Annotated in this window: 100 protein-coding genes and 1 pseudogene (1 of these 101 running past the window's edge); 51 read left to right on the top strand and 50 right to left on the bottom strand. The window is 70.3% G+C overall.

Going from position 1 to position 114118, the window contains the following annotated elements:
* Positions 1–28: 28 nt before the first annotated feature.
* Together OG246_RS17645 and OG246_RS17640 are read left to right on the top strand one after the other, a co-directional pair.
* Positions 29–1762, top strand: coding sequence for an ABC transporter ATP-binding protein (locus OG246_RS17645; RefSeq protein ID WP_266464318.1), 1734 nt, complete (start codon positions 29–31; stop codon positions 1760–1762).
* Positions 1762–3690, top strand: coding sequence for an ABC transporter ATP-binding protein (locus OG246_RS17640; RefSeq protein ID WP_266462863.1), 1929 nt, complete (start codon positions 1762–1764; stop codon positions 3688–3690). Before OG246_RS17645 ends, OG246_RS17640 begins: the two co-directional genes overlap by 1 nt.
* A 252-nt stretch (positions 3691–3942) precedes the next feature.
* Here OG246_RS17640 and OG246_RS17635 read toward each other — a convergent pair whose 3' ends face one another.
* The 5 genes from OG246_RS17635 to OG246_RS17615 all read right to left on the bottom strand — a co-directional run bounded on the left by OG246_RS17635 (position 3943) and on the right by OG246_RS17615 (position 11172).
* Positions 3943–5259, bottom strand: coding sequence for an RNA polymerase sigma factor (locus OG246_RS17635; protein ID WP_266462861.1), 1317 nt, complete (start codon positions 5257–5259; stop codon positions 3943–3945).
* 236 nt (positions 5260–5495) lie between these two features.
* The gene (gene dnaG / locus OG246_RS17630; RefSeq protein WP_266462858.1) at positions 5496–7403 is read right to left on the bottom strand and encodes a DNA primase; all 1908 of its coding nucleotides are present in this window, start codon (positions 7401–7403) and stop codon (positions 5496–5498) included.
* A 46-nt stretch (positions 7404–7449) separates the two neighbouring features.
* Complete coding sequence (locus OG246_RS17625) at positions 7450–8715, bottom strand: NAD(P)/FAD-dependent oxidoreductase (protein WP_266462855.1); 1266 nt, start codon at positions 8713–8715, stop codon at positions 7450–7452.
* Positions 8716–8808: 93 nt separating this feature from the next.
* Positions 8809–10185 (bottom strand): deoxyguanosinetriphosphate triphosphohydrolase, encoded by a 1377-nt coding sequence (locus OG246_RS17620; RefSeq protein WP_266462852.1) that lies wholly within the window; start codon positions 10183–10185, stop codon positions 8809–8811.
* A 60-nt stretch (positions 10186–10245) separates the two neighbouring features.
* Positions 10246–11172, bottom strand: coding sequence for a sirohydrochlorin chelatase (locus OG246_RS17615; RefSeq protein ID WP_266462849.1), 927 nt, complete (start codon positions 11170–11172; stop codon positions 10246–10248).
* 211 nt (positions 11173–11383) lie between these two features.
* On the opposite strand from OG246_RS17615, the gene OG246_RS17610 reads away from it, so the two are divergent.
* From OG246_RS17610 to OG246_RS17600, 3 genes are all read left to right on the top strand, one after another.
* On the top strand, positions 11384–12091 hold the full coding sequence (locus tag OG246_RS17610) for a vancomycin high temperature exclusion protein (RefSeq protein ID WP_266462846.1): 708 nt from the start codon (positions 11384–11386) through the stop codon (positions 12089–12091).
* Positions 12091–13581, top strand: coding sequence for a membrane-associated oxidoreductase (locus OG246_RS17605; protein WP_266464316.1), 1491 nt, complete (start codon positions 12091–12093; stop codon positions 13579–13581). Before OG246_RS17610 ends, OG246_RS17605 begins: the two co-directional genes overlap by 1 nt.
* A gap of 107 nt (positions 13582–13688) precedes the next feature.
* The gene (locus OG246_RS17600) at positions 13689–15785 is read left to right on the top strand and encodes a molybdopterin oxidoreductase family protein (RefSeq protein WP_266462844.1); all 2097 of its coding nucleotides are present in this window, start codon (positions 13689–13691) and stop codon (positions 15783–15785) included.
* Between the two features lie 48 nt (positions 15786–15833).
* Here OG246_RS17600 and OG246_RS17595 read toward each other — a convergent pair whose 3' ends face one another.
* Positions 15834–16772, bottom strand: coding sequence for an intradiol ring-cleavage dioxygenase (locus OG246_RS17595; RefSeq protein ID WP_266462841.1), 939 nt, complete (start codon positions 16770–16772; stop codon positions 15834–15836).
* 98 nt (positions 16773–16870) lie between these two features.
* Complete coding sequence (locus OG246_RS17590) at positions 16871–17284, bottom strand: gamma-glutamylcyclotransferase family protein (protein ID WP_266462838.1); 414 nt, start codon at positions 17282–17284, stop codon at positions 16871–16873.
* Between the two features lie 211 nt (positions 17285–17495).
* Here OG246_RS17590 and OG246_RS17585 point away from each other — a divergent pair, with 211 nt between their 5' ends.
* Positions 17496–19139 carry a M4 family metallopeptidase gene (locus OG246_RS17585; protein WP_266462836.1) on the top strand — a complete coding sequence of 548 codons (1644 nt, stop codon included), beginning with the start codon at positions 17496–17498 and terminating at the stop codon, positions 19137–19139.
* Between the two features lie 124 nt (positions 19140–19263).
* Here the strand turns inward: OG246_RS17585 and OG246_RS17580 are convergent, their stop codons facing one another.
* The 4 genes from OG246_RS17580 to OG246_RS17565 all read right to left on the bottom strand — a co-directional run bounded on the left by OG246_RS17580 (position 19264) and on the right by OG246_RS17565 (position 23794).
* Positions 19264–20085 carry a transferase gene (locus tag OG246_RS17580; protein WP_266462834.1) on the bottom strand — a complete coding sequence of 274 codons (822 nt, stop codon included), beginning with the start codon at positions 20083–20085 and terminating at the stop codon, positions 19264–19266.
* A complete protein-coding gene (locus tag OG246_RS17575) occupies positions 20082–21347 on the bottom strand; it encodes a glycosyltransferase family 4 protein (RefSeq protein WP_266462832.1) in 1266 nt (421 codons plus the stop codon). The genes OG246_RS17580 and OG246_RS17575 overlap by 4 nt, the downstream gene beginning before the upstream one ends.
* A gap of 239 nt (positions 21348–21586) precedes the next feature.
* A complete protein-coding gene (locus OG246_RS17570) occupies positions 21587–22720 on the bottom strand; it encodes an epoxide hydrolase family protein (protein WP_266462829.1) in 1134 nt (377 codons plus the stop codon).
* A 411-nt stretch (positions 22721–23131) separates the two neighbouring features.
* A complete protein-coding gene (locus tag OG246_RS17565; RefSeq protein ID WP_266462826.1) occupies positions 23132–23794 on the bottom strand; it encodes a TetR/AcrR family transcriptional regulator in 663 nt (220 codons plus the stop codon).
* 385 nt (positions 23795–24179) lie between these two features.
* On the opposite strand from OG246_RS17565, the gene OG246_RS17560 reads away from it, so the two are divergent.
* From OG246_RS17560 to OG246_RS17550, 3 genes are all read left to right on the top strand, one after another.
* Complete coding sequence (locus OG246_RS17560) at positions 24180–24890, top strand: hypothetical protein (RefSeq protein WP_266462822.1); 711 nt, start codon at positions 24180–24182, stop codon at positions 24888–24890.
* Positions 24891–24980: 90 nt separating this feature from the next.
* Positions 24981–26246, top strand: coding sequence for an MFS transporter (locus tag OG246_RS17555; RefSeq protein WP_266462818.1), 1266 nt, complete (start codon positions 24981–24983; stop codon positions 26244–26246).
* Entirely contained in the window at positions 26243–26884 is a 642-nt protein-coding gene (locus OG246_RS17550) for a DinB family protein (RefSeq protein ID WP_266462814.1), read from the top strand. The genes OG246_RS17555 and OG246_RS17550 overlap by 4 nt, the downstream gene beginning before the upstream one ends.
* A gap of 31 nt (positions 26885–26915) precedes the next feature.
* On the opposite strand, the gene OG246_RS17545 is transcribed toward OG246_RS17550, so the two are convergent.
* Both OG246_RS17545 and OG246_RS17540 read right to left on the bottom strand, forming a co-directional pair.
* Entirely contained in the window at positions 26916–27983 is a 1068-nt protein-coding gene (locus tag OG246_RS17545; RefSeq protein WP_266464313.1) for a pentapeptide repeat-containing protein, read from the bottom strand.
* Between the two features lie 167 nt (positions 27984–28150).
* A complete protein-coding gene (locus OG246_RS17540; protein ID WP_266462811.1) occupies positions 28151–29167 on the bottom strand; it encodes an alpha/beta fold hydrolase in 1017 nt (338 codons plus the stop codon).
* A gap of 138 nt (positions 29168–29305) precedes the next feature.
* Here OG246_RS17540 and OG246_RS17535 point away from each other — a divergent pair, with 138 nt between their 5' ends.
* Complete coding sequence (locus OG246_RS17535) at positions 29306–31357, top strand: prolyl oligopeptidase family serine peptidase (protein WP_266462809.1); 2052 nt, start codon at positions 29306–29308, stop codon at positions 31355–31357.
* Positions 31358–31373: 16 nt separating this feature from the next.
* On the opposite strand, the gene OG246_RS17530 is transcribed toward OG246_RS17535, so the two are convergent.
* Positions 31374–32045, bottom strand: a complete 672-nt coding sequence (locus tag OG246_RS17530; RefSeq protein ID WP_266462807.1) for an NADPH-dependent FMN reductase — start codon at positions 32043–32045, stop codon at positions 31374–31376.
* Between the two features lie 34 nt (positions 32046–32079).
* Positions 32080–32385: a hypothetical protein gene (locus OG246_RS17525; protein ID WP_266462805.1), complete on the bottom strand. Its 306-nt coding sequence runs from the start codon at positions 32383–32385 to the stop codon at positions 32080–32082.
* A gap of 274 nt (positions 32386–32659) precedes the next feature.
* Here OG246_RS17525 and OG246_RS17520 point away from each other — a divergent pair, with 274 nt between their 5' ends.
* From OG246_RS17520 to OG246_RS17510, 3 genes are all read left to right on the top strand, one after another.
* Positions 32660–33178, top strand: coding sequence for a hypothetical protein (locus OG246_RS17520; protein WP_266462803.1), 519 nt, complete (start codon positions 32660–32662; stop codon positions 33176–33178).
* A gap of 186 nt (positions 33179–33364) precedes the next feature.
* Entirely contained in the window at positions 33365–34012 is a 648-nt protein-coding gene (locus OG246_RS17515; protein WP_266462801.1) for a class F sortase, read from the top strand.
* Positions 34013–34225: 213 nt separating this feature from the next.
* A complete protein-coding gene (locus tag OG246_RS17510) occupies positions 34226–35206 on the top strand; it encodes a S1C family serine protease (RefSeq protein WP_266462799.1) in 981 nt (326 codons plus the stop codon).
* A gap of 13 nt (positions 35207–35219) precedes the next feature.
* On the opposite strand, the pseudogene OG246_RS17505 reads toward OG246_RS17510, so the two are convergent.
* A pseudogene (locus OG246_RS17505) lies at positions 35220–36000 on the bottom strand (sulfite exporter TauE/SafE family protein).
* Between the two features lie 229 nt (positions 36001–36229).
* Between OG246_RS17505 and OG246_RS17500 the strand changes: the two are divergent.
* The 3 genes from OG246_RS17500 to nirD are packed head-to-tail and all read left to right on the top strand — an operon-like array spanning position 36230 to position 40448.
* Positions 36230–37477 (top strand): NAD(P)/FAD-dependent oxidoreductase, encoded by a 1248-nt coding sequence (locus OG246_RS17500; protein WP_266462795.1) that lies wholly within the window; start codon positions 36230–36232, stop codon positions 37475–37477.
* Positions 37477–40101: a nitrite reductase large subunit NirB gene (gene nirB / locus OG246_RS17495; protein ID WP_266462791.1), complete on the top strand. Its 2625-nt coding sequence runs from the start codon at positions 37477–37479 to the stop codon at positions 40099–40101. The genes OG246_RS17500 and nirB overlap by 1 nt, the downstream gene beginning before the upstream one ends.
* Entirely contained in the window at positions 40098–40448 is a 351-nt protein-coding gene (nirD, locus tag OG246_RS17490; RefSeq protein WP_266462787.1) for a nitrite reductase small subunit NirD, read from the top strand. Before nirB ends, nirD begins: the two co-directional genes overlap by 4 nt.
* 19 nt (positions 40449–40467) lie before the next feature.
* On the opposite strand, the gene OG246_RS17485 is transcribed toward nirD, so the two are convergent.
* The gene (locus OG246_RS17485) at positions 40468–41400 is read right to left on the bottom strand and encodes an oxidoreductase (RefSeq protein ID WP_266462785.1); all 933 of its coding nucleotides are present in this window, start codon (positions 41398–41400) and stop codon (positions 40468–40470) included.
* A gap of 212 nt (positions 41401–41612) precedes the next feature.
* Between OG246_RS17485 and OG246_RS17480 the strand changes: the two genes are divergently transcribed.
* The 5 genes from OG246_RS17480 (at position 41613) to OG246_RS17460 (ending at position 45698) form a co-directional block, all read left to right on the top strand.
* On the top strand, positions 41613–42773 hold the full coding sequence (locus tag OG246_RS17480; protein ID WP_266462784.1) for an alkaline phosphatase PhoX: 1161 nt from the start codon (positions 41613–41615) through the stop codon (positions 42771–42773).
* Positions 42774–42897: 124 nt separating this feature from the next.
* Positions 42898–43863: an SMP-30/gluconolactonase/LRE family protein gene (locus OG246_RS17475; protein ID WP_266462781.1), complete on the top strand. Its 966-nt coding sequence runs from the start codon at positions 42898–42900 to the stop codon at positions 43861–43863.
* Between the two features lie 168 nt (positions 43864–44031).
* Entirely contained in the window at positions 44032–44466 is a 435-nt protein-coding gene (locus OG246_RS17470) for a hypothetical protein (protein WP_266462778.1), read from the top strand.
* Positions 44463–45068: a hypothetical protein gene (locus OG246_RS17465; RefSeq protein WP_266462775.1), complete on the top strand. Its 606-nt coding sequence runs from the start codon at positions 44463–44465 to the stop codon at positions 45066–45068. The genes OG246_RS17470 and OG246_RS17465 overlap by 4 nt, the downstream gene beginning before the upstream one ends.
* Before the next feature lie 54 nt (positions 45069–45122).
* The gene (locus OG246_RS17460) at positions 45123–45698 is read left to right on the top strand and encodes a 1,4-alpha-glucan branching protein (protein WP_266462772.1); all 576 of its coding nucleotides are present in this window, start codon (positions 45123–45125) and stop codon (positions 45696–45698) included.
* 37 nt (positions 45699–45735) lie between these two features.
* Here the strand turns inward: OG246_RS17460 and OG246_RS17455 are convergent, their stop codons facing one another.
* From OG246_RS17455 to OG246_RS17445, 3 genes are all read right to left on the bottom strand, one after another.
* Positions 45736–46083, bottom strand: a complete 348-nt coding sequence (locus OG246_RS17455; RefSeq protein WP_266462770.1) for a hypothetical protein — start codon at positions 46081–46083, stop codon at positions 45736–45738.
* Positions 46080–46817, bottom strand: a complete 738-nt coding sequence (locus OG246_RS17450; RefSeq protein WP_266462768.1) for a SigE family RNA polymerase sigma factor — start codon at positions 46815–46817, stop codon at positions 46080–46082. Before OG246_RS17450 ends, OG246_RS17455 begins: the two co-directional genes overlap by 4 nt.
* 155 nt (positions 46818–46972) lie before the next feature.
* Positions 46973–47386: a hypothetical protein gene (locus OG246_RS17445; protein WP_266462765.1), complete on the bottom strand. Its 414-nt coding sequence runs from the start codon at positions 47384–47386 to the stop codon at positions 46973–46975.
* A gap of 301 nt (positions 47387–47687) precedes the next feature.
* On the opposite strand from OG246_RS17445, the gene OG246_RS17440 reads away from it, so the two are divergent.
* Positions 47688–48089: a helix-turn-helix transcriptional regulator gene (locus OG246_RS17440; RefSeq protein ID WP_266462763.1), complete on the top strand. Its 402-nt coding sequence runs from the start codon at positions 47688–47690 to the stop codon at positions 48087–48089.
* 169 nt (positions 48090–48258) lie between these two features.
* On the opposite strand, the gene ppdK is transcribed toward OG246_RS17440, so the two are convergent.
* Both ppdK and OG246_RS17430 read right to left on the bottom strand, forming a co-directional pair.
* Positions 48259–51000, bottom strand: a complete 2742-nt coding sequence (gene ppdK, locus OG246_RS17435) for a pyruvate, phosphate dikinase (RefSeq protein WP_266462761.1) — start codon at positions 50998–51000, stop codon at positions 48259–48261.
* A gap of 457 nt (positions 51001–51457) precedes the next feature.
* Complete coding sequence (locus tag OG246_RS17430) at positions 51458–52699, bottom strand: ROK family protein (protein WP_266462760.1); 1242 nt, start codon at positions 52697–52699, stop codon at positions 51458–51460.
* Between the two features lie 284 nt (positions 52700–52983).
* Between OG246_RS17430 and OG246_RS17425 the strand changes: the two genes are divergently transcribed.
* Positions 52984–54474 (top strand): hypothetical protein, encoded by a 1491-nt coding sequence (locus OG246_RS17425; protein WP_266464309.1) that lies wholly within the window; start codon positions 52984–52986, stop codon positions 54472–54474.
* Positions 54471–56408 carry a glycogen debranching N-terminal domain-containing protein gene (locus tag OG246_RS17420; RefSeq protein WP_266462757.1) on the top strand — a complete coding sequence of 646 codons (1938 nt, stop codon included), beginning with the start codon at positions 54471–54473 and terminating at the stop codon, positions 56406–56408. The genes OG246_RS17425 and OG246_RS17420 overlap by 4 nt, the downstream gene beginning before the upstream one ends.
* A 24-nt stretch (positions 56409–56432) precedes the next feature.
* Here OG246_RS17420 and OG246_RS17415 read toward each other — a convergent pair whose 3' ends face one another.
* The 3 genes from OG246_RS17415 to dusB form a co-directional block, all read right to left on the bottom strand.
* Entirely contained in the window at positions 56433–56897 is a 465-nt protein-coding gene (locus tag OG246_RS17415; protein ID WP_266462754.1) for a VOC family protein, read from the bottom strand.
* A 74-nt stretch (positions 56898–56971) separates the two neighbouring features.
* Positions 56972–57499: a hypothetical protein gene (locus OG246_RS17410; protein ID WP_266462749.1), complete on the bottom strand. Its 528-nt coding sequence runs from the start codon at positions 57497–57499 to the stop codon at positions 56972–56974.
* Positions 57500–57553: 54 nt separating this feature from the next.
* Entirely contained in the window at positions 57554–58705 is a 1152-nt protein-coding gene (gene dusB / locus OG246_RS17405) for a tRNA dihydrouridine synthase DusB (RefSeq protein WP_266462746.1), read from the bottom strand.
* A gap of 81 nt (positions 58706–58786) precedes the next feature.
* Between dusB and OG246_RS17400 the strand changes: the two genes are divergently transcribed.
* A complete protein-coding gene (locus OG246_RS17400; protein ID WP_266462744.1) occupies positions 58787–60238 on the top strand; it encodes an MFS transporter in 1452 nt (483 codons plus the stop codon).
* A gap of 6 nt (positions 60239–60244) precedes the next feature.
* On the opposite strand, the gene OG246_RS17395 is transcribed toward OG246_RS17400, so the two are convergent.
* Positions 60245–61150: a helix-turn-helix transcriptional regulator gene (locus OG246_RS17395; RefSeq protein WP_266462742.1), complete on the bottom strand. Its 906-nt coding sequence runs from the start codon at positions 61148–61150 to the stop codon at positions 60245–60247.
* Positions 61151–61252: 102 nt separating this feature from the next.
* Between OG246_RS17395 and OG246_RS17390 the strand changes: the two genes are divergently transcribed.
* Positions 61253–62683, top strand: a complete 1431-nt coding sequence (locus OG246_RS17390) for an MFS transporter (RefSeq protein WP_266462740.1) — start codon at positions 61253–61255, stop codon at positions 62681–62683.
* Here OG246_RS17390 and OG246_RS17385 read toward each other — a convergent pair.
* Positions 62676–63542 (bottom strand): LLM class flavin-dependent oxidoreductase, encoded by an 867-nt coding sequence (locus OG246_RS17385; RefSeq protein ID WP_266462736.1) that lies wholly within the window; start codon positions 63540–63542, stop codon positions 62676–62678. The genes OG246_RS17390 and OG246_RS17385 overlap by 8 nt on opposite strands.
* Positions 63543–63685: 143 nt before the next feature.
* Between OG246_RS17385 and OG246_RS17380 the strand changes: the two genes are divergently transcribed.
* Together OG246_RS17380 and OG246_RS17375 are read left to right on the top strand one after the other, a co-directional pair.
* Positions 63686–64219, top strand: a complete 534-nt coding sequence (locus OG246_RS17380; RefSeq protein WP_266462733.1) for a MarR family winged helix-turn-helix transcriptional regulator — start codon at positions 63686–63688, stop codon at positions 64217–64219.
* Between the two features lie 80 nt (positions 64220–64299).
* A complete protein-coding gene (locus OG246_RS17375) occupies positions 64300–64506 on the top strand; it encodes a hypothetical protein (protein WP_266462731.1) in 207 nt (68 codons plus the stop codon).
* A gap of 49 nt (positions 64507–64555) precedes the next feature.
* Here OG246_RS17375 and OG246_RS17370 read toward each other — a convergent pair whose 3' ends face one another.
* Positions 64556–65152, bottom strand: a complete 597-nt coding sequence (locus OG246_RS17370; protein WP_266462728.1) for a TetR family transcriptional regulator — start codon at positions 65150–65152, stop codon at positions 64556–64558.
* Positions 65153–65178: 26 nt separating this feature from the next.
* A complete protein-coding gene (locus tag OG246_RS17365) occupies positions 65179–66183 on the bottom strand; it encodes an aldo/keto reductase (protein WP_266462725.1) in 1005 nt (334 codons plus the stop codon).
* A 272-nt stretch (positions 66184–66455) separates the two neighbouring features.
* On the opposite strand from OG246_RS17365, the gene OG246_RS17360 reads away from it, so the two are divergent.
* Positions 66456–67508, top strand: coding sequence for a chitinase (locus OG246_RS17360; RefSeq protein WP_266462723.1), 1053 nt, complete (start codon positions 66456–66458; stop codon positions 67506–67508).
* A 107-nt stretch (positions 67509–67615) separates the two neighbouring features.
* Here OG246_RS17360 and OG246_RS17355 read toward each other — a convergent pair whose 3' ends face one another.
* Positions 67616–68539: a DUF4394 domain-containing protein gene (locus tag OG246_RS17355; RefSeq protein ID WP_266462722.1), complete on the bottom strand. Its 924-nt coding sequence runs from the start codon at positions 68537–68539 to the stop codon at positions 67616–67618.
* 245 nt (positions 68540–68784) lie between these two features.
* On the opposite strand from OG246_RS17355, the gene OG246_RS17350 reads away from it, so the two are divergent.
* Entirely contained in the window at positions 68785–69894 is a 1110-nt protein-coding gene (locus OG246_RS17350; protein ID WP_266462718.1) for an endonuclease/exonuclease/phosphatase family protein, read from the top strand.
* Between the two features lie 67 nt (positions 69895–69961).
* Here OG246_RS17350 and OG246_RS17345 read toward each other — a convergent pair whose 3' ends face one another.
* A complete protein-coding gene (locus tag OG246_RS17345) occupies positions 69962–71344 on the bottom strand; it encodes a glycine--tRNA ligase (protein WP_266462716.1) in 1383 nt (460 codons plus the stop codon).
* Between the two features lie 132 nt (positions 71345–71476).
* Between OG246_RS17345 and OG246_RS17340 the strand changes: the two genes are divergently transcribed.
* The 5 genes from OG246_RS17340 to OG246_RS17320 all read left to right on the top strand — a co-directional run bounded on the left by OG246_RS17340 (position 71477) and on the right by OG246_RS17320 (position 77519).
* Positions 71477–72439, top strand: coding sequence for a metal ABC transporter solute-binding protein, Zn/Mn family (locus OG246_RS17340; RefSeq protein ID WP_266462714.1), 963 nt, complete (start codon positions 71477–71479; stop codon positions 72437–72439).
* Positions 72440–72484: 45 nt separating this feature from the next.
* Positions 72485–73255 (top strand): metal ABC transporter ATP-binding protein, encoded by a 771-nt coding sequence (locus OG246_RS17335; RefSeq protein ID WP_266462712.1) that lies wholly within the window; start codon positions 72485–72487, stop codon positions 73253–73255.
* A gap of 16 nt (positions 73256–73271) precedes the next feature.
* The gene (locus OG246_RS17330) at positions 73272–74174 is read left to right on the top strand and encodes a metal ABC transporter permease (protein ID WP_266462707.1); all 903 of its coding nucleotides are present in this window, start codon (positions 73272–73274) and stop codon (positions 74172–74174) included.
* Positions 74175–74233: 59 nt separating this feature from the next.
* On the top strand, positions 74234–74647 hold the full coding sequence (locus tag OG246_RS17325) for a Fur family transcriptional regulator (RefSeq protein WP_266462699.1): 414 nt from the start codon (positions 74234–74236) through the stop codon (positions 74645–74647).
* 514 nt (positions 74648–75161) lie between these two features.
* The gene (locus tag OG246_RS17320) at positions 75162–77519 is read left to right on the top strand and encodes a M4 family metallopeptidase (RefSeq protein WP_266464306.1); all 2358 of its coding nucleotides are present in this window, start codon (positions 75162–75164) and stop codon (positions 77517–77519) included.
* 95 nt (positions 77520–77614) lie between these two features.
* Here OG246_RS17320 and OG246_RS17315 read toward each other — a convergent pair whose 3' ends face one another.
* Entirely contained in the window at positions 77615–78475 is an 861-nt protein-coding gene (locus OG246_RS17315) for an isoprenyl transferase (protein ID WP_266462695.1), read from the bottom strand.
* 33 nt (positions 78476–78508) lie between these two features.
* Complete coding sequence (gene recO, locus OG246_RS17310) at positions 78509–79255, bottom strand: DNA repair protein RecO (protein ID WP_266462691.1); 747 nt, start codon at positions 79253–79255, stop codon at positions 78509–78511.
* A gap of 213 nt (positions 79256–79468) precedes the next feature.
* Between recO and OG246_RS17305 the strand changes: the two genes are divergently transcribed.
* Positions 79469–80479 (top strand): hypothetical protein, encoded by a 1011-nt coding sequence (locus tag OG246_RS17305; protein WP_266462687.1) that lies wholly within the window; start codon positions 79469–79471, stop codon positions 80477–80479.
* A 63-nt stretch (positions 80480–80542) separates the two neighbouring features.
* On the opposite strand, the gene OG246_RS17300 is transcribed toward OG246_RS17305, so the two are convergent.
* Together OG246_RS17300 and OG246_RS17295 are read right to left on the bottom strand one after the other, a co-directional pair.
* On the bottom strand, positions 80543–80758 hold the full coding sequence (locus tag OG246_RS17300) for a hypothetical protein (RefSeq protein ID WP_266462685.1): 216 nt from the start codon (positions 80756–80758) through the stop codon (positions 80543–80545).
* Positions 80755–80961: a hypothetical protein gene (locus tag OG246_RS17295; RefSeq protein ID WP_266462683.1), complete on the bottom strand. Its 207-nt coding sequence runs from the start codon at positions 80959–80961 to the stop codon at positions 80755–80757. The genes OG246_RS17300 and OG246_RS17295 overlap by 4 nt, the downstream gene beginning before the upstream one ends.
* A 115-nt stretch (positions 80962–81076) precedes the next feature.
* Here OG246_RS17295 and OG246_RS17290 point away from each other — a divergent pair, with 115 nt between their 5' ends.
* Positions 81077–81910: a helix-turn-helix transcriptional regulator gene (locus OG246_RS17290; RefSeq protein WP_266462679.1), complete on the top strand. Its 834-nt coding sequence runs from the start codon at positions 81077–81079 to the stop codon at positions 81908–81910.
* On the top strand, positions 81892–82089 hold the full coding sequence (locus OG246_RS17285) for a DUF397 domain-containing protein (protein WP_266462675.1): 198 nt from the start codon (positions 81892–81894) through the stop codon (positions 82087–82089). Before OG246_RS17290 ends, OG246_RS17285 begins: the two co-directional genes overlap by 19 nt.
* A gap of 15 nt (positions 82090–82104) precedes the next feature.
* Here the strand turns inward: OG246_RS17285 and OG246_RS17280 are convergent, their stop codons facing one another.
* On the bottom strand, positions 82105–82557 hold the full coding sequence (locus tag OG246_RS17280) for a nuclear transport factor 2 family protein (protein ID WP_266462672.1): 453 nt from the start codon (positions 82555–82557) through the stop codon (positions 82105–82107).
* 223 nt (positions 82558–82780) lie between these two features.
* Between OG246_RS17280 and OG246_RS17275 the strand changes: the two genes are divergently transcribed.
* The gene (locus OG246_RS17275; RefSeq protein ID WP_266462669.1) at positions 82781–83326 is read left to right on the top strand and encodes a TetR/AcrR family transcriptional regulator; all 546 of its coding nucleotides are present in this window, start codon (positions 82781–82783) and stop codon (positions 83324–83326) included.
* A 4-nt stretch (positions 83327–83330) separates the two neighbouring features.
* Here the strand turns inward: OG246_RS17275 and OG246_RS17270 are convergent, their stop codons facing one another.
* Positions 83331–84128 carry a helix-turn-helix domain-containing protein gene (locus OG246_RS17270; protein WP_266462665.1) on the bottom strand — a complete coding sequence of 266 codons (798 nt, stop codon included), beginning with the start codon at positions 84126–84128 and terminating at the stop codon, positions 83331–83333.
* Between the two features lie 56 nt (positions 84129–84184).
* Here OG246_RS17270 and OG246_RS17265 point away from each other — a divergent pair, with 56 nt between their 5' ends.
* A complete protein-coding gene (locus OG246_RS17265) occupies positions 84185–84757 on the top strand; it encodes a class I SAM-dependent methyltransferase (RefSeq protein WP_266462662.1) in 573 nt (190 codons plus the stop codon).
* An 82-nt stretch (positions 84758–84839) separates the two neighbouring features.
* On the opposite strand, the gene katG is transcribed toward OG246_RS17265, so the two are convergent.
* Positions 84840–87056, bottom strand: coding sequence for a catalase/peroxidase HPI (gene katG, locus OG246_RS17260; RefSeq protein WP_266462659.1), 2217 nt, complete (start codon positions 87054–87056; stop codon positions 84840–84842).
* Positions 87057–87446: 390 nt separating this feature from the next.
* On the opposite strand from katG, the gene OG246_RS17255 reads away from it, so the two are divergent.
* Positions 87447–87857, top strand: a complete 411-nt coding sequence (locus OG246_RS17255; protein WP_266462656.1) for a Fur family transcriptional regulator — start codon at positions 87447–87449, stop codon at positions 87855–87857.
* A gap of 94 nt (positions 87858–87951) precedes the next feature.
* Here the strand turns inward: OG246_RS17255 and OG246_RS17250 are convergent, their stop codons facing one another.
* Both OG246_RS17250 and OG246_RS17245 read right to left on the bottom strand, forming a co-directional pair.
* A complete protein-coding gene (locus tag OG246_RS17250) occupies positions 87952–88407 on the bottom strand; it encodes a protein-tyrosine phosphatase family protein (protein ID WP_266464302.1) in 456 nt (151 codons plus the stop codon).
* A gap of 61 nt (positions 88408–88468) precedes the next feature.
* A complete protein-coding gene (locus tag OG246_RS17245) occupies positions 88469–89200 on the bottom strand; it encodes a FadR/GntR family transcriptional regulator (protein ID WP_266462651.1) in 732 nt (243 codons plus the stop codon).
* 244 nt (positions 89201–89444) lie between these two features.
* Between OG246_RS17245 and OG246_RS17240 the strand changes: the two genes are divergently transcribed.
* From OG246_RS17240 to OG246_RS17220, 5 genes are read left to right on the top strand one after another with little or no spacing between them, the layout of a single operon-like run.
* Positions 89445–91073: an ABC transporter substrate-binding protein gene (locus OG246_RS17240; RefSeq protein ID WP_266462649.1), complete on the top strand. Its 1629-nt coding sequence runs from the start codon at positions 89445–89447 to the stop codon at positions 91071–91073.
* Between the two features lie 18 nt (positions 91074–91091).
* Positions 91092–92051, top strand: a complete 960-nt coding sequence (locus tag OG246_RS17235) for an ABC transporter permease (protein ID WP_266462646.1) — start codon at positions 91092–91094, stop codon at positions 92049–92051.
* Positions 92051–94042: a dipeptide/oligopeptide/nickel ABC transporter permease/ATP-binding protein gene (locus OG246_RS17230; protein ID WP_266462643.1), complete on the top strand. Its 1992-nt coding sequence runs from the start codon at positions 92051–92053 to the stop codon at positions 94040–94042. Before OG246_RS17235 ends, OG246_RS17230 begins: the two co-directional genes overlap by 1 nt.
* A gap of 20 nt (positions 94043–94062) precedes the next feature.
* Positions 94063–95124 carry an ABC transporter ATP-binding protein gene (locus tag OG246_RS17225; RefSeq protein ID WP_266464300.1) on the top strand — a complete coding sequence of 354 codons (1062 nt, stop codon included), beginning with the start codon at positions 94063–94065 and terminating at the stop codon, positions 95122–95124.
* On the top strand, positions 95124–96059 hold the full coding sequence (locus tag OG246_RS17220) for a dihydrodipicolinate synthase family protein (protein ID WP_266462639.1): 936 nt from the start codon (positions 95124–95126) through the stop codon (positions 96057–96059). The genes OG246_RS17225 and OG246_RS17220 overlap by 1 nt, the downstream gene beginning before the upstream one ends.
* A 276-nt stretch (positions 96060–96335) precedes the next feature.
* On the opposite strand, the gene OG246_RS17215 is transcribed toward OG246_RS17220, so the two are convergent.
* The 6 genes from OG246_RS17215 to leuA form a co-directional block, all read right to left on the bottom strand.
* Positions 96336–97550 carry an exo-alpha-sialidase gene (locus OG246_RS17215; RefSeq protein WP_266462636.1) on the bottom strand — a complete coding sequence of 405 codons (1215 nt, stop codon included), beginning with the start codon at positions 97548–97550 and terminating at the stop codon, positions 96336–96338.
* 144 nt (positions 97551–97694) lie between these two features.
* Complete coding sequence (locus tag OG246_RS17210; RefSeq protein ID WP_266462631.1) at positions 97695–98357, bottom strand: response regulator transcription factor; 663 nt, start codon at positions 98355–98357, stop codon at positions 97695–97697.
* Complete coding sequence (locus tag OG246_RS17205; protein ID WP_266462628.1) at positions 98354–99688, bottom strand: sensor histidine kinase; 1335 nt, start codon at positions 99686–99688, stop codon at positions 98354–98356. Before OG246_RS17205 ends, OG246_RS17210 begins: the two co-directional genes overlap by 4 nt.
* An 86-nt stretch (positions 99689–99774) precedes the next feature.
* The gene (locus OG246_RS17200) at positions 99775–101904 is read right to left on the bottom strand and encodes an MMPL family transporter (protein WP_266462625.1); all 2130 of its coding nucleotides are present in this window, start codon (positions 101902–101904) and stop codon (positions 99775–99777) included.
* A 148-nt stretch (positions 101905–102052) separates the two neighbouring features.
* On the bottom strand, positions 102053–102748 hold the full coding sequence (locus OG246_RS17195; RefSeq protein WP_266462621.1) for a TerB family tellurite resistance protein: 696 nt from the start codon (positions 102746–102748) through the stop codon (positions 102053–102055).
* 186 nt (positions 102749–102934) lie between these two features.
* Positions 102935–104665, bottom strand: a complete 1731-nt coding sequence (gene leuA, locus OG246_RS17190; RefSeq protein WP_266462618.1) for a 2-isopropylmalate synthase — start codon at positions 104663–104665, stop codon at positions 102935–102937.
* Positions 104666–104985: 320 nt separating this feature from the next.
* On the opposite strand from leuA, the gene OG246_RS17185 reads away from it, so the two are divergent.
* Positions 104986–106059: a M4 family metallopeptidase gene (locus tag OG246_RS17185; RefSeq protein ID WP_266462614.1), complete on the top strand. Its 1074-nt coding sequence runs from the start codon at positions 104986–104988 to the stop codon at positions 106057–106059.
* A 32-nt stretch (positions 106060–106091) separates the two neighbouring features.
* Positions 106092–106358, top strand: a complete 267-nt coding sequence (locus OG246_RS17180) for a protealysin inhibitor emfourin (protein WP_266462610.1) — start codon at positions 106092–106094, stop codon at positions 106356–106358.
* Between the two features lie 136 nt (positions 106359–106494).
* Here the strand turns inward: OG246_RS17180 and OG246_RS17175 are convergent, their stop codons facing one another.
* From OG246_RS17175 to OG246_RS17165, 3 genes are read right to left on the bottom strand one after another with little or no spacing between them, the layout of a single operon-like run.
* On the bottom strand, positions 106495–108912 hold the full coding sequence (locus OG246_RS17175) for an FtsX-like permease family protein (RefSeq protein ID WP_266462607.1): 2418 nt from the start codon (positions 108910–108912) through the stop codon (positions 106495–106497).
* On the bottom strand, positions 108909–109625 hold the full coding sequence (locus OG246_RS17170) for an ABC transporter ATP-binding protein (protein ID WP_266462604.1): 717 nt from the start codon (positions 109623–109625) through the stop codon (positions 108909–108911). Before OG246_RS17170 ends, OG246_RS17175 begins: the two co-directional genes overlap by 4 nt.
* A complete protein-coding gene (locus tag OG246_RS17165; protein WP_266462600.1) occupies positions 109622–110161 on the bottom strand; it encodes a PadR family transcriptional regulator in 540 nt (179 codons plus the stop codon). The genes OG246_RS17170 and OG246_RS17165 overlap by 4 nt, the downstream gene beginning before the upstream one ends.
* Before the next feature lie 60 nt (positions 110162–110221).
* Between OG246_RS17165 and OG246_RS17160 the strand changes: the two genes are divergently transcribed.
* Together OG246_RS17160 and OG246_RS17155 are read left to right on the top strand one after the other, a co-directional pair.
* The gene (locus OG246_RS17160; protein ID WP_266462597.1) at positions 110222–111547 is read left to right on the top strand and encodes a GH1 family beta-glucosidase; all 1326 of its coding nucleotides are present in this window, start codon (positions 110222–110224) and stop codon (positions 111545–111547) included.
* Positions 111544–112815 carry an MFS transporter gene (locus tag OG246_RS17155; RefSeq protein ID WP_266462593.1) on the top strand — a complete coding sequence of 424 codons (1272 nt, stop codon included), beginning with the start codon at positions 111544–111546 and terminating at the stop codon, positions 112813–112815. Before OG246_RS17160 ends, OG246_RS17155 begins: the two co-directional genes overlap by 4 nt.
* 21 nt (positions 112816–112836) lie before the next feature.
* Here OG246_RS17155 and OG246_RS17150 read toward each other — a convergent pair whose 3' ends face one another.
* Positions 112837–113691 carry an NAD(P)-dependent oxidoreductase gene (locus OG246_RS17150; RefSeq protein WP_266464298.1) on the bottom strand — a complete coding sequence of 285 codons (855 nt, stop codon included), beginning with the start codon at positions 113689–113691 and terminating at the stop codon, positions 112837–112839.
* A gap of 119 nt (positions 113692–113810) precedes the next feature.
* On the opposite strand from OG246_RS17150, the gene OG246_RS17145 reads away from it, so the two are divergent.
* Positions 113811–114118: the 5' portion of a helix-turn-helix transcriptional regulator gene (locus OG246_RS17145; RefSeq protein WP_266462590.1), read on the top strand. 535 nt of this gene lie beyond the right edge of the window; 308 of the gene's 843 nt are visible here — the first part of the coding sequence; it begins with the start codon at positions 113811–113813; its stop codon lies beyond the right edge, outside the window.

Genomic DNA, 114118 nt, shown 5'->3' with positions numbered 1-114118 from the left:
GCCCGTCGTCGACTCCGAGAGACCCCGCGTGCTCATACGACTACTTCGTACGTACCTCCGTCCGTACAAGAAACCCATCGCCCTGCTGGTGCTGCTGCAGCTCCTGCAGACCTGCGCCACGCTCTACCTGCCCACGCTCAACGCGCACATCATTGACAACGGTGTCGTGAAGGGCGACACGGGCTACATCCTGTCCTTCGGCGCAGTCATGATCGCGATCTCGCTGGCGCAGGTCGTCTGCAACATCGGCGCCGTCTACTACGGCGCCCGTACGGCTTCGGCCGTCGGCCGGGACATCCGGGGCGCCGTCTTCGACCGCGTCCAGTCCTTCTCCGCGCGCGAGGTCGGCCACTTCGGGGCGCCCTCGCTGATCACCCGCACCACCAATGACGTCCAGCAGGTGCAGATGCTCGCCCTGATGACGTTCACCCTGCTGGTGTCGGCGCCGATCATGTGTGTGGGCGGCATCGTGCTGGCCCTCGGCCTTGACGTGCCGCTGTCCGGGGTGCTGGTCGCCGTGGTGCCGGTACTCGGCCTCGGTGTGACCCTGATCATCCGGCGGCTGCGGCCGCTGTTCCGCTCCATGCAGGTCCGCCTGGACACCGTGAACCGGGTGCTGCGCGAGCAGATCACCGGCAACCGCGTGATCCGCGCCTTCGTACGGGACGACTACGAGAAGGAGCGCTTCCGGAAGGCGAACGCCGATCTGACCGAGGTGTCGCTGGGTACCGGGCGGTACCTGGCACTGATGTTCCCGATGGTCATGACCGTCGTGAACCTCTCCTCGATCGCCGTCGTGTGGTTCGGCGCGCACCGGATCGACAGCGGGGGCATGCAGATCGGTGATCTGACCGCGTTCCTCGCCTACCTCATGCAGATCGTGATGTCCGTGATGATGGCCACCTTCATGTTCATGATGGTGCCGCGCGCGGAGGTCTGTGCCGAGCGCATCCAGGAGGTCCTGGACACCGACAGCAGTGTCGTGCCGCCGACCGCACCCGTAGTGGAGCTGCGGCGCCACGGCCACCTGGAGATCCGTGGCGGCGGGTTCCGTTACCCGGGTGCCGAGGAGCCGGTGCTGACGGCCGTCGACCTGGTGGCGCGGCCGGGTGAGACGACCGCCGTGATCGGGTCCACGGGCAGTGGCAAGTCGACGCTTCTCGGGCTCGTCCCCCGGCTGTTCGACGCCACGGACGGCGAGGTGCTCGTCGACGGCGTGGACGTGGCGACCATCGAGCCGAGACTGCTGGCCAAGACGGTCGGACTCGTCCCGCAGAAGCCGTACCTCTTCGCGGGCACGGTGGCGACGAACCTGCGGTACGGCAACCCGGACGCCACCGACGAGGAGCTGTGGCACGCGCTGGAGGTGGCGCAGGCCAAGGGGTTCGTGGAGGGCCTGGAGAACGGGCTCGACTCCCCCATCGCACAGGGCGGCACGAATGTGTCCGGTGGTCAGCGGCAGCGTCTCGCGATCGCCCGCACCCTCGTGCAGCGCCCGGAGATCTATCTCTTCGACGACTCGTTCTCGGCGCTCGACTACAAGACCGACGCCATGCTGCGCGCGGCGCTCGCCGCGGAGACCGCCGAGGCGACCGTGGTGATCGTCGCCCAGCGGGTGTCGACCATCCGGGACGCCGACCGGATCGTGGTCCTCGACGAGGGCCGGGTCGTCGGCACCGGGCGGCACCACGAACTGATGGCGGGCAACGAGACATACCGGGAGATCGTCCTCTCCCAGCTGACGGAAGCGGAGGCTGCCTGATGGCCGGGCCTATGGGGCGGATGATGGCCGGGGGCGGCCCCGATCAGCGCTCGATGGATTTCAAGGGGTCGGGCAAACGGCTCCTCTCACAGTTCAAGCCCGAGCGCGGCACGATGTACGCGATGCTCTCCCTCGGTGTGGTCAGCGTGGCGCTGTCCGTGCTGGGCCCGAAGATCCTGGGCAGGGCGACCGACCTGGTCTTCGCCGGGATCATCGGACGGGAGATGCCCGCCGGCCAGACGAAGGCCGAGGCCCTCGATGCGATGCGGGCACGCGGCGACGGCGGCACGGCCGACATGCTCTCGGGTACGGACTTCACTCCGGGCAAGGGCATCGACTTCGGCGCCGTCGGGAACGTACTGCTGCTCGCGCTCTGTGCGTTCGTGGTGGCCGGCGTGCTGATGGCGGTGTCCACCCGGCTCTCGAACCGGGCGATCAACATGACCGTCTACCGGATGCGGGAGGACCTGCAGGCCAAGCTGTCCCGCCTGCCGCTGTCCTACTTCGACAAGCGGCAGCGCGGTGAGGTCCTCAGCCGCGCCACGAACGACATCGACAACATCCAGCAGACCCTCCAGCAGTCGATGGGCCAGCTGGTCAACTCCCTCCTCACCATCGTGGGCGTGCTCGCGATGATGTTCTGGGTCTCGCCGCTCCTCGCCCTGGTCGCGCTGATCACCGTGCCGCTGTCCTTCTTCATCGCCACGCGGGTCGGCAAGCGTTCGCAGCCGCACTTCGTCCAGCAGTGGCGGACCACCGGCAAGCTCAACGCGCACGTCGAGGAGATGTACACCGGGCACAACCTGGTGAAGGTGTTCGGGCGGCAGGAGGAGTCGGCGGCGCAGTTCGCCGAGCAGAACGAGCAGCTGTACGAGGCCGGGTTCAAGGCGCAGTTCAACAGCGGGATCATGCAGCCGCTGATGATGTTCGTTTCGAACCTGAACTATGTGCTGGTGGCCGTGGTGGGCGGGCTGCGGGTCGCGTCCGGGTCGTTGTCGATCGGTGACGTGCAGGCCTTCATCCAGTACTCCCGGCAGTTCTCCATGCCGCTGACCCAGGTCGCCTCCATGGCGAACCTCGTGCAGTCGGGCGTGGCCTCCGCCGAGCGGATCTTCGAACTCCTCGACGCGGACGAGCAGGAGGCCGATCCGGTTCCGGCGCTCCGTCCCGACGAGCTGCGGGGGCGGGTGGCGCTCGAGAACGTGTCCTTCCGGTACGACCCCGACAAGCCGCTCATCGAGGATCTGTCGCTGAAGGTGGAGCCCGGGCACACGGTCGCGATCGTCGGCCCGACGGGCGCCGGCAAGACCACGCTGGTCAACCTCCTCATGCGGTTCTACGAGGTCACCGGGGGGCGGATCACTCTCGACGGGGTCGACATCGCCGCCATGTCCCGGGACGAACTCCGGGACGGCATCGGGATGGTGCTCCAGGACACCTGGCTGTTCGGGGGGACGATCGCGGAGAACATCGCGTACGGGGCCTCGCGGGACGTCACCCGGGGGGAGATCGAGGAAGCCTCGCGGGCCGCCCACGCCGACCGGTTCATCCGGACGCTGCCCGACGGGTACGACACCGTGATCGACGACGAGGGGACGGGGGTGAGTGCGGGTGAGAAGCAGCTCATCACCATCGCTCGGGCGTTCCTGTCGGATCCGGTGATCCTGGTGCTCGACGAGGCGACGTCGTCCGTCGACACCCGGACGGAGGTCCTGATCCAGAAGGCGATGGCGAAGCTTGCGCACGGGCGTACGTCGTTCGTGATCGCGCATCGCCTGTCGACGATCCGGGATGCGGACGCGATCCTCGTGATGGAGAACGGGTCGATCGTCGAGCAGGGCGCGCACGCGGAGCTGCTTGCCGCGGACGGGGCGTACGCGCGCCTGTACAAGGCCCAGTTCGCGCAGGCGGTGGCTGAGGTGGACTAGGTTTTTCGCCCCCTCCGCCCCTACCCGTCCCGTACCTGGGGGCTGCCGCCCCCAGACCCCCGCTGTCGGCCTGAACGGCCTCGTCCTCAAACGCCGGACGGGCTGAAAGATCTCCCCCTGGCCGGGACGAAAGATTTCTGCTCCGGCCGGGGAAAATTCAGCCCCTCCGGCGTTTGAGGAGCGGGGGTTTGGGGGCGGAGCCCCCAAGGGACGGGAATGGGCAGGGGCGGAGGGGGCGAAACAAACCCCACCTCAGTCCAAGTAACCCCGCAGCTGGTCCGCGAACGCGTGGTCCCTGAGCTTGTTCAGGGTCTTGGACTCGATCTGACGGATCCGCTCGCGGGTGACGCCGAAGATGCGGCCGATCTCCTCCAGGGTGCGGGGACGCCCGTCGGCCAGCCCGTACCGGAGCTGGACGACCTTCCGCTCCCGCTCCCCGAGCGTGGACAGCACCGCCTCCAGATGCTCACGCAGCAGCAGGAACGCGGCGGACTCCACAGGAGACGTCGCGTCACCGTCCTCGATGAGGTCGCCGAGCGCGACGTCGTCCTCCTCGCCCACGGGAGCGTGCAGGGACACCGGTTCCTGGGCAAGCCGCAGCACTTCACTGACCCGCTCGCTCGGCAGATCGAGGTGCGCGGCGACCTCTTCGGGAGTCGGCTCGTAACCGCGCTCCTGAAGCATGCGCCGCTGCACACGCACGACCCGGTTGATCAACTCCACGACGTGGACGGGGACTCGGATGGTCCGGGCCTGGTCGGCGAGGGCCCGGGACATGGCCTGGCGGATCCACCAGGTGGCGTACGTCGAGAACTTGTAGCCGCGGGCGTAGTCGAACTTCTCAACTGCCCTGATCAGGCCGAGGTTTCCCTCCTGGACCAGGTCGAGCATGGTCAGTCCCCGGCCCACGTACCGCTTGGCGACGGAGACGACGAGCCGCAGGTTCGCCTCGATGAGGCGGCGCTTGGCCATGCGGCCCATGACGACCAGTTTGTCCAGGTCGAGGGCGAGCTGGCTGTCCAGATCGACGGCGAGGCGGAGCTTCTCCTCGGCGAAGAGACCGGCCTCGACACGGCGGGCGAGTTCGACTTCCTCGGCCGCGGTGAGCAGGGGGATCCGGCCGATCTCGCGCAGGTACTGGCGGAACAGGTCGGAGGAGGGTCCGCCGGTGTCGGCGGCGCGGCTCCGGGGCGGTTCGACGGGCTCGGGAGCCTCGGACTCGGCTTCCACCTCGGCGCTCTCGACGGCGCTCGCGGGCGGCTCGTCCAGCTCGGGTGGGCTCTCCGGCTCCGCTTCGGGGTGGTGCGCGGCACGGCTCTGCGGGGGTACCGCCGCGACGACGTCGGTCTCGGCGTCAGCGTCCGTATCCGTGGTGTTGTCGGTCTGTGCGAGGGTCTGGGTCTGCACGGGGGCGACCTCCAGGAATGTCGCTGCTGAGGGGGGCGGCAGCGTTACGTCGGGGATGGGGTCGACGGCCTCGCCGCTGTCCATCCCGTAGTCGTTTAGCGGAACCGCGGGGATCGGGGACCCGTCGCGTGCGGGTCGGCCGCGCTCCGAGGACTCAGGCACCGCAACCCAGTGTGGAGTACGACACATCGCCGCCACGAGGGGCGTGCGGTGACTTTTTGCGTCCGGTCCGTGACCGCGCGGTTACTTTCATGCACGAGTGCGCGTTTTAGGCGGCGCGAAACAGGTTGAAAGGCGCACGTGGGAAGCGAGTGCGCCGGGACGGGAAATCGCGAGGGCCCGGTGAACGCCCGGCAGACGATGTGAAAGCCCGGCGGGCCGGGCGGCCGCCCCCGCCCTCAGAGCGCCTCCGCGCCCCTCTCCCGCAGTGCCTGCTCGTACTGCTGGAGGACCCACAGCTCGTTCTGTACGGCGGCCAGCTGGGCCGGGTCGCCGTGCGCGCTGAGGCGGGACAGGCTGCCCTGGACGTCGCGGATGCGGCGGTCGACGGCACGGCGGCGGACCATGACGAGCTGGTCGCCCGCGTAGGTCTCGTCGACCGTCTTGCGCATGATCGCCTCGACGGCCAGCTCGGTGACCATGGCGCGGGCCGCGTCGTCGGGGGCGGCCTCGCGGACCCTGACCAGGTACTCCTGGGGGTCCTGGACGCCGAACTCCGAGCCGCCCGCCTCCATGATCACCTGGCGTACGGCGGCGTACGGCGGGGCGGTGAACTCGTCGATCCCGTAGGCGTCGAAGGCCGGGGAGACCAGCTCAGGGCGCTGGAGGGCGAGTTTGAGGAGCTCGCGCTCGGTGGCGAAGACCGGGTTGCGCAGGGTCAGGGCGGGGCCGCCGCCGTTGGGTGCCTGGGTGGTGGTGCCGTACGCCTGCTGGGTGCGCTGCTGCGACGGCGCGGGGCCCTTGCCGCCGCGGTCGCGGGACCAACGGGCCAGCTGGGCCACCCGCTTGACCACGAACTGGGTGTCGAGGATGCCGAGCATGCCCGCGAGCTGTACGGCGACCTCGTGCTGGGCGCCGCTGTTCTTGATGCGGGCGACGATGGGTGCCGCCTCGTCGAGGGCGGCCGCGCGCCCGGCCGGGGTCTCCAGGTCGTACCGCAGGATGATCTGGCGCAGTGCGAACTCGAAGAGCGGGGTGCGGGGTTGGGCCAGGTCGGCGACTGCCGCGTCGCCCTTCGCGAGGCGCAGCTCGCAGGGGTCCATGCCGTCCGGGGCGATCGCGATGTACGTCTCGGCGGCGAACTTCTGGTCGTCCTCGAAGGCGCGCAGGGCGGCCTTCTGACCGGCCGCGTCGCCGTCGAAGGTGAAGATCACGCGCGCGGAGCCGTTGTCCATCAGCAACCGGCGGAGGATCTTGATGTGGTCGGTGCCGAACGCCGTGCCGCAGGTCGCGATCGCCGTGGTGACGCCGGCCAGATGGCAGGCCATGACGTCGGTGTACCCCTCGACGACGACCGCCCGGCTGGCCTTGGCGATGTCCTTCTTGGCGAGGTCGATGCCGTACAGGACCTGGGATTTGCGGTAGATCGCCGTGTCGGGCGTGTTCAGGTACTTCGGGCCGTTGTCCGACTCGTAGAGCTTCCTCGCGCCGAAGCCGACGACCTCGCCGCCGATGTCGCGGATCGGCCACATCAGGCGGCCGCGGAAGCGGTCGATGGGGCCGCGGCGGCCTTCCTGGGAGAGGCCGGAGAGGAGGAGTTCCTTGTCGGTGAAGCCCTTGCCGCGGAGGTAGCGGGTGAGGTGGTCCCAGCCCTGGGGGCTGTAGCCGACGCCGAAGTGGGCGGCGGCCGACTGGTCGAAGCCGCGCTCCGCGAGGAATTTGCGGCCGGTGTCGGCCTCGGAGCTGGTGTCGAGCTGTTCGATGTAGAACTGCGCGGCGGCCTTGTGGGCCTCGACCAGGCGGATGCGCTCGCCGCGCTGGTTGGCGGGGTTGTACCCGCCCTCCTCGTAGCGCAGCGTGATGCCCGCCTGGGCGGCGAGTCGCTCGACCGACTCGGAGAAGGTGAGGTGGTCGACCTTCATCACGAATGTGATGGTGTCGCCGCCTTCCTGGCAGCCGAAGCAGTGGAACAGCCCCTTGCTCGGGCTGACCTGGAAGGACGGGGACTTCTCGTCGTGGAAGGGGCAGAGACCTTTCAGGTTTCCGCCGCCCGCGTTGCGCAGCTGGAGGTACTCGGACACCACGGCGTCGATCGGGACCGCGTCCCGAACCGCCTTCACGTCCTCGTCGTTGATCCTTCCGGCCACGCGTGAATTCTACGGGGACGGTGTGACAGTCGAGCGCCGCCGTCGGTCACGGGACCAGACTGTCCAGCGGAACGTGCGGGTCGGCGAGCGCCTCGGTGTCCACCTGGGCCCGGGATCGGATCAGCTGCTGGATGGGCTCCGTGACGTCCCACACATTCACGTTCATCCCGGCCAGCACCCTCCCGTCCTTCAGCCAGAAGGCGATGAACTGCCGCTTGCCCGCGTCTCCCCGGATCACCACTTGGTCGTACGTCCCCGGGGGCGCCCAGCCCGAGTACTCGAGCCCGATGTCGTACTGGTCGGAGAAGAAATAGGGCACACGGTCGTACGTCAGCTCGCGGCCCAGCATCGCGCGGGCCGCCGCGGGGCCGCCGTTGAGGGCGTTGGCCCAGTGCTCGACGCGCAGCCGGGTGTCGAAGAGCGTGTGGTGGAAGGAGGCGACGTCGCCGGCCGCGTGGATGTCGGGGTCGGAGGTGCGCAGCCGTTCGTCGACGGCGATGCCTCCGCCGTGTGCGCGGTCGGCCATCTCCAGGCCCGCGGCCTCGGCGAGAGCGGTGCGCGGGGCGGCGCCGATCGCGGCGAGCACGTCGTGCGCGGGGTGTTCCTCGCCGTCGTCGGTGCGGGCGGCGAGCACCATGCCGTCCTGGCCGACGATCTCGGTGAGGCGGGCGCCGAAGTGGAAGCGGACGCCGTGCTCGCGGTGCAGCTCGGCGAAGAGCTGGCCGAGCTCGGGGCCGAGGACCGCGTGCAGCGGGGTCCCCTCCGGCTCGACGACGGTGACCTCGGCACCGTATTCGCGTGCCGCCGCCGCGACCTCGAGGCCGATCCAGCCGGCGCCCGCGATCACGATGTGCCCGTTGTCGCGGCCCAGCGCGGCGAGGACGCCCTTGAGGCGTTCGGCGTGGGCGAGCCGGCGCAGGTGGTGGACTCCGGCGAGGTCCGTGCCCGGGACGTCCAGGCGGCGGGGCTCGGCGCCGGTCGCGATGAGGAGCTTGTCGTAGTGCACGAGGGTGCCGTCGTCGCCGTAGCGGACGGTCTTCGCGCTCCGGTCGATGGCGTCGACGGTCTGGCCGAGGTGCAGCTCGATGTCGTTGGCCGCGTACCAGGCGGGTTCGTGCACGAAGACGCTGTCGCGTTCCTCCTTGCCGAGGAGGTAGCCCTTGGAGAGCGGCGGGCGTTCGTAGGGGTGGTCGCGCTCGTCACAGATCAGTATCACCCGCCCGGTGAAGCCCTCCGCTCGGAGCGTCTCGGCCGCCTTCGCTCCGGCCAGCCCTCCTCCGACGATGACGAATGTCTGATCCGCGTCGACCACTTGATGCCTCCTCGTAAGGATGTCGCCATATGCGAGCGTCCCGCACGCAGCGTGATGCGGGAAGAGGGAGAGACCCGATCAGGCCACGCAGGGTCACACTCCCCGGGACCCATGGGACCGCGTGGTGAGTCTGAGATGCAGGGAACGCGCCGAGGCGTCGGTGAGTGAGGCGATGTGGTCGACGATCACGCGCTTGCGTGCCCTGTCGTCCGGGGCCTCGTCGAACAGGGCGCGGAACTGGGGGTCGAGGCCGTCCGGGGCGCGGACGGTGAGCGCCTGGGCCAGCTCGGCGACGACGATCCGCTGATCGGCGCGGAGCGCTTCCTGCTCGGCGCGCTGCATCACGTACCGGTCGGCGACCGCCTTGAGGACGGCGCACTCCAGGCGCGCGGCGCGCGGGACGACCAGCTCCGCCGCGTACCGGGTGAGGCGACCGGTGCCGTACGCCGCGCGCGTGGCGCCCTCCGCCGCGAGACAGAAACGCCCGATGAGCTGGCTGGTCGCGTCCTTCAACCGGGCCTGCGCGACGGCCGATCCGTCGTATCCGTGCGGCCACCAGTCCTGGTCGAGGAGCCGGTCGAGGGCTTCGGCGAGCTCCTCGGGGTCGGTGTCGGCGGGCACGTACCGCCCGATGGCCACCGCGAAGACCGCCTGCCGTTCCGGCTCGGCGTGCAGGCAGTTGGGGTCGATGTGGCCCGCGTGCAGACCGTCCTCGACGTCGTGCACCGAGTACGCCACGTCGTCCGACCAGTCCATGACCTGGGCCTCGAAGCACGTACGGGTGCCGGGGGCGCCCTTGCGGATCCAGTCGAAGACGGGCCGGTCGTCCTCGTAGACCCCGAACTTCCGGGACTTGGGGTCGGTGGGGTGGCCGCCGCGCGGCCAGGGGTACTTGGTGGCGGCGTCGAGGGCGGCGCGGGTGAGGTTGAGGCCGACGCTGACGAGTTCGCCGGTGGCTTCGGAGTGTACGAAGCGCTTCGGCTCGATGCGGGTGAGCAGGCGCAGCGACTGCGCGTTGCCCTCGAAGCCGCCGCAGTCCTCGGCGAATTCGTTGAGCGCCTGTTCGCCGTTGTGCCCGAAGGGCGGGTGGCCCATGTCGTGCGAGAGGCAGGCCGCCTCGACGAGGTCGGGGTCGCAGCCGAGGGCGGCGCCCAGTTCGCGGCCGACCTGGGCGCACTCCAGGGAGTGGGTCAGGCGGGTGCGGGGGCTGGCGTCCCAGATCTGGCTGCTGGTGCCGGGGGTGACGACCTGGGTCTTGCCCGCGAGGCGGCGCAGGGAGGCGGAGTGCAGTACGCGTGCGCGGTCGCGCTGGAAGGCGGTGCGGCCGGGACGCTTGTCGGGCTCGACGGCCCAGCGCTCGGTGGAGGTGACGTCGTACCCGATCCCGTGCCCGTCCTGTCCGTCGGGCGTGGCGTGCTCTGCGTATGCGTTCGGATCGGTGCTTTCGGTCTTCGGTGCGGTGCCTTCCATGCCCCGACAGTAAACGCAGGCAGTGACAAACGGGGCACAGCTGTCCGCTCAGGACACGCTTCAGGCGGTGGCCAGGGCGCGTTCGGGGGCGGGCTCGGGGGTCGCGACGGCCTGGTCGTAGCGGTGCAGGACGAGGCGGGCCATCGCCGGGTGGTCGCCCAGGGGCTCGGCGGCGATCCAGGGGGCGGCCGCGGCGCACTCGGTGGCGAAGCGGCCGGGGGCGGTGAAGTACGAGGCGACGGCGATGCGGTGGCGGCCGCGGGCGGCCATGGCGCGGACGGCGGCGGCGACGGTGGGCGCGGCGGCGGACGCGTACGCGGGGACGACGGGAACTCCCAGGCGCTCGGCGAGCAGGTGCGCGGTGCGGCGGGTGTCGACGGCGGCGTCGGGGTCGCGGGATCCGGCGGCGGCGAGCACGATGCCGCTCGCGCGCCGGGTCGAGTCGCTCATGCGTGTCCGCCAGCCGGCCTCGACGAGCCGCGCGTACAGCGTCTCCACGAGCAGCGGGTGCGGGCCGAGCGGGGCGGCGACGCGGGTGCGGAGCGGGGCGGCGGCGGCCGCGGCTTCGGGGATGTCCCGCTTGACGTGGTAGCCGCGGCTGAGCAGCAGCGGCACGAGGACGGCTTCACCGGTCCGGGTGCTCTGGGTGCTCTGGAGTGACGCGAGCGTGTCGGGCAGCAGGGGCTCGTTCAGCTCGATGTGCCCGAGGTGCACGGCCAGGTGCGGGCGCAGCTCGCGGATCCGCTCGATGAGGCTGCGTACGGTGCTCAGGGTGCGCGGGTCGCGGCTGCCGTGCGCCACGAGGACGAGCGCGGGCGGCGCGGGCCGGCGTGCGCCGTCGATCGAGACGCGGCTGAGCTGGCTGCCGAGCTGGCTGGTGATCGCGTTCATGAGTTGCGCCGTACTGTCGAGGTGGGCGCCGCCGAGCGGCGGGCGGCCACCGGGGCTGAGCGAGGACTCGTCGCGTACTGGGTTCGACGCCGTCATGGAGAGATCCTGACGGTAGGAGGTTGCCACGCCGTTGCGCGGGTATGACGGGTGTTTTCCGGGGGTTCACGCCGGGGTGCGCGGGAGTGTGAGCCTTCGTGACCTGCGGTGACAGGTTTCTGAGTGAAGCTGGTCACGCCACGGAGGCGAACCGGATCAGCGTTCGACGCGTCCTCCATGGTCGAGGCCACCTGGGGAGGGGACCGTTCCGATGCGCCGTCCGAAGCTGCCGAAGCTGCGCAGACCGCGCCTGCCGCGCCTGCCGCAGACCCGTGCCGGGCAACGGCGGGGCGTACAGGCCCTGATGCTGCTCTGCGTGCTCGCGCTGCTTCCGTCGACATGGATGTACGCGGTGACGGGCGACCGGCTGCGTACGACCGCCGACGCTCCGCGCACCGAGGTCGCGGTGGTCTTCGGCGCGGGTCTGTGGAACGGCGAGCCGTCCCCGTACCTCGCCAACCGCCTGGACACGGCGGCAAAGCTGTACCGGGCGGGGCAGGTCAAGGTCGTCCTCGTCACCGGCGACAACAGCCGCGTGGACTACGACGAACCGGACGCGATGCGCACGTACCTGACCGAGCACGGTGTGCCCGACGGGCAGATCGTCAGTGACTACGCGGGCTTCGACACCTGGGATTCCTGCGTCCGCGCGAAGAAGATCTTCGGGGTCGACCGGGCCGTACTGATCAGCCAGGGGTTCCACATCCGCCGCGCCGTCGCGCTGTGCCAGGCGGCGGGCGTGGAGTCCTACGGGGTGGGGGTCGACGCCAAGCACGACGCGACCTGGTACTACGGGGGCGCGCGGGAGGTCTTCGCGGCGGGGAAGGCCGCGCTGGACGCGGTGTTCAAGCCCGATCCGCGGTTCCTGGGGCCGAAGGAGTCCGGGGTCGGTCAGGCCCTGGCGGCGGCGGGCGAATGATGGCGGTCACCGACCTCACGCCCGCGGAACGCCGCGTCTGGGAGGCCTTCCCGCTCGGCGAGGGAATCGACTTCCGCGAGAGCGCCGACGAGGGCTCAGCGGCCGGCTCGTCGTGGGGTCCCGAGCGGACCGTGCGCGCCGAGGTGCTTCGGGCACTCCTGATCGACGGACCGGCTCACGACGGTGAGATCGCCGGACTGAAGCTGACGGGCGCGCGCATCACCGGGCAGCTGGATCTCACGTACGGGACGGTCCAGCACGCCGTGCGGCTGCGGTCCTGTCACTTCGAGCAGATCCCGACGCTCTACGGGGCGGAGCTCCGCGTCCTGGTGCTGAGCGACTCGGTGCTGCCCGGGCTCACCGCGGGGAATCTGCGGGTCGACGGGGCGCTGCGGCTCAGCTGCTCCCGTATCACCGGGCCGGTACGGCTCCAGGGGGCGAAGATCTCCGGCGCCGTGTTCATCAACGGGGCGCATCTGGGCAGCCCGGCGGCACCGGACACCGCTGACTCCGACACCCCCGAGGAAGCGGCGCTCCAGCTGAACCACGCGGACATCGGCACCGACCTGTGGGCCGTCGGCCTGGTCGCCCACGGCCAGGTCCGGCTGAACGGGGCCACGGTCGGCGGGCAGGTGAACCTCGACGACGCGGAACTGCACGCGCCCGGCGGCACCGCGCTGCACGCCGAGACCCTGTCGGTCGGCACCGACCTGCGTGCGATGCGGCTGATCGCCCATGGCCGGGTCAACCTGAGCGGCTCCCGGATCCCGCACCAGCTCAACCTCGCCTACTCCCGGCTGTCCCACCCCGAAGGCCAGGCCCTGCGCGCCAGCAGCTGCGTGATCGGCGAGCTGTGGCTGCGCGACGCCGCCCCGGTCGTGGGCGCCGTGAACCTGCGCCGCTCCCAGCTGGACCTTCTGCACGTTCCTCCTCAGGTGTGGCCCTCTCATGTCAGGATCGACGGCCTCAGCTACCGCAGTCTCGCCCCGCATCTCCCCGCCAAGGAGCGACTGCCGCTTCTTGAAAGGGAGGAGGGCGGCTATCTTCCGTACGCCTACGAGCAGTTGGCCGCCGCGTACCGCACCGCGGGTGACGACGCCGCGGCACGCACCGTCCAGCTGGCCAAACTCCGCCGGCACCGCAATACCCTGCCGCGCTACGCCAGGTTCTGGGGCCATCTGCAGGACGCGACCGTCGGCTACGGCTTCCGCCCGATGCGGGCGGCAGGCTGGCTGATGCTCCTGCTGTTCACCGGCGCCCTCGCCTTCACGCTGAACCATCCGCAGGCGCTGAAGCCCGACGAGGCCCCCGATTTCATCCCCGTCTTCTACACCCTCGATCTGCTGCTGCCCATCATCAGCTTCGGGCAGGAGGAGGCCTTCTCGCCGCGCGGCTGGTACCAGTGGCTCGCCTATCTGCTGATCGCCACCGGCTGGATCCTGGCGACCACGATCGCGGCGGGCGTCACGCGCTCGCTGAACCGTCAGTGACGCGCCACCGCCCTCACGGCGCCCTCCGCCCGGCCGGGAGGTCCCCGTCCCTGCCGCGTAACGCCCGCCTCCTCCTCCCGTAACACTCCCGACGCACGCTGACCGGTATGCAGGCCACCGCGACGCCCACCCACTGCCCCTACTGCGCCCTGCAGTGCGGGATGAACCTGACGCCCACGCCCGACGGAGGCGTCGAGGTGACGGAGCGCGCGGACTTCCCGGTGAACCGGGGCGCGCTGTGCGGCAAGGGACGTACGGCGCCCGCGCTGCTGTCGTCCCGGGTGCGGCTGACCTCGCCGTTGATCCGGCGGGCGGGCACTCTCGAACCCGCGACCTGGGACGAGGCGCTCGACCGGATCGCCGAGGGGCTGTCCCGCACGCGGACGGAACATGGCCCGGACGCGTGCGGGGTCTTCGGCGGCGGCGGACTCACGAACGAGAAGGCGTACGCGCTCGGAAAGTTCGCGCGTGTCGTCCTGCGCACCTCGCAGATCGACTACAACGGCCGCTTCTGCATGTCGTCCGCGGCGGCCGCCGGAATCAAGGCGTTCGGCCTAGACCGGGGACTCCCCTTCCCGCTGGAGGACATCCCGAAGACCGGCTGTGTGATCCTCGTCGGCTCCAACCTCGCCGAGACGATGCCGCCCGCGCTGCGCTACCTCACCGAGCTGAAGGAGAACGGCGGCACGCTGATCGTCATCGACCCGCGCCGCACCCGTACGGCCGAGCAGGCGGACCTGCACCTGGCGCCGCGCCCGGGCAGCGACCTGGCGCTCGCGCTGGGGATGCTCCACCTGATCGTCGCGGAGGGGCGTACGGACGAGGCGTACATCCAGGAACGCACGAGCGGCTGGGAGGAGGCCCGGGCGGCGGCGATGGCGCACTGGCCCGAGTACGTGGAACGGATCACAGGGGTATCCGTTCCCGAACTCCGGGAAGCCGTACGGCTGTTCTGCGAGCCGGAGAACGCCATGGTGCTCACCGCACGCGGGCCCGAGCAGCAGTCCAAGGGCACCGACACCGTGGGCGCCTGGATCAACCTCTGTCTGGCGACCGGGCGTTCGGGGCGCCCGCTGGCCGGCTACGGCTGCCTCACCGGGCAGGGCAACGGGCAGGGCGGGCGCGAACACGGCCAGAAGGCCGACCAGTTGCCCGGCTACCGCAAGCTGACCGACCCGGCAGCACGCCGCCATGTGGCCGAGGTGTGGGGAGTCGACCCGGACTCGCTGCCGGGGCCCGGGCGCAGCGCGTACGAACTCCTCGACGCGATGGGTACGGACATCCACTCGCTGCTGCTGATGGGCTCGAACCCGGTGGTGTCCGCGCCCCGGGCCGCGCACATCGAACAGCGCCTGAAGTCACTGGACTTCCTCGCCGTCGCCGATGTCGTCCTCTCCGAGACGGCCGCTCTCGCGGATGTCGTCCTCCCGGTCACACAGTGGGCCGAGGAGACGGGCACGACGACCAGTCTGGAGGGCCGCGTCCTGCTGCGCCGCCGGGCGATCACCCCTCCCGACGGCGTACGCAGCGACCTCGACGTCCTGCACGAACTGGCCGACCGGCTGGGCGTGGAGAAGGGCTTCCCGAGGGACCCGGAGGAGGTCTTCGAGGAGCTGCGCAGGGCGAGCGCGGGCGGGGCGGCGGACTACTCGGGGATCACGTACCGCCGGCTGGCGGAGGAGTCGGGGGTGTTCTGGCCGTGCCCCTCCGCTACTGGGGAGACCGACGCCGGGGTCCATCCCGGCACCCCCCGTCTCTTCCTCGACCGGTTCGCCACCGAGGACGGGCGGGCCCGCTTCGTCGCCGTGGTGCACCGTCCGCTCGCCGAGGAGCCCGACGACGAGTACCCCGTACTGCTGACCACCGGGCGGGTCGTCGCCCAGTACCAGTCGGGCGCCCAGACGCGGCGCGTCGACGAGCTGAACGCCGCCGCGCCCGGACCGTTCGTGGAGATGCACCCACGGCTGGCGGCGCGGCTGGGGGCGGGGGAAGGCGATCGCGTCGCCGTGGTCTCCCGGCGCGGACGCGCCGTCGCACCGGCGCGGATCACCCGCGCCATCCGGCCCGACACGGTCTTCATGCCGTTCCACTGGCCGGGTGAGGGGCGCGCCAACACCCTGACCAACCCGGCACTCGACCCGACTTCGCGAATGCCGGAGTTCAAGGCGTGTGCCGTACGGCTCGAAGTGGTGCCCCGCTTGTAGACGCGCACGCCCGTCTCGAGGTGGTGCCTCGCCCGTAGCAGTGAACGCCTACGACGACGCGCTCGCCGAAGCGCTCGCGTCGCTGTCCGGCGGTGGGCTCGGCGTACCGCTGGGCATCCCGCTCGGCTGCGACCCGCTCGGCTGCCCGCTGGGCGGCTCTCCCCCGCCGCCCGACCCGTCGTTCTCCTTGTCCGGGTCGATACCGACGGTCAGTGCGCCCGTGAAACCGTCGTCCACAGTCCCGGTGATGGTCATGAGCCCGTCCTTGGCGCCGCCCCCGGCGTAGACCATGTCGTCGTCGAGCTTGGTCCGGGTCCCGGTGTGCTCGGTGTACGGGGACTTCTTGTAGACCTCCTCGCCGTACTTGTCGTCGAAGAAGAGCTGCCCCGTCCAGTTGACCTTGCCGCCCTCGTAGGTGTTGTCGGCCTTCTTGCCGCCGGTGTGCACCTTGACGTGGATGTGGGTGGCGCGCGGGGTGTACCAGCCCGGGTAGATCGTCGTGAACTCGACGACCCCGTCGTCGCCGGTCGTCTGGAAGCCCCGCAGATACGTCTTGTCGTCGGCGCCGCTGGTGTCCTCGCTCTCGGCGGGCGCGGAGCCGCCGGGGTTGGCGGTGGTGTAACCGGAGTAGTAGCCCCAGGCGTCGCAGTGCCAGATCTCCACGGCCGCGCCGGACACCGGGTCGCAGGACTCGCTCTGGTCCCGCACGGTCAGCTTCACGGTGAGCGGGACGCCCGGCTTCCCGTCGGTGATGTCCTTCCGGAACAGCGCGCCGTCCAGGTAGTACGGCCCCTCCGTGACGGTGGAGTTGAGCACGCACGTGTCGGAGGCCGCGGAGGCGCTCGCGGACGCACTGGCGGTCACGGAACTCGACCCGTCCGATTCGGAGTCCGAGGAGCACGAGGTGAGCCCGATACCCAGGGCCGCTCCGCCGGCCACGCCGCCGAGTGCAAGGGCGCGCCGTCTGGTGATGTCGCTGTCGGTCATGGCCGGACCATAGGGGCGGGGGCGTGCGGGGAGGCGGGGGCGCACGGGGGCCCTCTGGGCGGCCACTCGCACGAGTGCAATTGACGCACCGGCGTAGTTCAGCCGCCGTTGTGCCAGTCCCCGCCCTCGATGAGCTTGCCGCGGGAACGCAGCCGGGCGGCGACCGCGGGTGCGGCCACGTACACCCAGGCCCGCACGGCCGTCCCGTCGGCACGGGTCACGTCCCGCGCGATGCGCTCGTACAGGTTGCGGGGGTCGCCGGGCACGTACTCCTCCAGCCGGTCGAGCGCGGCCAGCAGTTCGCCGTACACCCCGGGCAGCGCGGTCACGAGTTCGCCGGTCACCACTCCCCCGGGTTCCTCGACGGCGTACGGGTATCCGGGGCCCTCGTAGAGCACGACTCCCCGCATGCGCCCCGGCTCCTCGGACTCCGTACGTCCTCGCAGGAAGAGGTCGTGATTGCGCTCGCCGGGGCGGAGGGTGCCGTAGACGAAGAAGGGCGCCGTGGCCATGGATGCGGTCTCCCTTCCGAGGTCTTTGCAGAAACGATTCTCGCCCCCCGAAGACCCTCACACACCCACACACATCCGCCAGTAGGCGCTATGGACATGCCATGTCATGGACCTTTAAATCTTGTTCAACTTCAGCGCCCCCCCCGCAGCCCTCCACAAACCCCCACGCGTACCCCCCACCGCGCCCCACGGCGCCTCCCCTAGGAGACTGATGAGTCAGATACGGCCGATCCGTGGTTCACGCCTCGCCACCGCCGGCATAGCCACGGCCACCGCCGCACTGCTGGCGGCCGCACTGACCCCGACCGCGGACGCGGCCGACCGGCCGAGCAGGGCCACCGCGCTCAGCAACGCGGCGTCGGTACTGACCGCGCAGGCCGCACGCCTCGGCCTGACCTCCGCCCAGGGCACCAGCGTCCGCGATGTAGTGATCGACGCGGACGGCAGCCAGCATGTGCGGTACGACCGGACGTATCGTCAACTCCCGGTGCTGGGCGGCGACTTCGTGGTCCACCTGGCCCCGGACGGCTCCTATCGCAGCGCCAACCGCGCCACCACCCGCGCCATCGCCCTCTCGAGCGTCACGCCCACACTGTCCGCCCCCAAAGCCGCCGATCTGGCCACCGCGGCGCTGCGCGCCGTGAACCTCGGGGAGACCCTGCGCAAGCTGACGGCCAAGCCCCAGCTGGTCGTCGACGTGCTGCACGGTGCGCCCCAACTGGCCTGGCGCACCGAGGTGGTGGGGCAGGACTCGCTGGGCAACCCGGTCGGCCGCACGGTGCTGACCGATGCCGGTACCGGCCGGCAGATCGACGCGTGGGACAACATCGAGACGGCGACCGGTGACGGCCAGTCCCTCTACGGCGGCAAGGTCCCGCTTCAGACGACGCTGTCCGGATCGACGTACCAGCTCAAGGATCCGACGCGCGGCAACACGTACACGGGCGACGCCGCGAACAAGACGGACCTGTGCATCCTGGGGATCTGCCTGAGCCGCGCCCCCGCGACGGTCATCACCGACGCCGACAACCACTGGGGAACCGGGGCGACTTCGGACCGTTCGACGGCCGCGGTCGACGCCCAGTACGGCACGGACGCGACCTGGGACTACTACAAGAACGTCCACGGGCGCAGCGGTATCGCGGGCGACGGCAAGGGCTCGTACAACCGTGTGCACTACGGCACCAACTACAACAATGCCTTCTGGGACGACAGTTGCTTCTGCATGACGTACGGGGACGGTGACGGGACGACGTTCGGTCCGCTGGTGTCGCTGGACGTGGCGGGCCACGAGATGTCGCACGGTGTCACGTCGAAGACGGCGGCGCTGACGTACTCGGGTGAGCCCGGCGGCCTGAACGAGGCGACGTCCGACATCTTCGGCACGCTGGTGGAGTTCTCCGCGAACAACTCCTCGGACCCCGGCGACTGGCTGATCGGCGAGAAGATCGTGAAGTCCGGCTTCGGCCGGTCCGCCCTCCGCTACATGGACCAGCCCTCCAAGGACGGCAACTCCGCGGACTGCTGGAGCAGTTCGGTCGCCAACCTGGACGTCCACTACTCCTCGGGCGTCGCCAACCACTTCGCGTACCTCCTCGCCGAGGGCAGCGGCCCGAAGACCATCGGCGGCGTCGCCCACAACGGCACGACGTGCAACAGCTCGACGGTGACCGGCATCGGCCACGCCAAGCTGGGAGCGATCTGGTACCGGGCCCTGACCGTCTACATGACGTCCTCGACGAACTACGCGGGGGCCCGGACGGCGACGCTGAGCGCGGCGAAGGATCTGTACGGCGCGGGCAGCACGGAGTACAACGCGGTGGCGGCGGCCTGGAGCGCTGTTTCCGTGGGCTGAGTTCCGGCCTCGGCCCAACAGCCCAACGGTCCAACGGTCCAACGGCCTGAAGGTCGCCCCTGCCGCACGATCGGCGGGGCGGCCTCCAGGTACCCGAGGCGGTGGATGAACAAGGACGCCTGCGTTACGACGGTGTCCGCGTCACCGCCACGGAGAGGTCATTGTCGACCGTGTAGTAGGGGCGCAGGGTGACGCCGCCGACAGTGGCGGCCGGATAGACGAATATCTCCTTGCGGTCCGCCAGATCATCGAGCAGACGACCGACCCGGACCCGTGGCGCTCCCTCGGCGGGCTGGAGAAAGACGTCCCAGATGCCGCTGCCGGTACCGCCCGCAGCGGCCAACTCCTGGTGGTCCACGGTGAAGGAGAAGTCCCGGCCGTCACCCCCGGCACGGGGTTCGAGTGTCTGTACTACGCCGGCCTCGCCCCGCCGACGCAGCAGTACGGCGGCTCCCTCACCGAGGGAGGCACCGTGCAGCCGGGCCGCGACCGTCATCGACCGGTCCGTGACATCGATGGCGCCGGCCTCCGAGTGGGCGGTGCGCAGCCAGGCCCGTACGGCGAGATAGCCGTCCTTGGTGGCATACGGGATCCGCACGGCCACCGGCGACGACCGGTCACGGGTGTGCCCGTCGACGAGGGTCCGCTGATCCCGCAGCCCCGGGCGCAGCCGGAGCCGCTCCTCTCCCGGCTCCCGCAGGAGATACGCGTCCCACCGGCCCTCCGCGAGAGCGGGCTCCGAATCGAGGACGGCGCGTCGGCGGCCGTCCTCGGCGGGCTCCAGGTCGATCAGGTGAACGACCTGTTCGGGCTGCCCCTTCTTGGGGCGGAGCCGTAGCAGCAGCTGGGGGTGGATGGCCGAGTCCAGCCGCAGGCCGAAGGTGATCCGGCCGTGCGCGTCGATCGTGCAGTCCGCGCGGAGTTCCGTGGCGCGTGCCGCGCTCATCGCTGTCCCTTCCGTACCGTGCGCAGCATGCTGCCGGCCGCGGCATAGGCGGCGTCGCGTGCGGCGAAGCTCCTGCCCGCCAGGACTCGGCGCAGTCCGCCGCGTTCCGGCACAACCGGCCGCCCCGACTCTCTGGCCGAGATCACCTCGTCGAACAGGCGCTCGGCCTGCGCCACCACAGGTCCGGGGGCGAACCGGCGCCCGTTCTCCATGGCCGCACGGCCCATGCGGCGGCGCAGCGCGTCGTCGCGGACGAGTTCCAGCAGTGCGGCGCTCAGGGCGTCGCGGTCGTGCACGGGCACCAGTCTGCCGTCGACGCCGTCCTCGATGATCTCGCGCGGTCCGTAGGGGCAGTCGGTGCTCACCACCGGCAGCCCGCAGCGCATCGCCTCGACGATCGTCATACCGAACGGCTCGAAGTTGGACGCGGCCGCGCCGATGGAGCCCTTGACCCACTCCGCCTCCATGGGGGACGCCGCGCCCATCAGGAACACGTTGTCCCACAGACCGAGGTCCTCGATGAGCCGCCGGAGCCGGTCGTGCTCCTCCCCCTTGCCGTAGATGCGCAGTCGCCAGTCCGGGTATGCGGCCGCGACCGGGGCGAACGCCTCGATGAGCAGGTCGTAGCGTTTCACCGGCACCAGTCGGCCGGCCGCGACCACCACCTTCGCGGTGCCGTCCGCGGCCACCAGCGCAGGGTCGGGAACGCTGTTCGGGAGCGCTTCCACCCGGACCCCGGGCAGCAGCATCCTGCGCCGGTAGTCGGCGGCGTCCGCCTTCGTGACCGTGGTGAGAGCATCGAGCCGCGGGTAGGCCCGGCGCAGTGCGGTGCGCAGCCGCGGCGGATGGTTCTCCAGGGTGAGGTGCTCCTGCCCGATGCGTACGACGCGGCGCGGAGCCTGGAGCGCGAGGTGGACGTTGATTCCCGGTCGGGTGCCTATGACCACGTCGGCTTCGATCGCCTCGAGGTGCTCGCCGATCCGCTGGTCGGTCAGCTCGCTGTACTGCTGGTAGCGGTACTCGGCGGAGGGGAACACCTTGGCCGGTCTCCCATGCAGCGGATGCTCTTTCTCGTGCCGTAGGTCCACCAGCGCCCGCAGCGCCACTCTCGGGTCCGGGGTGAAGTTCGGGCGCTCCCGGTGCCGCAGCACGGAGACGATCTCCACGTCATGCCGTTCGGCCAGCGCCTGGGCCAGATTGAAGGTGGTGGTGATCGTGCCTCCGATTCCGTAGGCGTTGTGGATCAGGAATGAGATCTTCATGACCGGTGGACCCTACTCCCCGTACGGTCACCTCCCGTTACCGCTTTGTTTACCTTCGCATCGTTCCGCTGCCGCGGGGCGGGGCCTCTGTGCCGATTTGCCGAAGGCGCCGCGCCTGTGCGGTTCGTGCGCGGCGAGCGCGGCCCCTGCGGGATCCGGGCGCCGACGACGACAGGTAAGTCGATCCGGCTACGGGCGCGTTGGTGCTGAGGCTCAAGAACCCTCACGGGTTTCGGTGTTCACCGGTGTGCGCGGAAGAACGCGGTGAGGTCGTGCGCGAGGAGTTCGGGTTCTTCGTGGGCGGCGAAGTGTCCGCCACGGGGCATGCGGGTGTACCTCGTGATGTTGTACGTGCGCTCGGCCCAGCTGCGGGGCGGCTGGGTGAGGTCGGCCGGGAACAGAGCGAGGGCCGTGGGCACGTTGACCCGTTCCACCCGCCTCGTCAGCCGCTGGGCGTATTCGTAGTAGGGCCGGAAGGAGGTCGAGATGGTGCCGGTGAACCAGTAGAGCGACGCCTGTGTGAGGAGGAAGTCGTCGCTGAACCGGGACGACAGGTCTCCCCCGCAGTCGCTCCACGCACGGTACTTCTCGACGATCCAGGCGAGCAGCCCGGTCGGTGAGTCGGCCAGACCGTAGCTCAGGGTGAGAGGGCGGGTGCTCTGTTGGTGCTGGTACCCGCCCTCTTCCGCGGACCACATCGCGACGGAATCGAGGTACTCCTGCTCCTCGGGGGTGACACCGGCCGCGTCATAGGCGACCGGGCCGGCGACCGCCGTCAGATGGATGCCCGCCACGGCCTCGGGGTGGGCTTCACCGAGCCGGGAGGTGATGCCGGCGCCCAGGTCGCCGCCGTGCGCGGCGTAGCGTGCGAAGCCGAGTTCGCCGTGCATGAGCCGGTGCCAGATCTCGTGGGTCTGCGGCCGCTCGGAGAGCGAGGGCCGCTGAGGTGAGAAGGCGAATCCGGGCAGCGAGGGGACGATGACGGTGAACGCGTCGGCGGCGTCGCCCCCGTACCGCGACGGCGTGGCCAGCCGACGGGCGAGGGTGGTCAGTTCGAGGAAGGAACTGGGCCACCCGTTGGTCAGGACGATCGGCAGGGCGCCGGGGTGTTCGCCGTCGAAGCGGAGGTAGTGGACGGGGGTTCCGTCGATATCTGCGAGATGGGACGGCAGGGCGTTGATGGTGGCTTCGTGGACACGCCAGTCGTATTCGGAGGCCCAGTAGGTGACGAGGCGTCGCAGTTCGCCGAAGTCGGTGCCGGCCTCCCAGCCTGTGGCGGGCCAGGGGGTCGGCCAGCGTGTGTTGAGCAGCCGTGAGCGCAGCTCGTTCAGCTCGGCCTCGGGGACGGCGATCACGGGCGCGTGGCGGGTCATGGGGGTCTCCAAGGGGTTCGTTCTCACATGACAGCGGTGCGTGCCTGGGTGTCGGAGCCGCTCTGCGTGTGGTTGTCGGGGGACCGGCGGGTGGTCCCGGCGATCACAGCGGACAGGGCCATGAGGCTCGTGCTGACGAGCAGTGCGACGACGGTGACGGCCCGGCGGGGGCCGATGCGTGTGACGACGTTCCTGACAGAGGCAGCACGATCACGCCGCCGACGGCGATGGTGAGCAGCAGGAGTCCCAGTGATGCCGAGTCGAGATTCAGCTGCGTGCGGACCTCGGGGAGCCGGGAGGACCAGGTCGACCCGGCGAGCCCCAGACCGGCGAAGACCGCGTAGGTCGCCCTCGCACCCGCCGTCACCTCCCGCGCTGTCGGCGCCGCCGGGACGGCGGCAGACGCTCCGGTCACGATCCCGGCCGACCGGCTGGGCCGAGCGTCTGGTCGATCGCGTCCCGCGTCCTCTCGCGCGACTCCGGCGCAGTCGTGAGCAGAGCATGCATGATCATTCCCTCAAGCAGGGGGTCCAGGCGGGCGGCGCTGTCCGGGCCGGTGAAACGGGCCAGAACGGTGCGGCTGTCCTCCGTCCATGCCTGCGTCAGGGCTCGCAGTCCGGGGTTGCGGAGGGCCGCCAGGTGCAGCTCGAAGCCGAGGACCGCACTGCGGTGCCTGGCAGGACCTCCGTGGACGAGATCGACCAGGACATCAACGAATTGCTCGTGCGTTTCGACATCCTCGAACAGATTCTCAAACACCGCGGACTGCAGTTCGACATGCCGGGCGAACGCCTGCGTCTGGAGATCGGTCAAGCTGGCGAAGTGGTAGGTGATCGACCCGAGCGGCACGCCGGCCCGGGCAGCGATGTGCCGATGCGTCGTCCCGGCCACCCCATGATCCGCAATGACGTCGAGGGTGGCGTCCAGAATGTGCGTCTTGCGGCCGGGGTCGTTGCGACGGGTCCGTCGCCGCCCGCCACCCGATTCGGCGGAGGTCCGGCGCTCACCACCGGCCATTTCCTTGGCCGTTTCACCTTCGGGAGGGTCCGCCGACGGCGGTTCGATGTGCAGCATGGACACAAACGTATAAGCCTTAAGAACAGATGTACAAATCAACGGATGATCATCGCCACCACGACGCGGCAGCACACCCGCACCTACGGCATCCCGCACAAACCGGCCGCTCGCCATCCTCTGCGGTCCTGACGGCTACCCTCACGCTCGCCTCAGCCCCGTCCGGCCGAAGGAAGCACTGCGACTTCCGGTTGGGCGCACTCGCCATCCGCATCCGCAACCACCACACGATCAGCCGGTCCGGGACCACCGGACAGGCCAGAAGTCCCGACCTCAGGTTCCCCAAGGGAATTAAGGCCCCCTGTTACAGAACGTCCCGATTTCCGTGATGAAGCGGCCGCTACCGTCGACAGCGCCCACCCGCCCCTGTCTCGACGGTTGTGCCATGAACCTGCGTTTCGGTCTCTTCCTCGGCGCCTGCCTCGCCGCGATGGTCGCCTGCGTCGCCACGGCGGCCTCCGGCGTGCTCTCACTCAGCCGCCCCAGTACGAACACGCTGGGCGCGCGGGTGCCCGAGCCACCGTTCGCGCCGCCGGGGCCCGAGTCGGTGTGGACGGCCTGGCCGGGCACGCCCTCCGCGTCGCCCGGCGCCGACACCTCCGCGTACCGGTCGCCGGAGGCGCTGAAGGGGCTGCCGGCCGTCGGCCCCGAGGGGCTGGCCGGGATGGACGTACGGGCGATCATGCGCGCCGATCCCGAAATGGAGCCGCACGCCGACCATCCACTGATCGACAGTCCGGGACAGCCGGGCATCCGGTCGCCCCAGTACATGGACCTGTCGGGCAACAGCAACCCCGAGCTCCTGGTGGCCGTCGACACGGAGGGCGGCCACACACTCCTCGCCGTCTACTCCGTGCGCGACGGGAAGGTCTACCCGGTCCTGACCACCACCGGCAGGCACGTGGCCGTCCACACCCACGGCAGCGACCTGCTGCTGCACGCGGCGAGCGATGACGGCGCCGAGCAGGTCATGCGGTTCCGCTGGGACGGCGTACAACTCTCGACGGTGAGCGACATCAAGAAGTACGGCACGCCGTCCGACGCGACCGGGACGCCCGCGCCGACACCCACACACAGCAGCGAGAGCCGTCGGTAGCCCAATCAATCGCCCCACTCTTGTTATTGCAAGTAATATGCAACAAGCTTGACCGGCCCTTACCGCCTGCCACGGACGCGGAGCCACGTCATGCCCAACTTGCTGCCGGATGCCGGACCTCAGCGCGTCCTCGCCGCATCGAACTTCATCTACACCATCGGCAGCGGCCTCTACCTGACCGCCGGGGTTCTGTACTTCACCCAGTCGGTTCATCTCCCGGCGGCCCAGGTGGGGTTGGGGCTCGGCATCGCCGGTTTCGTCTCGCTCGCCCTGGGCTTCGGCGCGGGGCACCTCGCGGACAGGTATGGAGCGCGGGGCGTCTACGCGGCCACCCTTGTCGTCCGGGCGGCGGCTACCGCCTGCTTCGTACTGGCTGACAGCTTCTGGCCGTTCGTGCTGGCGGTGTGCGCGGCAACTGGGGCGCAGGCGGCCGGAGTTGCCGCGCGCAGCCCGCTCATCAGGCACTACGGAGGTGACCGGCCGCAGGAGTTCCGGGCCTATCTCCGTTCGGTGACCAACGTGGGCATCTCCCTCGGCGCGCTGCTGGCGGGCTGGGCCGTGCAGGTCGGCACGCACAGCGCCTACGAGCTTCTCGTTCTCGGCATCGCGGCCTCCACCGCGGCCTCGGCGGTCGTCCTGGTCCGCCTGCCCGCGGTCGCGCCCGCCCCCGCCACTGGTGGCGGCCCACGCCGGCTCGCCCTGCGGGACCGCCCCTACCTCCTGCTCACCGCCCTCGACGGCGTGATGGCCATCCAGTTCAAGGTGCTGACCGTGGCCCTGCCGCTCTGGCTGGTCGTGGCGACCACCGCGCCGCGCTGGCTCATCTCGGGCACCATGCTCGTCAACACCGTGATCGTCATCGCGTTCCAGGTACGGGCCAGCCGCGGCATCGACTCCCCCACGGCCGGCGGAAGCGCCTACCGCCGGTCGGGTGTGGCCTTTCTCGTCTCCTGCTCACTGATCTCACTCGCCGCGGGGATACCGGCATGGGCTGCCGCGACCCTGCTTCTGGCCGCCGTGGTGATCCACGCGGTGGGCGAACTGTGGCACTCTGCCGCCGGGTTCGAGGTGTCCTTCGCCCTCGCCCCGGAGCGCGCCACCGGCCAGTACCTGGGCGTGTTCGGCCTGGGCGCCGGCCTGGCCGAAGCCCTCGGACCGGTCCTGCTCATCTCGCTCTGCATCACCTGGGGCCGCCCCGGCTGGTACGTCGTAGGCGCACTGTTCGCCCTGACGGGTCTGGCGGCGCCGCTCGCCGTCCGATGGGCCCAGCGTCAACAGCACGCCGAGCAGGCTCAGTTCGAGGCACCGAAAAAGGTGGTGAACGCCGATCGCCCGAGCGGCAGACTGACCGCATGATCGGATCAGACCCCAAGGACGACCTCCGCATCCATCTTCAGGACGCTCGCGACACTCTGCTCTGGAAGCTCGAAGGGCTGTCGGAGTACGACATCCGCCGGCCGATGACTCCGACCGGTACCAACCTGCTGGGGCTGGTCAAGCACATGACCGGTGCCGAGGCCGTGTACCTCGGGGACACCTACGACAGGCCGTTCGGCGGGCCGACCCCGCCCTGGGTCCCCGGCAGCGACGCCGAGCCGGACTCGGACCTCTGGGCGACGGCCGATGAGACCCGTGAGGAGATCGTCGGGCGGTACCGCCGGGTGTGGGCCCACTCGGACGCGACGATCGACGCGCTGGCCCTCGACGCGCTCGGCCGTCTGCCCGGTGACATGCGGAAGGAGATGCGGAAGACGGTCACGCTCCACCGAACGCTCGTCCACGTGATCACCGAGACCGACCGGCACGCCGGGCACGCCGACATCATCCGGGAACTCATCGACGGGGCTGTGGGACACCGGCCCGGGAACGACGACATGGCGTCCGGCGACGCGGCGTCGCGGGAGGAGCGTCGACTTCGGCTGGAGCGTGCGGCTCAGGAGGCGGACGCTGTGCGGCTGGGGGGCGTACGCCAACCCCGTGCGGCAGCCGACTGACTGCCCCACTCAGGGACGACAGCACACCTGGTCACGCCAGGGAACGCAGCGGCGGTTTCTGCCCGGACATCGCCGGCGGCTGGAGCAGCGGGGAGGGCTCGGGGCCCGGATCCTCGGAGTCGATGACACCGGCGGCCGAGTGGTCGAAGCCGGTGGGCCAGCGGGTGTGTTCGCTGGCCAGAGCGCCCGTCAGGCGTGCTTCGGCCAGGTCGGCCGTGCTCAGGTCGGTGCCGCGCAGGTCGGCCAGGCGCAGGTCGGCACGGCGAAAGACCGTGCTCCGGGCGTCGGCCTTGCGAAGGTTCGCCTCGCGCAGATCGGCCTCGGTGAAGTCGGCGTCACGCAGGTCGGTTTCAACCAGCCGCGCACCCCGCAGATCGGCCAGCACGCAGCGGGCACGGCGGACAATCGCGGTCTTCATGTCGGCATGCCGCAGGTTCACCGAGACCAGCGACGCCTGGGTCAGATTGGCGTGGTAGAGACCCGCCGCCTCCATACAGGCGCGGTCGAGGTTGACCTCGTGCAGCCACAGCCCGTCGCAGTCGGCCCGTCGCAGGTCGGTGGCGCTGACGTTGACCCAGGAATTCTCCCGGTGTTGGCACAGCACGCCGAGCGCGGTCAGGGCCACCTGGGTGTCGGCGGCGCGGGTTTCGAGGGGTGCCACGTCGTTGATGGGTGCGTCCGCCGCGGGTGACTCCGGTCCGGTGGGCGGCCACGGCAGATGCGTACGCAGATACGCGGCCTGGATCGAGATGATGGCCTCGCGGTCCCGGCCGGACTGCTCCGCTATCCGCCACAGCGCGTGCAGCCCGCCGATGCGCACATCCAGCTTGTCGCTGCCGAGTTGGTCGACCGCCCGGGTGAACCGGTCGGTGACGTAGCCCTCCTGCGTGGCACGCAAACCCTCCTGGCTCACCCGCAGTTGCCGCCACGTGGCGTACGCCCCGAACAGCACGACCAGGCCTCCGACGACCTGCAGAAGTGTCGTACGGACGGAGTTCACCGCGCTCAGCCGGTCCTTCGGGTCGACGCTCGCCCCGGCGAGATCGTGGTCGACCACCACACCCGGCAGAAGCACGAACACGGCGCCCAGGACGGCCAGTCCGGCCGCCCCGGCGATCAGCGCCACAGTCGTACGATGCCTGCCCGGCCGCTCGTGCCACGGCCGCCGACCGTGGCCCGGGTCCCCCGTCTCCATGAGAACGGGAGCCTATAGGACGACGTCAGGAGTGTGATCCGGGCCCCCGAGCGGCAGTTGAGCTCCGGCGGCTACCGCGACAGACCGTGCAGGAGGTCCGTCACGCGTGCCGGGTCCGAGGGGCCGAGGTGGCCGGCGCCGGGGAAGTTGTGGACCGTGAAGCGGTTGCCCGGGGTGAGTTGGTCGGCCTCCGCGATCATGCGGTCCTGGAGCTCGGGGGCAATGGTCCTGTCCTTGCCGAACCGCAGATACGTGCGGGGGATCCGCCCCCAGGTGCCGGCCCGCCCGACGGCCCGGCCCTCGTACGCCGTCATCGACTCGTCCGTCTGCATGCCCCCCAGCACCCGCAGGAACTCGGCGTCCGTGCGGTCCGCGCAGATCATCTCCTTGAACACCGCGAGGTCACGACGGCTGCTGGTACGCCAGTTGAGCCGCAGCACACCCAGTTTCCCGGGGTCCCCGATGACCTGCTCCAGCGGACTGATGGAGTGCTGCCCTTCGGGCGAGGCCGCGCAGTCGTTCAGGGACGGCATGCTGCGACTCGGGCAGAAGGCGGCCATGTAGCAGATGTGCGCGAGGAGTTCGGGGACGGCGTCGGCGACCCTGCTGACCGAGAGACCGCCCATGCTGTGCCCGACCAGCACCACGGGCCCGCCGAGCCGCGCGGCACGGCGTACGGCATCCGTGACGCGCCGCTCGAAGTCGTCAAGGGTGAGCGCGGCGACCGGTGAGGGTTCCGTCGCGAGGGCGGCCGGGTCCTGCGTCTGGTACGCCTGTGGCACGAACTCCTCGGCGCCGTGCAGCGGTTGGTCCACCGCGACGACGCGGTGGCCGCGCAGCGCCAGTTCCCTGCCGATCGCGCTCCAGAAGGCACCGGCACTGTGCGTGCCGTGCACCAGAACGTACGTACTCACCCTGCCGCTACCGCGCCCCCCGGCCGCGCTCACCGTCCCCGCACCCGCGCCGAGGGCGAGCGCGGAACCGCCCGCCGCCAGCCCCCACAGCGCGCGCCTCCGCGAGAGCCCCGCGGATTCCGGAGCCGTGCCCATGGTGTTGTCCGTGCTGTCGTTACGTCCGTCATCAGCCATGCCGACGACACTATGAACGCCCTCGACGCCTCACCATGGCCCTGCCCACCCGGCCGACGGTGCACTCGGCAACACCCCCGGACGGCCATCATTTCGAACACCTGTTTGAGTCGGTTGGGCCGGGGCAGGAAGCCAGGCATGGCGACGATCTCCCTGCCCGGCCAACTCGTCCGCACGCGACGCTTCGAGCTCGGCGTCCCCGAACGGTTCACGGTGACGCCGGACGGATCGGCCGTGCTGTTCCTGCGCAGTCGCGCGGGTGACGATCCCGTCGCCTGTCTGTGGGCGCTGGACCTCGCCTCCGGGACGGAGCGCCTGCTCGCGGATCCCGCGAAGCTGGTCGACGCGCCCGGGCAGGCGATCGGGATCGAGGCCTATGCCACCGACCGGGCCGCCGCCGGGCTGGTCGCCTTCTCACTGGCCGGTGGGTTGTGGACGGTGGACACCGGCGGCGGCCGGGCCCGGCGGGCACCCGTCGAGGGTCCGGTGACCGACCCCCGGCCCGATCCCACCGGACGGCGGATCGCGTACGCATGCGGCGGCGCCCTGCGGATGACCGAGGCCGACGGGACCGGGGACCGGGCGGTCCTGGCGCCCGACGGGCCGGATGTCACGTACGGGGTCGGTGAGCACACGGGCGCCACGTCGACGGACGGTCCGCGCGGGTACTGGTGGGCGCCGGACGGCGAACAGCTGCTGGTCGCGCGCACGGATTCCGCGGCGGTCGAGCTCTGGCACATCACCGACCCGGCCGAGCCCGCCAAGCCTCCGCGCGCCGTGCGCTACGCGGCGGCCGGAAGGGCCAACGCCGAGGTGACGCTGTGGATCGCGGGGGCCGAGGGCGGGTCACGGACCGAAGTGCGTTGGGACCGGCGGGCGTTCGAGTACGTGGTGGGCGCCGGGTGGGACGCCCACGGCCCGTACGCCGTCGTGCAGTCCCGTGACCAGCGCACGGTCCGCTTTCTCGGGATCGACCCGGCCCGCGGCCGGACGAGAGTGCTGAACGAACAGCGCGACGAGCGCTGGGTGCAGCTGATCCCCGGCCTGCCCGCGCGCACCGGCTCCGGCGCCGTCGTCGCACACGCCGATCTGCGCGGCACCAGGTATCTGACGGTTGGCGGAACGACCGTCACACCACCCCGGCTTCAGCTGCGGGCCGTGCTCGGCATCGAGGGCGACGACCTGCTGTTCACCGCGTCCGAAGATCCGGCCGAGACCCACCTGTGGACGTACCCGGCCGCCGGCGGCCTGCGGCGGCTGAGCGTCGAGCCAGGGGTGCACTCCGGTGTGCGCCACGGCGGGACCCTGGTCCGGGTCGCCCGGTGTGCGGACCGGCCGGGCGGGCGGACCGCTGTACTGCGGGAGGGCCAACCGGCCCTCCCCATCGACTCGTTGGCCGAGCGGCCGGTGCTCGACGTACACGCGACGCGGCTCGTGCTCGGACCCCGCGAACTGCGCGCCGTACTCCATCTCCCGTCCTGGCACCGGCCGGGCAGCGGGCGGCTGCCGGTCCTCCTCGACCCGTACGGCGGGGCGGGCAGACAGCGGGTCACCGCCGAACTGGAGTGGCGGTCGCTCGTGGCGCAGTGGTTCGCCGAGCAGGGCTTCGCGGTTCTGGTGACCGACGGGCGCGGCACTCCGGGGCGCGGGCCCGACTGGGAACGCGAGGTCCACGGCGACCTGTTCGGACCGGTGCTCGAGGACCAGGTGGCCGCGCTGCACGAGGCCGCCCGGCTCCACGCCGACCTCGACCCGGGTCGCGTCGGTATCCGCGGCTGGTCCTTCGGCGGCGCCCTCGCCGCGCTCGCCGTACTGCGCCGCCCGGACGTCTTCCACGCCTCGGTCGCCGGGGCGGGCGTCACCGACCAGCGGCTCTACCACGCCCACTGGCGCGAGCGGTTCCTCGGCCATCCCGACGAGTTCCCGGCGCGGTACGAGACCGACTCGCTGCTGCGCGCCGCGCCTCGGCTCACCCGGCCACTGCTCCTGATGCACGGCCTCGCCGACACCAACGTCCACCCGGCCAACACCCTGCGCCTGTCCAGCGCCCTGCTGGCCGCCGGGCGCCCGCACGAGCTGCTGCTCCTGCCCGGTGTCGGGCATCAGGCGATGGGAACGCCGATCACCGAGGAACTGCTGTGGCACCAAGTGCGGTTCTATCAGCGGAACTTGGGCGTGCCTCCCCGGTGATCGACGAGTGGGCGCCTCACCCGACGTAGGGGTGCTTCTTCTTCGCCTCCCTCAACGCCCTTGCCCACCAGGCAAGCTGATCCAGCATCACATCCGCTGCCGCCGCCGGGCCCGCGGTGTCCCGAGGCTTCCCCTCCTCGTCGAACGAGGCGCCCGCGCCGTGGAACGACACCGTGTCGCGCACCGTGACGGCGTGGAGTTCGGCGAAGACCTGGCGGAGGTGTTCGGCGGCACGGAGGCCTCCGGCGAGGCCGCCGTAGGAGACGAGGGCCACGGGCTTGGCGCGCCACTCGGTGTAGTGCCAGTCGATCAGGTTCTTCAGGCCCGCGGGGAAGGAGTGGTTGTACTCGGGCGTGAGCACGACGAACGCGTCGGCGGCGGCGAGGGCCGGGGTCACCTTGGCCAGCTCGTCGGCCGCCTCGGAGCTCGCGGAGAACGTCGTGGGGAGCTGGACCGAGGCGACGTCGACGACCTCGGGGAGGAAGTCGTCGCGTTCGCGGATCCGGCTGAGCAGCCAGTCGGCCACGACGGGACCGAATCGGCCCTCGCGGTTGCTGCCTACGACGAGGGTGAGACGTACAGGGGGGTCGGGTTCCGGGAGAGGGGCGGGGGCGCTGCCAGGGGCGGGGGCGTCAGCCGCGGTGGCGGTGGGAGCGGTGGCGGTGGAATCAGCTGTGGCTGTCTTCATGACGCACAGCCTCATACCTCAACCTTTGTCGAGGTCAAGCCGGCAGCGCGGGCGGCATGGGTGGGGCGGGCGGTGCGGACGGGAAGGGCGGCGCAGACGGCGTGAGCGGCATGAGCGGTACGGGCAGCATGAGCAGCGCAGGCGGCGTGAGCAGCACGGGCAGCGCGAGCGGCACGAGCAGCGCGAGCGGCACGAGCAGCGCGAGCGGCACGAGCAGCGCGAGCGGCACCGACGGCATAGGCCGCAGACGCCCGCGCGGGCCGCGCCCCGCGGACGCCGCCACCACCGGACTCCGGCCGACGTCACCTTGCCCGGCCGGGCGCCCCCGCCCTGACCCCACCGCCCCTCCACCCCCGATCACCCGTTCACACCCCCACCCCACACCCTTCGGGTTCTTTTCCGCGACGCACCACCCACACCCCGGTGACCTGCCGGAATGCCGCCGATCCAACCCTCCCGGCGCTCCCGTCTGACACCCGTTCACATCATTTCTGACGTGTCATCAGGAAGCGCGCCCGGCCATGTGCCACTTACCTCGGAAGGGCAGGGGCACGACCGATCCAGCGGCGCTTGGGGGTGTCGCCGGCCGCGCCCCCTCGGAGGAGCAAGCAACCATGCGACGCACAGCCCGTCTGGTGACCGGTACCGCGCTCGCCGTCGCCGCCGCGGGCCTCGCCGCCGCGCCCGCGTACAGCGGGGACGCCGGCAGCCTCGAGGTGTACCCGTCCACCGTCGTGCCCGGCGGTGACGTCACGGTGAACACGTCGGCGTGCGGTGCGGACGGCACCGCCGCGGGCGACGCAAGCGCGGTGGGCGCGGGCTCGTTCACGCTGGCCCCCAGCGCGCACGAGCAGGACGTGATCGGGCAGTTCCGGGTGCCGCCGAGCGCGCAGCCGGGGACGTACGAGATCGTCGCGAAGTGCACCGGCGGCCGGCAGGTCACGGGCGACCTGATGGTGACCCTGACCTCCACGCGCGAACAGATCCATCCGCGCGGACATGTGAAGACGGGGGTCGGCGGCGCACTCGGCCCCGACCCCGTGCAGACCGCGGCAGGAGTGGCGGCCCTGGCCGTCGCAGCCGCGGGCGGTACCTGGCTCCTGCATCGCCGGGCGAGAGGCGACGGGATCTGACGGACACCCTCCGCTGTCCGTCCGCCGGTACCGCAGTCCCCTCCCCCTCCGTGGCCCGACGCCCCTCGCGGCCCGGAGGGGGAAGGGGACCCGAAACAGATCGACCCCTGCACACCGGGCCCGTACACAACCGGGCCCGTACACAACCGAACCCAGACCAGAACCGGACCCAGAGAGGAGGCCCGCGTGCGCCGGTTCAGCAACGTCAGCAAGGTCGGCAACATCGCGATAGCCTCCGTCACCGTCGTCGCCCTCTGCTCCGGCGCCTGGCTGCTGCGCAGCGGCGCCGAGACGCATGCGCCGCCCCAGCCGTCGGCCGCGCAGGCCAGCACCGACCGGCTCAAGGAGGAGTCACCCGCGGCCCCCGCGCTTCCGCACTCCCCGCCCGACCGCATCCGCATCCCCTCGATCCAGGTGAACGCCCCCCTGATGGGCCTCGGCCTCACCCCGCCGGGCAGCCTGGACGTCCCGCCCGCCGCGAAGAAGAACCTCGCCGGCTGGTACGAGGCGGGCACCACCCCCGGTGAGCAGGGCACCGCCATCGTCGCCGGACACGTCGACAACGCCGAGGGCCCCGCCGTCTTCTACGACCTCGGCGCCCTCAAGAAGGGCACCAACATCGAGGTGGAGCGCCGTGACAGCAGTACGGCCGTCTTCACCGTGGACGCCGTCGAGATGTACGACGCCCACGACTTCCCCGACGAGAAGGTGTACGGCGCCGCGCACCGACCCGAGCTGCGCGTCATCACCTGCGGCGGCGGGTACTCGAAGTCGACGGGATACCAGGGGAACGTGGTCGTCTTCGCCCATCTGACGGGCAGCCGCGACGGCTGACCGGCGGGGGTCTCTCGCCGCGACAGAGGTCGGTGGCGGCATTACGCTGAAAAAGGGCAGATTCTTTTCCCTGGCCTGAGTGTTGGCGCCTCGGCCGGGAGCTAGGAGGCCCTGATGTGGCCGATTGCCAGAATGGTCGTCACTGCCGTGTCAGCCATTGCTTTGAGTGGCGGTATCACGGCGACAACCGCGACGGAGGCAAGAGCCGACGACATGTCTCCGGATGAGATCTTCGATCGGGTGGCGCCGGCGACCGTTCAGGTACTCGGTAACGAGTCGAGTGGTACGGGGATCATCTACGACGCCGAACAAGGTCTCATCCTCACCAATGCCCACGTGGTCGCCGGCCAGACCGCCCTCCAGGTCCGCATCGCGGACGGTGGGCCCGTGCCGGTTCGGCTGATGGCCAGCGATCCCTGCGAGGACCTGGCGGTCGTGAAACTCTCCACACCGCAAGAGGACCTGAAACAGGTCGAGTTCGGCGACAGCGGCGAACTCGGTCAGGGTGACGAAGTGACGGCGATCGGCTATCCGGAGGCGGCCGGCGACGCCAGTCAGCAGAAAGCCGTGCTCACCACCGGCGTGGTCCAGTCGCCCGACGTCGCCGCGACGGGCTTCTCCTCCTCGCCCGATCTGCCGTCCACCGTCCAGCATTCGGCAACGCTCAACGCGGGCAATTCCGGAGGCCCGTTGCTCAACGACAACGCGGAACTCGTCGGAATCAATTCGTTCAGCCTCTCGGGCACCGAGGGCCAGTACTACTCCATCAGCAGCAAGCACGCCCAGCCCCATCTCCAGGGCCTCGCCGAGGGAAAGGGCCAGAACAATCCCGGATGGCAGGGACTGGTCTCGGTTTCCGACCCCAACTTCGCCTACTACTTCTCCGAGAACGACCAGGCCGATGCGAACGCGATTCAGAAGCGTCTCCTCAACAAGGAGATCGACGGTCTCTACGTGAAGAGCGTGGACAGCAACTCTCCGGCCAGCGAGGGCGTAGCCGCCGGTGACGTCATCACCCACGTCAAGAACACCGCGGTCAACGCCGTCCCGCAGGTGTGCAACATCCTTCAGTCGTCCGCACCGGGCGAGAAGCTCAGCCTCGAGGGCGTGGCTACGGAGAGCGGGCAGTTCTCCGACGGGACAACGTACGCGTTCGGCGATGCCTGGGAATCCACCATCACACTGAAGAAGTGATGCTCCGCCGCCACTACGCCACCCACTGCTGATACCCCATATTCGCCACCAACGCGAACACCACAGTCAGCAGCACCACCCGCACGAACCCGCTCCCCTTCTTCAGCGCCGTGTGCGCCCCGACCATCCCGCCCGCCAGGTTGAACACGGCCATCAGCGCGGCCAGCTGCCAGTGGACCGTGCCTTTCCAGGCGAAGGTCGCGAGGGCGCCGGCGTTGGTGCAGCAGTTGACGATCTTGGCGGTGGCGGAGGCGGTCACCAGGTCGAGGTGGAGGAGCGCGGTGAGGGCGAGCACCAGGAACGTACCGGTGCCGGGGCCGATGAGCCCGTCGTAGAAGCCGATGCCGAGGCCCGCGAGTCCGATCGCGGCGAGGATCCGGCGCGGGGAGACCGGAGCGGTCGAGGGCGCCGTGCCGAAGGCGGGCTTGAGGATCACGAAGGCCCCGACGCCCAGCAGGATGACCATGACGACCGGCTTCAGCACCTCGGTGCTCAGGCCCGCCGCGACGAACGCACCCCCGGTCGAACCGGCGAGCGCCGCGAGCCCGATCCGTACGGCCAGGCCCACGTCCACCGGCGCCTTGCGCGCGTACGTCACCGCCGCACCCGTCGTGCCGACGATCGCCACCGCCTTGTTGGTGCCCAGCGCGTACGCGGCGGAGGTACCGGGCGGCAGGCCGAGCAGCAGTGCGGGGAGCAGGAGCAGCCCGCCGCCGCACCACCGCGTCGATCCAGCCCGCCGCGAGCGCGGCTGTACAGAGCAGGGCGACCATGGTCAGCGATATGTCGGGCATGATCGCGACCTTATGGACGAGATAGATGCGCAGTCCATGAATCTCGTGAACCTTGAGGGTCTTCTGAGGTTCGGCAGGTGGGAGCCGCCCGTACGGCCTGGTCATCCGAGGTCAGGACCGAGGGTCCGCCGAATCCTCACATCCGGACCGCGCCCCCGCTGAGGGCAGCGTTCCTCCCGGGAAACAACGGTGATGCGGCCGGGTAACACCGGCACCGCACGCTGCGGTCATGACCTCGAATACGCGTGTGGTGGTGATCGGCGCCGGGCTGGCGGGCGTACGGCTCGCCCGGCGGCTGGGTGAGCTGGGCACTCCCGGCGCGCCCGCCGTCTCCGTCACGCTCGTCGGCGAGGAGGAGCACCGCCCGTACAACCGCGTCCTGCTCGCCGAGGTACTCGCCGGGCGGTACGCCCCCGAGGTGATCGCCCTCCCCGCGCCGGCCGGGCTGACCCGCGCCCGGGTCACCGGCATCGACCGGGCCGCGCGCACCCTCGAGTGCGCCGACGGCTCGGCGATCGCATACGACACGCTGGTCCTCGCGACCGGCTCGAACCCCGTACTCCCGCCCCTGCGCGGCCTGTTCGCGACCGATGCCGTGACCGGCCGGCGCGAACTCCCTGAGGGCGTGCACGCGTTCCGCACCATGGACGACTGCCTGAGCCTGTCGAAGGCCGTACGGCGGGGGGCTCGCGCGGTAGTGATCGGCGGCGGTCTCCTCGGTGTCTCGGCCGCCCGCGCGCTGGCGGTGCGCGGCGCCCAGGTGGTGCTGGCCCAGCAGGGTGAGCGGCTCATGGAGCGCCAGCTCGACCCGTCCGCGTCCCGGCTGGTCCGCCGGCACCTCACGGACCTCGGCGTCGAGGTGCACACCGAGTGCCGGGTACGCGATGTGCGCTGCGTCGGCGGTGCGGTCCGCTCGGTCGAGATGGCCGACGGATACGCCCTCGACGCCGACCTCGTCGTCCTCGCCTGCGGGGTCCACCCCCGCGTGGGCCTCGCCCAGGATGCGGGGCTCGCCGTGCACAAGGGTGTCCTCGTCGACGACGAGCTGCGTACGTCCGACCCGCACATCCGGGCCATCGGGGACTGCGCGCAGCACTCGGGCACGGTGTACGGCCTTGCGACACCCGCGCTCGAACAGGCCGACGCACTGGCGGAGTTGATCGCCGGTGACGCGGGCGTCCGCTACACGGGAACGCGCGCGGTCACCCGGCTCACGCTGGCCGGACCCGAATTCCTCGACCTCGCCGCGTTCGGCGAGCCAGACCCCCGCCCGGGCGACGACGTCGTCCAGCTCGCCGATGCCACCCGCGGCACCTACCGCAAGGTCGTCGTCCGTGACGACCGTGTCGTCGGCGGCGTACTCGTCGGCGAACTCGGCACCGTCGGCGCGCTCGCCCGTGCCTGGGAGGGCGCCGAACCACTGCCCGCGGACGGCGCACCGCTGCTCCACCTGCTCACCAACGACGGAGGCTCCTGATGCACACGGACACGACGAAGGCGGCGATCGCCACCGACGGGAACGGGTCCGCGCACACGATCGTGCTCGTGGGTCACGGCATGGTCGGCCAGCGCTTCCTGGAGGCGCTCGCCGAGCGCGGCCTGACCGCCACACACCGCGTGGTCGTGCTGTGCGAGGAGCCCCGTCCGGCCTATGACCGGGTCCAGCTCACCTCGTACTTCTCGGGCCGCACCCCGGACGAACTCTCCCTCACAGACGCGGAGTTCATCGCGGAGCACGGCATCGAGCTGCACCTCGGCGACCCGGCCGAGACGATCGACCGTCAGGCGCGGACGGTAACGGCCCGCTCCGGCCTGGTGGTCGCGTACGACACGCTCGTCCTGGCCACCGGCTCCTACCCCTTCGTCCCGCCCGTCCCGGGCAAGGACGCCGAGGGCTGCTTCGTCTACCGCACGATCGAGGACCTCCTTGCCATCGAGGAGTACGCGAAGGCGCGCGCCACCACGGGTGCCGTCGTGGGCGGCGGGCTGCTCGGACTCGAGGCGGCCGGTGCGCTGAAGGGGCTCGGACTGACCACGCACATCGTGGAGTTCGCGCCGCGTCTGATGCCGGTACAGGTCGACGACGGCGGCGGCGCTGCGCTGCTGCGCACCATCGAGGACATGGGCCTGTCCGTGCACACGGGCACGGGTACGCAGGAGATCGTCGTCGGCGAAGACGGCGCCGTGTCCGGCATGAAGCTGTCCGACGGGTCCCAACTCGCCACGGATCTGGTGGTGTTCTCGGCCGGTGTGCGCCCTCGCGACCAACTGGCCCGCGACACCGGACTCACGGTCGGCGAGCGCGGCGGCATCAAGGTCGACGAGCAGTGCCGCACCGCGGACCCGCGGGTGTTCGCGATCGGCGAGTGCGCGCTGGCGTCGGACGGCCGGGTGTACGGGCTGGTCGCACCGGGCTACGAGATGGCCGAGACGGCCGCCGCCACGATCGCCGCGGACGAGGCGAGCTTCACCGGCGCCGACCTCTCCACCAAGCTCAAGCTCCTCGGCGTCGACGTCGCGTCCTTCGGCGACGCGCACGGCGCCACCGCGGACTGCCTCGACGTCGTCTACTCCGACTCACGCTCCGGCACGTACAAGAAGCTGGTCATCGGCCGCGGCGGCGAACTGCTCGGCGGGATCCTGGTCGGCGACGCCGACGCGTACGGCACCCTGCGCGCCTTCACGGGATCGGTCCCGCCGATCGCCCCCGAGCAGCTGGTCCTCCCGGCGGGCGCGGGCGCCCCGGTCGCACTCGGCCCTTCCGCGCTCCCCGACTCCGCCGTCATCTGCTCCTGCCACAACGTCACCAAGGGCACCATCCGCGGCGCGGTCACCGAGCACTCCTGCACCACCGTGCCCGAGGTCAAGAAGTGCACCAAGGCCGGTACGGGCTGCGGCAGTTGTGTGAAGGTGCTCGGGCAGCTCGTCAACGACGAACTCGAAGCGAGCGGCGTCGAGGTCGACCACGGCTTGTGCGGCTGCTTCGGGCAGACTCGCGAGCAGCTGTACGAGATCGTCCTCTCGCTCCGCATCACCTCGCACCAGGTCCTCCTCGACCGTTACGGCCGTGAGGGCGCCCGGGGCGGCGACGGCTGCGAGATCTGCAAGCCCGCCGTCGGCTCCATCATCGCCTCCCTCGCCCCGACGATCGGCGCCGACGGCTATGTCCTGGAAGGGGAGCAGGCCGCACTCCAGGACACCAACGACCACTTCCTCGCCAACCTCCAGAAGAACGGCTCCTATTCGATCGTGCCGCGCATCCCCGGCGGCGAGATCACCCCGGAGAAGCTGATCGTGATCGGGGAGGTGGCACGGGACTTCGGGCTCTACACCAAGATCACCGGCGGTCAGCGGATCGACATGTTCGGCGCGCGGGTGGAGCAACTCCCGCTGATCTGGTCCAGGTTGGTGGACGCGGGCTTCGAGTCCGGGCACGCGTACGGCAAGTCGCTGCGCACGGTGAAGTCCTGCGTGGGCCAGACCTGGTGCCGCTACGGCGTCCAGGACTCGGTCCGCATGGCCATCGACCTGGAGCTGCGCTACCGGGGGCTCCGGTCCCCGCACAAGCTCAAGTCGGCCGTCTCCGGGTGCGCCCGCGAGTGCGCCGAGGCCCAGTCCAAGGACTTCGGCATCATCGCCACCGCCGGCGGCTGGAACCTGTACGTCGGCGGCAACGGCGGCGCGACCCCGCGCCACGCCGACCTCCTCGCGCAGGACCTCTCCGACGCCGAACTCATCCGCCTCATCGACCGGTTCCTGATGTTCTACATCCGTACGGCGGACCGGCTGGAGCGCACCTCCACCTGGCTGGAGCGGATCCCGGGCGGCCTGGACCACGTACGCGACGTGGTGGTGGAGGACTCGCTCGGCATCTGCGAGGAGCTGGAGTCACTGATGACCGCGCATGTGGCGGGCTACCGCGACGAGTGGGCCGAGACCATCAACGACCCCGAGAAGCTGGCCCGGTTCGTGTCCTTCGTGAACGCCCCGGACACCCCCGACCCGGTCGTCGGCTTCGTCCCCGAGCGCGACCAGATCAAGCCCGACCTGCCGCTGCTGACCATCGGCACCCGCCCCCTGGAAGGAAGCGCCCAGCGATGACCCTCGCGCCCGAGACGACCACTCTCAAGGTCCAACTCCTCCTGGACGCCAGCTGGTTCACGGTCTGCGACCTGACCCTGCTGTTGCCCGGACGCGGAGTCGCCGCACTCCTCCCCGACGGCCGCCAGGTGGCGCTGTTCCGCGACCGTGCGGGCCGCACGTACGCCGTCGACAACCGCGACCCGTTCACCGGCGCGGCCGTCCTCTCCCGCGGTCTCCTCGGCACCCACCAGGGCCACGCCTTCGTGGCCTCGCCCCTCCTGAAGCAGCGGTTCGACCTGGAGTCGGGTCGGTGCCTGGACGATCCGGAGGTCTCGGTGGCGGTGTACGAGGTGCGCGCGGCCTGAGCGTGCGCACCTGGCGCTGTCACACTTTCAGCGCGTCGTACGTCACTCCCGTCAGCTCCTCCGAGGCCTCCCAAAGCCGCTCCCCCGCAAGGTCGTTGAGGGTCCACCCGGCCCGCCAGGACTTCGCGGGCGAGCCACGCCACATCGCGAAGGACGGCCCGGTGAAGGAGTCGGGCTGTACGCCGGGCGCGGTGGCGGCGTACAGGGTGGGCAGCGCTCCGGCATCGGCGCTCTGCCCGAAGACCCGGTTGCCGATCTCGATGAGCCGCTCGGTGCCCTTGCGGCCCTCCATCCTGGCCCCGGCGGTCTGGAGGTTGGTGGTGGCGTACCCGGGGTGGGCGGCGGCCGCGACGACCTCGGAGCCGATGGTGGCGAGGCGGCGGGCGAGTTCGTGCGTGAAGAGCAGGTTGGCGGTCTTGGAACGGCCGTAGGCGATCCAACGCCGGTACTGGCGCTCGCTGTTGAGGTCCGTGATGTCGATGTTCGAGAGCGCGTGGACCCCGCTGGAGAGCGTCACGACGCGGGCCCCTGGCGTGCCGAGCAAGGCGGGCAGGAGCAGCCCGGTGAGCGCGAAGTGCCCGAGGTGGTTGACGCCGAACTGCGTCTCGAACCCGTCCGCCGTACGGCCGAGCGGCAGCGCCATCACACCGGCGTTGTTGATGAGCAGGTCGAGCCGGTCGTACGCGTGCTCGTACGCCGCCGCGAACTCCCGTACGGATTCCAGGTCCCCGAGATCCAGCCGTACGAACTCGACGTGCGCGCCCGGCACTTCGGACACGAGCCGGTCCCCGGCCTCGTTGCCGCGGGCCTCGCTGCGGCAGGCCAGGATCACCTGGGCGCCCTTGCGGGCCAGTTCACGTGCGGTGACGTAGCCGATGCCGCTGTTGGCGCCGGTGACGACGGCGGTACGGCCGCTCTGGTCGGGGATGTCGCTCGCGTTCCAGCCCGTCATGACTGAGCTCCCTCCGGGTGCGCCCGGGGTTCCGGGAACACCAGCGTATGCCGCGAGGCGTTCCCCGCGGCCCGGCCGGCCTCCCACCCAGCCGTCCGCCCACCCGACGCAATTTGTCCATGACCCGTCAACTCTGCGCGTCTAGGATCCGTCAGCGCGCGACCCCGCCGTCGACCCCGGCGGCGGGGCGGTCACGGCCCTCTGGAGCGAGAGTGGAACGTCGTACCCTTCTGCGTGCAGCCGTCCTCGGTGGTTCGTCCGCCGTCCTGGGCGGAACCCTGTGGCGCGGCGCCGCCTATGCCGCACCCGCCCAGCCCGGCACCGGCCCCTACGGGGCACTCGGCACCGCCGACGCCAACGGCATCCAGCTGCCGAGCGGGTTCACCAGCCGGGTGATCGCCCGTTCCGGGCAGACGGTCACCGGCACCTCGTACACCTGGCACAGCGCCCCCGACGGCGGCGCCTGCTACGCCGACGGCACGGGCTGGATCTACGTCTCCAACTCGGAGATCAACCCCTCCGGCGGGGCGAGCGCGGTGAAGTTCTCCTCGACCGGCACGGTCACCGCCGCGTACCGCGTCCTCTCCAACACCCGGCAGAACTGCGCGGGCGGCAAGACCCCGTGGAACACCTGGCTGTCCTGCGAGGAGGTGTCCCTCGGCTACGTCTACGAGACCGACCCGTGGGGCGTGAACGCGGCGGTGCAGCGGCCCGCGCTCGGCCGCTTCAAGCACGAGGCGGCCGCCGCCGACCCGGTGCGCCAGGTGATCTACCTGACCGAGGACGAGACCAACGGCCGCTTCTACCGCTTCGTCCCGACCACCTGGGGCAACCTGTCCTCGGGCACGCTCCAGGTCCTGGTCGCGGGCACGGCCACCTCCGGCTCGTTCACCTGGACCACCATCCCCGACCCGGACGGCTCGCCGACGACCACCCGTACCCAGGTCTCCGGTTCGAAGTCCTTCAACGGCGGCGAGGGCTGCCACTACGCCGACAACACGGTCTGGTTCACCACCAAGGGCGACAACCGCGTCTGGCAGCTCAACCTGGCGAGCAACACCTACGAGTTGGCGTACGACGACTCCCTGGTCACCAGCGGCACGGCCCCGCTGACCGGCGTCGACAACATCACCGGCACCTCCTCCGGCGACCTCTTCGTCGCCGAGGACGGCGGCAACATGGAGATCTGCGTGATCACTCCTGCCGACGTGATCGCGCCATTCCTCCGCATCACCGGCCAGTCGGCCTCGGAGATCACGGGACCGGCGTTCTCACCCGACGGCAGGCGGCTGTACTTCTCCAGCCAGCGCGGTACCAGCGGGAGTTCGTCGGGCGGGATCACGTACGAGGTGACGGGGCCGTTCCGGTCGTAACCGCTGTGGGGGAAGGGGGTGGGACACCTGGCGAACTCAGCCGGGATTCATACGGCTCTCAGAGTCGGCTGATTCCCTGTGCTCGCCAGGTCCCGCCCCCCGTTCTCCCCGGAGGCCTTGAGCCATGCCCCGCAACCACCCCTCCCCCACGCGCCGCGCCGTCCTCGGCGGTGCCGCCCTCGCCACGCTGGCGCTCGCGGCCGGTGCCGGAACGGCGAATGCCGCGTCCGCCACGTCCGCCACGTCCGCCACGTCCTCCTGGCCGACCGAGATCCCGCTCCCGAACGGCTTCCTCCCCGAGGGAATCGCCATCGGCGCCAAGCCGTACGCCTACTTCGGCTCCCGCGCCAACGGCGCCGTCTACCGCGCCGACCTGCGCACCGGCGAGGGCACCATCCTCTACGCGGGCGCGACCGGCACGATCACCAACGGGCTGAAGGTCGACGACCACGACGGCCTGCTGTACCTCTCCTCCGGATCCACCGGCGGCGCCGCGCGCATCGTCGACTCCCGAACCGGCAACCTCGTGGCCACCTACCAACTCACCGACCCGACAGGCCACTTCATCAACGACGTCGCCCTGCTCGGCGACCGCGCCTGGTTCACCGACTCCTACGGCGCCGTCCTCTACGGCGTGCCGCGCGGCGGAACGGGAGACGTCCGCGAACTGCCGATCAGCGGCGACTGGGTGCAGTCGGCCACAGGAATCAGCGCCAACGGCCTCGTCGGCACCCCGGACGGCAAGGCCCTGATCGTCGTCAACGGCGGCAAGCTCTACCGCGTACCGCTCGAGACCGGTGAAGCCGTCGAGATCACGCTGAGCGGTACGACCGCCCTCACCAACGGCGACGGCCTCGTACGGATCGGCCACACGCTGTACGTCGTCCAGAACCGCCTCAACCAGATCGGCGTCCTCGACCTCGACCCGGGGGCCACCACCGCCACCCTGACCCGCACGATCACCGACCCCCGCTTCAACATCCCCACCACCGCCGCCCACTTCGGCAACCTCCTCTACGTCGCCAACGCCCAACTGGGCCTCCCCACGACCCCGGACACACCGTTCAACTCGGTCGCCGTGGCGCTCTGACACAAGTAGGGGGCGCCCTCGGCAAGTTGCTGTACGCGGGCGTACGGAGCGAGGAGGAGACGGGTCTGATGTGCGCCCTCACAGGTCCCGTACCTTCTCGCGCCTGCGCCTCTTCTGGGACGCTGATTCCTCGGGATTTCGGGCCGGGTTCGGGCCGACGGGGGAATCGTGGACTGGCCGACAGCGATGGTGTGCGGGGCTATCGGAGGTTGCCTCATCGAGGCGATCGTCTTCTACGGGCGGGTCTCGGAGTGGCGGACGGCACGACACGAGGCCAGGGCGAGGGCAAAGCGCAGGAAACGCCTGCCATCACTGCGCGAGCATGTCGACCTGCCCGCCGACTCGCTGGTCGCCCTGACCCGGCTGGCCCTCGGCGGAATCGCGGGCGGGCTGTTCCACTCCCAGGTCATCGGCATGATGGCCGCCGTCGCGGTCGGTGCGTCGGCGCCCGCGCTGCTGCAACAACTGGGCGCTACCCGGCAGGTGCAGGAAGCGCTCCAGGAACCGGGGGCGGCCGAGTCCGCCCCGCAGCGGCCGCAGCCGATCGCTGACGGTCTCGTACTGGGGGTCGCGCCGGCACCCGGCGAGGTACCCGCGGAGTGAGCCGGACCCCGTTCCGGCGCCGGTACTTGGAGTCCCTGGTAGGGCGGGGACGCGCGGACCGGCCGTACGCGCGGTACCGGCCGACCGAGAACTCCCCGCTCTGGCGCCGCTATCTCGTCTCCCTGCTCGGCGTACCCCGCGCGCCGCGCGCGGCGCCCCGCCCGAGGGCCCGTAGCGCCACGCGGCGGATGCCGCTCACTCTGGCCCTGGCGGCGGTGGCGGCGGCCGTTGTCCTGGGCGGTTCCACGTTCGCGGCGTTCCAGGCGGGTTCCGACCGCGACATCGGCGGCGGGCCGATCGTGGTTACGACGCACACCACGGGAAGCGACACAGGGACCGTCGGCGGAGGTGGGCCGGGCGGCGCCGGCTCCACTGGGGGGACCACCTCGGCAGACCCGACCGACGTACCGACCAGCGAGCCGGTCGGCCAGCCGAATGGCACCTTCACCCCGTCCAGCCCGCACCCCTCCGAACCGGGCGACGAACTGCCCAGCACCGGAGCACCCGCCCTCCTCCTTCTCCTTACCGCTTCACTCGGCCTCTTCCTTCTCGCCCTGGGAGCGGTGGGCCTCCGCCTCACTCGGACCCGAACTGTCGGTTAGGTTCGATCACACCGTCGAAGGACGGGACCAGAACCTACGCGTGAGGAAGCCCGCATGGCCTCGATCCACCGCACCACCATGACGCCCACCAAGCTGGAACTGCTCACCGGCTGGCTGCCGAAGCAGAGTTGGTACGCGGGCGACGCGGCGACGCCGGAACTGGTCAAGGCTGGCGGGTTCCGTCTGGACGATCCGGCGGGTGCGGTCGGGATCGAGTTCATGGTCGTGGTGGACGCCACCGCGCAGGAGCCGGTGGCCTATCTGGTACCGATGAGTTACCGCGACGCGGCTCTCGACGGCGCCCCCGGCGAGGCGTTGATCGGCACGTCCGAACACGGTGTGCTCGGCACCCGGTGGATCTACGACGGCGTCCACGACCCGGTGCTGATGGCCCAGTTGGGCGCCCTTCTGCGCGGTGAGGCGATTCCGCAGCAACAGAGCGCGAGCGACACCCCTGACCCGACGGTCACCGTCCACGGAACCGGCCCTGCCGACGGGCTCGACGTCCAGGTGAACCGCGTCCTGGGGCAGGCGGAGGCCCCGCAGAGGTCGTCCCGACACATCGTCGCCGGGTGGACCTGGCCGAACGGAACGGCTGCACGGGGAGTACTGGCGTGCGCGGTGCGGTGAGGGTGCGGTGCGGTGCGGGTGCGGTCCGCTTCCTCGGTCAAGGACCAGGCACCGCGTCAACCGCGTCGTTCTCGGGCACTGCCGTGGCGACCTCAGGAGTGGGTGACACCGACGGGACGTTCGCGGGCCTGACCGGTGTCTCCCGTTCCCGGTGCGCCGCCACCAACAGGACGCCGACCACCGCGGCGGCCACGACGAGCAACGCCAGGACCGTGCGGCGGACGGGACGGGTGGCAGGGAGCCGGAACCGAGCGTGCCCGGAGGGCGGGGCGGCGGGCCGCAGATCGGACAGGCCGACGGAGTCGGTCCGGGCTCGCAGGGCGTCACGCAGCCGTTGTTCGAGGGGATCCGGGTGGAGGCCGGAGCCGGGGTCCTGTTCGATCATCGGGTGCCTCCGGGATCACGCGTGGCTTCTTCGACTGGGGCATCCAATTGGCGGCGCAGAGCAGCCAGTGCCCGGCTCGCGGTGGACTTGACCGCCCCGCGGGACAGGCCCAGGGTGTCGGCGATCTGGGCCTCGCTGAGGTGGGACCAGTACCGCAGGACCAGCACCTCACGCTGCCGCCGGGTCAGCCGGTGAAGGGCGGCGATCACTTCTCCGTACTCCTCGCGCAGCAGCACGGGTTCTTCGGCCGACGGCGCGTGCCCTTCGCGTTCGGGGACGTGGGCTCGTACCGTGCGGCGGCGGCGCAGGACCGAGCGTGAGGTGTTGACCACACTCGTACGCAGATAGGCGTCGGGGTTGTCCAGGCCGGCCAGCCGCTGACCGTAGCGGCGGTAGAGCGCCGCGAAGACGTCCTGCACCACGTCCTCCGCGGTGGGAAGGTCGTCCACCAGGAGCACGGCCAGACGGACCAGGTCCAAGCGGCGGTGGGAGTAGATCTCGTCGATGCCGGGCTCGTCGATGCCTGCGTACGCAGCCGGTGAGATCGGCACCGACGGCGGCCGCCCGCTCGCCGAAGTCTCCTCGCCCCTTTGCGATACCCCGCGCACCAGGCCGCCCCATACCCGGTGCAGCACATCCGCCCAGCCACGAGGCGGCGAGCATACGGGTCTGTACCCGCCCGCCGGCACGCCGTGGGCCTGGGCCGGGGCGGCCTGGATCGTCGCTGCCTTCATGGATCTCCCGGACGTGCTGGTCTTCACTCGCTCCGCCCGGAACGACCAGGCGGATGGCGAAGCCGCCGGGCAAGAGCCCGGCAGCTCCACCTCAGCCCGGGCCGCCGAATGGCCCGGAGCCGATCAGCGGCACTCGGCCGCCCGTTCCTCGCCCGTCACCCCTGGGCGAACTCGTAGTAGACCTGGGCGTCCTTGGCGTCAGGGTCCGAGACGTCGTCGCTCTCATCGAGCACCGCGTCGACGTACTCATCCGGAGCCGGCTCCGCGCAAACGTCACCGGGAACCGCCTCGACCGGGCCTTCGTCGGAGCCCATGTCGATCTGGACGTCCTTGGCGTCGGGGTCCGAAACGTCGTCGCTCCCACTCGGCACCGCGTCGACCGGGGCCGGCTCCGCGCACTCACCGGGAATCGGCGCCTGCACCGCCCGCTCAGGGACGGGCTCGGAGTTGTCGGCATGGGCGGCGAAAGTGCCACCGAGGGTGAGCGCGGCGGCGACAACGGTCGCCCCCAGGGCGATACGCACTCGGCCCGCGCGGAGGCTGCGTCGGGCAGTCTGACCTGCAGACATGTGATTCCTCGAATCGTCGATGGTGACTGGTCTGTCGGGGCCGCCGCCACGGGTGGCGTCCCGTGGCGAAGGCCTTGCTCGGAGGCGCCTCCACCCGGACAGACGTTCCGACAGCACCGAGGTTGCAGGTCGGCTGAGACTTTTCTACGAGGCAGGGCGGGCTGTCGCGAATCGCGGGGCGGGTGCAGAGTGAACGGACTCAAGGGCAACTCGGCGATTTGCGGCGGGAGTTGCGACGCACACCCTTGTGGCACCCCGGCTGACACCGGGCCGGCACCTCGTCGAACGAGAGGACCCAAGCGTGGCGAAGACCCTGAAACCGACGGCGCGTACCTTCGGGCAGTACGTGGCCGCCGCAGCCCGAACAGCCAGGTACGACATCGCCGGCTCGCAGGCCGCGGGGAGGAAGGAGCTCGCGCAGGCCACCGGGATGTCGCAGGCCGACGTCGGCCGAATGCTGACAGGGCAACTCATACCGCAGATCGATTCGCTGAAGGCCCTGGCGGTCGCACTCGACGTGGGCCACGTGGACATGCTCGTGGCCGCCGGTGTCCTCGACGGGAAGCCGCCGAAGACACCCGCGGAGCGCCCGTTGGCGGCCAAGGATGCGGCCCGCCGGCTCGGCATCCGTTCGCCACAGAACGTGGCCGCGTTCGAAGTACTCGTCGCAGCCCTGGTCGCGACCGAGCCGCAGCGCCGCTGAGCTGCGCTGACACCTTTCGCAGGTCAGCGCAGCTTCTTCCGGCAGCAGCAGATCATGCACGAAGGGCGGCACCCCCGCACAGGGTGCCGCCCTCCTCGGTGCACCGGAACCGCCGCCATGTCAGTGAGGGTCAAGAGTGACCGGCAGCGGTCCCGGAGGATTCAGCGGATCAGCGGTGGTCGCTTCCCGCAGACGACGACGCCGCGCGCCCCGCCTCCAGGCGGGCCACCGGGATCCGGAACGGTGAACAGGAGACGTAGTCGAGTCCGACCTCGTGGAAGAAGTGGACGGACTCGGGGTCGCCGCCGTGTTCGCCGCAGACGCCGAGTTTGAGGTCGGGGCGGGTTTCGCGGCCGGCGATGGCGGCGTCGCGTACGAGCTTGCCGACGCCGTCGCGGTCGATGGTCTCGAAGGGGGAGACTCCGAAGATGCCCTTCTCGAGGTAGGCGGTGAAGAAGGACGCCTCTACGTCGTCGCGGGAGAAGCCCCAGACCGTCTGGGTGAGGTCGTTCGTGCCGAAGGAGAAGAACTCGGCGGCCTCGGCGATCTGGCCCGCGGTCAGCGCGGCGCGCGGGAGTTCGATCATCGTGCCGATGGCGAGCTTAAGTTCGGTGCCCGTCGCGGCCTGGACCTCGGCGATGACCTCGTCGGCCTCCTCGCGGACGATCTCCAGCTCCTGCACCGTACCGACGAGCGGGATCATGATCTCGGCGCGAGGGTCGGCCTTGGCGTTCTTGCGCTCGGCGGCGGCCTCGGCGATCGCCCGTACCTGCATGGTGAACAGGCCGGGGATGACCAGGCCGAGACGCACGCCGCGCAGGCCCAGCATCGGGTTCTGCTCGTGCAGGCGGTGGACGGCCTGGAGGAGGCGCAGGTCGTTCTCGTTGGAGTCCTTGCGGGACTCCGCGAGGGCCACCCGGACCGACAGCTCGGTGATGTCGGGCAGGAACTCGTGCAGCGGCGGGTCCAGGAGACGGATCGTCACCGGCAGCCCGTCCATCGCCTCGAACAGCTCGATGAAGTCCTGCTTCTGGAGCGGCAGCAGCTCCTTGAGCGACTCCTCGCGCTCGGCGTCCGTGTCGGCCAGGATCAGCCGTTCCACGAGCTCGCGGCGGTCGCCCAGGAACATGTGCTCCGTGCGGCACAGGCCGATGCCCTGGGCGCCGAAGCGCCGGGCGCGCAACGCGTCCTCGGCGTTGTCGGCGTTGGCGCGGACGCGGAGCCGACGGACGCGGTCCGCGTACGCCATGATCCGGTGCACGGCGGCGACCAGCTCGTCGGCGTCGTCGGCACCCGCGTGCATCCGGCCCTCGAAGTACTCGACGACCGGGGACGGGACGACCGGGACCTCGCCCAAGTACACCTTGCCCGTGGAGCCGTCGATCGAGACGACGTCGCCCTCTTCCACCACCACACCGCTCGGAGACGTCAACCGCCGCCGCTTGGTGTCGACTTCGAGCTCCTCGGCGCCGCACACGCACGTCTTGCCCATGCCTCGCGCGACGACGGCCGCGTGGGAGGTCTTGCCGCCGCGGCTGGTCAGGATGCCCTCGGCGGCGATCATGCCGTCGAGGTCGTCCGGGTTCGTCTCGCGGCGGATCAGGATGACCTTCTCGCCCGAACGCGACCACTTGATCGCGGTGTACGAGTCGAAGACCGCCTTGCCGACCGCCGCACCCGGCGACGCCGCGATGCCCCGGCCGATCTGGTCGACCTTCGCCTCGTCGTCGAAGCGGGGGAACATCAGCTGGGCCAACTGCGCACCCGTCACCCGCTGCAGCGCCTCGGCCTCGTCGATCAGACCCTGGTCGACGAGCTGAGTGGCGATACGGAAGGCCGCACCCGCCGTGCGCTTGCCGACACGCGTCTGGAGCATCCACAGCTGTCCGCGCTCGATGGTGAACTCGATGTCGCAGAGATCCTTGTAGTGGTTCTCCAGGGTCGTCATGATCTGCATGAGCTGGTCGTACGACTTCTTGTCGATCTGCTCCAGCTCGGCGAGCGGGACCGTGTTGCGGATGCCCGCGACGACGTCCTCGCCCTGCGCGTTCTGGAGGTAGTCGCCGTACACGCCCTGGTGGCCGGAGGCCGGGTCGCGGGTGAACGCGACGCCGGTGCCCGAGTCGGGGCCGAGGTTGCCGAAGACCATCGAGCAGACGTTGACCGCCGTGCCGAGGTCGTGCGGGATGCGCTCCTGGCGGCGGTAGAGCTTGGCGCGGTCGGTGTTCCAGGAGTCGAAGACCGCGTGGATGGCGAGGTCCATCTGCTCGCGCGGCTCCTGCGGGAAGTCCCGCCCGGCCTCGGTCTTGACGATCTTCTTGAACTTCGTGACCAGCTTCTTCAGGTCGGCCGCTTCGAGGTCCGTGTCGACGGTGACCTTCTTGGCCTCCTTCGCCGCCTCCAGCGCGTCCTCGAAGAGCTCGCCGTCGACGCCGAGGACCGTCTTGCCGAACATCTGGATGAGACGGCGGTACGAGTCCCACGCGAAGCGGTCGTCACCGGCCTGCTTGGCGAGGCCCTGCACCGACTTGTCGGAGAGCCCGATGTTCAGGACGGTGTCCATCATGCCCGGCATGGAGAACTTCGCCCCGGAACGGACGGATACGAGCAGCGGGTTATCGGCCTGCCCGAGCTTCTTGCCCATCCGCAGCTCCAGCGCGTCGAGGTGTGCACTCACCTCGTCACGCAGTGCCGCCGGCTCCTCGCCGCTGTCGAGGTAGGTCTTGCACGCCTCGGTGGAGATCGTGAAGCCCGGAGGGACGGGAAGACCCAGGTTGGTCATCTCGGCGAGGTTCGCACCCTTGCCGCCGAGGAGGTCCTTGAGGTCTTTGTTGCCCTCGGTGAAGTCATAAACGAACTTCACTCCCTCAACCGCGCTCTCAGCTACGTGGGGATCTTTGTTTTCCGACACGAGTCTCGACTCCTCGACGTCGCGGTGGCTGCCCTGACGACGGGGAACATACCCAGATCGAAGGCGTCTGGGTACGTCCACTTGCGCGTCATGCGCCTGTAACCACTCGTCCGCCACCAGATCGAAAGTCAAGGCTTGGCAAGCGATGAGGTGGGGATGTTTTCACTTCTTGAACGAATCAACGCCCGTAGACCAGGATATTCACTCATCTGAGCGGCTCCAGACTCGCCTGAGTTCAGCTGCTGAACGATCAAGGGGTGGCACTGAGTGCCACCCCTTGGAGAAGTGCAGCCGCTCATGATCCGCTCATCTGAGCCTACCCCTTATCAAGCGTGGCGAGAATCACGCCCGAAGGAGGGCCGGATTTCACCATCCGGACCGCGATGTGGACACGTCACACGGATGTCACACAACCCCCGAGCCGGTACGGGTCACACAGGGGTCCACCCGCCGCCGGTCACACCCCCAGCGCCGCCAGCCGCTCCTCGACCCGCTCCGGCGCGTACAAGTACTCCACGACCAGCGCCCCGGCCCCGATCAGCCCGGCCCGCTCGCCGAGCCGCGAGGTCACCACGTCCAGATGAGCGGTGGAGCGGGGCAGCGCCCGCTGGTACAGCAGCTCCCGTACGCCGGTCAGGAAGGGGGTTCCGGCCAAATCCCCGGCGATCATCAGAACGCCCGGGTTGAGCAGCGTCACCACGGTCGCCAGTACGTCCCCGACCTGGCGCCCCGCCTCCCGCGCGAGCGCCATCGCCTCCGGATGCCCGGACGTCAGCAAGTCCCGCACATCCGATCCGGAAGCCGCCGCCACCCCGGACTCGGCCAGCCGCCGCGCCACCGCGCCGCCACTGGCGACGGCGGCGAGACAGCCGTACGAACCGCACCGGCACAGCGCGTCGGCGCCCACCCGGATGTGCCCGATGTCGCCGGCGCCGCCGTCGATCCCCCGGTAGATGGTGCCGCCGACGACCATGCCCGCACCGATACCGGTGGAGACCTTGACCAGGGCGAACGCCGAACAGTCCGGGTAGCCGGTGCGCTGCTCGCCGTACGCCATGAGGTTGGCGTCGTTGTCGACGAGTACGGGGACGCCTGCCCCGGCGGCACTCACGGTGCCCTCACCCGCATGCTCAGCGAACGCGCGGCTCAGGCGTCCCCTTATGTCATAGCCGTCCCAGCCCGGCATGATCGGCGGCTGTACGACCCGGCCGGTGTCGCTGTCGACCGGCCCAGGAACCGCGAGGCCGATGCCGCACACGGCGTCGGCGGGCTTTGCGGCCTTCACCAGCAGGTCGGCGAACCAGCGGCCGAGTTCGCCGAGGACCACGTCCGGGCCCTCGTCGACGACCAGGAGGCCCGACTTCTCGGCCAGGATCTCGCCGGTCAGGGTGAGGACGGCCGCCCGGCCGTGCCGGGTGTCGAGGTCGGCGGCGAGGACGACGGCGTGGGCGTCGTCGAATTCGAGGGTGATGGAGGGGCGCCCGCCCAGCGGGGAGTCCACCGGGCCGCCGGCGCCCTCGCGCAGCCAGCCCACGCGGAACAGCCGGTCGAGGCGCTGGCCGACGGTGGCCCGGGACAGACCGGTGGCCTGCTGCAGCGCGCCGCGCGTCGTGGCCCGGCCGCTGCGCACCAGTTCGAGCAGCTCTCCGGAGCTTGCCTGGTTCCCTGCGCGCACGGTCCTGTCCGCCCTTCCTGTCATGCCCACCCTCTTGCGTTCCTCAACTCTGCATTACATATTGAGTTTTGCGTGTTAAATAGACGTAACCCTACGGTAGCTACAGCCGAACTGGTCGGCAGGATGTCTTCCGGGAGACCTGAGTGGACCGCACAACCCAGCTCACCGCCTTGCGCACGGGAATCATCACCTCCGTACGCACCTCAGGCACACCCGCGCACGCCTCCGGACCATCGTCGCCACCGGGTCGGGGTGAGGTCACCCATACCGGACCACTTGTATACGATCCCGCGCAGTCGGCGGGGTCGCTGCACCTCAGGGCCGCCCGGGTACTGAACGACAACTGGACGGGAACGTCCACCGTGCCCTCGCGCGGCCTGTACCCGCACCAGTGGTCCTGGGACTCCGCGTTCATCGCGATCGGGCTGCGCCACCTGTCCCCCCTGCGGGCGCAGACGGAGCTGGAGACGCTGCTCGGCGCCCAGTGGGGCGACGGCCGTATCCCGCACATCGTCTTCAACCCCTCCGTGCCGCTCGACGCGTACTTCCCGAGCCCCGACTTCTGGCGCTCCTCGACCGCGGGGCACGCCGCGGGCGCCCCGCGCAACGTACAGACGTCGGGCATCGTCCAGCCACCGGTGCACGCGCTCGCCGCATGGCTGGTGCACCAGGCCGACCCGGGCCTCTCACGGGCCCGCGCCTTCCTCCCCCGCGTCTATCCCCGCCTTGCCGCCTGGCACCGCTATCTCCTGCACCGCCGGGACCTGGGCGGCGGCGGCCTCGCCTCCGTCGTCCACCCCTGGGAACAGGGCATGGACAACAGCCCCTGCTGGGACGCCCCGCTGAGCCGGATCACCCCGGCCCCGGCGCGCTCCTTCCGCCGCGCCGACCTCGACCACGGGGCCGCCGAGGACCGGCCGACGGATCTGGACTACGGGCGGTACGTGCGGCTGGCGACGGACTACCGGGACGGCGGGTACGCGGACGGGGCGGGCGAGTTCGCGGTCGAGGACCCGGCGTTCAACGCGCTGCTGATCGCCTCCGAGCACGCCCTCGCCCACATCGCACAGGAGCTGGGGGCGGCCGGGACCGCCCGGCACGCCCGCGCGGAGCGCCTGACGGCGGCCCTGGTGGACCGGCTGTGGGATCCGGCGGAGGGGATGTTCTTCTGCCGGGACGTGTACGGGGGCGGCGAGAGCGGTGCTCTCGAATCGGAGCGGCGCTCGCAGAGCAGTGCTCTCGGAACAGAGCGCCGCTCTCAGGTGCGCGGTGCTCTCATCCCCGAGCGCAGTGTCGCCGGGCTGATCCCGCTCCTCCTGCCCACGCTGCCCAGCGACATCGCAGCCACCCTCGTACGCACCGCGAGCGGCTCGCACTTCGGACTCGGTGACGCCACGCGGCTCGTGCCGAGTTACGACCTGACCGGGGACGCGTTCGATCCGCACCGCTACTGGCGCGGCCCTGCCTGGTTCAACACCAACTGGCTGCTGGAGCGCGGGCTGCGGCTGCACGGCGAGCAGGTGCGCGCGGACGGGCTGCGGGCCGCGCTGCTCGACACGGCCGGCGAGTCCGACTTCGCGGAGTACGTGGATCCGTACACCGGCGAGGCCTGTGGCGCACTCGGCTTCAGCTGGACGGCCGCGCTGACGCTCGACCTGCTGCACACGCCTGCGGGGGAGGACCAGTTCGCTTCCCACCCGGGCCACGACACGTTCGACAAGGCACACCGCGCGAGCACGTTCGAGAACGCGCTCGCCTACGCATTCGAGACGGGCGCCAAGGGAGGGGACCGGGGATGACGGACCGGCATCATCTGCTCGTGCACGGTGGGACGTTCGCCGCCGTGAGCGACGGCGGGGACATCAGCGGCGTACGGGGCGGCAGTTCCCCGGACGGCTTATTCGTGCGCGACGCACGGCACTTGAGCCGCTGGCAGCTGACTCTCGACGGCGCGGTGCCCGAGGCACTCACGCCGGTCGCGGACGGCGACACGGCACGCTGTGTACTCGTCCCGCGCGGCGGCCGCAACGAACCGCCCGCATACACGGTCTTCCGTGAACAGGCCGTCGCCGAGGGCGCGTTCGTGGAGGCGCTGCGCGTCACCAGCAACCGCCCGGCGCCCACCACGGTCCGCGTCGCGGTCACCGCGGACGCCGACTTCACAGACCAGTTCGAGCTGCGCTCCGACTACCGCACCTACGCCAAGACGGGCGTGGTCCGCTCCCGCCAAGTCCTCGACGACGGTGTGGAGTTCGGCTACCAGCGCGGTGAATGGCGGTCCTGTACGACGGTCACCTCCGAGCCCGCCCCGGACGGCGTGGAGGAGACGGGCACGGGCGCCCGTCGCCTCGTATGGACCCTCGATCTCGAACCGCACGGCAGCGCGGAGCTGTCACTGCGGGTCGCGGCACGTCCGCACGGCGCCGCGCACGAGCCGGACGTACCGCTCTCCCCCGCCGCCGCGAACGAGCAACTCCTCGCCCTCGAAGGGGAGTTCACCGAGGGCGTGCCCTTCCCGACCGGCTGGCCCGAGCTGGCCGCCGCCTGCTCGCGGGGCCTGTCCGACCTGGCGGCGCTCCAGGTCGGCGCCCTGGGCCCGGACGGCGAGGAACTCCGCGTCCCAGCGGCCGGAGTCCCCTGGTTCCTGACCCTCCTCGGCCGTGACGCACTCCTGACCTCCCTCTTCGCGCTCCCCTACCGCCCCCAGCTCGCCGCCGCCACGCTGCCCGCGCTCGCCGCGACGCAGGCGACCGAGGTGGGCGCCGAGGCGGTGTGCCAGCCCGGCAAGATCGTGCACGAGGTGCGGCACGGCGAGCTGGCGCACTTCGGGCAGGTGCCGTACGGGCGTTACTACGGTTCGGTGGACGCGACGCCGCTGTTCCTGGTGCTGCTCGGCGCGTACACCGAGCAGACCGGTGACCTCTCGCTGGCCCGGCGCCTGGAGGCCAACGCCCGTGCGGCGATCGGCTGGATGCTGGACCACGGCGGGCTGACCTCGCGCGGCTATCTCGTCTACCGCGCGGACGGCGGCGGCCTCGCCAACCAGAACTGGAAGGACTCCCCCGGCGCCATCTGCTCGGCCGACGGCAGCCGCCCCTCAGGACCGGTGATGGCGGCGGGCGCGCAGGGATACGCGTACGACGCACTGCGCCGCACCGCGCACCTGTCCCGCACGGTCTGGGACGACGAGGTCTACGCGGCCCTCCTGGAACAGGCCGCCGGGGACCTCCGCGACCGCTTCCAGCGGGACTTCTGGATGCCCGAACACTCCTTCCCCGCACTGGCGTTGGACGGCGACGGCCAGCATGTCGACGCCCTCGCCTCCGACGCGGGCCACCTCCTGTGGTCGGGTCTGCTCGACAAGGAGTACGGCAAGCTGGTCGGCCGCCGTCTCCTCGAACCCGACTTCTTCTCCGGCTGGGGCGTCCGCACGCTCGCCTCCGGCCAGGCGGCGTACCACCCGCTCTCGTACCACCGCGGCTCGGTCTGGCCCCACGACAACGCCCTGATCACCCTGGGGTTGGCGAGGTACGGCCTGCACGACGAGGCCCGCACCGTCGCCCACGCCCTGGTCGACGCGGCCACCGCCGCGGGCCACCGCCTCCCCGAGGTCCTCGCGGGCTACGGCCGCGACACCCACTCGGAGCCGGTGCCCTACCCGCACGCGTGCGTACGGGAGTCGAGGTCGGCGGCGGCGCCGCTGGCGCTGCTTACGGCGGTGGGGGGCGCGTAGTCGCGCGGGGCTACGGGCTACCAGCTAGTCGTCGAGCTCGGTCGGCTCGCCGAGCTCGGTGAAGAGGGTCAGCTGAAGGGCTCCCGGTGCCTCCAGCCGGGAGTTCAGCGAATTCCAGGGGGTGCGCGTCGGCTCCGCGATCACCTGGGCCCCGGCCGCGGCGAGCTTCGCCGTGGTGGCGGCGGAGTCGTCGACCTGGAAGGCGACCCGCATATGGCCGGCCACCCGCCGCCCGACCTCGACGTCGTCGATGAAGGCGGCGTGGTTGGGGTCGGTCAGTTCCAGGGTGGCCCGTCCGGCGTCGAGGATGGTGACCCGCCCGCCGGGGGACGAGAACGCCCCGCGCTCGGCCAGGCCGAGGACGTCGCGGTAGAAGTGCAGCGCCGCGTCGTAGTCGGCCGCGGTGACGACCAGGCGGAGTTCACTGACGGCGGGATCGTTGGGCTTCGACGCTTCGTCGGCGTTGGACACTTCGTCGGCGTCGGGCATGTCGGCTCCTTGGGGATCGCGAGTGCTGATCACTCGTCAACTGGCGTGTCGATCCGACAATTCCCCATCGCGCCTCACGAGGCGATCATGGCGGTGCGGGCCTCCGCGATGAACTGTTCCAGCCTGTGGCGGAACGCCTCGTGGGTCTCGTCAAATTCTTCACGGGCCCCGGGATCGCCTTGCGAAACCCGCCGCAGCGCACTGTTGGCCTCCGCCGCCGTCTGCATGAGGGCTTCGGCCGCTTCGGCGGCCGGGGCCGGGCCTTCCAGCACGATGACCCTGACGCAGCGCATGAGGGGGTCGAAGGCGCTGCGCAGCTCGGTGCGGAGTTCCTGAATGCGTGTCAATCGCGCTGCAGGGTCGGCGAGTTGATAGAAGGCGTCACCGGCCGTCCAGTACAACTGGCCCGTGATGTGCGCCTGCTCCATAAGGTCCAGATAGGCGGCCCGCCGGATCTCCCGGACCCGACCGCGCTGCTGGACCTGCGCCGACGCCTCCGCCTGGACCTTCGCCGCCCGGGCGTTCCCCAGAGTGGTCACCCAGCTGGCGAGCACCGCGGTCGCACCGGTGAACACCCCGACCCACACCACGCTGTCCGCCACACCGCCCAGTGTCGGCGCCCCGGTTTCCCCCTGTCGAGACCGGGTCGAGGCCGGTCACCCCCCGGACGTGTCCAGCTCCGCGTCCTCGCCGATCCCCGCGCAGTCGTACGGGTCCTTGAGCCAACCCTCCGGCAGCACAACCCTGTTGTTGCCGGACGTACGGCCGCGGGGCCCGTCCGCGCCGAGCGGCCAGGGCTGGTCGAGGTCCAACTCGGCGAGTCCCTCGGAGAGTTCGGCGATCGACGAGGTGATGGCGAGGCGCTTGCGCATGTCGGAGCCGACGGCGAAGCCCTTCAGGTACCAGGCGACGTGCTTGCGGAAGTCGATGACACCGCGCGCCTCGTCGCCGATCCACTCGCCCAGCAGCGTCGCGTGCCGGACCATCACGGCCGAGACCTCACGGAGGGTCGGTCGCGCGTACTCCACACGCCCCTCGAAAGCCGCCACCAGATCCCCGAACAGCCACGGCCGCCCCAGGCACCCGCGCCCGACGACCACCCCGTCGCACCCGGTCTCCCGGACCATCCGCACCGCGTCGTCCGCAGACCAGATGTCACCGTTGCCGAGGACGGGGATCTCCGGCACGTGCTCCTTGAGTCGCGCGATGGCGTCCCAGTCCGCCGTGCCGCCGTAGTGCTGGGCGGCGGTCCGGCCGTGCAGGGCGATCGCGGTGACGCCCTCCTCGACCGCGATCCGGCCGGCGTCCAGGTACGTGATGTGGTCGTCGTCGATGCCCTTGCGCATCTTCATCGTGACGGGGAGGTCACCTGCCCCGCTCACGGCCTCCCGGAGGATCGCCCGCAGCAGGTTCCTCTTGTACGGGAGGGCGGAACCGCCGCCCTTGCGCGTCACCTTCGGGACCGGGCAGCCGAAGTTCAGGTCGATGTGGTCGGCGAGACCCTCCTCCGCGATCATGCGGACGGCCTTGCCGACGGTCGCCGGGTCCACCCCGTACAGCTGGATCGAACGCGGCTTCTCGGTCGCGTCGAAGTGGATCAGCTGCATGGTCTTCTCGTTGCGCTCGACCAGCGCCCGTGTGGTGATCATCTCGCTGACGAACAGTCCCTTGCCGCCGCTGAACTCCCGGCACAGCGTGCGGAAGGGCGCGTTCGTGATCCCGGCCATCGGGGCCAGGACGACGGGCGGCTGGACGGTGTGGGGGCCGATCGACAGCGGGGACGCGGGGGCGAGGGTGGGCGTGGACATTCCCCCATTGTCACGTACGTCGGCGAGTGCCGCGACAGTCGTTAGTTAGACGCACTATAGAAACGGTCGTACGATGGTGGAATGCCCGAGCTCAGCCACCGCCACCGCATGCTGGTGCTCGCGATCTGCTGCATGAGCCTGCTGATCGTGAGCATCGACACCACCGTTCTGAATGTCGCCCTGCCCTCGATGCAGAAGGAACTGCACGCGAGCGTGGCGGGCCTCCAGTGGACGATCGACGCGTACACGCTGGTCCTCGCGTCACTGCTGATGCTGGCGGGCTCGACAGCCGACCGCATCGGGCGGCGGAAGGTCTTCGTCGCGGGCCTGGTCCTCTTCACGCTCGGCTCGGTCCTGTGCTCCCTCGCCCCGAACCTCGATTCGCTCATCGCCTTCCGCATGGTGCAGGCGGTCGGCGGTTCGATGCTGAACCCGGTCGCGATGTCGATCATCACCAACACCTTCACGGATCCGCGCGAGCGTGCCCGCGCGATCGGTGCGTGGGGCGCCGTGGTCGGCATATCGCTGGCCGCGGGGCCGCTGGTCGGCGGCCTCCTCGTGGACTCGGTCGGCTGGCGTTCGATCTTCTGGATCAACCTCCCGGTGGGCCTGGCCGCGCTCCTGCTCACCCTGCGCTACGTCCCGGAGTCCCGCGCCGCCAAGGCCCGCCGCCCGGATCCGGTCGGCCAGCTCCTCGTCATCGCGCTCCTCGCCTCCCTCACGTACGCGATCATCGAGGCGCCCACCTCGGGCGCCGTCGAGATCGTCGCCTTCGGCGCGGTCGCCGTCGCCTCGCTGCTCGGCCTCCTCAGCTATGAACGCCGGCGCACCGAACCTCTCGTCGACCTGCGCTTCTTCCACTCGGCACCGTTCAGCGGGGCCACCGTCATCGCCGTCGCCGGGTTCGCGGCGCTCAGCGGCTTCCTGTTTCTCTCCACGCTCTATCTGCAGAACGTGCGCGGCCTGGACGCACTGCACGCGGGCCTGTGGATGCTGCCGATGGCGGCCATGTGCTTCGTCTGCGCACCGCTGTCGGGCCGGCTGGTCGGCAGCCGCGGCCCGCGCATACCCCTCCTGATCGCCGGGGTCGCGATGACCGCGAGCGGTGTGCTGTTCGCCGCGTTCCAGGGCGAGACGTCCAACACCACCCTCGTCATCGGCTACGTCCTCTTCGGCCTCGGCTTCGGCTTCGTGAACGCCCCCATCACCAACACCGCCGTCTCCGGCATGCCCCGCTCCCAGGCGGGCGTCGCCGCCGCCATCGCCTCGACCAGCCGCCAGATCGGCGGCACCCTCGGCGTCGCCGTGATCGGCGCGGTGCTGGCCTCCGGCGTGACCACGACGGCGTACAAGGCCACCTTCGTATCGGCCGCCTCCCCCGCCTGGTGGATCATCGCCGGCTGCGGCCTCGCGGTCCTCTTCCTGGGCGCCCTGACCACCGGCCGCTGGGCACGCCGGACGGCCGCAGAAACGGCCGCGCGGCTCGAGCCGGAGGTGTCGGAGACACGGGACACGGCGGGCGTACGAGCCTAGGCGGCGCTACGCCCGCACGCTCTCGCGCTCCACGGCGATCGCGTGCAGCTGCTCCAGGCGTTCGCGGGACTCCTCGTCGGCGGGTGCGTACGTCACCATGCGCGACCCGGCCTCCGGGTTCAGCCACAGGTCGGTGTGGTCCACGGTGATCCGGCCGACGTCCGCGTTGCGGAACTCCTTGCGCTTGGTTCGCGCGCCGAGCACCTCGTGCCGCTCCCAGACCTCGCAGAACTCCTCCGACTCCGCACGCAGCCGCTTGAGCAGCATCTTCCAGGCGGGGTCCGCGAGATGCCCGGCCATGGAGGCGCGGAACTTGGCGGCCATCAGCCGCATCGTCTCGTCGAGCAGCACGATCGAGGAACGCCACTGCTCGTTCGTCGTGATGAGGACCATGCAGTTGCGGTCCTCGGCCGGCACCTCATCGAGGTCGCAGAGCAGACGGGCGTACGTGCGGTTGTACGCGAGGATGTCGTACCGGCTGTTCTGGATGCAGGCCGGGAGCGGCTCCAGTTGCTCCAGCATCCGCAGCAGCGCCGGAGTGATCGTCGGGCAGCGCGAGGCCGGGGTGGGGTCGACGGCACCGGCCAGCTGGAAGAGGTGGACGCGCTCGCTCGGGTCGAGCATCAGGGCGCGGGCGAGTGCGTCGAGCACCTGCACGGAGACCTGGATGTCCCGGGCCTGTTCCAGCCACGTGTACCAGGTGACACCGACGGCGGCGAGCTGCGCGACCTCCTCGCGGCGCAGTCCGGGAGTGCGCCGGCGGGGGCCGCGGGGCAGGCCGACCCGCTCGGGGGTGACGTGCTCGCGGCGATGCCTCAGGAAGGCGGCCAGTTCATGCCGCCGGATCTCGGACTCCTGCCCGCCGTGCCGAACCGCCGCCCCCGCATGCTGCTCCTGCGCCATCGTCGTCATACCCTCCAGACTGCCGCACTCCTCACCCTGTTTCCAGGTACTTCTTCTACCAGGATAAGGAGACTCTGGTACCAGCCTGAGACCAGGAGAAGGCTGGAGGACGTGACCGAAACCGGAACCCTCACCACCTCCGCCCGTTCCCCCGCCGCCCCACCCCTGCTCGGCGGCCTCGGGCTCTTCACCGTGCTGCTCGGCGCCGCCCTGCCGCTCATCGACTTCTTCATCGTCAACGTCGCCCTGCCGACCATGGGCCAGGACCTGCACGCGAGCGAGTCCGTCCTCGAACTCGTCATCGCCGGGTACGGAGTCTCGTACGCCGTCCTCCTGGTCCTCGGCGGCCGGCTCGGCGACCTCTTCGGCCGGCGCCGGCTCTTCCTCGGCGGCATGGCGGTCTTCGGCCTGACCTCGCTGGCGTGCGGGCTCGCGCCCAACGCCTGGACGCTGGTGGCGGCACGGGTCGCGCAGGGCGCGGCGTCCGCGGCGATGCTGCCGCAGGTGCTCGCCACCATCCAGTCCGCGACCGACGGGCCGCGCCGCGCCAAGGCGATGAGCCTGTACGGCGCGACGGCCGGGCTCTCCATGGTGGCCGGGCAGATCCTCGGCGGCGTACTCGTCGCGGCGGACATCGCGGGCACCGGCTGGCGCTCGGTGTTCCTCGTGAACGTGCCCGTGGTGATCCTCGGCCTGGTCCTGGCCGCACGTGCCGTCCCCGAGACGCGCTCGCAGCACCCGGAGCCGGTCGACGGCCCGGGCACGGTACTGCTCGCCATAGCGCTGCTCGCGCTGCTGGCCCCGCTGACCGAGGGCAGGGCTGCGGGCTGGCCGCTGTGGACATGGCTGTCGCTCGCCCTGTTCCCGCTCGCGGCGGCGGCGTTCTACTTCGTCGAGCGACGAGAGGACCGCCGCGGCCGTACGCCACTGGTCCCGCCGAGCCTGTTCGCGCTGACGTCGTTTCGCCGGGGGCTGGTGATGATCGTGCCGTTCGGGATCGGCTTCAGCGGTTTCATGTTCGTGATCGCGGTGGCGTTGCAGGACGGCGCCGGGCTCGGTCCGGTCCAGGCGGGGCTGGCCCTGGCGCCGATGGCGGCGGTCTTCTTCGTCGTCTCGCTGTGCGGCCCGCACCTGATCGCGCGCTACGGCACCCGGGTCGTCACCGCAGGCGGACTGATCCAGGCGATCGGCGTGGCCCTCCTCGCGCTGGCCGCGTGGCGGTCCTGGCCGGACCTGGGCGTCTGGCAGCTGGCGCCGGGCGCGGCGGTGGCGGGCGCCGGCCAGGCACTCCAACTCCCCGTCCTCTTCCGGATCATCCTCTCCGAGGTCCCGCCCGTGCGAGGCGGCGTAGGCAGCGGAGTCATGATCACCACCCAGCAGTCGGCCCTCGCCCTCGGCGTGGCCACCCTGGGCTCCCTCTTCCTCTCCCTCGTCCCGGGCCACGGCATGCAGGACGCCCTGGTGACAACACTCCTGGTCCAGCTGGCGATAGTGGCACTGACAACGCTCCTGAGCCTGCGACTGCCGCGCAGGATCAGCTAGTTCGCTCCTTGGCCACCAACTCCACAACAGCCGGGGCGACTTCATGTGCAAAGCGTTCGAGTGTGGACGGGTCGTCGGAGGCGAGCAGATAGGCGCTCACCCCTTGGGTGAGGGTGAGTTCGGCGAGTTGCTCGGCCGGGGCGAGGCCGGGCAGGTTGTAGAGGCGGCGCACCGACCGTGGGTCACGCCCCGCGGCAGTCGCCGCCTCGTCCACGATCCGCTGGCCCACGGCGAGTTCGGCGGGCGGCACCCGGGTCGCGCTGGGCAGCCACCCGTCGGCTGAGCGCCCGATCAGGCGCAGCATCCGCGGCCCCAGGGCGCCGACCCAAACGCTGATCGGGTGGACGGCCGCGGGCCCGGGCCTGGCCCCGTCGAGCCAGTAGTGCTTGCCTCTGACTGCCTTGCCGTTCCCATTTCCCCCGCTGTCCCCATCGGTTGACCACAGCGCCCGGATCACGTCGATCGCCTCACCCAACGCCTCGACGGCCTCCCCAGGCGTACGCCGCGGCTGCCCCTCGCTTGCGATGGCGTCCCAGTAGCCTCCCGCCCCGAGCCCCAACTCCACACGCCCGCCGCTGAGTACGTCGAGGCTCGCCGCGGCCCGCGCCAGCCCCGCCGGCGGCCGCAAGGGCAGATTGGCCACGTTCGGGAAGACCCGCACCCGCTCGGTCCGCGCCGCGATCACGGCCAGCAGGGTCCAGGCGTCCAGGAAGTCCGGCCGGTACGGGTGGTCGGCGACGCTGACGAGGTCGAGCCCGGCCCGGTCGGCCAGCCGCGCCAACTCGATGACGGTGTGCGGTTGTCCGGCGTCGGGGGTGAGCACCGCGCCGAAGAGGAGGTCGTGGCCGTAGTCGGGCATGGCGAGTCCTTAGGGATGTCCGGCAGGGGATTTCGTCAGGGGATTTCGTCAGGGGTTTCGACAGAGGTGTTCAACCGCTGGGATCACATCGCGGCGTAATCATTACATGCCGACATCATTACGTCGAGGGTAGGATTGCCGACATGGCCCCGACCCGCGAAGACGACCCCACCGACAAGCCGGACGAGACCCCTCACCCCCCGGACTCGCCGGCCACACGCCCCCCGACCCTGCTGGCCCTGCCCTCCTACCTGGCGGGCCACGTCGCCCGGATCGGCCACCGCACCCTGGTCGAGGCCCTCAGGGAACACGGTCTCCGCCTCCCCCACTTCGCGATCCTCGCGGGCCTCGGCGACTTCGGCCCCCTCGCCCAGCACGAACTCGCCGACCGCCTCGGCCTCAACCGCAGCCACCTCGTGGGATACCTCGACGAGGTCGAGCAACAGGACCTCGTGCACCGCGAACGCGACCCCCGTGACCGCCGCCGCCAGCGCGTCGCCCTCACGGCGGCGGGCGAAACACGGCTGGAGGAGCTGAAGAAGGTGGCCGACCGCTCACAGGCCGACTTCCTGAGCGACCTGTCGGCCACCGAACGTGAGACTCTGATCACCCTGATGCGGCGGATCGTGACGACGGACGACCGCGCCGCCAACTCGCCGCCAAAGAATCCCCGTTGATCTTCGCCATGCTGCACACTCCTTGCTGCATAAGGGAATGCGGTAATACGCGGCATCACGCGGTATCACCAGGAGGTGGCATGCTGCAGATCAACACGAGCAAAGTAAGCCGCTGGGACCAGCACGGCCGCGAACACGTCGTACACGTCCAGCGAACCGGCGTACAGCGCACGATCAGATGCGACACGTGCGGCTGGCGCAAGCCGGCACAGTTCCTGCCGTGGCTGAAGGCGGAGGAACACCTGGCGGAGGCGCATCAGGCGACGGTGGATCCGACGGAGGGGTAACACTCCGCCGGGCCCACGGTCGGCCTCAGCAATTCCGCGGCTCAGCAGCTCAGCGGCTCAGCCCGCGCAGAAGGAGGTCGACGACCGAGGTGAACTCGGCCTCGATGCCCGGCTGTTCCCATTCACGGGCGTAGGCGGGGTCATGGAAGCGGCCGGTGGCGTCGAAGACTGCGCGGGCCGTCAACAAGGGGTTGGCATCCTGGATGACGAAGTCGCCCTCCCGCACGCCACGTTCGACAATGAGCATGAGCTGGTGAACGAGGTCGGCGATGTGCTCATCGACCACGGCGCTGGTCTCGCCGAGCAGCACCGAGTACGTGGCGAACAGCTCCGGATCGCCCCCCGCCTTCTGCCGCTTGGCGGTGAACAGTGCGCCCAGCCAGTGCCGTAGGGCCACGGGAGGCGTCTGATCACGCGTCCGGGCAATCTGCTCCAGCGTCTGCGACGTACGGTCCAGCCAGCGCTTGGTGACCGCCTCCCGCAGCGCCGCCTTCGTACGGAAGTGGCGATAGACGCTGCCGTGGCTGACGCCGAGCGCACGGGCCACGTCCACCACGGTGGCCTTGGCGGGCCCGTGGCGGCGCAGCACCTCCTCGGTCGCTTCGAGGATGCGCTCGGCGGTCAGTGCTTCGGTGGTCGGTGCCATGACGAAGACCGTACCTGGCGGTACCGTCAGCGCTCCGTGCCGAGGTGAGCCATCTGCGCCTGCGGGTAGCGGTCGCCCGCGGCGGCACCGTCCGGCACGGCCTCCTCGATGGAAGCGAGGTCGTCGGCGTCCAGCGTCACGTCCAGTGCACCCAGCGCCTCCGCCAGCCGGTCCCGGCGACGCGCACCGACCAGCGGCACGATGTCCTCGCCGCGCGAGAGCACCCAGGCGATCGCAATCTGCGCGACGCTGACCCCCTTCTGCTCGGCGACCTTCCGCAGCGCGTCGACCAGGTCCAGGTTGCGCTGGAGGTTCTCACCCTGGAAGCGGGGGCTCATCCCACGGAAGTCGTTCGCGCCGAGTTGCCGGTCCCGCGTGAAGTGCCCGGAGATCAGCCCGCGCGACAGCACGCCGTACGCGGTGATGCCGATCCCCAGTTCACGGGTGGTCGGCAGCACCTCGTCCTCGATGCCGCGGGAGATGAGGGAGTACTCGATCTGAAGGTCCGAGATGGGGGCGGTGGCGGCGGCCCGCCGAATGGTGTCGGCCCCGACCTCGCTCAGCCCGATGTGCCGTACGTGCCCGGCCTCCACCAGCTCCGCGATCGCGCCCACCGTCTCCTCGATCGGCACACCGGAATCGGCCCGCGCGATCCGGTACACGTCGATGTGATCCACGCCGAGCCGCTGCAACGAGTACGCGGCGAAGTTCTTCACCGCCGCCGGGCGGCCGTCGTACCCCGACCAGCCGCCGTCCGGGTCACGCAGCGCACCGAACTTGACGCTCGTGAGCGCCTGCTCCCGCCGAGCCGAGGACACCCCGCGCAACGCCTCGCCGATCAGCATCTCGTTGTGACCCATGGCGTAGAAGTCACCGGTGTCGAGCAGGGTCACGCCCGCTTCGAGCGCGGCATGGATGGTCGCGATGGACTCGGCCCGGTCGGCCTCGCCGTACAGCGCGGACATGCCCATGCAGCCGAGACCGAGGGCGGAGACCTGGGGGCCGGTGGATCCGAGGGGGCGGGTTTGCATGGGGGCTCCTTTTGGGGGTTCCGGGCGGAACGCGCTCGGGGAGGTGGCGCACATCCACCATGACATGACAGATGACAGATTTCAATATCTGTCATCTGTCATCTGTTATTTGTCACCTGTCAGTCGCCGCCCGCTCACCGCCCCATCGCCCCACCACCCCCACCACCACGAATCGGCATCGCATTTGGTCCAGACCTCTTGACTACTGGTCTGGACCAAGAGCACTGTCATGCCTACGACACCTCACCGCACCCCCCACCGGGAGGCCTCGCATGATCCGTCGGAAGCTGCGTCTGCTCGCCGTCGCGTTGGCGGCAGCCGTACTCGCTCCACTGTCGATCGCCAGCGCTCCGAGCGCATCCGCCGCCGAGACCTGCGCCGTCAAGTCCCGCCCCTCCGGCAAGGTTCTCCAGGGTTACTGGGAGAACTGGGACGGCTCGTCCAACGGTGTTCACCCGCCCTTCGGCTGGACCCCGATCACCGACTCCCGTATCGCGCAGCACGGCTACAACGTGATCAACGCGGCGTTCCCGGTGATCCGTTCCGACGGCACCGCGCTGTGGGCGGACGGGATGGACACGGGGGTGAAGGTCGCGACGCCGGCCGAGATGTGCGCTGCGAAGGCGGCGGGGCAGACCATCCTGCTGTCCATCGGCGGGGCGGCGGCCGGGATCGACCTCAGCTCCTCCACCGTGGCCGACAGGTTCGTCGCGACGATCGTCCCGATCCTCAAGCAGTACAACTTCGACGGTATCGACATCGACATCGAGACCGGCCTGGTCGGCAGCGGCAACATCAACACGCTCTCGGCCTCGCAGGCCAACCTGATCCGCATCATCGACGAGGTGCTGGCCCGGATGCCGTCGAACTTCGGGCTCACCATGGCCCCCGAGACCGCCTATGTCACCGGCGGCAGCGTCGCGTACGGCTCGATCTGGGGCTCGTACCTGCCGATCGTGAAGAAGTACGCGGACAACGGGCGCCTGTGGTGGCTGAACATGCAGTACTACAACGGCAGCATGTACGGCTGCTCCGCCGACTCGTACTCCGCGGGCACCGTCCAGGGCTTCACCGCCCAGACGGACTGCCTGAACAAGGGACTTGTCGTCCAGGGCACCACCATCAAGGTGCCGTACGACAAGCAGGTCCCCGGCCTCCCGGCCCAGTCGGGCGCCGGTGGCGGCTACATGACCCCGAGCCTCGTCTCCCAGGCATGGCAGCACTACGGCACCTCGCTCAAGGGCCTGATGACCTGGTCCATCAACTGGGACGGCTCGAAGAACTGGACGTTCGGCGACAACGTCAAGGCGCTGCAAGGCCGTTAGCGCCGCATGGCCGTTAGCGCCGCAAGGCCGTTGAGGACGGCCGCAGGACACGAGGGCCCCCGGGTCACCCGGGGGCCCCTCGCCCGTCACGTGATCCGACTCAGCCCTCAGCCCTGCCGCAGCGGGATCGCCAGGTCCACCGCCTGCCGCCCCTGCGGGAACGAACCGGTCGAAGTCGCCTTCCCCGTCAGCAGGTTGACCCGGAAGGCCTTGCCGCCGGTCACCGCGTACCCGGTGTTCGTCCCGTTCCGTGCCGAACTGTAGATGTCGAACCCGGAGTTCAGCGGCGCGTCCACGCCCAGCTTGCCGGTCGGGGCGAGGTTGCCGGCGTTGGCGGGTGACTGGACCGACACCTGGTCGAGGGTGGTGTCGAGGTCGAAGAGGGTGGTGGCCGTCGTGGTGTCGAGGTCGTTGTTGGTGTACGCGGCTGCGGTCACGCCGAGCGCGGTGGCGCCCGGGTTGGGGGGCACCGGCGGGTTGGTGAGGGTGCCGTCGGTGGCCGTGGTACCCGCGGCGGGGGCGCCGGCCGGGTCGTCGAGGTTGTGGCGGAGGTTCTGGCCGGTGTCGCTGATGACGCGGAGCCGGTTGGCGGCGGGGTTGAAGTCGACGCCGAAGGACTTGCCCTGGAGTGCGACGGTGAGCTGCGAGACCTTGGTGGCGCGGGCGCCGGCTTCACGGATGGTGTAGATGCCGCCGCGGTCGCCGACGCCGTACAGCTTGTTGTTCTGCACGCGGTAGTCGATGCCGACGAGTGCCATGTCGCCCTTGAGCCCGCTGACCTTGCCGAGCGGGGCCGTGTCCGTGGGCCGGTCGACCCGGAAGGCGATCAGCCGCTGGTCAGCGGTGAGCCCGACGGCCCGCAGCCCGCTCGGGCCGAGGGCCTTGGGCAGGGTGCCGGTGCCTCCCTTGGCCTCGACGGCCCCGGAGCCGGAGGTCTCGGACCCTCCGCCCAGTGCCCCGGTTCCGACGGCGCCCACCGTCCCGATCGCCACCGCCATCGTCAGTACGCCAATGACTGCTTGCTTACGCATGTACGCCCCCGTGGAAGGTGCACGGCCCACCCCCTGCGGGCCGTATGACATCTCCTTCGGAGCGCGGGTCGTCCCGGATTGGTGCTTCCTGCGGGGAAATCTCCTTGCGCCACCGAAAGTTCCCCTGCCGTTCCGTTGGACACCGATGCCCCGCTCTCGGACAATTCGAGCTGTCGGCGAACAGTCACCTCTTGCGGCGCCTGGCGCCGGCACGCGGATACGCCTGCGTCGCTCGAGGAGGCGCCATGACCATCCGTATCGCCACCTTCAACGCGGAGAACCTGTTCCGCCGCCCCAAGGTCTTCGGCATCGAGGACGAGGGCGAACGCAACGAAGTCCTGGACGACTTCAACGAGTTGGCCGCCCTCATCGCGAAGGACCTCTACTCGGACGCGGACAAGGAGCGGATCGCCGGGCTGGTGAAGAAGCACCGGGCCTACGAGGCCGATCCGGACCGGGCCGGGGCGATCTACGTCAACCAGACCAAGGGAGCGGGCGCCAAGCTCTTCACGCTGGGCGGGACCGACGCCGATCCGGTCATCAACATCAAGGCCAAGGGCCGTTCGAAATGGGCGGGTTGGGCCGAGCTGGTGCGTTCCGACGTGAGCTGGACGGCCGTGCGCAACACCGGTCGGGTGATCGCCGAGGTCAACGCCGACATACTGCTCACCGTCGAGGTCGAGGACCGTCTCACCCTGGCCCGCTTCAACAGGCAGGTCCTGGGTGACGCGCTGGGGAAGGAGCCGTACCCGTACAACATGCTGATCGACGGCAATGACAGCCGGGGTATCGACGTCGGCATCCTCAGCCGCCACCCCATCACGTCCCTGCGGTCGCACATCTTCGACCCGAAGCCGTCCGACCCGCCCGTCTTCAGCCGGGACTGCCCCGAGTTCGAGATAGAGCTCGACGGGACGCCGTTGTGGATCCTGGGCAACCACTTCAAGAGCCAGATACGGGGAGAGGGCGCGGGCCGGCGGCTGGCGCAGGCCAGGAGGGTCAAGGAGATCTACGAGGAGGCGCTCCTGCGGTCGGCGCACGTCGTGGTCGCCGGGGACCTCAACGACCGGCCGACGAGCCTGCCGATCAAGGAACTCCTCGATGCCGGCCTCCGGGACGCGATGACCCACCCCAGCTACACGGGCGCCCCGGGCACTCACGGGACGGGCACCAGTGCCGCCCAGAAGCTCGACTACCTCATGTTCTCGCCCCAGTTGTGGGAGCTCGTACGGGGGACGGGTGTGGAGCGGCGCGGAATCTGGGCGCCGAACACCTTCGAGCACTTCGACACCGTGACCGCGAGGCCCGAGCAGGCCTCCGACCACGCGGCGCTGTTCGCGGACCTGGACCTCTGAACCCTGCGAACGCACCGGTGCCGGGCCCCTGCGAAAGGGACCCGGCACCAGTGACGTACAAGCGGACTCAGCAGCCGATCAGCCGGCTGGCGAGGTAGCCCTCGATCTGGTCGAGCGACACCCGCTCCTGCTTCATGGTGTCGCGCTCGCGCACGGTCACCGCGTTGTCGTCGAGCGTGTCGAAGTCGACGGTGACGCAGAACGGGGTGCCGATCTCGTCCTGGCGGCGGTAGCGGCGGCCGATGGCGCCGGCGTCGTCGAAGTCGATGTTCCAGTTCTGCCGGAGCGCGGTGGCGAGGCCCTTGGCCTTCGGGGAGAGCTCCGGGTTGCGGGACAGCGGGAGGACGGCGACCTTGACGGGGGCCAGGCGCGGGTCGAGGCGCAGGACGGTGCGCTTCTCCATCTTGCCCTTGGCGTTGGGGGCCTCGTCCTCGACGTAGGCGTCCAGGAGGAACGCCAGCATCGCGCGGCCGACACCGGCGGCGGGCTCGATGACGTACGGCGTCCAGCGCTCGCCGGCTTCCTGGTCGAAGTAGGAGAGGTCCTGGCCGGAGGCCTTGGAGTGGGCGTTCAGGTCGTAGTCCGTGCGGTTGGCGACGCCTTCCAGCTCACCCCACTCGTTGCCGCCGAACTGGAAGCGGTACTCGATGTCGGCGGTGCGCTTGGAGTAGTGCGAGAGCTTCTCGGCCGGGTGGTCGTACCAGCGCATGTTCTCCTCGCGGAGACCGAGGCCGGTGTACCAGTTCCAGCGCTCCTGCATCCAGTACTCCTGCCACTTCTCGTCCTCGCCCGGCTTGACGAAGAACTCCATCTCCATCTGCTCGAACTCGCGGGTGCGGAAGATGAAGTTGCCGGGCGTGATCTCGTTGCGGAAGGACTTGCCCATCTGGCCGATGCCGAACGGCGGCTTGCGGCGCGAAGTCTGCTGCACGGAGGCGAAGTTGGTGAAGATGCCCTGCGCGGTCTCGGGGCGCAGGTAGGCGACGGAGCCGCTGTCCTGCGTGGGGCCGAGGTGCGTGGAGAGCAGGCCCGAGAACTGCTTGGGCTCGGTGAACTGGCCCTTGTTGCCGCAGTTGGGGCAGTTGATGTCGGCGAGGCCGTTCTCCGGGAGGCGGTGGTGCTTCGCCTCGTAGGCCTCCTCCAGGTGGTCGGCGCGGTAGCGCTTGTGGCAGGAGGTGCACTCGGTGAGCGGGTCGGAGAAAGTGGCGACGTGACCCGACGCGACCCAGACCTCTGTGGCCAGGATCACCGACGAGTCGATACCGACGACGTCCTCACGGGAGGTGACCATGTAACGCCACCACTGGCGCTTGATGTTCTCCTTGAGCTCGACGCCGAGCGGGCCGTAGTCCCAGGCGGCCTTCTGCCCGCCGTAGATCTCACTACAGGGGAAAACGAAGCCACGGCGCTTGCTCAGGCTGACGATGGTGTCGATCTTGTCGGCGGCCACGGTGCTCTCTTCATTACGAACGGACGGCAGCGAATGCTTCAGGTTACCGGCGCTGCCCACCCCGGTATCAAATCGGTTGGGTGACCAAACCCTTGTTGACAATCGTTTCCAAATTTGTTGAAAATGACTGTCATGAACGTACGACGACGCCTTATATCGGGGACCGCTGTGACCGCGGCCACTTTCCTCGGTCTCGCGACCCTCTCCGCCTGCTCGGACTCGTCCGCCGCCGACAGCAACAGCAGCGGGAAGCTCGACGTCGTGGCGTCGTTCTATCCCCTGCAGTACCTCGCCGAGGAGATAGGCGGGGACCACGTGAGCGTCACCAACCTGACCGAGCCCGGTCAGGAGCCGCACGACCTGGAGATCAGCGCCAAGCAGACCGCGCAGCTCCAGGAGGCGGACGCCGTCCTCTATCTCAAGAACCTCCAGCCGGCCGTCGACGACGCCGTGGCGCAGTCCGAGGTCAAGACGAAGATCGACGCCGCGACGCTGACCACCCTGGAGAAGCACGGCAACGAGGTCGGCGGGCACGCGGCCGAGCACGACGACACCGAGGGTGAGGAGACGGGGGCCACCGACCCGCACATCTGGCTGGACCCGGTGAAGTACGCCGAGGTCGCCGAGGGTGTCGGCAAGGCCTTCGAGAAGGAGGACCCGGACAACGCCGGGGAATACAAGAGCAACACCGCAGCGCTGGTGAAGAAGCTCGACGCCCTCAACACCCAGTACGCGGACGGGCTCAAGAACACCACCAGCAAGGTCTTCATCACCACGCACGCCGCCTTCGGCTACCTCGCCGAGCGCTACGGTCTCACCGAGGAGGCCATCAACGGCCTGGACCCGGAGTCCGAGCCCAGCGCGAACCGCGTGAAGGACCTTGAGACCATGGCCAAGGCGGACGGCGTCACGACGGTGTTCTACGAGACCCTCGTCAGCGACGACACCGCCAAGACCATCGCCAAGGACGCGGGCCTCAAGACGGACGTCCTCGACCCGATCGAGGGCATCACCGACAAGTCCAAGGGCGACGACTACCTGCAGGTCATGGAGTCGAACCTGAAGGCGCTGGAAACGGCCCTGGGCGCGAAGTGACAGAACGCAGCACGAAGTGACGCAACGAACACGGAGGACGGCGGCATGAAGAGCGGGCCCGTCATATCCCTGCGCGGAGTGACCGCGGAACTCGGTTCACGCCCCGTCCTGCGCGGTATCGACCTCGCCGTGAACCACGGCGAGGTCGTCGCGCTGCTCGGCGCCAACGGATCCGGCAAGTCCACAGCCGTGCGCAGCATCATCGGCCAAGTCCCGGTCAGCGGCGGGGAGATCGAGATCTTCGGCACCCCGCGCCGCCGCTTCCGCGACTGGGCGCGCATCGGCTACGTACCGCAGCGCACCACGGCCGCGGGCGGTGTGCCCGCGACGGTGACCGAGATCGTTGCCTCCGGACGGCTGTCCCGCGCCCGCTTCGGTGTGCTGCGCAAGGCGGACCACGAGGCCGTACGGAAGGCCATCGGCCTCGTCGGCATGGCGGACCGCGCCAAGGACTCCGTGAACGCGCTGTCCGGCGGCCAGCACCAGCGGGTCCTGATAGCCCGCGCCCTCGCCTCCGAACCCGAACTGCTGATCATGGACGAGCCGATGGCGGGCGTCGACCTGGCGAGCCAGGAGGTGCTGGCGTCGACCCTGCGCGAGCAGGTCGCCCAGGGCACCTCCGTCCTCCTCGTCCTGCACGAGCTGGGCCCCCTGGAGCCGCTGATCGACCGCGCGGTCGTACTGCGCGACGGCTGCGTCCTGCACGACGGCCCGCCACCGCAGGCGCTCGGCCAGCACGCGCTGCCCGGCCACGACCACGTACACCCGCACGCGGCTCACGACGCCGAACCGATCCGGACGGGACTGCTGAGCTGATGGGACCGCAGAGCTGATGGACATCCTCGATTACGCCTTCATGCAGCGGGCGCTGCTCGCCGCCGTCCTCGTCGGCATCACCGCGCCCGCCGTCGGCATCTACCTCGTGCAGCGCCGCCAGGCCCTGATGGGCGACGGAATCGGCCACGTCGCGATGACCGGCGTCGGCCTCGGCTTCCTGCTCTCCTGGTCCCCGGTGTGGATGGCGACGGCCGTCTCCGTGGTCGGCGCGGTCCTCATGGAGCTGATCCGCTGGTACGGCAAGACACGCGGCGACATCGCCCTGGCCATGCTCTTCTACGGCGGTATGGCGGGCGGCGTGATGTTCATCAACCTCGCGCCGACCGGCTCGAACGCCAACCTCACCTCGTACCTCTTCGGCTCGCTGTCCACCGTCTCGGAGTCCGACGTGACGGCGATCTGCGTCCTTGCGGCCTTCGTCGTACTCGTCACCCTGGGCCTGCGCCGCCAGCTCTTCGCGGTCAGCCAGGACGAGGAGTTCGCTCGTGTGACGGGCCTGCCGGTGCGCGCCCTGAACCTGCTCACGGCCGTCACGGCGGCGGTGACGGTGACGGTCGCGATGCGAGTCGTCGGGCTGCTCCTCGTGTCCGCCCTGATGGTGGTTCCGGTGGCCGCGGCGCAGCAGCTCAGCCGGAGCTTCGCCGCCACCTTCGCGATCGCGGTGGCGATCGGCGTGAGCGTGACCATCGGCGGCACCGTGACGTCGTACTACCAGGACGTGCCGCCCGGCGCGACGATCGTGCTGCTGACCATCGGCGCGTTCATCGTGCTGACCGCCCTTGCGACCCCGATCGCACGGCGCAGGGCCCGGGCGCTGGCGGCCGCGCAGGCGGCAGGGGACCCGGCGGAGTGCGCGATTCCGGCCATCCGCGGAACGAACAGGAAGGTCGGCGTCTGAACGGGCACAGTCCGGACTGGCACAATGGCCGGGCAAGGACAGACGTGGAGGAGGCAACGGTGACAACCGCTGGATCGCCCGTACGGGGCCGTTCCACCCGGCAACGTACCGCCGTGGCGGCGGCGCTGGACGAGGTGGACGAGTTCCGCAGCGCGCAGGAACTCCACGACATGCTCAAGCACAAGGGCGACTCCGTCGGTCTGACCACCGTGTACCGCACGCTGCAGTCCCTCGCCGACGCCGGCGAGGTCGACGTCCTGCGTACGTCCGACGGCGAGTCCGTGTACCGCCGCTGCTCGACCGGCGACCACCACCATCACCTCGTCTGCCGTGTCTGCGGCAAGGCGGTCGAGGTCGAGGGCCCGGCCGTGGAGACGTGGGCGGAGGCGATCGCGGCGGAGCACGGGTATGTGAACGTGGCCCACACGGTGGAGATCTTCGGGACCTGCGCGGAGTGCGCAGCCGCCGCCTAGCCGTCGTCACGAGCTGTGGGCATGCGTGCCGCCGCAACCATCCCCGCTGTGGGCATGCGTGCCGCTAGGGGCGGCGCCCGTCCCACAGGAGCGGCACCCTGCAAGCGCAGGCAAGCGCACCCGCCCCAAGCTCAGCCCCGGCGGGGCTGAGCTAATCCCCGGCGGGGTCGGCGGGGCCTGTCCGGCCGCCGTTCCGTCAACGAAGAGTCATCGAACGGCCTGGTCACCCGTGAGGCAGAGGGATAACCCTCGACCTCCCGGGTTCAGATGACATGCCCTCATCAAGGGTGTCACTGTTCCTCCAGCCATCCCCCACGTCTTGCGCACCCTGCCCCCTCACGAGGGATGCGCGCTGCTCAGCTCGCCCCGGGCTGCACACCCCCGTCTGCCCGGATCTGTCTCCGGCCGCCGAACCGCGGCCGTCGCAGTAGGAGTACGAGTGAGACGCAACAGCCCCCACAGATCCCTCCTCACCCCCGGTCGACTCTCCCCCAGGACGACCGCAGCCGGCGCGCTGGTCGCCGCCGCCGCACTCCTGGCAGTCGGTGTCCAGACGGTTCCGGCCGCCGCGAAGCCCGCTCCCCCGAGCCCAAGCCCCCTGCGCACCAGCGCACTTGAGGCGGAGCTCACCCCCACCCAGCACACCGCGCTGATCAAGAGCGCGGCCGAGAAGACCACGCAGACCGCCACCACCCTGGGCCTCGGCGCCAAGGAGAAACTGGTCGTCAAGGACGTCGCCAAGGACAACGACGGCACGCTGCACACACGGTACGAGCGCACCTGGGCCGGTCTGCCGGTCCTCGGCGGCGACGTCGTGGTGCACACCCCGCCCGCCTCGCAGGCCTCGGGCACGGTCAGCAGCACCTTCAACACCAAGCAGACCATCAAGGTCGCCTCCACCACCCCGACCTTCACCAAGTCGGCCGCCGAGACCAAGGCGCTCGGCGCCGCCAAGGCCCTGGACGCCGAGAAGGCCACCACCGACAGCGCCCGCAAGGTGATCTGGGCCGGCAACGGCACCCCGAAGCTCGCCTGGGAGACGGTGATCGGCGGCCTCCAGGACGACGGCACGCCCAGCAGGCTGCACGTCGTCACCGACGCCGCCACCGGCGCGGAGCTCTACCAGTACCAGGACATCAAGACCGGTACCGGCAACAGCCAGTACAGCGGAACGGTCACCATCGGCACCACGCTGTCCGGTTCGACGTACCAGCTGAACGACACCACGCGCGGCACCCACAAGACGTACAGCCTCAGCAACGGCACCTCCGGCACCGGCACCCTGATGACCGACGCCGACGACACCTGGGGCACGGGGTCCGGCTCCAACACCCAGACCGCCGGTGTCGACGCCCACTTCGGCGCCCAGACGACCTGGGACTTCTACAAGAACACCTTCGGCCGCAGCGGCATCAAGAACGACGGGGTCGCCGCCTACTCACGCGTCCACTACAGCACCGCGTACGTCAACGCGTTCTGGGACGACGACTGCTTCTGCATGACGTACGGCGACGGCACGAGCAGCACCCACGCGCTCACCTCGCTGGACGTGGCGGGGCACGAGATGAGCCACGGTGTCACCTCCAACACCGCGGGCCTCAACTACACAGGCGAGTCGGGCGGGTTGAACGAGGCGACCTCCGACATCTTCGGCACCGGCGTGGAGTTCTACGCGGCGAACTCCACCGACGTCGGCGACTACCTCATCGGCGAGAAGATCGACATCAACGGCGACGGCACGCCGCTGCGTTACATGGACGAGCCCGACAAGGACGGCGGCTCCGCGGACAGTTGGTACTCCGGCGTCGGCAACCTGGACGTCCACTACTCCTCGGGCCCGGCGAACCACATGTTCTACCTGCTCTCCGAGGGCAGCGGCTCCAAGACCATCAACGGCGTGACCTACAACAGCCCGACCTCCGACGGTGTCGCCGTCGCGGGCATCGGCCGGGCCGCCGCCCTGCAGATCTGGTACAAGGCGCTGACGACGTACATGACGTCCAGCACCACGTACGCCCAGGCCCGCACCGCCGCGCTGAGCGCCGCCGGGGCGCTCTACGGCACCAGCTCCACCCAGTACGCCGGGGTCGGCAACGCCTTCGCCGGTATCAACGTCGGCAGCCACATCACCGTGCCGACCACGGGGGTCACGGTCACCAACCCGGGCAGCCAGTCCTCGACGGTCGGCACCGCGGTGAGCCTGGCGATCACGGCGAGCAGCACCAACAGCGGCACGCTGACGTACGCCGCGAGCGGCCTGCCCACCGGCCTGTCGATCAGCAGCTCCACCGGCGCAATCTCCGGCACCCCGACCACGGCGGGCACCTACAGCACGACCGTCACGGTGACCGACAGCACGGGCGCCACGGGTACGGCGTCCTTCACCTGGACGGTCAGCGCGAGCGGCGGCGGCTCCTGCACCTCGGCGCAACTGCTCGGCAACCCCGGCTTCGAGTCGGGCGCCACCACCTGGACCGCCACCAGCGGGGTCATCACCACCTCCAGCAGCCAGGCCGCCCGCACCGGCTCCTACAAGGCCTGGCTGGACGGCTACGGATCGACGCACACCGACACGCTGTCCCAGTCGGTGACGATCCCGAGCGGCTGCACGGGCACCACCTTCACGTTCTACCTGCACATCGACACGGCCGAGACCACCACCAGCACCCAGTACGACAAGCTGACGGTCACCGCCGGGTCGACGACTCTGGCCACCTACTCCAACCTGAACGCGGCCAGCGGGTACGTGGCGAAGTCCCTCAGCCTGTCGGCCTACGCGGGCACCACCGTCGCGCTGAAGTTCACCGGTGTCGAGGACTCCTCGCTCCAGACGAGCTTCGTCATCGACGACACGGCGGTCACGACCAGCTGATCGCGTAGCCCGTACGGCCCGTAGGTCCCGTACGACAGACAGCGGCACCCGGCGTGGGGAGCGCCGGGTGCCGCCCTGTTCGTACGGCGGCGGCCTCAGGCCTCCGTGTCGCCCTCTGTGTTGCCCTGCATGTCCCGCTCCATCGCGAGCAGTTGGTCGTTCGGGACGGCGCCGCCGAAGCGGCGGTCGCGGGAGGCGAACTCGACGCAGGCCCGCCACAGGTCACGCCGGTCGAAGTCGGGCCACAGCACGTTCTGGAAGACCATCTCGGCGTAAGCGCTCTGCCAGAGCAGGTAGTTGGAGGTGCGCTGCTCGCCGCTCGGCCGCAGGAACAGGTCCACGTCCGGCATGTCCGGGTAGTAGAGGTACTTCGCGAAGGTCTTCTCGCTGACCTTCGACGGTTCGAGCCGACCGGCCTTGATGTCCTCCGCCATGGCCTGCGCGGCGTCGGCGATCTCGGCACGACCGCCGTAGTTCATGCAGAAGTACAGCGTCAGCCGGTCATTGTCCTTGGTCTGCTCCTGAGCGATCTGGAGCTCCTTGGCCACCGACTTCCACAGCTTGGGCATCCGGCCCACCCAGCGGACCCGGATGCCGAGCTCGTCGAGCTGGTCGCGGGTCTTGCGGATGAAGTCGCGGTTGAAGTTCATCAGGAAGCGCACCTCGTCGGGCGAGCGCTTCCAGTTCTCGGTGGAGAAGGCGTACAGCGAGATGGCGCCGACCCCCATCTCGACCGCGCCCTGCAGTACGTCGAGGACACGCTCGGCACCGACCTTGTGCCCCTCGGTACGCGGCAGCCCGCGCTCCTTGGCCCAGCGTCCGTTGCCGTCCATGACGATCGCCACATGGTTCGGCACCAGCTCACCGGGGAGCTTGGGCGCGCGGGCACCGGACGGGTGCGGTTCCGGCGTCCTGTACTCGCGGCGCTGGCGTCCCAGGATCCCGCGTACGGCCATGTGTTTCTCGTCTCCTTGGTTCCTTGGTTCTTGTTACTTCTCTACGTAACGCAGTGAGCGAAGGCCGCGTTCCAGATGCCAGTGCAGGTAGGCGGACACCAGTCCGCTGCCCTCCCGGACGTGCCGCGGCTCGGCGGTGTCCGCGGTCTCCCAGTCTCCCGTCAGCAGCGCGCCGAGCAGTTCGAGAGCCTGCGGCGAGGGTACGACGCTGCCGGGCACCCGGCAGTCGACGCAGACGGAACCTCCCGCAGCGACCGAGAAGAACCGATTCGGTCCCGCCATCCCGCACTTCGCACAGGCACTGAAACTGGGCGCGTAGCCGTTCACGGCGAGGGAGCGCAGCAGGAAGGCGTCGAGGACGAGATGCGGCTCATGCTCACCGCGGGCGAGGGTGCGCAGCCCGCCGACCAGCAGCAGATACTGCTGCACGGCCGGCTCCCCCTCATGATCGGTGAACCGCTCGGCGGTCTCCAGCATGGCCGTCCCGGAGGTGTACCTCGCGTAGTCGGTCACGATCCCGCCACCGTACGGAGCGATCGTCTCGCTCTGCGTGCACAGCGGCAGCCCCCGCCCGACCAGCTCGCTCCCCCGCGCGAAGAACTGCACGTCCACATGCGAGAACGGCTCCAGCCGCGCCCCGAACTTCGACTTGGTCCGCCGCACTCCCCTGGCTACGGCGCGTACGCGTCCGTGACCCCGGGTGAGCAGGGTGATGATGCGGTCCGCTTCACCCAGCTTCTGGGTGCGCAGCACGATGCCGTCGTCGCGGAACAGGCTCATGAGGCCATTCTCGCGTACGCCGGGAGTGGTACGGCGCCCTACCGGTAACCCCACGATTTCCTTGGCGAACACAATCCCCTCTCATGACGCAACACCCGTTCCACTGGCCCCAGTTGTCATGGAGACTGCAGAAATCCGGTCAGTGATGAACGGATCACGGACAGAGGGGGGCTCGCAGTGGAACAGCAGCGACATGGACCGAGCAGACGACAGGTGTTACGCAGGGGGGCGGGGATCGCCGCGGTGGCGGCGGCCGGGCCGGCGGTGACGCTCGGAGCCGCGGGGGTGGCGCACGCGGACGTCGGTGCGACCCCGCACTTCTACCTCCCGGGTGACGGAGACATCCTCGTGCGGCGGGCCACGCTGCACCAGCCGAACTGGGCGATGCAGTCCTTCGCCTTCGACAACGTGAACGGCCACATCTACTTCGTGCAGGACAAGTCGGGCCAGGCTGCCGGGAACAAGGGCGACCTGTGGATCACGAAGACCGACCTCTCGGGGAACATCCTGGGCGCGATGGCGCTGTGGAACTTCGGCCACGGCTCGTCGATGGGCGTGGAACCGGTCGGATCGGGGTCGACGCCGTATCTGTGGCTCGAAGGCGCTTCGTCCGCGGAAGGAGCCGGCCAGCGGCTCGCCCGCTTCCGCTTCGTCGACGGACTGACCCTCGACTACACGAACCCGGTCATCACCATCTACGACCGTACGCCGACGATCAACAGCTACGCCAAGCTGCCCCGGCCCGCGATCGACCCGTACAAGAACCGGCTGCTCATCCGTTACGCGACCCAGGAGCCGGCCGACCGGGTGTGGCGGATCGCGGTGTTCAGCATGGCCGACGCGGCAGCCGGCCGTCTCGGCCAGGACAACCGCCTGGCCGAACGCGCGATCCCCAACAACAAGGAGCTCGGCCTCTCCGACCTCGACCTGTTCCAGGGCATCGCGCTCTGCGGCCAGTACGTCTACCTCTCGTACGGCGATGCGGGCAGGGGCTCGTACCTGGTGATCCTCGACCTGAACCAGACCGGGGGTTCGTACGCGGAGGTGTACCAGCACCACGTGGCGGACTCTTTCCCCGGCCGTGACATGCAGGGCGCCGCGATCTGGATGTCCGCGGGTCTGCCGCGACTGGCCTGCGGCATCTCGGCGAAGGAGGGCACTCCGGACACCTTCGACGCCACCATCTTCTACAAGAGCCAGTTCATCAGCACCTGGCCGGCCTGACCCGCCCGCCTCGGAGCGGCCGTCGGTCCGCTCCGAGGCGCGCCACGGGCGGCCGGACAGGTCCTAGGGCAGCTCACCGCGGCTGCGTGCGTTCGCATACGCCGTCGCCGCGCTGAGCCGTTCCGCCGGGGTCGCCCGGCGGACCGCCTCCGGCTCGACGTCCCACTCCTTGCCCCCGCCGATCGATCTCATCTGTACGTACGGTCCCTCGTGCCCCATGACCATCCCCACCTTTCCCGTCCGCGTGTCCACCGCGTACGACCCGATCACCGGCTTCACCGCAGGGCCGCCGCGAGCCGAGCCGCCAACTCGACGGAACAGCCGCCCAATTCAACTCGCGGACAGGGCGCCTCTCGCGCCAAACTCGCCGGGTCGACCCCTAGTGACGGCAACGTAATTCCGGCGTTCGCAAGCGCCGCCCGCAATTCCTTCACCGTTTCCTCCACCTCTTCGACGCACCGCGCCGAGTGCTGTGCCTTCACCGTGCTCCCCTGCCTTTTCGACTTTCACTCTTCTCATCTCCAGCATGACTCCCTGCGCCTACACTCGGCAGGAGTCTGTGCTCTACAAATGCAGGGCAGCGCAAGGGGGTTGGCCATGGCCAACGGTTCGCGGCAGGCGGCTTGGGAGTTCTTCGGGACGGAGTTGAAACGGCGACGGGAGGACGCGGCGTTAACCCAGGCGGAGTTGGGCCATCGCGTTTTTGTGTCGGGCGGCTATATTGGGCAATTCGAACAGGCCATTCGTAAGCCGCAGTTGGATGTGGCACAGAGGATCGACGAGATCCTACAAACCGGAGGCTTTTTCGAGCGGCTATGGCGAAAACTCATCAAGGAGGAGCGATACGCGGAGTACTTCGCGCATGCGGCGGAACTTGAGCGGCTCGCTACGGAGATCTGCGAATACGCACCGGCGGTCGTCCCGGGGCTGCTCCAGACCCCCGAGTACGCAGGCGCGATCTACCTGGCCCACAGCCCGCTCGCCGCCGACAAGTACATCGAGGAGATGATCAGGCTGCGCATGGACCGCACCCAGCTCCTCAAGGACGCTACACGGCCCGTGTATTGGGCGGTTCTGCACGAGACGGCACTGCGCGTCCCGGTCGGCAGCCCCACCGCGATGGCCCGGCAGCTGGACCACATCGCGGCAATGGCGCGTGAGCGCAAGACGTTGGTGCAGGTACTCCCGTTCTCGGCCGGGGCGCACCCGGCGATGGGCAAGATGATGACGCTCATGGAGTTCGAGGACGCCCCGCCAACTGTCTATACAGAGGCGGTGTATTCGGGGAATCTGCTGGACGATCCGGCAGTGGTGAAGCGGACCCAGGCGGATTACGATCTGCTCAGGGCCGCCGCGTTGTCGCCGGAGGCGTCCCTGTCCCTGGTCGAGTCGGCGGCGGAGGACTTCAGACGATGCGCGAGTACGACCTGAGCAACGCCCGCTGGCGCAAGAGCAGCTACAGCGGTGGCGGCGGCGGCGAGTCGTGCGTCGAGGTAGCCGACGGATTCCCCGGCGTCGTCCCCGTCCGCGACAGCAAGACCCCGGACGGCCCCGTCCTGATGATCGGCTCCGCCGCCTGGACGGAGTTCACCCGCGCGGTGGCCGGGTGACCCTACCCCCGGTTCTCAAGTAACCGTCGGGGCCGCCCGCACGGCTGCGACGAGTTCGTCGAGAGACCCTCGGACTCGGGCGGCGGTGACATGGTCGAAATAGTCGCGGGAGCTGATGATCTCGCCGTCGCGTACTCGCAGGACGAAGATGCCGGGCAGCGCGAAGGGTTCTCCGGTCTCTGCGACGGTTCCCTGGTACTCGAACTCGGCGACGATGACCTCGGGGTCGGTCGTCTCGTGGATGGTGATGTTGGTTGCCCGGCGGTGCAGTTGGGGGCCGTCATCGGTCGGCCTGAAGTGTTCGCGGAGTTCGTCGCGGGTACGGAGTGCGGCGGCGCGAAGCGGGTCGAACGGGTGCACGACATGGGTCTGCTCCGCATAGAGATCGGGCAGTTCGCTCCAGCGGCCCTCCGCGACACCGTTCACGAGCGCGAGGAAAACCTCCCGCGCACTGAGGACTTGGGTCATGACACTCTCCCGTCATCGGCACCGGCGCCGGCCTGCAATGGCATCGCACTACTATCCGAAGTGCGGACTCCGATTATACGGAGTCGCGACTTCGGATAGCGGCGATATGAGCGAAAGCGCGATGAGTACCCCAGACAGCACCCCCGGCAGCACCCCTGCCAACCGCGACCCCGGCGGCAGGCGGCCGCAACGCGCTGACGCGCGAACCAACCGCGAGCGGATCTTGAACGTTGCCGATGAGGTCTTCGGCAAGGGCGGCGAATCCGCGTCCACCGAGGAGGTGGCCCGCCTGGCGGGCGTCGGCATCGCCACGGTCTTCCGCCACTTCCCCACCAAAGCGGCGCTGTTGGAAGCCGTTCTCGTGCAGCGGTTCGATCGCCTGCGCGAGCAGGCCGAAGCGCTGTTTGACGCCACGGACCCGGGTACGGCGTTCTTCGACTTCTTCAGCCACCTGGTCGCCGACGCGGCCGGCAAGATCGCCATAGCCGAGGCACTGCTCGACGCCGGTGGTGACCACAGCGGCGACGCCGCCCAGGCATCGGACGGACTGCGCCGAGCCGTCGGTGCGCTGCTTCAGCATGCCCAACGCGCCGGCGCCGTCCGGGACGACGTCGAACTGCCCGAGGTGTACGCCTTGCTCGTTGCCACATCACGAGCCTCCGCACTCGCCCGCCTCGAGGAGGAGGTGCGACACCGGATGCTCGCCATCGTCTTCGACGGCCTCGCCACGAGCCCGACGCGCTCCAAGGCCGCGGCCCCTCGGACATGAGCCCTCAGGAACGCGCCGGAAAGTACTGCCGCGGTGTCACACCCACGACGCGGTGGAAGGCCGCGACGAAGGAGCTGGCTGAGGCGTAGCCGACGTGGTGGGCGACTGTTTCCAGGGTCAGGCCGTCGGCGAGCAGCGGCATGGCGGCCTGCATGCGGAGCTGCTCGCGCCACTGGCCGAAGGCGAGGCCTGTCTCGGCGACGAAGAGTCGGGCCAACGTGCGTGAGCTGGCGCCGACTTGGGCTCCCCAGGAGGACAGCGGGCGCCCGTCGGCCGGATCGGCGGTGAGGGCCTGGGCGATCGCACGCGTCCGTGGGTCCCGCGGCTCGGGGACCGCGACACTTGTCACCGGGACGGTGCTCAGTACGTCCAGGAGTACGGCCTCCGCGCGGGCCCGGGCCTCCGGAGCGAGGTCCGTACGCACCAGGTGGTCGACGAGGGCACGCTGCAACGGCCCGACCGCCACCACCGTCGGCTCCGTCCAGGCGATCTGCGGGCAGCTCGCGGGATCGACGTACGGACTCCGCATGACCGCGTCGCCCTCCGACCCCGTCGAGTGCGGCAGCCCGGCCGGGATCCACAGGGCGAGCGAGGGAGGCAGCAGCCAGGAGCCCTTTTCGCTGCTGACGCGTAGCAACCCCTTTGCGGACCAGGCGAGTTGGTGGAAGGGGTGCCAGTGCGTGGTGAAGGAGGTTCCCCGGGGCATGGTGAAGTGCCCGACGAAGATCGCGGTGTCGGACGTGGACGGGTGCGGTCCGTGCCGCGACGTCGCGGGCCGCGGGCGCTGTCCGTTCTGCGACATGGAACGGCAGCGTAGCCCGTGGTGGACAGGCCCCGGCGGCGCCTAGCGTCGGAGGCATGCCGATGAATCGAGCCCATCGCAAGCTGTGCAGCTCCGAGGAGTGGGCGCAGACCACCAAGGACCGCATTCTGCCCTGGGCCCTGGAGGGCGTTGATCTGGGCGAGGACGTACTGGAGATCGGACCCGGTTACGGAGCCAATCTGCGCGTACTCGTGGAACAGGTGCCCCGTCTGACCGGCGTGGAGATCGACGGGGACACCGCCCGCCTCCTCCAGGACACATGGGGCGAGCGCGCCCGCATCCTCCACGCGGACGGCGCGGCCACGACCCTGCCCGACACCTCGTACGACTCCGTCGTCTGCTTCACGATGCTGCACCACGTCCCGACGGCCGCACACCAGGACCGCATCTTCGCCGAGGCCTTCCGTGTCCTGCGCCCCGGCGGCACCTTCGCCGGCAGCGACAGCCAACCCAGCCTGCGCTTCCGGCTGTTGCACTTCCGCGACACGATGAACACGCTGCGCCCGGACACCCTCCCCGCACGTCTGACGGGGGCGGGCTTCAAGGACGTATCCGTGGACCTGCACCCGGAAAGCGGCGGGCTGCGCTTCCGGGCCACCCGCCCCTGAGCACGCCGGGCCAACAGAAACGTCCAGGCCGACCCCTGCGGGCCGACCTGGACGTCACGGTCGATCAGTCGATCAGAAAAGGTCAGACGAGGTCGAACCGGTCCAGGTTCGAGACCTTCGTCCACGCGGCGACGAAGTCGTTCACGAACTTCTCCTTCGCGTCATCGCTCGCGTAGACCTCCGCGAGCGCGCGCAGCTCGGAGTTCGAGCCGAAGACGAGGTCGGCACGGGTGCCGGTCCACTTGACGGCGCCGGAGGCGTCGCGACCCTCGAACTCGTCCTGCGCGGTGGACGTCGACTTCCACTCCGTACCCAGGTCGAGCAGGTTGACGAAGAAGTCGTTGGTCAGCGTGCCCGGCCTGTCGGTGAGGACGCCGTGCTTGGACTGGCCGGAGTTGGCGCCGAGGACGCGCAGACCGCCGACGAGGACCGTCATCTCGGGTGCGCTGAGGCTCAGCAGGTTCGCCTTGTCCGTCAGCAGGAACTCGGCCGGCAGGCGGTTGCCCTTGCCGGCGTAGTTGCGGAAGCCGTCGGCCTTCGGCTCGAGCGCGGCGAACGACTCGACGTCCGTCTGCTCCTGCGTAGCGTCCACCCGGCCCGGCGTGAACGCCACCTCGACCTCGACGCCGCCGGCCTTGGCCGCCTGCTCGACGGCCGCGGAGCCCGCGAGCACGATCAGGTCGGCGAGGGAGACCTGCTTGCCGCCCGCGGAGTTGAAGGACTCCTGGATGCCCTCGAGCGTACGGAGCACCTGCGAGAGGTCGTCCGGGTTGTTGACCTCCCAGCCGCGCTGCGGCTCGAGGCGGATGCGGGCGCCATTGGCGCCACCGCGCTTGTCGCTGCTGCGGAAGGAGGACGTCGCGGCCCAGGCCGCGGAGACGAGCTGGGCGATCGTCAGGTCGGAGCCGAGGATCTGCTCCTTGAGCGAGGCGATGTCGGCGGCGTCGATGACCGCGCCCTCGCGCGCCGGCAGCGGGTCCTGCCACAGCAGCACCTCGGAGGGGACCTCCGGGCCGAGGTAGCGCTGGATCGGGCCCATGTCGCGGTGCGTGAGCTTGTACCAGGCGCGGGCGAACGCGTCCGCGAGCTGCTCCGGGTTCTCGTAGAAGCGCCGCGAGATCTGCTCGTAGACCGGGTCGAACTTCAGCGAGAGGTCGGTGGTGAGCATCGTCGGGAGCTTCTTCTTCGACGCGTCGTGCGCGTCGGGGATGATCGCCTCGGCGTTCTTCGCCACCCACTGGTTCGCACCGGCCGGGCTCTGGGTGAGCTCGTACTCGTACTCGAAGAGGTTCGTGAAGAACCCGTTGCCCCACTGGGTCGGCGTGGCGGTCCAGGTCACCTCGAGGCCACTGGTGATGGCGTCGCCGCCCTTGCCGGTGCCGTAGGTGCTCTTCCAGCCGAGACCCATCTGCTCGATCGGGGCGGCCTCGGGGTCGTCGCCGACGCTCTCCGCCGGGCCCGCGCCGTGGGTCTTGCCGAAGGTGTGGCCACCGGCGATGAGGGCGACGGTCTCCTCGTCGTTCATCGCCATGCGGCGGAACGTCTCGCGGATGTCGCGGGCCGCGGCGATCGGGTCCGGGTTCCCGTTCGGGCCCTCCGGGTTGACGTAGATGAGACCCATCTGGACGGCGCCGAGCGGGTCCTCCAGCTCGCGGTCGCCGGTGTAGCGCTCGTCGTCGAGCCAGGTGGTCTCGGGGCCCCAGTAGACGTCCTCGTCCGGCTCCCACACGTCGGCGCGGCCGCCGGCGAAGCCGAAGGTCTTGAAGCCCATCGTCTCCAGCGCGACGTTGCCCGTGAGGATCATGAGGTCGGCCCAGGAGATGTTCTGGCCGTACTTCTTCTTGACCGGCCACAGCAGACGGCGGGCCTTGTCCAGGTTGCCGTTGTCCGGCCAGCTGTTGAGCGGGGCGAAGCGCTGCTGACCGGCACCCGCGCCACCGCGACCGTCGCTGATGCGGTACGTACCGGCGCTGTGCCAGGCCATACGGATCATGAGCGGGCCGTAGTTGCCGAAGTCCGCCGGCCACCAGTCCTGCGAGGTGGTCAGGATCTCGGCGATGTCCCGCTTCACGGCCGGGAGGTCGAGGGTCTTGAACGCCTCGGCGTAGTCGAACTCCTCACCGAGGGGGTTGGACACCGCGGGGTTCTTCGCGAGGATCTTCAGGTTGAGCTGCTCCGGCCACCACTGGCGGTTTCCGCCGCCCTGGGTCGGGTGCGGGGCGCGTCCGTGCGCGACGGGGCAGCCACCTCCACCCTCCGATTTCGCGTCGGTGACGATTGCGTCGTTGTTCTCAGTCATGGGAATCCTTCCGGACCTGGCGGATCACGTGCTCAGGAACTGCGGGCGGTGGAACGGTCGGGCGGGGGGTACGAAGTCTGTGGTCGGCGACGGCGAAGTCGGGGGTACAGGCCTCTCCGGCCTGTGGAGGGCCTCACGCACGACAAGGGAGAAACGGCCCGCGCGATCGCGCATCCCGGAGGGGATGGATCGCCTCGACGCCGAGGTGGTCCCGTCACGTCTCTGTCTCATGCCGTACTGGAGTCTTCCTGTCCCTTGGCTATCGCCAGATCCGATCCTACGATGGACGGAGTCCAAGTCAAGAAGCGGGCCAAGCCCATATCCAACCGGACCCCGGACCTAGACCGGTAAACTCCGGGCATCACACCGAACCTGAATAGGTGAACCGATATGAGTGACCTGCTGGAGCGACTGCGGGGGCGTGGCTGGCGGATGACTTCCCAGCGACGCGTCGTTGCGGAGGTCCTCGACGGCGAACACGTGCACCTCACGGCCGACGAGGTGCACGCCCGTGCGGCGCAGCGGCTGCCGGAGATCTCCCGGGCGACCGTCTACAACGCCCTGGGCGAGCTCGTCTCCCTCGGTGAGGTGATAGAGGTCTCCACGGACGGCCGCGCCAAGCGTTATGACCCGAACGCGCACCACCCGCATCAGCACCTGGTGTGCTCCAAGTGCGGCACGATCCGTGACGTCCACCCGGCCGGCAATCCGCTGGCCGACCTCCCTGCGGAGGAGCGGTTCGGTTTCACGGTGTCCGACGTCGAGGTCACCTACCGGGGGCTTTGCCCGGACTGTTCCTGAGCGCTCCGCCGGCGGTCCGGTGCGTCGCCTGCGGGTCCGTCGTGGCTGGTCGCGCCCACGCGGCGGAGCCGCATATGTCACAGCCCCGCGCCCCTTACGGGGCTGCAGTACCGCAGCCGGTGAAGCGCCGTACGTACGCGCGCTGCCACGGCGTCTCCACCGCATGCCGGTCGTAGTGCCGGCGTACGAAGTCCACCGCCTCCTGGGGCGGTACACCGTCGAGGACCGCCAGGCAGGCCAACGCCGTGCCCGTGCGGCCTCGGCCGCCGCCGCAGGCGAGTTCGACGCGGCCGGTCGAGGTCCGGCTCCAGGCCTCGGTGAGCAGTTCGGCGGCCCGGGTGCGGTCGGCGGGCAGGCGGAAGTCCGGCCAGCGCAGCCAGTGGGCCTCCCAGGGGACTTCGGGGGGCTGCTTGCCGAGGAGATACACGGCGTACGTCGGTGACGGGCCCTCGGTCGGAAGCGGGCGGCGCAGGCCGCGGCCACGCACCAGCCGGCCGGAGGGCAGGCGCAGGACGCCCGCGCCGTTCGGGTTCCAGGTCGCCCCGGTCACGGGGACGGGCTCACCGCCAGCGGCTCCCGCACCGTTCGGGTCCCAAGCCGTTCCACTCACGTCAGCTCACCCCCCGTGACTCCTGTGCCGCCCGCGCCTCGATGCCCCGGAAGTGGAACGCCATCGCCCGCTGTGCGCCCTCCACGTCGTGGGCGCGCAGGGCGGTGACGATGTCGCGGTGGCGGCGGACGGTGACCTCGGGTGCCGGGTCGTCGGTCCAGCCGCGGATGCCGGAGACGCGGCGGAAGACGGTCCAGAAGGCGCCGAGGAGCTGTGGGACGAGGGCGTTGCCGAGGGAGGCGTACAGCAACTCGTGGAATTCGCGGTCGAGTTCGGCGAAGGGGCCGCCCTCCTGGCCCGCGGCCTCCATCCGGGTCACGACGGATTCGAGCCGGTCGAGCTCGGCCTCGGAGAGCGTGCCGGCGACCCGGCGGATCAGCCCCTCCTCCAGCACCTCGCGGACCTGGAGTATCTCGGCCAGCGCGCTCGCGTCGTCGCTGGGCCGTGCGAGCGTCCGGAAGGTCAGTCCGTCGACCAGGGGTGTCAGAGATGCCTCGCCGACGTACGTGCCGTATCCATGCCTTATGTCGACTATGTCGAGGGCCTGGAGGGCCTTGAGGGCCTCACGGACGGAGTTGCGGCTGACGCCCAGGTCCTCCATGAGTTCCGCCTCGGTCGGCAGCGGCGCGCCGGCCCGGAGTTTGCGGTCGAGGATCAGCTGCATCACCTCGCGCTGTATCTGGCCGCTCAACCGGCGTTCGGGTCTGCGCCGGCTACCGGTCTCCTCGGGCATGCGCCGCATCGTACGCTCGCTGGACATCCGACGTCCCACCTCCGGGATGAAGAAACGTCAATCAGTAATTGACAAGTCGTCAATTAGGCCTATTTCTAGGTGCCATTGGTCGCACCTTTGGAACATACGCCATTCGTGCGTGTTCCCTTGACCCCCCTCACGCCCCCTCTTAGGGTCACGCTGCCCCCTATGACGTAGGACGTCGTATCTCCCACTCACTGGACCACTCCTCACTGGAGGAACCGTGCGCGACGTGACCCCCACTCCGGCGCTGCACCGCCGGTCGTTCCTGAAGTACACCGGCGCGCTGGGCGCGGCCGCCGCCGTCTCCTCGTCGCTGTCGGCCTGCTCGGCGGGGCCGGAGTCCACGAACGACACCGGCGGCGGGGGCAGCGGCGGGAACAGCACACTGACCGCCGTCATCGGCTACGGAAACGACGGCAGCTGGGATCCGACGCAGACGGCGTCCGCCTTCTCGATGGCCGCCAACAACCACATCTACGAGGGCCTGCTCGACACGGACCCGATCTCCCGCGAGCCGTACGCCGCGCTCGCCACGCAGGTGCCCGCCGACCTCACCGGCACCTCCTGGAAGTTCGAGCTGCGCCCGGGCGCCAGGTTCCACGACGGGAAGCCCGTCACCGCCGACGACGTGGTGTTCGTGTTCGACCGGATCCTCGATCCGAAGACGCAGACCCTCGGCAAGGGCTTCTTCGCGAGCTGGCTGAAGGAGGTCCGGAAGATCGACGCGATGAACGTCGAGCTGGTCCTCAAGTTCCCCTTCCCCGAAGGGGTTTCGCGGCTCACCCTCGCGAAGGTCATGCCGAAGCACGTCTTCTCCAAGCCGGGCGCCTGGGAGGAGGCGATCAGAGGCAAGGCGATCGGCTCGGGACCGTACCGGCAGACCGCCCACCACCCGAAGTCGAACACCACCTTCGAGGCCTTCGCCGACTACAACGGCCCCCGCAAAGCCGCCTTCAAGAAGATGAACTGGCTGACGATGGTGGACGCCGCACCGCGCGTCGCGAAGATCTCGGGGGCGAGCGCCGGAGCGCCGATCGCCGACAACATCCCCTACGCCAACATCGAGCAGCTCAAGAAGGGCGGCATGACCGTCCAGGGCGGCGCGGGGATGAACAACCTCTTCCTGATGTTCAACACCCAGCACAAGCCCTTCGACGACGTCCGGGTGCGCCAGGCGCTGCACTACGCCATCGACACCGACAAGATGGTCCAGGTCGCACTGAAGGGGCACGGCAGGGCGTCGAGTTCGTTCCTCAACGAGGGCAACCCGAGCTACCGGCCGGCGAAGACCGTCTACGCGTACGACCCGCAGAAGGCGAAACAGCTCCTGGCGGACGCGGGCGTCGAGGGGCTGAAGGTCGACATCATGGCCGTCAACGTCAGTTGGATCGTCGACTGCCTGCCGACGATCAAGGCGTCCTGGGACGCGATCGGTGTCGAGACGACGCTCGACCCGCAGGAGACCACGGCCGTCTTCACGAAGATGGACCAGAAGCAGGACTACCAGGTGGTCGCGGCGGCCTCGAACCCCAACCAGTTCGGCCTCGACGCGGACCTGATCATGCACTACAACTACGGCCCGCAGAACCTGTGGATGGGCTACGCCCGCTGGGCCGGTGACCCCGTGGCCAAGAAGCTCTTCAAGGACATGGACCAGGCGACGCAGGAGCCGGACGCCACCCGGAAGAAGACGATGATCCAGGACTACATCGACGTCGTCGCCGAACAGGCCGTGCTCTACCCGGTCGTGCACAACGAGCTGATGACCGCCTGGGACCCGAGGAAGCTCACGGGGATAAGGGCACAGCCGTACCCCGGGATCAACCTCCTGCAAGCCAAGTGGGCGTAGACCGGAGGTAGTCAGCACGTGGTCACCGTCGCCAGGATCCTGCTCCGCCGTATCGCCCTGCTCGTACCGCTGATGCTCGGGATCGTGCTCTTCGTGTTCATCGTGATGCGGTTCTCGGACGTCGATCCGGCATCCGCGTTCTTCCAGGGCGCCAATCCGACGCCGCAGCAGCTGATCGACTTCCGGGAGCAGAACGGGCTCCTCGACCCGTTCCCGGTGCGCTACTTCCACTTCCTGGGGGACCTGCTCCACGGCGACCTGGGCACCAGCGCGCTGACCGGCGCACCGGTGCTCGAACAGATCACCACCGCGCTGCCGCTCACCCTCCAGCTCACCTTCCTTGGCCTCGGCATCGCGGTGGTGCTCTCGCTGCTCGGCGGGGTCACCGCGGCGATCTACCGCGACCGGCTGCCGGACCAGATCATCCGGGTCGTCTCGCTGACCGGTGTCGCGGCGCCCGGCTTCTGGCTGGCGCTGCTGATGATCCAGTACCTGGCCGTGGACCTGGGCTGGTTCCCCACCGGCGGCTACATCAACCCGGCCGACTCACTGACCGGCTGGCTCAAGACGATGACGCTGCCCGCGCTCGCGCTGTCGCTGCCGGTCGCCGCGCAGCTCACCCGGATCGTGCGGACCTCGGTGGTCGAGGAGCTCGACAAGGACTACGTGCGCACGGCGATCGGCAGCGGCCTGCCGCCCCACGTGGTCGTCGGCCGCAACGTCCTGCGCAACGCCCTGATGAACCCGCTCACCGTGCTCGGGCTGCGCGTGGGGTACCTGCTCGGCGGGGCGGTCGTCATCGAGACGATCTTCTCCCTGCCCGGGATGGGGAAGCTGATGATCGACGCCGTGAAGAACGGCGACCCGGCGGTCGTGCAGGGCGTCGTCCTGACCACCGCCACCGGGTTCGTCGTCGTGAACCTCGTCATCGACATCCTGTATCTGCTGGTCAACCCGCGGCTGAGGGAGGCGACCTGATGTTCACATCGTTCAATCGCAAGCGTCTCACCGAGGCCCTGTCCCGGCCCGGCATCCGGCTGCGCGGCTGGCACCGGCTCCCGCTCCTCTCCCGGGTCGCGGTCTGCTTCCTGACGCTCGTCGTCGTGGTGGCGGTGTTCGCGCCGCTGCTCGCACCGGACGACCCGCTCGACCAGCAGCCGCTGATCGGCGGCACGGGAGCCCCGTCCGCCGAGCACTGGATGGGGCAGGACAGCCTCGGCCGGGACATCATGAGCCGGCTGATGTACGGCGCACGCTGGTCCCTCGCCATCGGCCTGGGCGCCACCGCGCTCGCCCTCGTCGTGGGAGCACTCCTCGGCGCGGTCGCGGCGACCTCGCGCAAGGCGGTCGACGAGACGCTGATGCGCTGCCTGGACGTCGTCATGGCGTTCCCCGGCATCGCGCTGGCCGCCGTCCTGGTCGCCGTCTTCGGCGGCGGGATCACCGTGCTGATCTGCGCGATCGCGTTCCTGTTCACCCCGCCGGTCGCCAGGGTCGTACGCGCGAACGTCCTCGACCAGTACGGCGAGGACTACGTCACCGCCGAGCACGTCATCGGCGCCCGCACCCCGCACATCGTCATCAAGCACGTGGCGATCAACTGCGCCGCACCCATCCTGGTGTTCTGCACCGTGCAGGTCGCCGAGGCCATCGTCTTCGAGGCCTCGCTGTCCTTCATCGGCGCGGGAGTCAGGCCCCCGGACCCGTCCTGGGGCAGCGTCATCGCCGACGGCAAGAACATGGTGCTCACCGGCGGCTGGTGGGCCACCGTCTTCCCGGGCCTGCTGATGCTGATCACCGTGCTGTCGCTGAACATCCTCTCCGAGGGCGTCTCGGACGCGTGGGCCGCGCCCGCCGCGCGCGACGTACCGGCACGAGAGGCGAAGGACCGGCTGGAGGCCCCCGAGCCCGGCAGCGGCAAGGTCCTGGACCTGCCGGGGCTCACCGAGGCAGCGGCCCGGCTGCGCAGCCGGGCCCGCCCCCTTCCCGAGGGCGCCGTGCCCGTCCTGGCCGTCGAGAACCTGGCCATCGGCTTCGATGCCCGCCACGGGGGTGTGGACATCGTCGACGGCATCAGCTTCGAGGTGCAGCCGGGTGAGGTGCTCGGGCTGGTGGGCGAGTCCGGCTGCGGCAAGTCGCTGACCGCGCTGACGGTGATGGGCCTGGAGCCGAAGGGCGCCAGGGTCCGCGGCCATGTCCGGTTCAACCAACGGCAGTTGGTGGGCGAGCCGATGCGCGTACGGCGCAGACTCCTGGGCCACGAGATGGCGATGATCTACCAGGATGCGCTGTCGTCCCTGAACCCGGCGATGACGATCCGGGCACAGCTGAAACAGGTCGTACGGCGGGGAGGCAAGCGCACTCCGGCGGAGCTGTTGGAGCTGGTCGGCCTCGACCCCGAACGCACCCTGCGCAGCTACCCGCACGAGCTCTCCGGCGGCCAGCGACAGCGCGTACTGATCGCCATGGCGCTGTCCCGCGACCCCAAGCTCATCGTCGCCGACGAACCGACGACTGCCCTCGACGTGACCGTCCAGGCGCAGGTCATGGAGCTGCTGCTGCGACTTCGCACGGAGCTGGACTTCGCACTGATCCTCGTCTCCCACGACCTGGCGCTGATCTCGGCGGTCACCGACCGGGTGGTCGTCATGTACGGCGGCCAGATCGTCGAGACCGGGGTGACCGCCGACCTCGTCGAGGAGCCGGCCCACCACTACACGCGCGGACTCCTCGGCAGCGTGCTGTCGTTGGAGACGGCGGCCGAGCGGATGACGCAGATCAAGGGCGTCGTGCCCTCCCCCGCGGACTTCCCGGCGGGCTGCCGGTTCGCCGACCGCTGCCCGATGGCGAGCGAGCCGTGCCGCGACACCGCACCCGACCTGCTGGGCAGCCGCTACCACCTGGCGGCCTGCCACCATCCGGCGATCGACCTGACACCGGAACCGACCGGAAGCGAGGTCGTGAATTGAAGGGTGAATTGAACGGCGAGCTGAACGCGCTGGTGACACTCGCCGACGCCCACGTCGTCCACAAGGCCCGCACCGGGGGCCTCTTCTCCCGCGACCGGGTGTACGCCCTCACCGGCGCCGACCTCACCATCGCGCCCGGCGAGACGGTCGGCGTCGTCGGTGAGTCCGGCTGCGGCAAGTCGACACTCGCCAAGGTGCTGGTGGGGGTGCAGCGGCCGACGTCCGGCACGGTGACGTTCGGCGGCCGGGACCTGTGGTCGCTGCCGCCCACCGAACGGCGTACGGCCGTCGGCGGCAGCACCGGCATGATCTTCCAGGACCCGTCGACGGCGCTGAACCGGCGGCTGACGGTCCGGCAGATCCTGCGGGACCCCCTCGACGTCCACAAGCGCGGTACGCCGGCCCGGCGCGAGGAGCGGGTCAAGGAGCTGATGGAACTGGTCGGCCTGCCCCGCGTCCTGGCCGAGGGCCTGCCGGGCCAGCTCTCCGGCGGCCAGCGCCAGCGCGTCGCCATCGCCCGCGCCCTGGCCCTCGACCCCGACCTCGTCGTGGCCGACGAGCCGACGAGCGCCCTTGACGTGTCGGTCCGCGCCCAGATCCTCAACCTCCTCCTGGACCTGAAGGAACGCCTGGGCCTCGCCCTCGTCTTCGTCTCGCACGACATCCAGACGGTACGCAGGATGAGCGACCGCGTGATCACGATGTACCTCGGCCGGATCGTCGAGGAGTCCCCGGCCCACGAGGTCACCGACAGCTCCCGGCACCCGTACACCCGGGCCCTCTTCTCGGCCACCCCCGGCCTCCTCGACCCCATCGACCCCATCCCCCTGGTGGGCCCCGTCCCCTCGGCCACCCGCCCGCCCTCCGGCTGCCCCTTCCGTACCCGCTGCTGGAAGGCCGACGAGGTGTGCGCGGGCGCCATGCCGGACTTCACGGCCGCGTCGCGCCCCGATCACCGTTACCGGTGCCACCATCCTGTGCAGGAGGGTCAGTCGACGCGCGACCTGGTCACGCAGGCGCTGTCCGCCTCGCCGGCCGCCGCCACGGCCGACGTCCCGCTCGAGCACACCAGGGAGCCTTGATGTCGATCCCCACCCCGCTGACCGGTGTCGTTCCGCCCGTCTGCACGCCCCTGACACCGGCCCGCGAGGTGGACGTCCCCTCCCTCATCAGGCTCGTGGACCACCTGGTGGAGGGCGGGGTGCACGGTCTGTTCGTGCTCGGCTCCTCCTCCGAGGCCGCGTATCTGACGGACGCGCACCGGCGGCTCGTCGTCTCCACCGTCGTCTCGCACGTCGGCGGGCAGCTGCCCGTGCTTGCCGGGGCGATCGACATGACGACACCGCGGGTGCTGGACCACGTGGAGTACGCGGCCTCGGCCGGCGCCGACGCGGTCGTGGTGACCGCCCCCTTCTACACCCGCACCCACCCCGCCGAGATCGCCCGCCACTTCCGCGTCCTCGCCGCGCGCTCGCCCCTGCCCGTCTTCGCCTACGACCTTCCGATGTCCGTCCACACCAAGCTGAGCCCGGAACTGGTCCTCGAACTCGCCGCCGACGGTGTCCTCGCCGGCCTCAAGGACTCCAGCGGGGACCTGGCCGGCTTCCGCTCCGTCGTCATGGGCGCCCGCTCGCATCCCGGCATCACCGGCTTCAGCGTGCTGACCGGGTCCGAGCTCGTCGTCGACTCCGCGCTTGCGCTGGGGGCCGACGGGGTTGTGCCCGGGCTGGCGAATGTCGACCCCGAGGGGTACGTGCGGCTTTACCGGCTCTGCCGGGACGGGGACTGGGGGCGTGCTCGGGCCGAGCAGGAGCGGTTGTGTGCGTTGTTCGGGATCGTGGGGGTTGGGGATCCGGCGCGGATGGGGGGTAGTTCGGCGGGGCTCGGGGCGTTCAAGGCGGGGCTGTATCTGCGGGGGGTCATCGACTGCCCGGTCACGGCGGAGCCGCAGGTTGCGTTGTCGGAGGGGGAGGTTGAGCGGGTGGGGAAGTATCTGGCGGCGGCGGGGTTGCTGTAGGGGGTTTTCGCCCCCTCCGCCCCTACCCGTCCCGTACCTGGGGGCTGCCGCCCCCAGACCCCCGCTTTCGGCCTGGACGGCCTCGTCCTCAAACGCCGGACAGGCTGAAAGATCTTCCCCGGCCAGGGCGAAAGACTTCAGCGCCAGCCGGGGAAAGATTCAGCCCCTCCGGCGTTTGAGGAGCGGGGGTCCAGGGGGCGGAGCCCCTTGGCGGGGTCTGGGGCGGAGCCCCAGGGACAAGGGACGGGTAGGGGCGGAGGGGGCGAAAAAAACCCACTACCCCCGCAGGTCAGCCACCCGCACCCGGCGGAACTCGATCCTCTCGTACGTCCCCGTCGAACCCGTCTCGTAGAGGACCCCCACTCGACTGGTCCCGAGCTGCACGAGGTCGGAGTACGCGGCCCGCTGCTGCGACAGCGTGACCACCTTGGTGAACGTCAGACCCCCGTTCGTGCTGCGCCAGATCGCCATGGACTGGCGCGCGGTGGGAACGGACGGCCCGGAGAAGAGCAGCCCCGCACCCGAGCCCCGCAACTGAAGGACGCTGCCCTGCACGACAGGGACATCGTCCAGAGAGGGCTGGACCCTGTACCGGCGGTCCAGCGTCTCCGCGCCGTCGCTGGAGTAGGAGTCGAGCCGGTTGCCGGCACTCGTGCCGTTCTGGTCACGGGAGCTGAAGTAGATCCGCCCGTCGGGAAGTTCGGCCGCGATGGACTCGTTCGCGTTGTCGACACCGTCGTAGGAGTCGTCGACGAAGCCGAGCGCCCAGGTCAGCCCACCGTCGTCGCTGAAGATGGCGTGGGCGCCGTAGTACTTGGGCTCCTGCCCGGTGTCGGCGGACCCGGCAGCCGGCGCGGCGGAGTGATTGGCGGCGACCACCAGGCGCCCGGCATGCGGCCCGTGCCGCAGGGCGACCGCATGCCCGGGCCCGGTGGCGTACCACCGCCAGTTCGGCAGCTTCACCTCCGCCGTGATGTCACGGGGAGCGGAGAAGCTGAGCCCGTCGTCGAGGCTCGTCTGCACGAAGACGCGCCGGCTCTGTGCCGAAGTGACCTCGCCCCGCATGATCTGACCCTCGGTCACGGCCCCACTGTTGTACGACGTGACGAGCACGATCCGGCCGGTGCGCGGGTCCACGACCGGCGCCGGGTTGCCCCGGGTGTCCCCGTTCCCGGACGCGACGACCCGCAGCGCACCCCACGTACAGCCGTTGTCGTAGGAACGTCTGACGACGACGTCGATGCTGCCGCTGTCGCCCGCGCCGTTGTGCCGCCCCTCGGCGAAGGCGAGCAGCGTGCGGGCGGGGGTCGTGACCGTGGCCGGGATGCGGTACGTGTCGTAGCCGCCCTGGCCCGCGGTGTACGGCACGGAGGAGGTGCAGTCCTGCGCGGCCAGCGGACCGGCGGACGCGGTGCCGGTACCGAGGCCGGCGACGGCCGTGAGGAGTGCGGTGGCTGCCGCGAACGCGGCCGTACGGCTCATGACGGTCATGGCGCTCCCTGGACAGCGGACAGCGACGAACGGCGGCGAAGAACAGAGATGGGACGTAGGACGTGGGATGTTCAACCGAAACTAATCTGCCCCGAGGAGCCCCGAGATACGCCTGCCCGTACGCCGTATTGACGTGCCGTCAGCTCAGCAAGCGCCCGGAGTGACGAGCCCGGACTCGTACGCCACGATCACCAGCTGGGCCCTGTCACGGGCACCCAGCTTGCCCATGATGCGGCTCACGTGGGTCTTCGCGGTGAGTGGGCTCAGCCCCAACGCCTCGGCTATCTCGGTGTTGTTGAGGCCGCGGGCGACCAGCGTCAGCACCTGGCGCTCGCGCTCGGAGAGGCACTCGGGGCCGCCCGTCGCGGGGGCCGAGGGGCTGCGCAGGAAGCGGGCGATCAGCCGGGCGGTCGGGCCCGGCGAGAGCAGGGACTCACCGGCTGCCACCGTGCGGATCGCGTCTAGGAGTTCGGCGGGCCTGGTGTCCTTCACCAGGAAGCCGGAGGCGCCCGCGCGCAGGGCCTCCGCGATGTGCTCGTCGGTGTCGTACGTGGTCAGGACCAGGACCCTGACGCCGGCCAGGTCCGCGTCGGCGGCGATGAGCCGGGTGGCCTCGATGCCGTCCAGGTCGGGCATGCGGATGTCCATGACGATCAGATCCGCCCGTGCGCTGCGGGCCAGCTCCACCGCTTCCCGGCCCGTGGCCGCCTGCCCGACGACCGCCATGTCCCGCGCCGACTCGACGAGCATCGCGAACGCGGCCCGCACGAGGGTCTGGTCATCGGCGAGGACTACTCGGATGGTCATCGGAGCTCGCCTCGGTCGAATTCGGCTTCACGCACGGCCTCTACCGCACGGACGGGTTCTGCTTCACGTACGACGTCAGACTCACGTACGGCCGCTGATTCATGGACGGCCTCTGCTTCACGTACAGAATTCTGCGCGGGCAAGGCAGCAACGGCGCCCCCCAGCGGCAGCACCGCGACCACCTCGAATCCGCCCTCCCCCCGCACCCCCGCCTCCACCGTCCCTCCCACGCTGCGAGCCCGCTCCCGCATCCCCACTAGCCCGAACCCGGGTGTGGTGCCGCCCGTGTCCCCCGCACCCTCGTCGGTGACCGCCACCCGGAGCGTGCCGCCCTCGGCGCGCAGGTCCACGCGCACCGGCACGCCCGGGCCTCCGTGCCGTACCGCGTTGGTGAGTGCCTCCTGGACGATCCGGTAGGCGGCGGCGCCGACCGCGGGCGGGACGTCGTCGGCGTGTACGGACAGCTCGACCTCGGCGCCGGAGAGCCGGGCCGCCTTCGCCAGGTCCGGCACTCCGTCGAGGCCGGGCAGCGGACCGCGCCGGTCTCCCCCGTACTGGGACTCTCGGAGCACCTCCAGGGTGGCGCGCAGTTCGCCGCGTGCGCTGCGGCAGGTGCCGGAGATGTCGTCGAGGGCCTTGGCTACGGCCTCGCGGTCGAGGCGGTCGGGGTCGGCGGCCAGGACGTGTGCGGCGACGGACGTCTGCACGCCGATCAGGGTGATGGTGTGGGCGAGCAGGTCGTGCAGGTCGCGGGCGATGCGCAGGCGTTCCTCGGCGACGCGGCGGCGGGCCTCCTCCTCGCGGGTGCGTTCGGCACGTTCGGCGCGTTCGACGACGGCGCCGATGTAGTTGCGGTGCACGCGGACCGCTTCACCCGTGATCGCACACGCCAGGATCCAGCCGGAGATGCGCAGCAGCTCGATGCCCCGTTCCGGATTGATGCTGGTGAGCATGATCACGCTCAAGCCGAGCAGGGTCGGCACCACGGCCAGGGTCCGGCGCCGCGGCCCGGCCACCGCGAGCGAGTAGATGGCGACGATCGTCACCGCGATCAGCCCGGAGTGGGCGTTTCCCAGTACGTGGTAGGTGCCCTCCACGACGATGAGCACGAGGAGCGCGCCCATCGGATAGTGCCGCCGCCAAGCGAGCGTCAGCGCCGAAAGACCGAACAGCGTCCAGCCGAGGACGTCCGGCGTGTGTGCGTTGTCGCCCTGCGCCACGAACGTCAGCGGGATCGACGCCAGGCCGGTCCCCACCGCGAGGAGCCAGTCGCGCCGGGCGGGCCGGGCAAGCCGTTTGCCGCGGCGGCCGAGATGTTCCCTGGTGGTCAACACGTGCTCCATCCTCGCGGATCCGACCGGAGGCCGGACCCCCTGGGCGTGAGCCCGGAGGTCCGGCCGGCTGTCCCGCGTCCGGTTCAGCGCATTCCCACGGTCTCCGTGACCGGCTCGGGCAGCTCCCGGCTCCCCGCGGCCGGTTGCTTCGACAGCGCGCCCGGCCACCACACCTTGCGCCGCAGCGCCACGCTCGCGCTGGTGACCAGGTAGGTGCGGACGAGGAAGGTGTCCAGCAGGACACCGACCGCGATCACGAAGCCCATCTCCACGAGTTGGACCATCGGCATGTTCATCAGCACCGCGAACGTCGCCGCAAGGACCAGCCCTGCCGACGCGATCACCCCGCCCGTCGTGCGCAGCGCGATCAGCGCGGCCTGTACCGGTTCGGTGCCCTTGAGGGACTCCTCCCGCATGCGGTGCATCAGGAAGATGCCGTAGTCGACACCGAGCGCCACCAGGAAGACGAAGGACAGCAGGCCCAGGCCCGGGTCCGTGCCCTCGAAACCGAAGACCGGGCCGAAGACCAGTCCGCCGATACCGAGTGCCGCGCCCCACACCGCCGCCACGGCCGCCACCAGGATCAGCGGCGCGACGATCGACCGCAGCAGGGCGATCAGGATCAGCAGGACGAAGACGAGGACGAGCGGTACGACGACCATCCGGTCACGGGCGTTGGTGTCCGCAAGGTCCAGCTGCTCGGCGCTCGCCCCGCCGACGTAGGAGCCGTCGAGGCGGTCGCGCAGGTCCTTGATGGTGGCGGTCTCCCCCGCCGACTGGGGTGCGGAGGCCGCCGTGACGGTGATCTCGGTCCAGCCTCCCCCACTCTCGGCTTCGCTCGATCGGGGGGACCCCCATCCACTGCGGCCGCGGGTCGCACTGTCGACGCCCGGGGTGTCCTGGGCCTCTGCCAGGGCGGCGTCGGCACGGTCGGTGGGGGCGATGACGGTGATGGGCTGGGTGCCGAACCCCGGGTAGGCCTTGCCGAGGGTCTCCATGGCGGCGACCGCGTCGGGCTTGCTGGTGAAGGAGTCCTCCAGCTTCAGGCTGCCGGGCAGGTTCAGCGCGCCGAGCGACAGTGCGCCGAGGAGGACCGCGCCGCCCGCGAGGACCGTCAGCGGCCGGCGGCCGGCGGAGCTGCCCATCGCGGCGAACAGCGACCGGCGGACCTTGGGGGTGCTGCCGTAGCGCGGGACGAGCGGCCAGAAGACGCGGCGGCCCAGCAGGACGAGGATCGCGGGCAGCAGGGTCATCATGGCGACCAGCGCGCACAGGATGCCGACGGTACCGAGCGGGCCCATACCCCGGATGGAGTTGAGGTCGGCGGCGAGCAGGCAGAACAGGCCCGCGGCGACCGTTCCGGACGAGGCGAGTACGGCCGGTCCGCACCCGCGCAGTGCGGCGACCATCGCGTCGTACGGCCGCTCGATGCGCCGCAGTTCCTCGCGGTACCGGGAGATCAGCAGCAGCGCGTAGTCGGTGCCGGCGCCGAAGACGAGGATCGTCATGATGGCGGAGCTCTGGCCGGTCACGGATGTCCCGAACCCCTGGTTCAGCCCGTAGGCGACCCCCATCGACAGGTAGTCGGCCAGGCCTGCGACAGCGAGCGGCACCAGCCACAGGAAGGGACTGCGGTAGATGAGGATCAGCAGGAGTGCCACGACCGCGGCGGTGGTGTAGAGCAGGGGTCCGCCGAGCGAGTTGTAGACCTCGCTCGCGTCGGTGGCGAACGCACCCTCGCCGCCGACCTCGACGCTCAGTCCGTCCTCGCTCTTCGCGATGTCCCGTACGTCGTTGACGAGTTGGTCGCGTGCCTTCTCGTCCGTGCCGGGTTCGGTGCTGGCCACCGGGTACATCAGGGTGGTGCCGTCCTTGGACGGGATGCCCTCCGGCTGCGCGGCGAGCGGGTGCGCGCTGGCGATCTCGCCGATCTGGTCGGCGGCCGTCGTCCTGTCCGCGGCGGTCAGCCCGCCGTCACGGTGGTAGACGACGACCATCTGGGTGGTCTCGCCGCCGGGCAACTGATCCTGGATCTTGGCCACTTGGGTGGAGTCCGCACTCGCCGGCAGGTAGTCCACGGCCCGGTCGTGCTGCACGTCTGCCAACTTGGAGGCGAACGGCGCGACGAAGGCGAGCAGCGCCACCCAGAGCCCGAGCAGCGCCCAGGGCACGGCCCTTCGCCGCATACGCGTGGTTGTGTTTCCGGGCCCCATGGCGGGGTCCCCCCTCCTGGACGGTTGTCTGGACACACACCAGACTTCCGGCGCGGAGAACCGGATTCGTCGCGCGGGAGGGCGAGTTCGGGGATACCGCCGCGGGTGGCTCGGCGGCCGGACTACTCCCCCGGGAGTACGGGGAGGATTACGACGGTGTACGCGCGGCCGCCAGCAGCCGTGTCACATCGTCCGAGCAGATGGTCAGCGCCGCGCCCACCGTCGCCAGGACCTCCCGCTCGGCGGGCGTGTACGGCCCGTCGGCCAGCGCGATGCGCGCCCCCTGGAGGAGGATCGCCTCCCGGCCCGTGGGGGCGAGGTGCGGGGCGAGCGGGTCCAGGGCCTCATGGAGCTCTATGGCCAGGCTCGCGCCGCACGGCTCCCCGAGGACGCGCCCGGTGTCCGCGGCGAGCGCCTCGACGAGCGCGCCGAGCTGGTCCTCTGTGCAGTCGTCGAAGCCGGCCGAGCGGACGGCTGAGGCGGCGGTCTCCAGGGACGTACGGGCGCAGTGGCCGTCCGCGGCGAGCACGGCGAGGGCGACCGTGTGGACGGCGTCGCGGAGCATCGCGGAGAAGCGGGTGGTGGTGGGGTGGTCGAGGACGTCGGCGCCGAAGTGGTGGCTGCAGGCGGCGCATTCGACGACGGGCCCGGTCTCGCCGCGCGGGAGAACGGGAACGCCGAGGCAGGTGAAGCGTCGCCGGCCGGTGAGCCGCTGGAAGTTGCGGTCGCCTCCGCAGCCCGGGCAGAAGAACTCGCCGTCGCCGACCGTGGTCCATGCGGTACGGGTGCCCAGGATCCGGGAAACCGGAAGTGCACGACCGTTTCGTCCCCATCCTGGCAGCACGCGCGCACACCTCCGTAACGCCGCGGCAACATCGCCGCGCTGGCGTGATGTTAGCCACATTGTTGATGCGGAGTCAGTACCCCGGACGAGACCCACCCGTGACCTGCACATGGAATGGCCGGTAAACGACGGGGCCCCGCCCGCCTCGAAAGGCGGACGGGGCGAAGAAAAACCAGGTGAACGGGTTCAGCGGGCCGCGCGGTTGACCGCGGAGACCACGGCCTTCAGCGAGGCACGTGTCGTATTCGCGTCGATCCCGATTCCCCACAGAACCTTGTCGCCGATGGCGCATTCGATGTACGAGGCGGCCTGCGCGGAGGCGCCCTCGCTCATCGTGTGCTCCTGGTAGTCCAGCAGCCGGGCGTCGATGCCGATGCCCTGCAGCGCCTGGAAGAACGCGGAGATCGGACCGTTGCCGCTGCCGACCAGAACCGTCTCGACGCCGTCCACCTCGGCCTCGACGGTGAGCGTGTCGATGCCGTCGCGGTCGGTCGTGCTCTGGCCGTTGCGGACCTGGATACGGCCCCACGGGTTCCCGGAGATCGGCAGGTACTCGTCCTGGAAGATCGCCCAGATGTCCTTCGGCGTGACCTCGCCGCCCTCGGCGTCCGTCTTCGCCTGGATGATCTTCGAGAACTCGATCTGCATCCGGCGCGGCAGGTCCAGCTTGTGCTCGTTCTTCAGGACGTACGCGATACCGCCCTTGCCCGACTGCGAGTTGACCCGGATGACCGCCTCGTAGGAGCGGCCGACGTCCTTCGGGTCGATCGGCAGGTACGGGACCGCCCACTCGATGTCGTCGACGGTGACGCCCTTGGCTGCCGCGTCGGCCTCCATGGCGTCGAAGCCCTTCTTGATGGCGTCCTGGTGGGAGCCGGAGAAGGAGGTGTAGACGAGGTCGCCGACGTACGGGTGGCGTGCGTGGACCTCCATCTGGTTGCAGTACTCGGCGGTGCGGCGGACCTCGTCGATGTTCGAGAAGTCGATCTGCGGGTCGACGCCCTGCGAGAACAGGTTCATGCCCAGGGTGACCAGGTCGACGTTGCCGGTGCGCTCGCCCTGCCCGAACAGGCAGCCCTCGATGCGGTCGGCGCCGGCCATCAGCGCCAGCTCTGCCGCCGCGACGGCCGTACCGCGGTCGTTGTGCGGGTGGACGGAGACGCACACGTACTCGCGGCGGGACAGGTTGCGGCTCATCCACTCGAAGCGGTCCGCGTGCGTGGAGGGGGTCGAACGCTCCACCGTGGCGGGCAGGTTGAGGATGATCTCGCGGTCAGGGCCCGGCTGCCAGACGTCCATGACGGCCTCGCAGACCTCCAGGGCGAAGTCCAGCTCGGTGTCGGTGAAGATCTCGGGGCTGTACTGGTAGCCGAAGGTGGTCCGCTCGTCCAGCAGCTTCTCGGCGTACTCCATGACCAGCCGCGTGCCGTCGACGGCGATCTGCTTGATCTGGTCCTTGGAGCCGCGGAACACGACCCGGCGGAAGACCGGGGCGGTCGCGTTGTAGAGGTGGACGTTGGCGCGGTTGGCGCCGACCAGGGACTCCACGGTCCGCTCGATCAGGTCCTCGCGGGCCTGGGTCAGTACGGAGATCGTGACGTCGTCCGGGATCGCGCCCTCTTCCTCGATGATCGAGCGCACGAAGTCGAAGTCGGTCTGCCCCGAGGCCGGGAAGCCGACCTCGATCTCCTTGTAGCCCATCTTCACCAGCAGGTCGAACATCTCGCGCTTGCGCGCGGGCGACATGGGGTCGATCAGGGCCTGGTTGCCGTCACGCAGGTCGGTGGAGAGCCAGCGGGGGGCGACGGTGATCCGGTTGTCCGGCCACGTACGGTCGGGGATGTCGACCTGGTCGTACGGGCGGTACTTGTGGACCGGCATGGAGGTGGACTGCTGGCGGTTCTGGCGGTTCGCCATGATGCGTGGGCTCCTCGAAGGTGTCCGGAAGGACGGCCGACGGCGCAACGCCAGACTCCGCGGGGAGGGGGTCGGCCTCGACTTACAGGCCCTCGCCGCGGCAGCTAAGGAGGAGCAGCCCGAAACGCATGATGCTCCGCATGCTAGCCGAGCCGCGCCAGGTGCGGGGGCTCGTATCAGTATGCGGGACCGCCCTCACAAATAGGGCGAAAAGTGCGCCATACCACTTCAGGGCCGGTCCGGGGGTTCCTTATCGCCGCATTTCACCAATCATGGTTGCTGGTAGTGACAGAGGCATGACTCAGTGCAAATGTGCCCGCATGACCGCCAACCCGTCAGGCTTCGAGCCTGTCTTCTGCACCATCGTGCCGCCCCACGTCCTCGACAAGCTGGCCCGGGCCGAGGACCCCGCGCTCGCCGGTCCTGCCCGCCGCACCCTGGAGCGCGACGCCCTCGAACGCACCCACCGCCGTCTGACCACGGTCATCGGCGCGCCCACCGTGGCCCCGGCGAAGGAAGCCGCCGAGGACAAGCCGCACCGCACGATCTACGACGCCCGGCACCGCCAGGACCTGCCCGGCAAGAAGGTCCGCGGCGAGGGCGACAAGCCCGGCAAGGACGCCACGGTCAACCGCGCGTACGCCGGTCTCGGCGCGACCTTCGAGCTGTACCTGAACGCCTACCGGCGCAACTCGATCAACGGCGAGGGCCTGCCCCTCGACGCCACCGTGCACTTCGACGCGAACTACAACAACGCCTTCTGGAACGGCGAGCAGATGGTGTTCGGCGACGGTGACGGCGAGATCTTCCTCGACTTCACCATCCCGGTCGACGTCATCGGCCACGAACTGACCCACGGCGTCACGCAGTACACCGCGAACCTCACCTACTTCGGTCAGCCCGGCGCCCTCAACGAGTCCATGTCCGACGTCTTCGGCTCGCTGATCAAGCAGTACACACTCGGCCAGACCGCCGCGGAGGCCGACTGGCTGATCGGCGCGGGCCTGCTCGCCCCGCGCGTCACCGGCACCGCCCTTCGCTCCATGAAGGAGCCGGGCACGGCGTACGACGACGACGTGCTCGGCAAGGACCCGCAGCCCGCGACGATGGACGACTTCGTGAACACCGGCCGCGACAACGGCGGCGTCCACATCAACTCCGGCATCCCCAACCACGCCTTCTACCTCGCCGCCACCGCCCTCGGCGGCAACGCCTGGGAGCGGGCGGGGCAGATCTGGTACGACGTCCTCACCGGCGGCGAACTGGGCCAGCAGGCCCTGTTCACCGACTTCGCCAAGCTCACGATCGCCGCGGCCCGCGCCCGCTTCAACGACGGCGAGGAACTGCAGGCCGTCCTGAAGGCGTGGGAACAGGTCGGGGTACCCACCGCCTAGCCCCTCGGCCCGACTCGCACTAGACAGGACCCATGCGTATTCAGGTAAGGCGCACGGGCGGATTCGCAGGCATCGAGCGCCACGCCGAGGTGAACACCTCGGGACGCCCCGATGCCCACGAGTGGCACACCCTGGCCGAGCAGGCGATCGCCGCCGGCCGGGGCGCTGCCCCCATCGGCGTTCCGGACGGTTTCAGCTACGAGATCACGGTGGACGGAAAGACGGTGTACGCGGCCGATCCAAGACTGACGGAGGAGCAACGGAGCCTGATTTCGCGGGTGTTGAAGGAGGGCGCGTAGAAGGGATCCCGGTAGTCCGGCCGGGCAGGTCGGTACGGCGGGGCGGGCCTCTCCCCCGCACGGTGGTCAAGTGGCGGCCGGGTACCCGTTCTGTGCACGGCGCGTGGCCGACCCCCCAGTCATGTGATCAAGCCTGTTACTCCCCCATCCGCCGCGCGATGGCCGCCGGCTCGCGAACGGCCAGCAGCCAGCCCGCGAGAACGGCGAGCACCGGAGTCCCGACCACGACGGTGATCGGGTAGACGATCGGCACCCGGCCGAACACGGCCAGATCGTGCCGGTAGATCGCGACCATGGCCAGGCACGCGCCGCCGACCCCGAGGATCACCCCGAGCAGGGCCAGTGCGCCGGCTGTGGTGGCCGTGAGGATGCGCCGGATCGCCGGGGTGGCGCCGGTCGCGGTGAGTGTGCGGAGGTCGGCGGCGGCCTCGCTGCGGATCAGCCCGACGGTCATCGCCAGGACGCCGAGCGCGAACAGGACGCCGACGGCCACGGCGCCCAGCCTGGTGTTGGTGACGGCGCCCTGGCCGTCCCGGATCTCGACGGTCAGCCCGTTGTTCACCGCGAAGCTCCGTGCGGCGGCCTGCTGCGCCCCGGTGAGCGGCCGGTCCGACTGGATGAACCAGCCGGAGCTGATCGTGGTCCAGCCGTGCCGGGCGAGGGCCGCCGGGGTGATGAGCGTGGTGGGCATCGAGGTGTAGGCCGGGCCTTGGACGCGAGTGATGGCGGGGTCCCGCGCATCGCGCGGGATCACCAGGCGGTCCGACCGGGTGGTGACGAGGTCGGTGGCCGCGCCGATCCGGGCGGGATCGGCGCCCAGCAGCCGATACAGGGCTGGTGAGGCGACGTAGGTGGACACATCCCTGCTCTCGTCGCCGGTGCCCGGGGTCCCTGCCGAGACGGTCATCTGCGCGGGGACGCCGTCGGGTTCGGCGCCCTTCTGCATGTCGGGCGACACCGCCTTCGTCAACGGGACGACCGTCGCTCCCGGCACCAGCCGGTTCACCTGGCCGGCGAGGGCGGCCAGTTCGGAGGGCGTCTGGGTGTGGACCAGGTTGTCGTCGTCGGCTTCGCTGAGCTGGACCAGCATCTGCCGGTCGCCGAGGTTGCCGGTGGTGGGCGTCGACTGGAAGCCGGTGAGCACGATGACCAGCACGGCCGGGACGCCCAGGGCCAGGCTGATCGCCGCGACCGCCGCACCGGACCGGGCCGGGTGCCTGGCCAGGTCGCGCAGCGCCAGCCGCACCGCGATCGGGGCCCGTGCTCCGGTCATCGCCAGCACCCGGACCGCGCCCGGGGCGGCGAACAGGACGGCCAGCGCGGTGAGCAGGGTGGCCCCGGCGACCGGCCACGGACGGGTCTTCCCGGCCCAGGCCAGCACCCCGATTCCGGCGATGAACAGCACCGCGGCCAGCAGCGCGGACCGGTGGGCGGACGTCCGGACCGGCGGCCGTCCGGACAACGCCAGCGTCACCGGCATCCTGCTCACGGATCGGGCCGGCCACCACGCCGCCCCGGTCGAGGTCACGATCGCCAGCACCAGCAGCACGCCGATCAGCGTCCACGGGATGTGCGACACCGCGATCCGATGGTCGACCGTGCTTTCGAGCCGGGGTGCGACGAGCGGCCACAGGGCCAGGCCGCCGATCGTTCCGAGGACGGCGGCGAGTACGCCGATCAGCAGGCCGGTGGCGGTCATGACCTGCCGTACCTGTCGGTCGGTCGCGCCGATCGCGGCGAGCATGCCGAGCTGGCGGAGTCTGCGGTGGGCCAGCACCGCGAACGCGGCGGCGGCCACGAACGCGACGAGCAGCAGCAGGATCATCGCGCAGCCCAGCACCAACGTGGCGACCACGATTCCGTCATTGTTGTCACCCGCGCCCCCGCTCGTCGGGCTGGCGGTGGTCAGGCCCAGGCCGCCCGGCCCCACCGGGCCCTTGGTCAGGACCGACAACGACTGCGGCTGGGTCGAGGCCGGATCGACCAGCACGAACTGGTCGGCCAGGAAACTCGGGTTCTCCGCGATGCCGACGACGGCACGGGCGTGGCCGTCCAGCGAGATCGTCCCGCCGAGCCGCAGCCCGAGCAGCTGTGCCAGACCGGCGGTGATGGCGGCCTCGCCGGTCCCCTGCGGATAGCGGCCCTGGTGGATGGCCAGCAGGGCCCCGGCGAACGGGCCATGGAGCCGCTGCGAGCGGTAGTCGACGGGTGTGCCGAGGCCGGGGGCCTTCTCGGAGCTGTGCCCGATCACCTCCACGGTCCCGAGGCTTGCGCGGATCTTCGCCAGGTCGGACGCGACCGCCTGCGGGTCCTTCCCGTTCAGCGTCATGACGGTGTCGGCCGAACCGAGCCTGGAATCGGCGGGATCCGGCAGATTGGCGATGGTCGTCGCACCGCAGACCGCCGCGATCACCGTCACGACGAGCAGTACGGCGACCAGGGCCTGGGAGCGCCACTCGCGGCGCAGCAGCCGCCACGACCAGCGGACCAGCGCCCGGCGTGCGGGCACTCCGGGGCGTCCGGCCGTCGGCCGGGGCGGGGCGAGGGCGCTCACGACTCGGCCAGCAGGGATTCGGGGCCGGCCGGCGGCGCGGTCTGGTCGATGGCCACCCCGTCGCGGACGAACACCACCCGGTCCGCCCATGCGGCGAGCTGCGCGTCATGGGTCGCCAGTACGGCGGCGGCGCCCTGCCTGCAGGCGCTGCGCAGCAGCCTGATGACGGTCTCGCCGGTACGAGAGTCCAGGGCACCGCTCGGTTCGTCGGCCAGCAGCAGCCGCCGCTCCCCGACCAGCGCCCGGGCGATCGCCACCCGCTGACGCTGCCCGCCGGACAACTCGTCGGGATAGCGGCCCGCCTGGTCGGTGAGGCCGACCTGCTCCAGTGCCCGCAGGGCCGCGGCGGCGGCGACCCTGGCGCGCATGCCGTCCAGCTCCAGGGGCAGAGTGATGTTCTCGGCGGCGGTCAGGCCGGGCAGCAGGTTGAAGTCCTGGAAGACGTAGCCGACGCGGCGGCGGCGCATCCGCGCCTGCTCGGAGCGCGACATCCCGGAGAGCGGTACCCCCTCGACCAGCACCTCGCCGCTGGTCGGCTGCTCCAAGCTGCCCGCGATGGTCAGCAGCGTCGACTTGCCCGAGCCGGAAGGGCCCATGACCGCGACCATCTCCCCGGCCCGCACCGTGAGGTCCACCCCGGTCAGGGCATGCACCTGGGCCGCCCCCGCCCCGTACACCTTGGTGATGCCGCGCAGTTCGAGCACCGGACTCATCGGGCCGCCCTCTCCCTGGCAGTGGCGTCCGCGGACTCGGCGGGCGCCAGCTGCCGCAGCCGGGCATCGGCGGCGTCCAGCCAGCGCACGATCGCCTCCAGCCGGAACAGCTCGGCGTCGGCCACCAGCAACAGGCCGATGGCGTCCGGCCCGGCCCCCTCCTTGAGCCGGGCGTAGCGGGACATGGTCTCGATCACGTGCCTGCGGTGCGTCTGCAGGATCGCGGTCACCCGCACCCCCGGCACCCGCAGCGCGACCAGCACCTTGATGACCAGCTCGTCGCGCGGCGGCACATCAGCCGTGGATGGCGTGGCCAGCCAGGCCCTCAGCTCCTCGCCGCCCGCCTCGGTGATCCGGTAGCACTTCTGCGGCCCGGGCTCCTCCGTGTCGTCGGAGACCACCAGGCCATCACGCTCCAGGCGCTGGACCGTTGTGTAGACCTGACCCACGTTGAGCGGCCAGACCTCTCCGGTCCGGATGCAGCTCGCCTCCGCAACCCCTCGCACGCCGTAGGTCAGGCCGATTCCCTCCGACACCCGGAACGCTGTAACGGCCAGTTCACACGGCACCGTTGACTTCCATTACTGCGGGTAAGGATGATCGCGCGCATGGCGACGACCCTCCCGAAATTCCCGCCCAACTTCCTCTGGGGCGTATCGACATCGGCCCACCAGATCGAGGGAGCCACCGACAAACGCGCCCCCTCGGTGTGGGACACCTTCACCGCCGAACAGGGAAACGTGAAGGACGGCTCCACAGCCGAAGTGGCCTGCGACCACTACCACCGCTACCGCGAAGACGTCGCCCTCCTCCGCGACCTCGGCGTGGACGCCTACCGCTTCTCCATCTCCTGGCCCCGGGTGAACTCCCCCGGCGGCCTGGACTTCTACGATCGCCTGGTCGACGAACTGTGCGCGGCGGGCGTACGCCCCGTACCGACCCTCTTCCACTGGGACCTGCCGGTCGACCTCGACTGGATGAACCGCTCGACCGCGGAACGCTTCGCCGAGTACGCGGCCGTCGTCGCCGCCCGCCTCGGCGACCGCGTCACCAAGTGGATCACCCTCAACGAGCCCGCCGAACACACCCTGTTGGGCCACGCACTGGGCGCACACGCACCCGGCAAGAAGCTGCTCTTCGACGCCCTGCCGGTGGCCCACCACCAGCTCCTTGCCCACGGTCTGGCTGTACGGGCCCTGCGCGCGGCCGGCGTCACCGACATCGGGATCGCCAACTCGCACGGGCCGACCTGGGCGGCGTCTCAGAGCACGGAGGACGTGGAGGCCGCCGACTTCTACGACCTGCTCCTCAACCGCCTGTTCGCGGACCCGCTGCTCCTTGGCCGCTACCCCGACGGCATCGCCGACCTGCTCCCCGGTGACATCGAGTCGGACCTGAAGATCATCTCGGAGCCGCTGGACTGGTACGGGATCAACTACTACCAGCCGACCAAGGTGGGCGCCCCCGAGGGCGCGGAGATCGAGTTCAGCGGACTGACTCTGCCCGCCGAACTCCCCTTCTCGGTACGCGAGTTGGAAGGCTACCCGGTCACGGACTTCGGCTGGCCGGTGGTCCCCGAGGCGCTCACGGAACTGCTCACCGGGTTCCGCGAGCGCTACGGCGACCGGCTCCCGCCCGTGGTCATCACCGAGAACGGCTGCAGTTACGACGGGATCGACGACCAGGAGCGGATCACGTTCCTCGACGGTCATGTGCGGGCGCTGCACCGGGCGTTGGAGGCGGGCGTCGACGTACGCGGCTACTTCGTGTGGTCGCTCCTCGACAACTTCGAGTGGGCGGAGGGGTACGCGCGCCGCTTCGGCCTCGTCCACGTCGACTACGGAACCCTGGAGCGGACCCCGAAGGCGTCCTACTCGTGGCTGCGGGACGCGCTGCGGGACTCTTTGCGGGCCAAGAGATGACGGCGCCCTCGACCGACGCGAGCGAGCCCTCGGCGGCGGCGCTGGCCGAGCCCGTCGAGCGGGTCGGCCGGGGCTGGACCGCGTCGCTCTCGCTCGCCAACGGGGCGATCTGGGTGGGCTGGTACGGCCCCCTGCAGATCCTGCTCGCCTCCCAGGCGGAGGACTTCGCGCCCGGCTCCGGCATGTCCAAGGAGACGATGCTGGCGTGGGTGACGGGTGCGGGTGCGGTCGTCTCGCTGGTCGCCAACCCGCTCTTCGGCGCGCTGTCCGACCGGACGACCGCGCGCTGGGGCCGCCGTACGCCGTGGATCGTCGCCGGAGCAGCGGGCGGCGCCCTGTCACTGCTGCTCCTGGCGGGCGCGGGCGGCGTCTGGACCATGGCGGCCGGCTGGTGCCTGGTCCAGCTGACACTGAACGCCGCCTTCGCCGCGGTGACGGCGGCTGTGCCCGACCGGGTGCCGCGGCTCCAACGGGGCTCTGTGGGCGGCTGGTTGGGGGCGGCCCAGATCCTGGGCGTGGTCGGCGGGACGGGGCTCGCGACGCTGGCCGGGGGTGTGGGCGGCGGATACGCGGCGTGCGCGGTGTTCACGCTCGTGGGTGTGCTGCCGTACGTACTGCGCCACAAGGACCTGCGCCTGCCCGTGTCGGACCGCCCCGCGTTTGCCTGGCGCCCCTTCCTCAACTCCTTCTGGCTTAGCCCCCGCCGCCACCCCGACCTGGCCTGGGCCTGGCTGACCCGCTTCCTGATCAACCTCAGCAACGCGCTCGTACTGCTGTATCTGCTCTATTACCTGCGGGACCGCCTGCACTACGACGACCCGGAGCAGGGCGTCCTGATCCTGACCGCGGTCAACGGCGTCACGCTCCTCGCCACGGTGGTGGTCGGCGGCGTCTGGTCGGACCGTGTGGGCCGCCGCAAGCCCTTCGTGATCTGGTCGGGCGTCCTGATGGCGGTCGCCACGGCCGCCCTCGCCGGCTGGCAGACCTGGCCGGGCGCCATCGTCGCGGCCGCCGTCCTCGGCATCGGCTTCGGCGTCTTCACCTCGGTCGACTTCGCGCTGATGACGGACGTCCTCCCGAAGGCGATGGACCGCGGCAAGGACCTGGGCGTGATCAACGTGGCCAACGCCCTCCCCCAGGTCGCCGCCCCGGTCCTCGCGGCACCGATCGTGACGTACCTGGGCGGCTACCGCGTGCTGTACCTGGTGGCGGCGGTGATCGGGCTCGCGGGGGCTCTGCTGGTGGGGCGGATCAGGGGCGTGGACTAGGGCCTGTCCGCCGGACAGGCACTAGAGCGCGCCCACGTCGGCCGCCGTCCAGACCGAGGGGTACAGGGGGCGGAAGCCCAGTTCGCGGCGGATGCGGCGGGTGGAGACGATGCCGTGCCACGGGTCGTCGTCGGGCCGGTCGTGCAGGTCCTCGGGGACTTCGAGGCCGTTGAGCTGGTGCAGCTCGACCGTTGTCACCGGCGCGTCGTCCGCGATGTTGTACACACGGCCGTCGGCGCCCGGGGCGTACAGCAGACGCAGCAGCCCCTGGGCCACATCCGCGTGGTGGACCATCTGCAAGCGCTGGGTCGCGGCCCAGTGCGCCGCCCACCGCATCGACTGGGCGATGTGCGGGTCCCCTTCGCCGTAGACGAAGGAGAGCCGCCCGACGCGTACGTCGAGGTCCGCCATCGCCAGCAGCCCGCGCTCGGCCTCGAGCTTCGCCTCCGGGTACGCGCCCCACAGGCGGCCGCCGGGCACGTAGGGATCGGACTCGGTGTGCGGGCGGCCCCGCCCCGCGCCGTACACGAGGTTCGTGCTGACCTGCACGAACCTGCGTACGCCTGAAGCGACCGCCGCGCGCCCCAGTTCCAGCGCCCCGTCCCGGTTGACCGCCCGCGCCTCGTCGTCCGGTACGCCGCGGAAGGAGGCCGCGATGTTCACCACCGCGTCGGCTCCGGCGAGCGCCTTCCCCAGCGTGTCGGAGTCCCGCAGGTCCCCGACCGCGACCTGCGCGCCCAGTTCGGCGAACCGGGACGCCTTCGACTCGTCGCGGACCAGGACCCGTACCTGCTCGCCGGGCTGCGTCTGCGCCAGCAGCCTCGGGAGAAAACGGCGCCCGACCTCACCCGTCGTACCCGTCACCAGTGTCAGCATCATGTGCTCCTCTCTCCTGCCGCCAGCCTGGGACGCGGCGGCGCGCGGCGGGAGAGACCTCTCGATCAGGGGATCAGCACTCCCTGGATAAGACGGGCGCCTTCGGCCACGCTGGAGGGGTGAACCGAGCCGAACTCGCCGACTTCCTGCGCCGCGGCCGCGCCCGTCTCGACCCCTCCGACGTGGGGCTCACGGCGGGTGCCCGGCGCCGTACGCCGGGTCTGCGGCGGGAGGAGGTGGCTGCGCTCGCGGGGATGTCCGTGGACTACTACACGCGGCTCGAGCAGTCGCGGGGGCCGCGCCCGTCACGGCAGATGCTGGGTGCGCTGGCGCGGGCGCTCCGGCTCAGTGGGGACGAGCGGGACCATCTCTTCCACCTGGTGGGTGAGGAGCCACCGCGGTCCGAGAGCGCGTCCGCGCATGTCCG

This window comes from Streptomyces sp. NBC_00620 (assembly GCF_026341825.1).
Lineage (GTDB): Bacteria > Actinomycetota > Actinomycetes > Streptomycetales > Streptomycetaceae > Streptomyces.
The sequence above is the reverse complement of the archived record's forward strand: the minus strand, read 5'-3'. Positions and strand labels throughout refer to the sequence as shown.

Bases quoted from the DNA above. Each gene is read 5' to 3' on its own strand.
- OG246_RS17530 (WP_266462807.1), bottom strand. From the start codon at position 32,045: ATGAAGACAGCCACAGCTGATTCCACCGCCACCGCTCCCACCGCCACC.
- OG246_RS17255 (WP_266462656.1), top strand. From the start codon at position 87,447: ATGAGTGACCTGCTGGAGCGACTGCGGGGGCGTGGCTGGCGGATGACT.
- OG246_RS17540 (WP_266462811.1), bottom strand. From the start codon at position 29,167: ATGGCTGATGACGGACGTAACGACAGCACGGACAACACCATGGGCACG.
- nirB (WP_266462791.1), top strand. From the start codon at position 37,477: ATGCACACGGACACGACGAAGGCGGCGATCGCCACCGACGGGAACGGG.
- OG246_RS17340 (WP_266462714.1), top strand. From the start codon at position 71,477: ATGAACGTACGACGACGCCTTATATCGGGGACCGCTGTGACCGCGGCC.
- OG246_RS17355 (WP_266462722.1), bottom strand. From the start codon at position 68,539: ATGCGTAAGCAAGCAGTCATTGGCGTACTGACGATGGCGGTGGCGATC.
- OG246_RS17420 (WP_266462757.1), top strand. From the start codon at position 54,471: ATGACGGACCGGCATCATCTGCTCGTGCACGGTGGGACGTTCGCCGCC.
- OG246_RS17535 (WP_266462809.1), top strand. From the start codon at position 29,306: ATGGCGACGATCTCCCTGCCCGGCCAACTCGTCCGCACGCGACGCTTC.
- OG246_RS17375 (WP_266462731.1), top strand. From the start codon at position 64,300: ATGCTGCAGATCAACACGAGCAAAGTAAGCCGCTGGGACCAGCACGGC.
- OG246_RS17555 (WP_266462818.1), top strand. From the start codon at position 24,981: ATGCCCAACTTGCTGCCGGATGCCGGACCTCAGCGCGTCCTCGCCGCA.
- OG246_RS17485 (WP_266462785.1), bottom strand. From the start codon at position 41,400: ATGACGGGCTGGAACGCGAGCGACATCCCCGACCAGAGCGGCCGTACC.
- OG246_RS17370 (WP_266462728.1), bottom strand. From the start codon at position 65,152: ATGGCACCGACCACCGAAGCACTGACCGCCGAGCGCATCCTCGAAGCG.
- OG246_RS17315 (WP_266462695.1), bottom strand. From the start codon at position 78,475: ATGGCCGTACGCGGGATCCTGGGACGCCAGCGCCGCGAGTACAGGACG.
- OG246_RS17230 (WP_266462643.1), top strand. From the start codon at position 92,051: ATGTTCACATCGTTCAATCGCAAGCGTCTCACCGAGGCCCTGTCCCGG.
- OG246_RS17615 (WP_266462849.1), bottom strand. From the start codon at position 11,172: ATGACGGCGTCGAACCCAGTACGCGACGAGTCCTCGCTCAGCCCCGGT.
- OG246_RS17600 (WP_266462844.1), top strand. From the start codon at position 13,689: ATGCAGGCCACCGCGACGCCCACCCACTGCCCCTACTGCGCCCTGCAG.
- OG246_RS17200 (WP_266462625.1), bottom strand. From the start codon at position 101,904: ATGGGGCCCGGAAACACAACCACGCGTATGCGGCGAAGGGCCGTGCCC.
- OG246_RS17220 (WP_266462639.1), top strand. From the start codon at position 95,124: ATGTCGATCCCCACCCCGCTGACCGGTGTCGTTCCGCCCGTCTGCACG.
- OG246_RS17570 (WP_266462829.1), bottom strand. From the start codon at position 22,720: ATGACCCGCCACGCGCCCGTGATCGCCGTCCCCGAGGCCGAGCTGAAC.
- OG246_RS17160 (WP_266462597.1), top strand. From the start codon at position 110,222: ATGATCGCGCGCATGGCGACGACCCTCCCGAAATTCCCGCCCAACTTC.
- nirD (WP_266462787.1), top strand. From the start codon at position 40,098: ATGACCCTCGCGCCCGAGACGACCACTCTCAAGGTCCAACTCCTCCTG.
- OG246_RS17180 (WP_266462610.1), top strand. From the start codon at position 106,092: ATGCGTATTCAGGTAAGGCGCACGGGCGGATTCGCAGGCATCGAGCGC.
- OG246_RS17580 (WP_266462834.1), bottom strand. From the start codon at position 20,085: ATGAGCGCGGCACGCGCCACGGAACTCCGCGCGGACTGCACGATCGAC.
- OG246_RS17585 (WP_266462836.1), top strand. From the start codon at position 17,496: ATGAGTCAGATACGGCCGATCCGTGGTTCACGCCTCGCCACCGCCGGC.
- OG246_RS17290 (WP_266462679.1), top strand. From the start codon at position 81,077: ATGGCCAACGGTTCGCGGCAGGCGGCTTGGGAGTTCTTCGGGACGGAG.
- leuA (WP_266462618.1), bottom strand. From the start codon at position 104,665: ATGGCGAACCGCCAGAACCGCCAGCAGTCCACCTCCATGCCGGTCCAC.
- OG246_RS17400 (WP_266462744.1), top strand. From the start codon at position 58,787: ATGCCCGAGCTCAGCCACCGCCACCGCATGCTGGTGCTCGCGATCTGC.
- dusB (WP_266462746.1), bottom strand. From the start codon at position 58,705: ATGTCCACGCCCACCCTCGCCCCCGCGTCCCCGCTGTCGATCGGCCCC.
- OG246_RS17550 (WP_266462814.1), top strand. From the start codon at position 26,243: ATGATCGGATCAGACCCCAAGGACGACCTCCGCATCCATCTTCAGGAC.
- OG246_RS17155 (WP_266462593.1), top strand. From the start codon at position 111,544: ATGACGGCGCCCTCGACCGACGCGAGCGAGCCCTCGGCGGCGGCGCTG.
- OG246_RS17595 (WP_266462841.1), bottom strand. From the start codon at position 16,772: ATGACCGACAGCGACATCACCAGACGGCGCGCCCTTGCACTCGGCGGC.
- OG246_RS17385 (WP_266462736.1), bottom strand. From the start codon at position 63,542: ATGCCCGACTACGGCCACGACCTCCTCTTCGGCGCGGTGCTCACCCCC.
- OG246_RS17350 (WP_266462718.1), top strand. From the start codon at position 68,785: ATGACCATCCGTATCGCCACCTTCAACGCGGAGAACCTGTTCCGCCGC.
- OG246_RS17395 (WP_266462742.1), bottom strand. From the start codon at position 61,150: ATGACGACGATGGCGCAGGAGCAGCATGCGGGGGCGGCGGTTCGGCAC.
- OG246_RS17610 (WP_266462846.1), top strand. From the start codon at position 11,384: ATGCGCCGTCCGAAGCTGCCGAAGCTGCGCAGACCGCGCCTGCCGCGC.
- OG246_RS17520 (WP_266462803.1), top strand. From the start codon at position 32,660: ATGCGACGCACAGCCCGTCTGGTGACCGGTACCGCGCTCGCCGTCGCC.
- OG246_RS17475 (WP_266462781.1), top strand. From the start codon at position 42,898: ATGCCCCGCAACCACCCCTCCCCCACGCGCCGCGCCGTCCTCGGCGGT.
- OG246_RS17590 (WP_266462838.1), bottom strand. From the start codon at position 17,284: ATGGCCACGGCGCCCTTCTTCGTCTACGGCACCCTCCGCCCCGGCGAG.
- OG246_RS17450 (WP_266462768.1), bottom strand. From the start codon at position 46,817: ATGAAGGCAGCGACGATCCAGGCCGCCCCGGCCCAGGCCCACGGCGTG.
- OG246_RS17620 (WP_266462852.1), bottom strand. From the start codon at position 10,185: ATGGAAGGCACCGCACCGAAGACCGAAAGCACCGATCCGAACGCATAC.
- OG246_RS17575 (WP_266462832.1), bottom strand. From the start codon at position 21,347: ATGAAGATCTCATTCCTGATCCACAACGCCTACGGAATCGGAGGCACG.
- OG246_RS17335 (WP_266462712.1), top strand. From the start codon at position 72,485: ATGAAGAGCGGGCCCGTCATATCCCTGCGCGGAGTGACCGCGGAACTC.
- OG246_RS17430 (WP_266462760.1), bottom strand. From the start codon at position 52,699: ATGACAGGAAGGGCGGACAGGACCGTGCGCGCAGGGAACCAGGCAAGC.
- OG246_RS17245 (WP_266462651.1), bottom strand. From the start codon at position 89,200: ATGCCCGAGGAGACCGGTAGCCGGCGCAGACCCGAACGCCGGTTGAGC.
- OG246_RS17380 (WP_266462733.1), top strand. From the start codon at position 63,686: ATGGCCCCGACCCGCGAAGACGACCCCACCGACAAGCCGGACGAGACC.
- OG246_RS17445 (WP_266462765.1), bottom strand. From the start codon at position 47,386: ATGTCTGCAGGTCAGACTGCCCGACGCAGCCTCCGCGCGGGCCGAGTG.
- OG246_RS17500 (WP_266462795.1), top strand. From the start codon at position 36,230: ATGACCTCGAATACGCGTGTGGTGGTGATCGGCGCCGGGCTGGCGGGC.
- OG246_RS17270 (WP_266462665.1), bottom strand. From the start codon at position 84,128: ATGTCGCAGAACGGACAGCGCCCGCGGCCCGCGACGTCGCGGCACGGA.
- OG246_RS17560 (WP_266462822.1), top strand. From the start codon at position 24,180: ATGAACCTGCGTTTCGGTCTCTTCCTCGGCGCCTGCCTCGCCGCGATG.
- OG246_RS17640 (WP_266462863.1), top strand. From the start codon at position 1,762: ATGGCCGGGCCTATGGGGCGGATGATGGCCGGGGGCGGCCCCGATCAG.
- OG246_RS17565 (WP_266462826.1), bottom strand. From the start codon at position 23,794: ATGCTGCACATCGAACCGCCGTCGGCGGACCCTCCCGAAGGTGAAACG.
- katG (WP_266462659.1), bottom strand. From the start codon at position 87,056: ATGACTGAGAACAACGACGCAATCGTCACCGACGCGAAATCGGAGGGT.
- OG246_RS17280 (WP_266462672.1), bottom strand. From the start codon at position 82,557: ATGACCCAAGTCCTCAGTGCGCGGGAGGTTTTCCTCGCGCTCGTGAAC.
- OG246_RS17330 (WP_266462707.1), top strand. From the start codon at position 73,272: ATGGACATCCTCGATTACGCCTTCATGCAGCGGGCGCTGCTCGCCGCC.
- OG246_RS17265 (WP_266462662.1), top strand. From the start codon at position 84,185: ATGCCGATGAATCGAGCCCATCGCAAGCTGTGCAGCTCCGAGGAGTGG.
- OG246_RS17210 (WP_266462631.1), bottom strand. From the start codon at position 98,357: ATGACCATCCGAGTAGTCCTCGCCGATGACCAGACCCTCGTGCGGGCC.
- OG246_RS17510 (WP_266462799.1), top strand. From the start codon at position 34,226: ATGTCTCCGGATGAGATCTTCGATCGGGTGGCGCCGGCGACCGTTCAG.
- OG246_RS17185 (WP_266462614.1), top strand. From the start codon at position 104,986: ATGACCGCCAACCCGTCAGGCTTCGAGCCTGTCTTCTGCACCATCGTG.
- OG246_RS17285 (WP_266462675.1), top strand. From the start codon at position 81,892: ATGCGCGAGTACGACCTGAGCAACGCCCGCTGGCGCAAGAGCAGCTAC.
- OG246_RS17170 (WP_266462604.1), bottom strand. From the start codon at position 109,625: ATGAGTCCGGTGCTCGAACTGCGCGGCATCACCAAGGTGTACGGGGCG.
- OG246_RS17365 (WP_266462725.1), bottom strand. From the start codon at position 66,183: ATGCAAACCCGCCCCCTCGGATCCACCGGCCCCCAGGTCTCCGCCCTC.
- OG246_RS17150 (WP_266464298.1), bottom strand. From the start codon at position 113,691: ATGCTGACACTGGTGACGGGTACGACGGGTGAGGTCGGGCGCCGTTTT.
- OG246_RS17360 (WP_266462723.1), top strand. From the start codon at position 66,456: ATGATCCGTCGGAAGCTGCGTCTGCTCGCCGTCGCGTTGGCGGCAGCC.
- OG246_RS17215 (WP_266462636.1), bottom strand. From the start codon at position 97,550: ATGACCGTCATGAGCCGTACGGCCGCGTTCGCGGCAGCCACCGCACTC.
- OG246_RS17415 (WP_266462754.1), bottom strand. From the start codon at position 56,897: ATGCCCGACGCCGACGAAGTGTCCAACGCCGACGAAGCGTCGAAGCCC.
- OG246_RS17460 (WP_266462772.1), top strand. From the start codon at position 45,123: ATGGCCTCGATCCACCGCACCACCATGACGCCCACCAAGCTGGAACTG.
- OG246_RS17455 (WP_266462770.1), bottom strand. From the start codon at position 46,083: ATGATCGAACAGGACCCCGGCTCCGGCCTCCACCCGGATCCCCTCGAA.
- recO (WP_266462691.1), bottom strand. From the start codon at position 79,255: ATGAGCCTGTTCCGCGACGACGGCATCGTGCTGCGCACCCAGAAGCTG.
- OG246_RS17605 (WP_266464316.1), top strand. From the start codon at position 12,091: ATGGCGGTCACCGACCTCACGCCCGCGGAACGCCGCGTCTGGGAGGCC.